The organism is Ruegeria sp. CF2, assembly GCF_056537385.1.
Window position 1 is genome coordinate 1 of sequence record NZ_JBQFRL010000002.1, and the last position, 112011, is coordinate 112011.

At 62.4% G+C, this 112011-nt stretch carries 110 protein-coding genes, 1 pseudogene and 1 riboswitch (1 of these 112 only partly in view); of the genes and pseudogenes, 71 read left to right on the plus strand and 40 right to left on the minus strand.

Annotation, left to right across the window (positions count from 1 at the left end; translation table 11 throughout):
• Positions 1-227, minus strand: a pseudogene (locus tag ACR0IR_RS10950) (hypothetical protein); the annotation flags it as partial.
• Between the two features lie 53 nt (positions 228-280).
• The gene (locus ACR0IR_RS10955; protein ID WP_174824976.1) at positions 281-994 is read right to left on the minus strand and encodes a uroporphyrinogen-III synthase; all 714 of its coding nucleotides are present in this window, start codon (positions 992-994) and stop codon (positions 281-283) included.
• Positions 995-1091: 97 nt separating this feature from the next.
• Here ACR0IR_RS10955 and tsaD point away from each other — a divergent pair, with 97 nt between their 5' ends.
• From tsaD to ACR0IR_RS10975, 4 genes are read left to right on the plus strand one after another with little or no spacing between them, the layout of a single operon-like run.
• Positions 1092-2189, plus strand: a complete 1098-nt coding sequence (gene tsaD, locus ACR0IR_RS10960; protein ID WP_170363929.1) for a tRNA (adenosine(37)-N6)-threonylcarbamoyltransferase complex transferase subunit TsaD — start codon at positions 1092-1094, stop codon at positions 2187-2189.
• The gene (locus tag ACR0IR_RS10965) at positions 2186-3148 is read left to right on the plus strand and encodes an NAD(P)H-dependent glycerol-3-phosphate dehydrogenase (protein WP_170363930.1); all 963 of its coding nucleotides are present in this window, start codon (positions 2186-2188) and stop codon (positions 3146-3148) included. Before tsaD ends, ACR0IR_RS10965 begins: the two co-directional genes overlap by 4 nt.
• Before the next feature lies 1 nt (position 3149).
• Positions 3150-3419, plus strand: coding sequence for a YciI family protein (locus ACR0IR_RS10970; protein WP_170363931.1), 270 nt, complete (start codon positions 3150-3152; stop codon positions 3417-3419).
• A complete protein-coding gene (locus tag ACR0IR_RS10975; protein WP_170363932.1) occupies positions 3419-3841 on the plus strand; it encodes an EVE domain-containing protein in 423 nt (140 codons plus the stop codon). The genes ACR0IR_RS10970 and ACR0IR_RS10975 overlap by 1 nt, the downstream gene beginning before the upstream one ends.
• A gap of 218 nt (positions 3842-4059) precedes the next feature.
• Here ACR0IR_RS10975 and ACR0IR_RS10980 read toward each other — a convergent pair whose 3' ends face one another.
• Positions 4060-4401, minus strand: a complete 342-nt coding sequence (locus ACR0IR_RS10980) for a DUF2853 family protein (RefSeq protein ID WP_170363933.1) — start codon at positions 4399-4401, stop codon at positions 4060-4062.
• Between the two features lie 188 nt (positions 4402-4589).
• Between ACR0IR_RS10980 and ACR0IR_RS10985 the strand changes: the two genes are divergently transcribed.
• Complete coding sequence (locus ACR0IR_RS10985; protein ID WP_170363934.1) at positions 4590-5237, plus strand: DUF899 family protein; 648 nt, start codon at positions 4590-4592, stop codon at positions 5235-5237.
• A gap of 54 nt (positions 5238-5291) precedes the next feature.
• On the opposite strand, the gene ahcY is transcribed toward ACR0IR_RS10985, so the two are convergent.
• On the minus strand, positions 5292-6680 hold the full coding sequence (gene ahcY, locus ACR0IR_RS10990) for an adenosylhomocysteinase (RefSeq protein WP_170433499.1): 1389 nt from the start codon (positions 6678-6680) through the stop codon (positions 5292-5294).
• Positions 6681-6779: 99 nt separating this feature from the next.
• The gene (locus ACR0IR_RS10995; RefSeq protein ID WP_480779109.1) at positions 6780-7094 is read right to left on the minus strand and encodes a hypothetical protein; all 315 of its coding nucleotides are present in this window, start codon (positions 7092-7094) and stop codon (positions 6780-6782) included.
• Positions 7095-7298: 204 nt separating this feature from the next.
• On the opposite strand from ACR0IR_RS10995, the gene ACR0IR_RS11000 reads away from it, so the two are divergent.
• Together ACR0IR_RS11000 and ACR0IR_RS11005 are read left to right on the plus strand one after the other, a co-directional pair.
• The gene (locus ACR0IR_RS11000) at positions 7299-7892 is read left to right on the plus strand and encodes an HD domain-containing protein (protein WP_170340639.1); all 594 of its coding nucleotides are present in this window, start codon (positions 7299-7301) and stop codon (positions 7890-7892) included.
• Positions 7893-8120: 228 nt separating this feature from the next.
• Positions 8121-9260 (plus strand): alpha/beta hydrolase, encoded by a 1140-nt coding sequence (locus ACR0IR_RS11005; protein WP_480779110.1) that lies wholly within the window; start codon positions 8121-8123, stop codon positions 9258-9260.
• A gap of 50 nt (positions 9261-9310) precedes the next feature.
• Here the strand turns inward: ACR0IR_RS11005 and ACR0IR_RS11010 are convergent, their stop codons facing one another.
• A complete protein-coding gene (locus tag ACR0IR_RS11010) occupies positions 9311-9865 on the minus strand; it encodes an ActR/PrrA/RegA family redox response regulator transcription factor (RefSeq protein WP_093963867.1) in 555 nt (184 codons plus the stop codon).
• Positions 9866-9945: 80 nt separating this feature from the next.
• On the minus strand, positions 9946-10572 hold the full coding sequence (locus ACR0IR_RS11015) for an SCO family protein (protein WP_170363938.1): 627 nt from the start codon (positions 10570-10572) through the stop codon (positions 9946-9948).
• A 90-nt stretch (positions 10573-10662) separates the two neighbouring features.
• Here ACR0IR_RS11015 and regB point away from each other — a divergent pair, with 90 nt between their 5' ends.
• From regB to trxA, 8 genes are all read left to right on the plus strand, one after another.
• A complete protein-coding gene (regB, locus tag ACR0IR_RS11020) occupies positions 10663-12060 on the plus strand; it encodes a sensor histidine kinase RegB (RefSeq protein WP_093963869.1) in 1398 nt (465 codons plus the stop codon).
• A 66-nt stretch (positions 12061-12126) separates the two neighbouring features.
• Positions 12127-13635, plus strand: a complete 1509-nt coding sequence (locus ACR0IR_RS11025; RefSeq protein ID WP_170363939.1) for a PAS-domain containing protein — start codon at positions 12127-12129, stop codon at positions 13633-13635.
• 41 nt (positions 13636-13676) lie between these two features.
• Positions 13677-14147, plus strand: a complete 471-nt coding sequence (gene tsaE / locus ACR0IR_RS11030; RefSeq protein ID WP_170363940.1) for a tRNA (adenosine(37)-N6)-threonylcarbamoyltransferase complex ATPase subunit type 1 TsaE — start codon at positions 13677-13679, stop codon at positions 14145-14147.
• Positions 14144-15148 carry an aminoglycoside phosphotransferase family protein gene (locus ACR0IR_RS11035; protein ID WP_170363941.1) on the plus strand — a complete coding sequence of 335 codons (1005 nt, stop codon included), beginning with the start codon at positions 14144-14146 and terminating at the stop codon, positions 15146-15148. The genes tsaE and ACR0IR_RS11035 overlap by 4 nt, the downstream gene beginning before the upstream one ends.
• A complete protein-coding gene (locus ACR0IR_RS11040; RefSeq protein WP_170363942.1) occupies positions 15145-15831 on the plus strand; it encodes a nucleotidyltransferase family protein in 687 nt (228 codons plus the stop codon). The genes ACR0IR_RS11035 and ACR0IR_RS11040 overlap by 4 nt, the downstream gene beginning before the upstream one ends.
• Complete coding sequence (gene addB / locus ACR0IR_RS11045) at positions 15824-18751, plus strand: double-strand break repair protein AddB (RefSeq protein WP_170363943.1); 2928 nt, start codon at positions 15824-15826, stop codon at positions 18749-18751. The genes ACR0IR_RS11040 and addB overlap by 8 nt, the downstream gene beginning before the upstream one ends.
• The gene (addA, locus tag ACR0IR_RS11050; protein ID WP_170363944.1) at positions 18748-22107 is read left to right on the plus strand and encodes a double-strand break repair helicase AddA; all 3360 of its coding nucleotides are present in this window, start codon (positions 18748-18750) and stop codon (positions 22105-22107) included. Before addB ends, addA begins: the two co-directional genes overlap by 4 nt.
• A gap of 60 nt (positions 22108-22167) precedes the next feature.
• Complete coding sequence (gene trxA, locus ACR0IR_RS11055; RefSeq protein WP_093963876.1) at positions 22168-22488, plus strand: thioredoxin; 321 nt, start codon at positions 22168-22170, stop codon at positions 22486-22488.
• Positions 22489-22617: 129 nt separating this feature from the next.
• Here trxA and ACR0IR_RS11060 read toward each other — a convergent pair whose 3' ends face one another.
• Complete coding sequence (locus ACR0IR_RS11060; protein ID WP_480779111.1) at positions 22618-22812, minus strand: DUF1127 domain-containing protein; 195 nt, start codon at positions 22810-22812, stop codon at positions 22618-22620.
• 195 nt (positions 22813-23007) lie between these two features.
• On the opposite strand from ACR0IR_RS11060, the gene hslV reads away from it, so the two are divergent.
• A complete protein-coding gene (hslV, locus tag ACR0IR_RS11065; protein WP_093963878.1) occupies positions 23008-23565 on the plus strand; it encodes an ATP-dependent protease subunit HslV in 558 nt (185 codons plus the stop codon).
• 3 nt (positions 23566-23568) lie between these two features.
• Here hslV and ACR0IR_RS11070 read toward each other — a convergent pair whose 3' ends face one another.
• Positions 23569-24810 carry an MFS transporter gene (locus ACR0IR_RS11070; RefSeq protein WP_170361080.1) on the minus strand — a complete coding sequence of 414 codons (1242 nt, stop codon included), beginning with the start codon at positions 24808-24810 and terminating at the stop codon, positions 23569-23571.
• A 200-nt stretch (positions 24811-25010) separates the two neighbouring features.
• Here ACR0IR_RS11070 and hslU point away from each other — a divergent pair, with 200 nt between their 5' ends.
• The 3 genes from hslU to ACR0IR_RS11085 all read left to right on the plus strand — a co-directional run bounded on the left by hslU (position 25011) and on the right by ACR0IR_RS11085 (position 28733).
• Positions 25011-26318 (plus strand): ATP-dependent protease ATPase subunit HslU, encoded by a 1308-nt coding sequence (gene hslU / locus ACR0IR_RS11075; RefSeq protein WP_170342594.1) that lies wholly within the window; start codon positions 25011-25013, stop codon positions 26316-26318.
• Between the two features lie 100 nt (positions 26319-26418).
• Positions 26419-27516 (plus strand): alpha/beta hydrolase, encoded by a 1098-nt coding sequence (locus ACR0IR_RS11080; protein WP_170363946.1) that lies wholly within the window; start codon positions 26419-26421, stop codon positions 27514-27516.
• A gap of 71 nt (positions 27517-27587) precedes the next feature.
• The gene (locus tag ACR0IR_RS11085) at positions 27588-28733 is read left to right on the plus strand and encodes an MFS transporter (RefSeq protein ID WP_174824977.1); all 1146 of its coding nucleotides are present in this window, start codon (positions 27588-27590) and stop codon (positions 28731-28733) included.
• Here ACR0IR_RS11085 and ACR0IR_RS11090 read toward each other — a convergent pair.
• Genes ACR0IR_RS11090 through ACR0IR_RS11100 form a run of 3 tightly spaced genes read right to left on the minus strand, consistent with a single transcriptional unit; the run spans position 28730 to position 31013 of the window.
• Complete coding sequence (locus ACR0IR_RS11090; protein WP_170363948.1) at positions 28730-29317, minus strand: Smr/MutS family protein; 588 nt, start codon at positions 29315-29317, stop codon at positions 28730-28732. The two genes, ACR0IR_RS11085 and ACR0IR_RS11090, sit on opposite strands and share 4 nt — an antisense overlap.
• Positions 29317-30357 carry a murein transglycosylase A gene (gene mltA, locus ACR0IR_RS11095; protein ID WP_170363949.1) on the minus strand — a complete coding sequence of 347 codons (1041 nt, stop codon included), beginning with the start codon at positions 30355-30357 and terminating at the stop codon, positions 29317-29319. The genes ACR0IR_RS11090 and mltA overlap by 1 nt, the downstream gene beginning before the upstream one ends.
• Positions 30354-31013: a Tim44/TimA family putative adaptor protein gene (locus tag ACR0IR_RS11100; RefSeq protein ID WP_170340666.1), complete on the minus strand. Its 660-nt coding sequence runs from the start codon at positions 31011-31013 to the stop codon at positions 30354-30356. Before ACR0IR_RS11100 ends, mltA begins: the two co-directional genes overlap by 4 nt.
• Before the next feature lie 108 nt (positions 31014-31121).
• On the opposite strand from ACR0IR_RS11100, the gene ACR0IR_RS11105 reads away from it, so the two are divergent.
• Positions 31122-31616: an FxsA family protein gene (locus ACR0IR_RS11105; RefSeq protein ID WP_170363950.1), complete on the plus strand. Its 495-nt coding sequence runs from the start codon at positions 31122-31124 to the stop codon at positions 31614-31616.
• A gap of 54 nt (positions 31617-31670) precedes the next feature.
• Positions 31671-32171, plus strand: coding sequence for a protein-export chaperone SecB (gene secB, locus ACR0IR_RS11110; protein WP_170342607.1), 501 nt, complete (start codon positions 31671-31673; stop codon positions 32169-32171).
• Between the two features lie 25 nt (positions 32172-32196).
• Here secB and dnaQ read toward each other — a convergent pair whose 3' ends face one another.
• The 4 genes from dnaQ to ACR0IR_RS11130 are packed head-to-tail and all read right to left on the minus strand — an operon-like array spanning position 32197 to position 34931.
• A complete protein-coding gene (dnaQ, locus tag ACR0IR_RS11115) occupies positions 32197-32919 on the minus strand; it encodes a DNA polymerase III subunit epsilon (protein ID WP_170342610.1) in 723 nt (240 codons plus the stop codon).
• On the minus strand, positions 32912-33505 hold the full coding sequence (coaE, locus tag ACR0IR_RS11120) for a dephospho-CoA kinase (protein ID WP_170363951.1): 594 nt from the start codon (positions 33503-33505) through the stop codon (positions 32912-32914). The genes dnaQ and coaE overlap by 8 nt, the downstream gene beginning before the upstream one ends.
• Positions 33502-34335: a shikimate dehydrogenase gene (locus ACR0IR_RS11125; RefSeq protein ID WP_170363952.1), complete on the minus strand. Its 834-nt coding sequence runs from the start codon at positions 34333-34335 to the stop codon at positions 33502-33504. Before ACR0IR_RS11125 ends, coaE begins: the two co-directional genes overlap by 4 nt.
• A complete protein-coding gene (locus ACR0IR_RS11130) occupies positions 34332-34931 on the minus strand; it encodes a Maf family protein (protein WP_170363953.1) in 600 nt (199 codons plus the stop codon). Before ACR0IR_RS11130 ends, ACR0IR_RS11125 begins: the two co-directional genes overlap by 4 nt.
• Positions 34932-35334: 403 nt before the next feature.
• On the opposite strand from ACR0IR_RS11130, the gene ACR0IR_RS11135 reads away from it, so the two are divergent.
• The 7 genes from ACR0IR_RS11135 (at position 35335) to ACR0IR_RS11165 (ending at position 42723) form a co-directional block, all read left to right on the plus strand.
• Complete coding sequence (locus ACR0IR_RS11135; RefSeq protein ID WP_149774104.1) at positions 35335-35784, plus strand: CopD family protein; 450 nt, start codon at positions 35335-35337, stop codon at positions 35782-35784.
• A gap of 135 nt (positions 35785-35919) precedes the next feature.
• Positions 35920-37191 (plus strand): transcription termination factor Rho, encoded by a 1272-nt coding sequence (gene rho / locus ACR0IR_RS11140; protein WP_170342621.1) that lies wholly within the window; start codon positions 35920-35922, stop codon positions 37189-37191.
• A gap of 31 nt (positions 37192-37222) precedes the next feature.
• Positions 37223-38509 carry a tRNA uridine-5-carboxymethylaminomethyl(34) synthesis GTPase MnmE gene (gene mnmE / locus ACR0IR_RS11145; RefSeq protein WP_170363954.1) on the plus strand — a complete coding sequence of 429 codons (1287 nt, stop codon included), beginning with the start codon at positions 37223-37225 and terminating at the stop codon, positions 38507-38509.
• Positions 38510-38512: 3 nt separating this feature from the next.
• On the plus strand, positions 38513-40390 hold the full coding sequence (mnmG, locus tag ACR0IR_RS11150; RefSeq protein WP_170363955.1) for a tRNA uridine-5-carboxymethylaminomethyl(34) synthesis enzyme MnmG: 1878 nt from the start codon (positions 38513-38515) through the stop codon (positions 40388-40390).
• Positions 40387-41010, plus strand: coding sequence for a 16S rRNA (guanine(527)-N(7))-methyltransferase RsmG (gene rsmG / locus ACR0IR_RS11155; protein WP_170363956.1), 624 nt, complete (start codon positions 40387-40389; stop codon positions 41008-41010). Before mnmG ends, rsmG begins: the two co-directional genes overlap by 4 nt.
• Positions 41003-41806 (plus strand): ParA family protein, encoded by an 804-nt coding sequence (locus ACR0IR_RS11160; protein ID WP_315901682.1) that lies wholly within the window; start codon positions 41003-41005, stop codon positions 41804-41806. Before rsmG ends, ACR0IR_RS11160 begins: the two co-directional genes overlap by 8 nt.
• A gap of 20 nt (positions 41807-41826) precedes the next feature.
• Positions 41827-42723, plus strand: a complete 897-nt coding sequence (locus ACR0IR_RS11165; RefSeq protein ID WP_170363957.1) for a ParB/RepB/Spo0J family partition protein — start codon at positions 41827-41829, stop codon at positions 42721-42723.
• Here ACR0IR_RS11165 and ACR0IR_RS11170 read toward each other — a convergent pair.
• The 4 genes from ACR0IR_RS11170 to rph are packed head-to-tail and all read right to left on the minus strand — an operon-like array spanning position 42713 to position 45537.
• The gene (locus ACR0IR_RS11170) at positions 42713-43066 is read right to left on the minus strand and encodes a YbaN family protein (protein ID WP_170361108.1); all 354 of its coding nucleotides are present in this window, start codon (positions 43064-43066) and stop codon (positions 42713-42715) included. The two genes, ACR0IR_RS11165 and ACR0IR_RS11170, sit on opposite strands and share 11 nt — an antisense overlap.
• 2 nt (positions 43067-43068) lie before the next feature.
• Positions 43069-44223 carry a radical SAM family heme chaperone HemW gene (gene hemW / locus ACR0IR_RS11175; protein WP_170363958.1) on the minus strand — a complete coding sequence of 385 codons (1155 nt, stop codon included), beginning with the start codon at positions 44221-44223 and terminating at the stop codon, positions 43069-43071.
• On the minus strand, positions 44213-44827 hold the full coding sequence (gene rdgB, locus ACR0IR_RS11180) for an RdgB/HAM1 family non-canonical purine NTP pyrophosphatase (protein WP_170363959.1): 615 nt from the start codon (positions 44825-44827) through the stop codon (positions 44213-44215). The genes hemW and rdgB overlap by 11 nt, the downstream gene beginning before the upstream one ends.
• Positions 44824-45537: a ribonuclease PH gene (gene rph / locus ACR0IR_RS11185; RefSeq protein ID WP_005979825.1), complete on the minus strand. Its 714-nt coding sequence runs from the start codon at positions 45535-45537 to the stop codon at positions 44824-44826. The genes rdgB and rph overlap by 4 nt, the downstream gene beginning before the upstream one ends.
• A gap of 113 nt (positions 45538-45650) precedes the next feature.
• On the opposite strand from rph, the gene hrcA reads away from it, so the two are divergent.
• Together hrcA and ACR0IR_RS11195 are read left to right on the plus strand one after the other, a co-directional pair.
• On the plus strand, positions 45651-46715 hold the full coding sequence (gene hrcA / locus ACR0IR_RS11190; RefSeq protein ID WP_170342649.1) for a heat-inducible transcriptional repressor HrcA: 1065 nt from the start codon (positions 45651-45653) through the stop codon (positions 46713-46715).
• A 10-nt stretch (positions 46716-46725) separates the two neighbouring features.
• Positions 46726-47289, plus strand: coding sequence for a nucleotide exchange factor GrpE (locus ACR0IR_RS11195; protein ID WP_093963902.1), 564 nt, complete (start codon positions 46726-46728; stop codon positions 47287-47289).
• A gap of 35 nt (positions 47290-47324) precedes the next feature.
• On the opposite strand, the gene mutS is transcribed toward ACR0IR_RS11195, so the two are convergent.
• Positions 47325-49940, minus strand: a complete 2616-nt coding sequence (mutS, locus tag ACR0IR_RS11200) for a DNA mismatch repair protein MutS (protein WP_170364385.1) — start codon at positions 49938-49940, stop codon at positions 47325-47327.
• Between the two features lie 160 nt (positions 49941-50100).
• On the opposite strand from mutS, the gene ACR0IR_RS11205 reads away from it, so the two are divergent.
• Together ACR0IR_RS11205 and ACR0IR_RS11210 are read left to right on the plus strand one after the other, a co-directional pair.
• Entirely contained in the window at positions 50101-52356 is a 2256-nt protein-coding gene (locus tag ACR0IR_RS11205) for an NADP-dependent malic enzyme (protein WP_170342651.1), read from the plus strand.
• A gap of 4 nt (positions 52357-52360) precedes the next feature.
• A complete protein-coding gene (locus ACR0IR_RS11210) occupies positions 52361-53233 on the plus strand; it encodes a ribokinase (RefSeq protein ID WP_170363960.1) in 873 nt (290 codons plus the stop codon).
• On the opposite strand, the gene msrA is transcribed toward ACR0IR_RS11210, so the two are convergent.
• The 4 genes from msrA to ACR0IR_RS11230 form a co-directional block, all read right to left on the minus strand.
• The gene (msrA, locus tag ACR0IR_RS11215) at positions 53230-53895 is read right to left on the minus strand and encodes a peptide-methionine (S)-S-oxide reductase MsrA (protein ID WP_170363961.1); all 666 of its coding nucleotides are present in this window, start codon (positions 53893-53895) and stop codon (positions 53230-53232) included. The genes ACR0IR_RS11210 and msrA overlap by 4 nt on opposite strands.
• A gap of 95 nt (positions 53896-53990) precedes the next feature.
• Complete coding sequence (locus ACR0IR_RS11220; protein ID WP_093963906.1) at positions 53991-54272, minus strand: SCP2 sterol-binding domain-containing protein; 282 nt, start codon at positions 54270-54272, stop codon at positions 53991-53993.
• An 80-nt stretch (positions 54273-54352) separates the two neighbouring features.
• Positions 54353-54751, minus strand: coding sequence for a DUF1810 domain-containing protein (locus ACR0IR_RS11225; RefSeq protein WP_170364387.1), 399 nt, complete (start codon positions 54749-54751; stop codon positions 54353-54355).
• A 32-nt stretch (positions 54752-54783) separates the two neighbouring features.
• Entirely contained in the window at positions 54784-56010 is a 1227-nt protein-coding gene (locus ACR0IR_RS11230; protein ID WP_170363962.1) for an argininosuccinate synthase, read from the minus strand.
• Between the two features lie 134 nt (positions 56011-56144).
• Here ACR0IR_RS11230 and ACR0IR_RS11235 point away from each other — a divergent pair, with 134 nt between their 5' ends.
• Together ACR0IR_RS11235 and ilvA are read left to right on the plus strand one after the other, a co-directional pair.
• Positions 56145-56912 (plus strand): hypothetical protein, encoded by a 768-nt coding sequence (locus ACR0IR_RS11235; RefSeq protein ID WP_170363963.1) that lies wholly within the window; start codon positions 56145-56147, stop codon positions 56910-56912.
• A gap of 59 nt (positions 56913-56971) precedes the next feature.
• On the plus strand, positions 56972-58198 hold the full coding sequence (gene ilvA, locus ACR0IR_RS11240) for a threonine ammonia-lyase IlvA (RefSeq protein WP_170363964.1): 1227 nt from the start codon (positions 56972-56974) through the stop codon (positions 58196-58198).
• A gap of 4 nt (positions 58199-58202) precedes the next feature.
• Here the strand turns inward: ilvA and ACR0IR_RS11245 are convergent, their stop codons facing one another.
• Complete coding sequence (locus ACR0IR_RS11245; protein ID WP_170363965.1) at positions 58203-58529, minus strand: Hpt domain-containing protein; 327 nt, start codon at positions 58527-58529, stop codon at positions 58203-58205.
• A 151-nt stretch (positions 58530-58680) separates the two neighbouring features.
• On the opposite strand from ACR0IR_RS11245, the gene ACR0IR_RS11250 reads away from it, so the two are divergent.
• A complete protein-coding gene (locus ACR0IR_RS11250; protein WP_437342611.1) occupies positions 58681-59952 on the plus strand; it encodes a PP2C family protein-serine/threonine phosphatase in 1272 nt (423 codons plus the stop codon).
• On the opposite strand, the gene ACR0IR_RS11255 is transcribed toward ACR0IR_RS11250, so the two are convergent.
• Complete coding sequence (locus ACR0IR_RS11255) at positions 59949-60392, minus strand: NUDIX hydrolase (RefSeq protein WP_170363967.1); 444 nt, start codon at positions 60390-60392, stop codon at positions 59949-59951. The genes ACR0IR_RS11250 and ACR0IR_RS11255 overlap by 4 nt on opposite strands.
• 76 nt (positions 60393-60468) lie before the next feature.
• Between ACR0IR_RS11255 and hslO the strand changes: the two genes are divergently transcribed.
• The 8 genes from hslO (at position 60469) to ACR0IR_RS11295 (ending at position 69716) form a co-directional block, all read left to right on the plus strand.
• Positions 60469-61455, plus strand: a complete 987-nt coding sequence (hslO, locus tag ACR0IR_RS11260) for an Hsp33 family molecular chaperone HslO (protein WP_170363968.1) — start codon at positions 60469-60471, stop codon at positions 61453-61455.
• Entirely contained in the window at positions 61445-62044 is a 600-nt protein-coding gene (locus ACR0IR_RS11265) for a CoA pyrophosphatase (RefSeq protein ID WP_170363969.1), read from the plus strand. Before hslO ends, ACR0IR_RS11265 begins: the two co-directional genes overlap by 11 nt.
• The gene (locus tag ACR0IR_RS11270; RefSeq protein WP_170363970.1) at positions 62041-63195 is read left to right on the plus strand and encodes a CCA tRNA nucleotidyltransferase; all 1155 of its coding nucleotides are present in this window, start codon (positions 62041-62043) and stop codon (positions 63193-63195) included. The genes ACR0IR_RS11265 and ACR0IR_RS11270 overlap by 4 nt, the downstream gene beginning before the upstream one ends.
• A 191-nt stretch (positions 63196-63386) precedes the next feature.
• On the plus strand, positions 63387-65237 hold the full coding sequence (locus tag ACR0IR_RS11275; protein ID WP_170363971.1) for an ABC transporter ATP-binding protein: 1851 nt from the start codon (positions 63387-63389) through the stop codon (positions 65235-65237).
• Positions 65234-67066, plus strand: coding sequence for an ABC transporter ATP-binding protein (locus ACR0IR_RS11280; RefSeq protein ID WP_170363972.1), 1833 nt, complete (start codon positions 65234-65236; stop codon positions 67064-67066). Before ACR0IR_RS11275 ends, ACR0IR_RS11280 begins: the two co-directional genes overlap by 4 nt.
• A gap of 39 nt (positions 67067-67105) precedes the next feature.
• On the plus strand, positions 67106-68335 hold the full coding sequence (locus ACR0IR_RS11285) for a class I SAM-dependent RNA methyltransferase (RefSeq protein WP_170363973.1): 1230 nt from the start codon (positions 67106-67108) through the stop codon (positions 68333-68335).
• A 20-nt stretch (positions 68336-68355) separates the two neighbouring features.
• Complete coding sequence (locus ACR0IR_RS11290; RefSeq protein WP_170364389.1) at positions 68356-69141, plus strand: ion transporter; 786 nt, start codon at positions 68356-68358, stop codon at positions 69139-69141.
• A 56-nt stretch (positions 69142-69197) separates the two neighbouring features.
• The gene (locus ACR0IR_RS11295) at positions 69198-69716 is read left to right on the plus strand and encodes a L,D-transpeptidase family protein (RefSeq protein ID WP_170363974.1); all 519 of its coding nucleotides are present in this window, start codon (positions 69198-69200) and stop codon (positions 69714-69716) included.
• On the opposite strand, the gene ACR0IR_RS11300 is transcribed toward ACR0IR_RS11295, so the two are convergent.
• The 7 genes from ACR0IR_RS11300 to cysQ all read right to left on the minus strand — a co-directional run bounded on the left by ACR0IR_RS11300 (position 69700) and on the right by cysQ (position 77720).
• The gene (locus ACR0IR_RS11300) at positions 69700-71136 is read right to left on the minus strand and encodes a nodulation protein NodH (protein WP_170363975.1); all 1437 of its coding nucleotides are present in this window, start codon (positions 71134-71136) and stop codon (positions 69700-69702) included. The two genes, ACR0IR_RS11295 and ACR0IR_RS11300, sit on opposite strands and share 17 nt — an antisense overlap.
• A 6-nt stretch (positions 71137-71142) precedes the next feature.
• Positions 71143-72846, minus strand: a complete 1704-nt coding sequence (locus ACR0IR_RS11305; RefSeq protein WP_170363976.1) for a DUF5927 domain-containing protein — start codon at positions 72844-72846, stop codon at positions 71143-71145.
• Positions 72843-73829 carry a glycosyltransferase family 2 protein gene (locus ACR0IR_RS11310; RefSeq protein WP_170363977.1) on the minus strand — a complete coding sequence of 329 codons (987 nt, stop codon included), beginning with the start codon at positions 73827-73829 and terminating at the stop codon, positions 72843-72845. Before ACR0IR_RS11310 ends, ACR0IR_RS11305 begins: the two co-directional genes overlap by 4 nt.
• Before the next feature lie 185 nt (positions 73830-74014).
• Positions 74015-75058 (minus strand): glycosyltransferase family 2 protein, encoded by a 1044-nt coding sequence (locus ACR0IR_RS11315; RefSeq protein WP_170363978.1) that lies wholly within the window; start codon positions 75056-75058, stop codon positions 74015-74017.
• Positions 75059-75065: 7 nt separating this feature from the next.
• Entirely contained in the window at positions 75066-76049 is a 984-nt protein-coding gene (galE, locus tag ACR0IR_RS11320) for a UDP-glucose 4-epimerase GalE (protein WP_170363979.1), read from the minus strand.
• Positions 76050-76122: 73 nt separating this feature from the next.
• A complete protein-coding gene (locus ACR0IR_RS11325) occupies positions 76123-76923 on the minus strand; it encodes a 3-deoxy-manno-octulosonate cytidylyltransferase family protein (RefSeq protein WP_170363980.1) in 801 nt (266 codons plus the stop codon).
• Positions 76923-77720, minus strand: coding sequence for a 3'(2'),5'-bisphosphate nucleotidase CysQ (gene cysQ, locus ACR0IR_RS11330; protein WP_170363981.1), 798 nt, complete (start codon positions 77718-77720; stop codon positions 76923-76925). The genes ACR0IR_RS11325 and cysQ overlap by 1 nt, the downstream gene beginning before the upstream one ends.
• Before the next feature lie 122 nt (positions 77721-77842).
• Between cysQ and ACR0IR_RS11335 the strand changes: the two genes are divergently transcribed.
• A complete protein-coding gene (locus ACR0IR_RS11335; protein WP_170363982.1) occupies positions 77843-78664 on the plus strand; it encodes an ABC transporter permease in 822 nt (273 codons plus the stop codon).
• Here ACR0IR_RS11335 and ACR0IR_RS11340 read toward each other — a convergent pair.
• On the minus strand, positions 78661-79263 hold the full coding sequence (locus ACR0IR_RS11340; RefSeq protein WP_170363983.1) for an alpha-ketoglutarate-dependent dioxygenase AlkB family protein: 603 nt from the start codon (positions 79261-79263) through the stop codon (positions 78661-78663). The genes ACR0IR_RS11335 and ACR0IR_RS11340 overlap by 4 nt on opposite strands.
• Positions 79264-79476: 213 nt before the next feature.
• Here ACR0IR_RS11340 and dnaK point away from each other — a divergent pair, with 213 nt between their 5' ends.
• The 13 genes from dnaK (at position 79477) to radC (ending at position 91032) form a co-directional block, all read left to right on the plus strand.
• Positions 79477-81384: a molecular chaperone DnaK gene (gene dnaK / locus ACR0IR_RS11345; protein WP_170363984.1), complete on the plus strand. Its 1908-nt coding sequence runs from the start codon at positions 79477-79479 to the stop codon at positions 81382-81384.
• A gap of 74 nt (positions 81385-81458) precedes the next feature.
• A complete protein-coding gene (dnaJ, locus tag ACR0IR_RS11350; RefSeq protein ID WP_170363985.1) occupies positions 81459-82601 on the plus strand; it encodes a molecular chaperone DnaJ in 1143 nt (380 codons plus the stop codon).
• A gap of 126 nt (positions 82602-82727) precedes the next feature.
• Positions 82728-82830, plus strand: a riboswitch (TPP riboswitch).
• Positions 82831-82876: 46 nt separating this feature from the next.
• Positions 82877-83680, plus strand: a complete 804-nt coding sequence (gene thiD / locus ACR0IR_RS11355) for a bifunctional hydroxymethylpyrimidine kinase/phosphomethylpyrimidine kinase (RefSeq protein ID WP_170363986.1) — start codon at positions 82877-82879, stop codon at positions 83678-83680.
• Positions 83677-84654: an FAD-dependent oxidoreductase gene (locus tag ACR0IR_RS11360; protein ID WP_170364391.1), complete on the plus strand. Its 978-nt coding sequence runs from the start codon at positions 83677-83679 to the stop codon at positions 84652-84654. Before thiD ends, ACR0IR_RS11360 begins: the two co-directional genes overlap by 4 nt.
• Positions 84638-84832: a sulfur carrier protein ThiS gene (thiS, locus tag ACR0IR_RS11365; protein WP_170363987.1), complete on the plus strand. Its 195-nt coding sequence runs from the start codon at positions 84638-84640 to the stop codon at positions 84830-84832. The genes ACR0IR_RS11360 and thiS overlap by 17 nt, the downstream gene beginning before the upstream one ends.
• 2 nt (positions 84833-84834) lie before the next feature.
• Positions 84835-85605 (plus strand): thiazole synthase, encoded by a 771-nt coding sequence (locus tag ACR0IR_RS11370; RefSeq protein ID WP_170363988.1) that lies wholly within the window; start codon positions 84835-84837, stop codon positions 85603-85605.
• Positions 85602-86198, plus strand: coding sequence for a thiamine phosphate synthase (locus ACR0IR_RS11375; protein ID WP_170363989.1), 597 nt, complete (start codon positions 85602-85604; stop codon positions 86196-86198). Before ACR0IR_RS11370 ends, ACR0IR_RS11375 begins: the two co-directional genes overlap by 4 nt.
• Positions 86195-87157 carry a ThiF family adenylyltransferase gene (locus ACR0IR_RS11380; RefSeq protein WP_170363990.1) on the plus strand — a complete coding sequence of 321 codons (963 nt, stop codon included), beginning with the start codon at positions 86195-86197 and terminating at the stop codon, positions 87155-87157. Before ACR0IR_RS11375 ends, ACR0IR_RS11380 begins: the two co-directional genes overlap by 4 nt.
• Before the next feature lie 20 nt (positions 87158-87177).
• Positions 87178-88113 (plus strand): ABC transporter substrate-binding protein, encoded by a 936-nt coding sequence (locus ACR0IR_RS11385; protein ID WP_170363991.1) that lies wholly within the window; start codon positions 87178-87180, stop codon positions 88111-88113.
• Positions 88110-88784, plus strand: coding sequence for a thiaminase II (gene tenA / locus ACR0IR_RS11390; protein WP_170363992.1), 675 nt, complete (start codon positions 88110-88112; stop codon positions 88782-88784). The genes ACR0IR_RS11385 and tenA overlap by 4 nt, the downstream gene beginning before the upstream one ends.
• A complete protein-coding gene (locus tag ACR0IR_RS11395) occupies positions 88781-89509 on the plus strand; it encodes an ABC transporter ATP-binding protein (RefSeq protein ID WP_480779112.1) in 729 nt (242 codons plus the stop codon). Before tenA ends, ACR0IR_RS11395 begins: the two co-directional genes overlap by 4 nt.
• Entirely contained in the window at positions 89506-90240 is a 735-nt protein-coding gene (locus tag ACR0IR_RS11400; RefSeq protein WP_170363994.1) for an ABC transporter permease, read from the plus strand. Before ACR0IR_RS11395 ends, ACR0IR_RS11400 begins: the two co-directional genes overlap by 4 nt.
• Positions 90241-90276: 36 nt before the next feature.
• Positions 90277-91032, plus strand: a complete 756-nt coding sequence (gene radC / locus ACR0IR_RS11405; protein WP_170363995.1) for a RadC family protein — start codon at positions 90277-90279, stop codon at positions 91030-91032.
• A 3-nt stretch (positions 91033-91035) separates the two neighbouring features.
• Here radC and ACR0IR_RS11410 read toward each other — a convergent pair whose 3' ends face one another.
• The 3 genes from ACR0IR_RS11410 to secA all read right to left on the minus strand — a co-directional run bounded on the left by ACR0IR_RS11410 (position 91036) and on the right by secA (position 96340).
• Positions 91036-92592, minus strand: a complete 1557-nt coding sequence (locus tag ACR0IR_RS11410; RefSeq protein WP_170363996.1) for a phosphate ABC transporter substrate-binding/OmpA family protein — start codon at positions 92590-92592, stop codon at positions 91036-91038.
• A 24-nt stretch (positions 92593-92616) separates the two neighbouring features.
• Positions 92617-93534: a hypothetical protein gene (locus ACR0IR_RS11415; protein ID WP_170363997.1), complete on the minus strand. Its 918-nt coding sequence runs from the start codon at positions 93532-93534 to the stop codon at positions 92617-92619.
• A gap of 100 nt (positions 93535-93634) precedes the next feature.
• The gene (secA, locus tag ACR0IR_RS11420) at positions 93635-96340 is read right to left on the minus strand and encodes a preprotein translocase subunit SecA (RefSeq protein WP_170363998.1); all 2706 of its coding nucleotides are present in this window, start codon (positions 96338-96340) and stop codon (positions 93635-93637) included.
• Between the two features lie 176 nt (positions 96341-96516).
• Between secA and ACR0IR_RS11425 the strand changes: the two genes are divergently transcribed.
• The 14 genes from ACR0IR_RS11425 (at position 96517) to ACR0IR_RS11490 (ending at position 110678) form a co-directional block, all read left to right on the plus strand.
• Positions 96517-97365 (plus strand): peptidylprolyl isomerase, encoded by an 849-nt coding sequence (locus ACR0IR_RS11425; protein ID WP_170363999.1) that lies wholly within the window; start codon positions 96517-96519, stop codon positions 97363-97365.
• Between the two features lie 6 nt (positions 97366-97371).
• Positions 97372-98598 carry a bifunctional glutamate N-acetyltransferase/amino-acid acetyltransferase ArgJ gene (gene argJ, locus ACR0IR_RS11430; protein ID WP_170364000.1) on the plus strand — a complete coding sequence of 409 codons (1227 nt, stop codon included), beginning with the start codon at positions 97372-97374 and terminating at the stop codon, positions 98596-98598.
• Between the two features lie 55 nt (positions 98599-98653).
• Complete coding sequence (mutT, locus tag ACR0IR_RS11435) at positions 98654-99052, plus strand: 8-oxo-dGTP diphosphatase MutT (RefSeq protein ID WP_170340762.1); 399 nt, start codon at positions 98654-98656, stop codon at positions 99050-99052.
• Between the two features lie 75 nt (positions 99053-99127).
• Entirely contained in the window at positions 99128-99523 is a 396-nt protein-coding gene (locus ACR0IR_RS11440; protein ID WP_170364001.1) for a hypothetical protein, read from the plus strand.
• 240 nt (positions 99524-99763) lie between these two features.
• A complete protein-coding gene (locus ACR0IR_RS11445) occupies positions 99764-101707 on the plus strand; it encodes an AMP-binding protein (protein WP_170364392.1) in 1944 nt (647 codons plus the stop codon).
• Between the two features lie 77 nt (positions 101708-101784).
• On the plus strand, positions 101785-102606 hold the full coding sequence (locus ACR0IR_RS11450) for an ABC transporter ATP-binding protein (RefSeq protein WP_170364002.1): 822 nt from the start codon (positions 101785-101787) through the stop codon (positions 102604-102606).
• Positions 102607-102635: 29 nt separating this feature from the next.
• On the plus strand, positions 102636-103622 hold the full coding sequence (locus ACR0IR_RS11455) for a branched-chain amino acid ABC transporter permease (RefSeq protein ID WP_170340766.1): 987 nt from the start codon (positions 102636-102638) through the stop codon (positions 103620-103622).
• Positions 103623-103625: 3 nt separating this feature from the next.
• Entirely contained in the window at positions 103626-103883 is a 258-nt protein-coding gene (locus ACR0IR_RS11460) for a hypothetical protein (protein WP_170340767.1), read from the plus strand.
• A 3-nt stretch (positions 103884-103886) separates the two neighbouring features.
• Positions 103887-104963 (plus strand): branched-chain amino acid ABC transporter permease, encoded by a 1077-nt coding sequence (locus tag ACR0IR_RS11465; RefSeq protein WP_005979938.1) that lies wholly within the window; start codon positions 103887-103889, stop codon positions 104961-104963.
• A gap of 71 nt (positions 104964-105034) precedes the next feature.
• Positions 105035-106318 carry an ABC transporter substrate-binding protein gene (locus ACR0IR_RS11470; RefSeq protein ID WP_170342736.1) on the plus strand — a complete coding sequence of 428 codons (1284 nt, stop codon included), beginning with the start codon at positions 105035-105037 and terminating at the stop codon, positions 106316-106318.
• Positions 106319-106401: 83 nt separating this feature from the next.
• On the plus strand, positions 106402-107235 hold the full coding sequence (locus tag ACR0IR_RS11475) for an ABC transporter ATP-binding protein (RefSeq protein ID WP_170342738.1): 834 nt from the start codon (positions 106402-106404) through the stop codon (positions 107233-107235).
• A 19-nt stretch (positions 107236-107254) separates the two neighbouring features.
• Positions 107255-108472, plus strand: coding sequence for a phenylacetate--CoA ligase family protein (locus ACR0IR_RS11480; RefSeq protein ID WP_170364003.1), 1218 nt, complete (start codon positions 107255-107257; stop codon positions 108470-108472).
• Positions 108473-108586: 114 nt separating this feature from the next.
• Positions 108587-110254 carry an ABC transporter permease gene (locus ACR0IR_RS11485; protein ID WP_170364004.1) on the plus strand — a complete coding sequence of 556 codons (1668 nt, stop codon included), beginning with the start codon at positions 108587-108589 and terminating at the stop codon, positions 110252-110254.
• A 73-nt stretch (positions 110255-110327) separates the two neighbouring features.
• Complete coding sequence (locus ACR0IR_RS11490) at positions 110328-110678, plus strand: DUF2794 domain-containing protein (RefSeq protein WP_170342743.1); 351 nt, start codon at positions 110328-110330, stop codon at positions 110676-110678.
• Here ACR0IR_RS11490 and ACR0IR_RS11495 read toward each other — a convergent pair.
• The gene (locus ACR0IR_RS11495) at positions 110675-111412 is read right to left on the minus strand and encodes a C40 family peptidase (RefSeq protein WP_170364005.1); all 738 of its coding nucleotides are present in this window, start codon (positions 111410-111412) and stop codon (positions 110675-110677) included. The two genes, ACR0IR_RS11490 and ACR0IR_RS11495, sit on opposite strands and share 4 nt — an antisense overlap.
• Positions 111409-112011, minus strand: partial view of a leucyl aminopeptidase family protein gene (locus ACR0IR_RS11500; protein ID WP_170364006.1) — the final stretch only. It continues 780 nt past the right edge of the window; only the last 603 of its 1383 coding nucleotides appear in the window; the start codon falls outside the window, past its right edge — the gene reads right to left on this strand; its stop codon occupies positions 111409-111411. Before ACR0IR_RS11500 ends, ACR0IR_RS11495 begins: the two co-directional genes overlap by 4 nt.

Consider the following 112011-nt stretch of genomic DNA (forward strand, 5'->3'; position numbering starts at 1 on the left):
GCTTCGGCTTCGGCTTCGGCTTCGGCTTCGGCTTCGGCTTCGGCTTCGGCTTCGGCTTCGGCTTCGGCTTCGGCTTCGGCTTCGGCTTCGGCTTCGGAAGGGCTTTGTTCAACCCGATCTTCCGGGTCAAGCGTGTAGGCGTCAGTCTTGGCGTCGACCGCTTCGGGCACCTCATCGACCTTGGGGTCGTCGGCCGGTTTCTGGTCTGTGTCTTTCTTGGCAGCCACCGTCACTTCCCCCTGTCGATTCCCATAAAACCTGACGCTCAGACGCGTCCAAGTTAATCCGCGCCCATCGCGCCCTCAAGCCGGATCGCGTATTTAACGAGTTTTTTCACGGCTTTCCGCATTTTCTTGGGCGTCGGGCGTATGGCAATCCGCAAACGGGCAATCGCCAAGTTTTCAAGGGGCTCGGCGGTCGGGCCGCTCATCGCGGCGACCAAAAGCGGTGCCGGTCCGGGCCAAAGGTCGGCAAATTGTCGCGCGGTCCGCGGCGAGAACAAGGGCGCAATCACCGGGGCCGAACCAACCGCAGCCGCCCGGGCCTCGGGCGTCAAAGGCAGCAGCTGCTGGCGATAAACCGGCTGTTCCCGCACGGTCAGGCCCAGTTCGGTCAGCCGGGCCGCGATGTTTCCCCGGCTGTGTTCGCCGCGCAGATGCAACAGCGGGCTGTCCGGGCGCTCTTTCAGCAGCTTGGCCACCAGTTCCTCGGCGGTTTCGCCGGCCATTCGGGCCTCCCACCCGGCCTGGCGGGCCGTTTCGGTGGTGGCCGGCCCCACGCAATAGGCGGGCAGATCCCGGCGCACATCCTGCGCCGCGGCAGCCGCCACGCCATTGGCCGAGGTGAAGATCAGTCCCCGGACTCCGGTCGTGTCCACCGCCTGTTCCATCGGTCGGATATCCAGCAGCGGGGAATAGACCACCTTAACCCGCGACCGTATGCGTTCGGGCAGCTGCGCCACGAACTTTTCCGAGGCGGCGCGGGGGCGGGTCATCAACAGGTACACGGGCGGGCGTTCGGGCCTTGAGGATTGTTTGCTGCGGCGCGGGGTGATACCCCGCGACGAGATCATGATGCAATGGTTCAGGCCGATGGTGCAAACACTTACCGTTCTGGGATTGGAAAGCAGCTGCGATGACACAGCGGCGGCCGTGGTGCGGCAGACCGAGGGCGAACCGGCGCAGGTTCTGTCTTCGGTCGTGCATGGCCAGACGGACCTGCACAGCGCCTTCGGCGGCGTGGTGCCCGAAATCGCGGCCCGCGCGCATGCCGAAAAGCTGGATATCTGCGTGCAGCAGGCGTTGGAGCAGGCGGGCCTGACGCTGCAGGACATGGACGCCGTGGCCGTGACCGCCGGGCCGGGGCTGATCGGCGGGGTCATGTCGGGGGTGATGTGCGCCAAGGGGATCAGCGCGGCCACCGGTCTGCCGCTGATCGGCGTCAACCACCTGGCCGGCCACGCGCTGACCCCGCGCCTGACGGACGGGATCGCCTTTCCCTACCTGATGCTGCTGGTATCCGGGGGGCACTGCCAATACCTGATCGCCCACGGCACCGAGCGGTTCACCCGGCTGGGCGGCACCATCGACGACGCTCCAGGCGAGGCCTTCGACAAGACCGCGCGCCTGCTGGGCCTGCCCCAGCCCGGCGGCCCCTCGGTCGAGGCCGAGGCGCGCGATGGCAACCCCAAACGCTTTCGCTTTCCGCGGCCACTGCTGGACCGGCCCGGATGCGATCTGTCCTTTTCAGGGCTCAAGACCGCCTTGATGCGGATGCGCGACCATATCGTGGCCGAAAAGGGCGGGCTGACGCGTCAGGACCGCGCCGATCTGTGCGCCGGGTTCCAGCAGGCGGTCGTGGATACGCTGGCCGAAAAGACCCGCCGCGCCATCGCCCTGTATCTCGAAACCAACCCTGCCGAGCCGGTCATCGCCGTGGCCGGGGGCGTTGCGGCCAACACAGCCATTCGGTTTGCGTTAGAGTCTGTTTCGGCGGATGCCGGCGCGCGGTTTACCGCCCCTCCGCTGCACCTGTGCACCGACAATGCGGCAATGATCGCCTATGCCGGGTTGGAGCGGTTCCGGCTGGGCGCGCGTGACGGGCTGGACCTGACCGCCCGGCCCCGCTGGCCGCTGGACCAGACCAGCCCGGCCATGCTGGGCGGCGGGCGCAAGGGAGCCAAGGCGTGAGTGTTTCGGTCCTAGGAGCCGGCGCCTTCGGCACCGCGCTGGCGATTTCGCTGGCCGGCAAGGGTCCGGTCACCTTGTGGGCCCGGTCGGGCGAACAGGCGCAGGCGATGCAGGCGACCCGCCGCAATGACACGCGCCTGCTGGGGGTCTCCCTGCCCGACGCCATCACAGTGACCGCCGACATCACCCTGGCTTGTGAAAGCAACGTGTTGCTACTGGCGGTGCCCATGCAAAAACTGCGCGATGTCCTGTCGGACCATGCGGCGGACCTGCAGGGTCGCACCCTGGTGGCCTGCTGCAAAGGCATCGAACTGTCCACAGGCCTCGGTCCGATTGCCGTGATCGAACAGGTGCTGCCCGGTGCACGCACTGCCTTGCTGACCGGGCCCAGTTTTGCCGACGACATCGCCCGCGGGTTGCCCACGGCGCTGACACTCGCCTGCGCCGACGCGGACCTGGGCACCCGGCTGCAACAGGCCCTGACCACCGGCAACCTGCGGCTCTACCGGACCACCGACGTGACCGGGGCCGAGCTGGGCGGAGCCTTGAAGAACGTGATGGCCATCGCCTGCGGGGCCTGCATCGGCGCGGGTCTGGGGGACAGCGCCCGCGCGGCCCTGATGACGCGCGGCTTTGCCGAGATGCAGCGCTTTGCCGCGATGCGCGGCGCCCGGCCCGAGACCCTGATGGGCCTGTCGGGTCTGGGCGATCTGGTCCTGACCTGCTCGTCCGACCTGTCGCGCAACTTCCGGTTCGGCCTGTCGCTGGGCCGCAGCGAGTCCTTTGACGCCGCGACTACCGTCGAAGGCGTGGCCACGGCAAATGCAATGGCCGCCATCGCCGCGGCCGAGGGGCTGGACATGCCCATCTGCCAGACGGTGGCGCAGCTCAGCCGTGGCGCCTACAGTGTCGCCGAGGCCCTGCAATCCCTGCTCAATCGCCCACTCAAGGAGGAATGACATGCTTATCGCCCTGATCGCCCGCGACAAGGACGGCGCCCTGCAGACCCGTCTGGACAACCGCGCCGCGCACCTGGCCTATATCGAAGAAACCGGCGTGGTCGCACAGGCCGGGCCGTTGCTGGACGGCGATGCCATGATCGGGTCGCTGGTCATCCTGGATGTCGAGGACTTGGCCGCCGCACAGGCCTGGGCCGACAACGACCCCTATGCCAAGGCCGGTCTGTTCGAATCGGTCGAGCTGATCCCGTGGAAGAAGGTCATCGGCTGATGGCGTATTGGCTGTTCAAATCCGAACCTTCGACCTGGAGTTGGGACCAGCAGGTCGCCAAGGGCGACGCGGGCGAGGAATGGGACGGGGTGCGCAACTATCAGGCCCGCAATTTCATGCGGCAGATGAAGCTGGGCGACCGGGGGTTTTTCTATCATTCGCAGAAGGACAAAGCGATCGTCGGCATCGTCGAGGTCTGCGCCGAGGCCCACCCCGACAGCACCACCGATGACGACCGGTGGGACTGCGTGGACATCAAGGCGGTGCGCCCCTTCGCCAAACCCGTCACGCTGGACCAGATCAAGGCCAATCCACGGCTGGCCGATATGGTGCTGGTCAAGAACTCGCGCCTGTCGGTGCAGCCCGTCTCGGATGCCGAATGGGCGGTGATCTGCGAACTGGGCCAGACCCGGGCGGATTGAGAAAGAAGGGAAGGCCCTGACGATGCAGAACCTTCCCTACCCCGCGTGCTCCCTACTCACCACACGCAAAGAAAACTCTGGTTCTGACCGTCCTGGTCACGGGTTGAACGTAGCCCAAGGCGGGCCGATTTTTCAAACGTGAAATCAATAGATTATGATTCAAATGCAAAACGCCCGCCGAACCAGTCGGGCGGGCGTTTCCGAATGTCGCGGCGGGATCAGCCGTAGACCGACTCTTTGCCGAAATGCTTGGTCAGCATGTAATAGACCACCGCGCGGTATTTGTTGCGCTCGGACATGCCATAGGTCTCCATGACCTTGTTGATCGCGGCCATCAGCTCGGGGCCATCCGACAGGCCCAGTTTCTTGATCAGAAAGTTGTTCTTGACGGTCTCCAGCTCACCTTCCTGGCTGGCGGCGACGGTCGCGGCATCCGCGTCATAGATGGCCGGGCCGCATCCAATGGTAACCTTGGTCAGCAGGTCCATGTCCGGCGTCATACCGCATTTGTTCTTCAGATCATCCGCGTATTTGGCGATCAACTCGTCACGTTTTCCCATTGTCCTCTCCTGTGTGGGTTGGGTTCCGGCCTTTGCGGCGCTGGCTGAACGGTAACGGCTGACAGCTTTTCAACAAAGGGAAAAATCCGACGGTTTCCCCCCAAGGCAGGGATACGCGCACCTGCGGGTTGATCATTGTTTCACTTTTATTTAACATTTTAGTTAATCATTGAGTCGAGGAGACTGCCATGACCATCGCCCTACCGAACGAAAGCGCCGCGTACCGAACCGCCCGAAATGCCCTGCTGGCCGCCGAAGCCGATCTGCGCGCGCGGGTCGAGGAAGTGGCGGCGCTGCGCCGCGCCCTGCCCAAGGGCGGCCAAATTCCGCGGGACTATGCCTTTCGGGATCTCGGCAGCAATACTGCCCCGATTTCCAGCCTGTTCGGTGATCATGACACTCTGGTCGTGTATTCGCTGATGTTTGGCCCCAAGGCGCAGGACCCCTGCCCCATGTGCTCGGCCTTTCTGGACGGGCTAACCGGGCAGGTCGCACATCTGACCCGAAAAACCGCCTTTGCGGTCGTGGCGCAGAATACACCGGATGCCTTGGCTGCGCTGAGCCAGCGCATGGGCTGGCAGGATCTGCCGCTGTATTCCGCGTTGGATACGACGTACCAGCAAGACTATCTGGCCGAGACCGAGGACGGAAACCAGTTGCCGATACTGAACGTGTTTCAACGCGAAGCGGATGGCATTCACCATTTCTGGAGTTCCGAGCTGTTCTTTCAGCCCAGCGACTGGCATCCACGCCATGTCGATGCAGCCTGGCCCCTGTGGAACATTCTGGACCTGACGCCGCAGGGGCGCGGCGATTTCGTGCCACCGCTCCGCTGAGCGCAACAAAAAAGGCGGCCTAAATGGCCGCCTTCTCCGCTTATTTCTGGCAGATCAATACCGGTAATGCTCGGGCTTGAACGGACCTTCGGGCGTGACACCGATGTAATCCGCCTGTTCCTTGTCCAGCTTGGTCAGCTTGACGCCGATTCGGTCCAGATGCAGGCGTGCAACCTTCTCGTCCAGGTGCTTGGGCAGGATATAGACCTTGTTCTCGTACTGGTCGCCTTTGGTGAACAGTTCGATCTGGGCCAGAACCTGATTGGTGAACGAGGCCGACATCACGAAGGACGGGTGTCCGGTGGCATTGCCCAGGTTCAACAGACGGCCTTCGGACAGCAGGATGATGCGGTTGCCCGAGGGCATCTCGATCATGTCCACCTGGTCCTTGATGTTGGTCCATTTGTGGTTTTTCAGGCTGGCCACCTGAATCTCGTTGTCGAAATGGCCGATATTTCCGACGATGGCCATGTCCTTCATCTCGCGCATGTGCTCGATGCGGATCACGTCCTTGTTGCCGGTGGTGGTGATGAAGATGTCGGCGGTCGAAACCACGTCTTCCAGCAGAACCACCTCGAACCCGTCCATGGCGGCCTGCAGGGCGCAGATCGGGTCGACCTCGGTCACCTTCACGCGGGCGCCCGCGCCGCGCAGCGAGGCGGCCGAGCCCTTGCCCACGTCGCCATAACCGCAGACCACGGCAACCTTGCCGGCCATCATCGTGTCGGTGGCGCGGCGGATACCGTCGACCAGCGATTCCTTGCAGCCGTACTTGTTGTCGAACTTCGACTTGGTGACGCTGTCATTCACGTTGATCGCCGGGAACGGCAGTTGGCCGTCCTTGACCAGCTGATACAGGCGGTTGACGCCGGTGGTGGTTTCCTCGGACACGCCCTTGATCTGATCGCGTACCTTGGTGAACCAGCCCGGGCTGGCGGCCATCCGCTTCTTGATCTGCGCCTTGATGACTTCTTCCTCTTCCGAGGACGGGACGGGGATGATGTCCTCGCCCGCTTCGGCGCGCGCGCCCAGCAGGATGTACAGCGTAGCGTCGCCGCCATCATCCAGGATCATGTTCGGGCCGTCTTCGAACAGGAAAGACTTGTCGAGATAGTCCCAATGCTCTTCCAGAGTCTGGCCCTTGATGGCAAAGACCGGAATGCCCGCCTCGGCGATGGCCGCTGCCGCATGGTCCTGGGTCGAGAAGATGTTGCACGACGCCCAGCGCACATCCGCGCCCAGCGCGACCAGCGTTTCGATCAGCACGGCAGTCTGGATCGTCATGTGCAACGACCCGACGATGCGCGCCCCTTTCAGCGGCTTGTTGTCGCCGTATTCCGCACGCAGAGCCATAAGGCCCGGCATTTCGGTTTCCGCGATATCCAATTCCTTGCGGCCGAACCCGGCCAGTGAAATGTCTTTGACGATGTAGTCGCCAGCCATCAGATGCTCCATTCCGATCAACAACGGTTTGGGCAGCCCCTAACACCGTTGGGGAAAAGTGGCAATGTGGGTGGCAGTGGACCGCGAGCGGCGCTCAGTTCAACTGGGCGTCCCCTCGGCTTGAATCTTTGGGATCGCTTCAAAGAAATCGGTGCCGGCGGCGACAATGCAGCTGATGCCGTTGGCGTGGGTCACCAGAACGGTATAGGTCCCGCTTTCGCGTGAGGCCCATACCTCCATGACCGTTTGTCCGCCTCGCGAGTTCTGCAAGCCGCCAAAGGCAAACTCCTCTGAATAGGTTTGCTGCAGTTTGGCGATCACATCTCCGCGCAAGGCACAGTTCTGTGCCAATGCAGGCGGCGCGGCCGCAGCCATTCCAAAGACAAGTGCCAGTCCGAATACACGCTTGAACATGACAGGCTCCTTTCGGTTGGGTTTCAATCCGAGAGGGGCACACTGGGAGGAGCGCGTGCCCCCCTCAGTCTTCATGTCGTGATCACAAGGTGCCGGTTCAAAGCACGATTGCTCAAGAAATTGTTGGCAGCCAGTGATCAGGATGGCTTAAGCATAGCATAAAACCGGGTCGCGGGCACGGTGGACAAGATGGGGCATGGCAGAATGGCAACACAACCCAGGGCATGGCAACGGATGCTGTCGGGCCGCAGGCTGGACCTGCTGGACCCGACACCGGTGGATATCGAGATCGAGGATATCGCCCATGGGCTGGCTTTCGTGGCGCGCTGGAACGGCCAGACGGCGGGCGATTTCGCATATTCCGTGGCCGAGCATTCCCTTCTGGTCGAAGAGCTGTTCGGCCGGATCGCCCCCAAGGCGCCGGTGAAATGGCGGCTGGCGGCGCTGCTGCACGATGCGCCGGAATATGTGATCGGCGACATGATCTCGCCGGTGAAGGCGGCGGTCGGCCCGGGCTATGGCGCGCTGGACGACCGGCTGGCGGCAGCGATCCACATCCGCTTCGGCCTGCCCGCCGCGGTGCCGAAAACGGTGAAACGTCAGATCAAGAGAGCCGACCGGATCAGCGCGTGGATGGAGGCCACCCAGATCGCGGGGTTTTCCGAGGCCGAGGCAACCAAGTTCTTTGGCCAACCGGACGCGGCGGTGATGGAGGGGTTGCAGATCACCCTCAGGCCGCCAGTTGATGTGCGGCAGGCGTATACGGCGCGGCATGCGGAGCTGCTGGCGGAGCTATGAAACTCGACTGGTAACGGAATCTAGCTTGCCCCCAGCCGCGTATTTGCGTTTACGGCGCCTACGCAGACCGTTTGCCTAAACTCCGAAAAACGGCCTCATTTACTCAATATCGTTCCGCTGAGAAGACACTGCTTGAGCCAAAAAAGGCGGCTCCAGCGTTCGTCGGTTGACAGAAGAACAGCACTGTAAGTCTAATGAGGCGCAACCGAGCCGAGTGATCGTCGTTGTATGAAACGCCTCAGAATTGGAACTTCGGATCTACCGCGCGCATTCCGGCTTCTGTGTTTATCCACGATGATGTTGCTGGGAGCGGCTTCATGCGGCCGCCCGCCGGAATTGGTAGGGATCGATAATCCAAGACTTCCTGCATCTGAGGTAAAAGAGGCCAAGCGCCAAACAGTCTTCATTGCCACGACGCGCCAAGCGTCCGGTGCAGAAGGGGTCTTCTTTTCCGGTGACCGCGGTGAGGGTTTGGGCTTGGCTTCAGTAGTCGTCACCATCCCGCCAATTCACAAAGCAGGAAAAATTGAAAGAGCCAGCTCTCTGCCACCTATTGCCTCAAAGCACTTCACCATAGTTGAACCAAAAGTCTATGTTTCAGAAGCCGCCTTTGTTTCTGAAATTGACAATCAATTACTGAACCTCAGCGTTTCCGACAGAAACGTTCTGGTCTTTGTGCACGGCTACAATACGACCCTGAGCGATGCCATCCTTAGATTGGCACAGTTTGTCGAGGATACCGAGTATGACGGGATCCCCGTATTGATGTCATGGGCGTCTGCTGCAGAGACTCTGAAATACGTCTACGATATCAACAGCGCCCTGGCTGCCAGATCAGACTTTTTGAAAGCCGGTGAGATCATTTCGCGATCACAAGCTCAACAATTTGACATACTCGCGTTTTCGATGGGAGCGTTCCTTACGATGGAAGCCATCTCGCAAGCCGAAATTGCTGGCGAGTTCAATCCCAACAAGAAAATCCGAAACATAATTCTGGCGGCACCCGATATCGATTTGGCGGTATTCGAAAGCCAGCTCTCAACTATCACCCACGACAATCAGAAGATCTTTGTTCTCGTATCCTCGGACGACGGAGCCTTGAGTTTTTCGAAGTTCGTTTCTGGCGGAGTCGACCGTGTTGGCGCGGCCGATGCCGCCGAACTCGCAAGGTCAGGAGTCACCGTTATTGATCTCAGCCAAGTCCAGGACTCTCAAAGCACAAGTCACTCGAAATTTGCTTCGTCCCCTGAGGTTGTTCGAATTGCTGGTGAAGCAATCCGCACAAGCAGACGGACCGGCAGGCGTTCCACAACAGAACTTCAGGACCTTATTGGCGAAGGTTCAGTGGAAGTTGTAGGCGAACCTTAATTTCTTGATTTCCCAAGCCTGTTGCCAGAACAGTGCCGATCGGCAAAAAGCTACCGCGGGCTGCGTTTCGCCAGAATCCGCTGCAAGGTCCGGCGGTGCATGTTCAGACGCCGCGCTGTTTCCGAGACGTTTCGGTCACACAGCTCGTAAACCCGCTGGATATGCTCCCACCGCACGCGGTCGGCGCTCATGGGGTTTTCGGGGGGCGGGGGCAGTTCGTCGCCCTTGGCCAGCAGCGCGTTGGTGATATCGGTGGCATCGGCCGGTTTCGACAGATAGTCGGTCGCGCCGATTTTCACCGCCGCCACGGCGGTCGCGATCGCACCGTATCCGGTCAGAACCACCACCCGGCTGTCGGGGCGCTTTTCCCGCAGCACCTCGACCACGTCCAGCCCGTTGCCATCCTCGAGCCGCAGGTCCACCACGGCAAAGGCGGGCGGGCGGGCGGTGGCGATCGCGCGGCCGGCGGCGACGGATCCGGCGGTTTCCACCTCGAACCCGCGCTTTTCCATCGCCCTGGCGAGACGTCTCAGAAACGGCTCGTCATCATCCACCAGAAGCAGGGATTTGTCGGGGCCGATGTCAAGCTGAGCACTGTCTGCCATGGTGTGGTCTTTCTGCTATTTCATGCCGATAGGCTTTGAGATGAGTAATAGCAGCGCCACACCAAAGGTCAAACCGGCGGTTATTCTGCCGCCTGGTCCACAAAGCAGGCAACGGTGTCGGCCATCTGCTCGGCCGTCGCGTCGCGTTTGAAAAACTCGAGGAACCCATCCTGCGGCGTGACGAGGTAGGTAAATGTCGAATGGTCGACGAGGTAGTACTCGTCGCTCTTGTCGTGGGCCTTGTAGTAGGTCTTGTAGGCCTGGCTCGCGGCCTTGACCTGTTCCGGCGTACCGGTGAGGCCAATCATCTTTTCATGCAGGTTGTAGGCAAAATCCCCCACGACATCGGGGGTGTCCCGGTCCGGGTCAACCGAGATGAAGATCGGAGTGACCGAATAACCGCGCTCCGTCAGCAGGTCGACGGCCTCGGCATTGCGGGTGGTGTCCAGAGGACAGACATCGGGGCAGAAGGTATAACCGAAATAGATCAGCGAGGGCTCGGTGATCACGTCCTTGTCGGTCACGATTTCACCCTTGGAGTTGATCAACTCGAACGGGCCGCCGATGGTTGCGGTGCCGCCTGCAATCTGGCTGGACCGGCACTGGGCAAACTTGTCGTCCGAACCGCCGCCGCGCGTCATCAGCCACATGGCACCCAGGCCCACGGCCAGAACGACGGTTGCAAGAATGGCATAAAGGCGGGTCATGGCGAAATTCCTGACACATGGGGTTGTTGATCGGTTCGGCCGGGACACCTATCAAGTTGACCAGCGGACGCAACAGGACATAATCGCCCGATGACGGATTCCAACACCAGCCTCTGGCGCGGACAGGAACGCAGCAGCTGGATCCGGCTGCGCACGCTGATCCTGCTGCGGTGGGTGGCAATCATCGGCCAGATCACGGCCATCACCGTGGCCCAGCAGACCTATCACGTCCAGCTGGAGCTTGGGCTGTGCTACCTTGCCATCGGTGTTTCGGTCATGGGCAACCTGACTGCCATCCTGCTGTTCCCGCAGAACAAGCGCCTGTCGGAATTCGAAAACTTCCTCATGGTGATGTTCGACCTGCTGCAGCTGGCTTTCCTGCTGTATCTCACAGGCGGTCTGAACAACCCGTTTGCCCTGCTTTTGCTGGGCCCGGTGACGATTGCGGCCAACGTCATGAGCACCCGGTCGACCCTGATCATCGGGGGCGCCGCAATCGTGCTGGCGACGCTTCTGGCCCAGTTTCACCTGCCGTTGCGCACCGATCTTGGCCTTGTTCTGGACATCCCCGACATCCTGCTGTTCGGCAACTGGGCCGCCATCGTGATCGCGATCGTATTCATCGGTGCTTATTCGCACCGCATCAGCGCCGAGGTTCAATCGATGTCCGAGGCGTTGGCCGCCACCCATATGGCCCTGGCGCGCGAGCAGAAGCTGACCGACCTCGGCGGCGTTGTCGCTGCCGCCGCGCACGAGTTGGGGACGCCGTTGGCCACGATCAAGCTGACCAGCTCGGAACTGATCGAAGAGTTGGACGACCGCCCGGACCTGAAAGAAGACGCCGCCCTGATCCGCGAGCAGGCCGACCGATGCCGCGACATCCTGCGCGATATGGGTCGGGCCGGCAAAGATGACCTGCACCTGCGCCAGGCACCTTTGTCCGCCGTGATCCACGAGGCGGCCGAGCCCCACATACACAGGGGCAAACAGGTACATTTTGACGAAGGCCCCGGGCCTGACGGGGATGTCCAGCAGCCCTCGATCCTGCGCAAGCCCGAGATCATTCATGGCCTGCGAAACCTGATCCAGAACGCCGTGGACTTTGCCCGCGCACAAGTCTGGGTCGAGGCCGAATGGACGCCGGACCGGATCACCGTCAGCATCATGGATGACGGGCGCGGTTATCCGTCACACATCATCGGCCGTATCGGTGACCCGTTCATGCGCCGCAGACGCGCCGAAAGCGATCTGCGCACACGCCCCGAATACGAGGGTATGGGGTTGGGCCTATTCATTGCAAAAACGCTCTTGGAGCGCAGCGGCGCCGAGTTGAAATTTGCAAATGGGTCCGACCCTTACCAGGCGGTGACGGACCAGGCCGAGCGACGTGGCGCGATCGTGCTGGTGACATGGCCGCGCAAGCTGATCGATGCGCAGACAGGCGACAACCCGGTGCCGTCGGGCGTGAACGAACGGTTCCAGGTCTGAGTTAAGACACCGTTAACTATTTAAGCGCAAAGTCGGGTCCGGTTTGTTTTTGGGGTAGGCGGCACTGTGGCCGACTGGATCATACTTGCGGCGATCAGCCTGGTTTCGTCGGGCTTTGCCCTGCAGTGGCTCATGCCGCGCCGTCCGCGGCGTGGTGACAATTTTGGTTTGTCTGCGCCGGCTTCGTTGTTGGATGCGGTGTTTTTGTTCAACGGAAGCCGCCTGATCAGCCACTCCGACATCGCCCTGTCCGGGTTCGAGGCGGTGAATGACTGGGATGATCTCAGGCGCCTGTTGCAGCGCGACTTTCCGGCCTTCCCCGAGACTTACGAAACCGTCCGCCAGCAAGGCAATATCGTGGTTTCGGCGATAGATTGTACGGTCGAGCGCGAGGTTCGGTGTGAATGGATCGACGGCATCGTCCGGGTGCAGTTGCGTGATCTGACCGGCATCACCGAACCGACAAGGAGGGACCCGAACGATCCGATCCGCCTCGCCATGGATCGCGCGCCCTACCCCGTGTGGCTTTTGGATCATGCCAACAAGGTAAGATGGTGCAACGCCGCCTATGTTGCGCTGGCCCGCAAGGCGCGCGGGCAGGACACGGATCTGACCCAACCCATGTTCCCTGAACTGACCGAAGACGCGCGGCCCGGCAAGAAGACCCGCGTGTCAATTCCGGTGAAGGACAGCAGCAGCAAGCTGTGGTTCGATCTGACGCGTGTGGCGCTGGACGAAGGTCACCTGCATTACGCGGTCGACGTAAACGCCATTGTCGAGGCCGAGACCGCCCAGCGCAAATTCGTCCAGACGATGACGAAAACCTTCGCGCAACTGTCGATCGGCCTGGCAATCTTTGATCGAAACCGCCAGTTGGCGCTGTTCAACCCCGCCTTGATCGACCTGACCGCATTGCCGCCCGACTTCCTGAGTTGCCGGCCGAATATCTCAAGCTTCTTTGACCGCCTTCGGGATCAGCACATGATGCCCGAACCCAAGAACTACCGCAGTTGGCGCCGGCAGATGAACGATCTTCTGGAAGCGGCCGAGGACGGAAACTATCAGGAAACCTGGTCACTGCCGTCGGGCTCAGTCTATTCGGTCAGCGGCCGCCCCCATCCCGACGGCGCCGTCGCCTTCCTGTTCGAGGACATTACGGCCGAGATCACCCTGACCCGCCGGTTCCGGTCCGAGATGGACCTTATGCAGTCAATCCTCGACAAGCTTGCGGACGCCGTCGCCGTTTTTGCCGATGACGGGACACTGGCCTTCACCAACTACGCCTACCAGCTGCTGTGGGGAGACTCGGACGAGGTCGGCTTTGAACCAGTCACGGTTCTGGACGTCACGCGCCAGTGGCAGTCGCAATGCCAGGCCAATCCAATTCTGGGTGACATTCGGGACTTCGTGGAAATGCGCAACAACCGGGCCGAGTGGAGCTCTGATCTGTACAAGCGCGACGGCACCCGGCTCTTGTGTACGGTCAGCCCTATCCAGAATGGCGCAACCATCGTCCGGTTCACGATCGAACACGCGCGTGGAGAAACGCCGGATATGTTGCAGATCACCGCCTGAACCGGGTTGCAGAGGGTTCGGCCCCCGTTCATTGTGGCGCCATGAATTCGCCCGCTTCGATCACTCTGACATCACCGGAAGAAACCGCCGATCTGGCCAGCCGCCTGTCCGCCCATTTGGCGCCCGGCGACGTTATTTTGCTGGACGGCCCAATCGGCAGTGGCAAAACCCATTTTGCACGCAATCTGATCCAATCGGCACTGCCTGTGCCCGAAGATGTGCCATCGCCCACATTCACGCTGGTTCAGGTTTACGAGGGTGAAGCCGGCGAAATCTGGCACTCCGATCTGTACCGGCTTACCTCGGTGGATGAGATCGAGGAATTGGGCCTGACGGGGGCCTTCGATACGGCGATCTGCCTTGTGGAATGGCCTGACAAGCTGGGTCCGCTACAACCGGCCTCGGCCCTGTTGGTGCAGTTTCATGCCGACCCCGCTGCCGAAGAAACCCGACACCTGACCCTGACGTGGTCCGACCCCAAGTGGACCGAAAAACTGAAGAGGATCGCATGACCAACCGCGCAGTTCTGGCCGAGGCACTGATCGCACGGACCCCTTGGGCCAAAGCCTCTCGCGCGGCACTGGCCGGAGACGCCTCGAACCGCCGGTATGAACGTCTGACCGACCCGGACACCGGGCGGACCGCCGTTTTGATGGACGCGCCCCCGGACAAGGGGGAAGACGTGGAACCGTTTGTCAGGGTGGCAGAATACCTGCGGTCCGTCGGTCTGAGCGCGCCCGAGATTCTTGCCGAGGACGCCGAGAGCGGGTTCCTCCTGCTGGAGGATTTCGGCGACGACCTGTTTGCCCGCCTGATCGAGAAGCAGCCGGAGGTCGAGCGTGAATTGTACGAGGCCGCAACCGACGTTCTGATCCATCTGCACTCTGGACCCCTGCCCTCGTTGGACAGCTATGACCCGTCCCTCATGGCGGAATTGTCGGCCCTTGCCTTCACCAAGTATGCCCAAGGGATACAAGGCGCCTATGACAAAGACGCCCATGATCGTTTTCAGCATCGGTTCGCCGACATATTGCTGCAGGAAACCTCGGGCACGCGGGTGGTGACCCTAAGGGACTACCATGCCGAGAACCTGATCTGGCTGCCTGAGCGCGACGGGGTCCGCCGGGTCGGCCTGCTGGATTTTCAAAGCGCAATGCTGTGCCATCCCGCCTATGACCTGATGTCTTTGCTGCAGGATGTCCGCCGCACTGTGCCGGCCGCAATCGAAATGAGCATGGTCAACCGCTACATCACGGCAACAGGTGTGGATGACCACGATTTCCGCACGGCGTACAGTGTCCTCGGCGCCCAACGCAACCTGCGGATACTGGGTGGATTTGCCCGCCTTGCCACCGACTATGGCAAACCGCATTACGTGGATCTTATCCCGGCGGCCTGGGCTCATCTGATGCGCGATCTCGAGCATCCGGCGCTGATCTCGGTCGCGGATCTGGTTCGGCAGGCGCTGCCATCCCCAACACCCGAAAACCTGGCAAGGCTGAGGGCCGGATGACCGATACACCCGAGGCCATCATGCTGTTTGCCGCCGGTTTCGGCACCCGCATGGGCGCGTTGACCCGCACCCGACCCAAGCCGCTGATCCCAGTGGCCGGACGGCCGCTGATCGACCATGCGCTGGACCTGACGGATGCGCTAAGGCCGCGCCGGGTGGTCGCGAACCTGCATTACCTGGCTGATCAGCTGACAGATCATTTGGCGCCACGTGGTGTCCTGCTTTCACACGAACAGCCGGACATCCTGGAAACCGGCGGCGGATTGCGCGCGGCCCTGCCGCTGCTGGGTCCGGGGCCGGTTTTCACGATGAACACCGATGCGATCTGGTCCGGGCCCAACCCTTTGGAGTTGCTGAAGGCGGCTTGGGATCCGGCGCGGATGGACGCTCTGTTGATCTGCGTGCCGATCGCACAGACGATCGGACATGCAGGCCCCGGAGATTTCAGGATCGACCCCCAAGGCCGGCTTGAACGCGGGCCGGGTCACGTCTATGGCGGCATTCAGATCCTGAAGACCGACGGTCTGGCGGACATTCCTGAAAAAGCATTCTCGCTCAATGTGTTGTGGGACCGGATGCACCGCGATGGCCGGCTGTACGGTCTGCAGTATCCCGGGCGCTGGTGCGATGTGGGCCGCCCCGAAGGCATAGCCCTGGCCGAGGAGATGCTGGCCGATGTTTGACCCCAGCGCCACCCCCCGGGTCTTTGCGGTGCCGCCCGGCGCGGATTTTCCGCGGGCGCTGGTGCGCGGGCTGCGGGTGCGCTGCGACGGCCGCCCGCCCGAGGCGCTGGCCCGCGTGCAACTGGTGCTGAACACCCGCCGCATGGCCCGCCGCGTGCGCGAGCTGTTCGATCAGGGTCCGCCCTGCCTCTTGCCCCGCATTTCGCTGGTCACCGATCTGGGCGAAAGCGTCGATCTTGATCGTGTACCGCCCGCCGTACCGCCCTTGCGTCGCCGGCTAGAACTGACGCAGCTGGTGGCGCGACTGCTGGACCAGCAACCGGACCTGGCCGCGCGGTCATCGCTGTTTGACCTGTCCGACAGCCTCGCCGCCCTGATCGAAGAGATGCAGGGAGAAGGCGTCCCGCCCGAGGCGATCCGGCAGCTGGACGTGACCGACCTGTCGGGCCATTGGGCACGGGCGCAGGCCTTCATCGGCATCGCCGACCAGTTTCTGAAGACCGAGGATGGCAGCCTGGATGTGCAGGCCCGCCAACGCCGCGTGGTCGAGAACCTGATCGCCCGCTGGCAGGACGCGCCGCCGCAACACCCGGTGATCCTGGCCGGGTCCACCGGCTCGCGCGGAACCACGCTGATGCTGATGCAGGCGGTGGCGCGGCTACCGCAGGGGGCGCTGATCCTGCCGGGGTACGATTTCGACCAGCCCGCCCATGTCTGGGAGCGGCTGGATTCGGCAATGACCTCGGAGGACCACCCGCAATACCGGTTCCGCAAGCTGATGACCGAACTGGGGATCGGGCCGGCCCAGATTGCAGCCTGGACCCCGGACCAGCCTCCCTCGCCCGCGCGCAACCGTCTGGTTTCATTGGCATTGCGCCCGGCCCCGATCACCGATGCCTGGATGAGCGAAGGCCCGCAGTTGCGCGATCTTGATGCCGCGACGCGCGACATCACCCTTGTTGAGGCGCAATCGCCGCGGGCCGAAGCGCTGGCCATCGCCCTGCGCTTCCGGCAGGCGGCCGAGACCGGCCAGACCGCGGCCCTGATCACCCCCGACCGGATGCTGACCCGCCAGGTCAGCGCCGCGCTGGACCGCTGGAACATCCTGCCCGACGACAGCGCCGGCCTGCCGCTGCAACTGTCGCCACCGGGCCGGTTCCTGCGCCATGTGGCCGGGCTGTTCGCGCGCCGTCTGGATGCCGAGGCGCTGCTAACCCTGCTGAAACACCCTTTGTGCCACAGCGCCGGCGACCGCGGCGCGCATCTGTTGCACAGCCGCGATCTGGAACTGCACCTGCGCCGCAACGGCCCACCCTTCCCCGACAGCGCCAGCCTGACCGGCTTTGCCGTGGAAAAAGACGTGCCCGATGCGTGGGTTCGGTGGCTGATCCGCAATTTCTGCGACCAGCAGATCAGCGGTACCCTGCCCCTGACCGACTGGGTGCAGCGTCTGCGCGATCTGGCCGAGGCGATTGCCGGTGCCGGAACCGACGACGCGGGCGAGTTGTGGGACAAGAACGCAGGCCAAGCGGCGCTGGCGGTGATCTCGGGCCTGGCGGACGAGGCCGAGCATGGCGGCAAGGTGACGGCGCTGGATTTCGCCGATCTGCTGGGTGCGCTGCTGGCCGGGCAAGAGGTCCGCGACCGCGATGCCCCCCACCCGCGGATCATGATCTGGGGCACGCTCGAAGCGCGCGTGCAGGGTGCCGACCTGCTGATCCTGGGCGGGTTGAACGAAGGCAGCTGGCCCGAGGCTCCCGCGCCAGACCCCTGGCTGAACCGCCAGATGCGCGACCGTGCCGGCCTGCTGCTGCCGGAACGACGCATCGGCCTGTCGGCCCATGATTTCCAGCAGGCCATCGGCACGCCCGAGGTCTGGCTGACCCGCGCGGTCCGTTCGGATGATGCCGAAACCGTTCCGTCACGCTGGCTGAACCGATTGACCAACCTGTTGCAGGGCCTGCCGGATCAGGGCGGCCGCGCGGCGCTGGAACAGATGCGCGACCGGGGCAAGACATGGCTGCGCTGGTCCGAGATGCTGGAACAGGCGCCCCGGATCGCCGCCGCACCGCGTCCTTCACCGCGCCCGCCGGTGGCCGCGCGCCCGCGCCGCCTTTCGGTGACCGAGATCAAGCGGCTGATCCGCGACCCTTATGCGATCTATGCCAAGCACGTCCTGCGCCTGAAACCGCTGGACCCACTGGTACAGGCGCCCGACGCCCTGCTGCGCGGCATCGTGATCCACGAGATCCTGGAACATTTCGTCAAGGACAGCGTGCTGGACGGTGCGCTGCTGACCCGCGACAACTTCCTGAAACGGGCCGAGGCGCTGCTGGATCAGCATGTCGCCTGGCCCACCGCCCGGAAACTGTGGCTGGCGCGGCTCGAGCGGATCGCCGACGACTTTCTGCGCGCCGAGATCAGCCGCCGCAGCGACGGCGGTCCGATCGCCTTCGAGGCCAAGATGCGCCTGACGCTGGAACCGCTTGGGTTCGCCCTGAATGGCCGCGCCGACCGGATCGACCGCAACAGCCGCGGCGCCCTGACCATCATCGACTACAAGACCGGCACGCCACCCTCGGAGTCGCAGCAGGCCAAGTTCGACAAGCAATTGCTGATAGAGGCCGCGATGGCCGAGCAGGGCGGGATCGAAGGATTTGACCCGATGGCCGTGGCCAACGCCGTGTTCATCGGTATGGGCGGCACCTACAAAGAGGTCCCGGCACCCTTGGACAAAGAGCCGCCCGACAGGGTTCTGGCCGAGCTGAAAGAGCTGATTTCTGCCTATTTAGAGCCTGATCAGGGCTTTTCGTCGCGCCGGATGATGCACAAGGACAGCGACGTGGGCGATTATGACCACCTGGCGCGGTTCGGCGAATGGGACCGCACCGCCGAAACCAGGCCCGAGGATCTGACATGACCCCGCGCGACGAAGCGACCGAGCGGCAGGTTCAGGCGGCGCGGCCCGATGCGTCGACCTGGCTGGCCGCCAATGCGGGCTCGGGCAAGACGCGGGTTCTGACCGACCGCGTGGCGCGGCTGTTGCTGGACGGTGTTCAGCCGCAGCACATCCTTTGCCTGACTTACACCAAGGCCGCCGCCAGCGAGATGCAGAACCGCCTGTTCAAGCGGCTGGGCGAATGGGCGATGCTGGACGACGCGGCGTTGCTGCGGCAACTGACCGAACTGGGCGTCGAAGGGGTGATCGACCCCGACCGCCTGGCCCGTGCCCGCACCCTGTTTGCGCGCGCCGTCGAAACGCCGGGCGGGTTGAAGATCCAGACGATCCACTCGTTCTGCGCCTCGCTGCTGCGGCGGTTCCCGCTCGAGGCCGGGGTCAGCCCGCAGTTTTCCGAGATGGAAGACCGCGCCGCGGCCCTTCTGCGCGAGGAAATCGTCGAGGACTTCGCCGAAGACCCGCGGGCCCGCCTGATCGAGGACGTGGCCCGCCACATCACCGATACCGGCTTTGACAAGCTGACCGCCGCAATCGCCCAGAAACGCACCCTGTTCACGCCCGCGCTGCAATGGCCCGACCTGCTGGCCCGTTTTGACCTGCCCGAGGGGTTCGACGAGGACGCGCTGCTGGCGCAGGTGTTTCTGGGCGGCGAGGTCGAGCTGATCCGGTCGATCCTTCCGGCACTGGCGGGCGGCGGCAAGACCGACGCCAAGGCGGCCGAGAAACTATCGGGCTTCACCGAACCCGCGCTAGGTAATTTGCCGGTGCTGGAAGACGTGTTTCTGACCGGAAAATCCGCCAAAGAGCCCTTTGCTGCCAAGATCGGCAACTTTCCCACCAAGGCGCTGCGCGAAGGGGTTCTGTCAGGGGAGATGGATCCGCTCGAGGCGCTGATGCAGCGGGTCGAGGCCGCGCGAGAAGGGCGTCTGGCGCTGGCAGCCGCGCGCAAGTCCATGGTGCTGCACCGCTTCGCGGCGGCATTCCTGCCGGAATACGAGCGTCGCAAGCAACTGCGCGGCTGGCTGGATTTCGACGACCTGATCCTGCGCGCGCGCCTGCTGCTGAACGATCCGGCGGTGGCCGCTTGGGTTCTGTACCGGCTGGATGGCGGCATCGACCACATCCTGGTGGACGAGGCGCAGGACACCAGCCCCGATCAATGGGACGTGGTCGAGAAACTGGCGCAGGAATTCACTAGCGGCGAGGGCGCGCGGTCGGGGGTCGAGCGGACGATCTTCGTGGTCGGTGACAAGAAACAGTCGATCTATTCCTTCCAGGGGGCTGACCCGCAGGCCTTTGACCGGATGCAGGCCGAATTCGGGCGAAAACTGCAGGAGTCAGGCTCTAAACTGTGGGATTGGACGCTGGAATATTCGTTCCGTTCCTCCAGCGCCATCCTGTCGCTGGTCGATATCCTGTTCAAAAACCGCGCCGAGGCGGGGTTTCAGAAAGAGTCGCAGCACCGCGCCTTCAAGGCCGATCTGCCGGGCCGGGTCGATCTGTGGCCGGCGGTGGAAAAGGTCGAGGACACGGACGAGGGCGACTGGACCGATCCGGTCGATCGGCCCGCGGCGCAACATCACACGGTGATCCTGGCCAACCAGATCGCCGCGCGCATCAAGGCCATGATCGACGCCGGCGAAACCATCCCCGAAGACGGCCCCACGCGCGGCACATTCGTGCGCCGCAAGGTGCGGCCGGGGGATTTCCTGATCCTGGTGCAGCGCCGCTCGGACCTGTTCGCTGAGATCATCCGCGCCTGCAAGGCCCAGGGTCTGCCGATCGCGGGGGCCGACCGGCTGAAGGTGGGCGCGGAACTGGCGGTCAAGGATCTGGCTGCGTTGCTGAGCTTTCTCGCCACGCCCGAGGATGACCTGTCGCTGGCCACGGTGCTGAAATCGCCGCTGTTCGGCTGGTCCGAGCAGATGCTGTTCGACCTCGCTCATCGCCGGCAGGAAAGGTACCTGTGGGCGGCGCTGCGCCATCGGGCTGGGGATTTTCCTGAAACGCTGGCTGTGTTGAACGATCTGCGCGGGCAGGTGGACTTTCTGCGCCCCTATGACCTGATCGAACGGGTGCTGACCCGCCATGACGGCCGTCGCAAATTGCTGGGCCGTCTGGGTTCCGAGGCCGAGGACGGCATCAACGCGTTGCTGTCGCAGGCGCTGGCCTATGAGCGGTCGGACATTCCCAGCCTGACCGGTTTCCTGGTCTGGATGCAGACCGACGACCTTGAGATCAAGCGCCAGATGACCGGCGTGGGCGACATGATCCGGGTGATGACGGTGCATGGCTCGAAAGGGCTGGAGGCGCCGATCGTGATACTGCCGGACACTGGCAAGCGGCAGCCGCCCCGCGATGCCGAGATCATGGTCGCAGACGGCACGCCCTTGTGGAAGGCGCCCGCCGACCTGTCGCCCGGCCTTGTCGCCCGCGCCCGCGAAGACGCGCGCCAACGCGAGGAGAACGAGCGGCTGCGTTTGCTGTACGTTGCGCTGACCCGGGCCGAGAAATGGCTGATCGTGGCGGCTGCCGGCGATCTGGGTCGGGACGGGTCCAGCTGGTACCAGCTGGTCGAAGAGGCGATGGGCCGGGCAGGGGCCACCGAGATCCCCGGCACCGGCATCCGCCGTCTGGCGCATGGCGATTGGGAGGGTCTGCCACTGGACCATCGCCCGACCCCGGAACCGGTGCAGGATACCCTGCCGGACCTGTTCCACCGGCCCGCGCCCAAGCCGACGCCCGACCCCGAGACACTCAGCCCGTCCGATCTGGGCGGGGCCAAGGCCCTGCCGGGCGAGACCGGACTTGAGGAAGAGGCCGCCAAACTGCGCGGTACCCGCCTGCACCTGCTGCTCGAACATCTGGCCCAGGCGCCACGCGACCGGTGGGATCAGCTCTGCGCCCGGCTTCTGCCCGATATGCAGGACGGTGACCGCCGCGACCTTCTGGCCGAGGCGGCGGGCGTGCTGACGGCCCCGGACCTGGCCCCCGTCTTTGCACCGGCCGCGCTGGCCGAGGTGCCCGTCTCGGCCACTTTGGACGGTTGTCGGATCCACGGGGTGATCGACCGGTTGATCGTGACGGATGACGCAGTGCAAGTCATTGATTTCAAATCAAACGCCACGGTTCCCGATTGGGCCGAGACCTGCCCCGAGGGCCTGCTGCGCCAGATGGGCGCCTATGCCGCCGCGCTGTCGCAGATCTATCCCGGCCGCGAGATCCGCACCGCGATCCTGTGGACGCGGACAGCGCGCCTGATGTGGCTGTCACACGATCTTGTGACAGATGCGCTGGTGCGCGCCCAGATATCTTGACCTCCCCAATGGGCGCACCTACGTTCGACTCCCAACCGCATGTCATTCAGGAGACAGAATATGTCGACCGTAGCCGTAACCGACGAAACCTTTGACGCCGAAGTCAAGAACTCGGACGTCCCCGTCGTGGTGGATTTCTGGGCCGAGTGGTGCGGACCCTGCAAGCAGATCGGGCCCGCTCTGGAAGAGCTGGCGGCCGAATATGGCGGCAAGGTCAAGATCGCCAAGGTCGACGTGGACAGCAACCCAAACTCGGCCGCAGCCATGGGCGTACGCGGTATTCCCGCGCTGTTCATCTTCAAGGACGGTCAGGTGGTTTCGAACCGCGCAGGCGCTGCCCCGAAGGCCGCCCTGCAAAGCTGGATCGACGAATCCATCTGATACCGAACGGAACTCAACAAAAGAAGGCGCTCCTCATCGGGCGCCTTTTTTGTGCATGGTCTGCGCAAAAAGAAAAAGCCGCCCGGAAATCCAAGCGGCCATTCGTCTTTAGTCGAATTCGGTCTGAATTCAGATTTTGGCGATATCTTCGCGGACCAGACCGATATCTTCCAGCTGGGCATCGCTCAGTTGCGACAGCAGCTTGCGGGTCTTGCGGGTGGTGTTCCATTCGGCGACGGCTTCGAAAGCGTGCGAGATGCCGTCCACTGCACGCAGGATGGTAGCTGCTCCGAGCGGCGCATGGATGTTTGCGGTGGTTGCCATTTGCGCATTCCTTTTTTGAAACAGCCGACCCTGTGTCGGTTGTAAGCCTCATCTAGTCTTGCGACAGGCGACTCACAATTGCTGGTCCAACAACCCCGTGATGCACGGATTGCATATCTTTTGGGCAGTTTGAGAACGGGTTGCGCGGATCGCGCCTCCGGCCCATATAGGGCATCAACGGATACGGAGGCTTGAATGGCGGAGAACGACTTTCCCGGTTGGCACGGCACCACGATCATCGGCGTCAAGAAAGGCGGCCAGATCGTCATCGCGGGTGACGGGCAGGTCAGCCTGGGCCAGACCGTGATCAAGGGCACCGCCCGCAAGGTGCGGCGCCTGTCGCCCGGCGGGTTCGAGATCGTCGCCGGGTTCGCCGGATCGACCGCCGATGCCTTCACACTGCTGGAACGGCTGGAAGCCAAGCTGGAGGCCACGCCCGGTCAACTGGCCCGCGCCTCGGTCGAACTGGCCAAGGACTGGCGCACCGACAAGTACCTTCAAAAGCTTGAGGCGATGCTGATCGTCACCGACGGCCGTGACCTGTTCGTGATCACCGGGGCCGGGGACGTGCTCGAACCGGAACATGACGTGGCGGCGATCGGGTCGGGTGGCAACTTTGCCCTGGCAGCCGCGCGGGCGATGATGGACAGCGACAAGTCGGCCGAGGAGGTTGCCCGCGAGGCCATGGCAATTGCCGCCGACATCTGCGTCTACACCAACGGCAACCTGACGGTTGAAAGCATTTCGGGCTAGGGGTCAGGCCAGCAGGGCCGAAATCTCCTTGCCCTTCCACCGGCGGTGCATCCCGATCAGCCCCAGAATGGCCGAGGCGATCACGATGTAATAGGGCAGGCGGATATCGATGCTCATCAACCCGCCGCCGATCAGCGACATGATTCCACCGGCCAGGCAGAACACGGCCGTGGTTACGCCCATGACCCAGCCCTGATCCGCCTCGCTGACCGACGAGGAAAACAGGCCCAGAAGAGTCGGGTAGGCCACGCCGAACAGGAAATAGAACAGGAACACCGGCACATAGCTGAGCACGCCGCTGGGGCTGAAGGCAAAGGCAAAGCCGCAGATCACCATGACGATCAGCGAAACATATATGATGTTGTGCTTGCTGAACCGTTCCTGCGCGGGTTTCACGAGAAACGTACTTGAGAAGGCCAGCGCAACACCGATGACGACCATCGCCATGCTGCCGCCGATCACGCCGTAACCAAAAGCGCTGGTCAGGAAATTGTCCACAAACACGTAGAAGGTGACGTTCGCGATCATGAAGAACGCGTAGACGGGCAGGATCTTCAGAACCATGGGGTGGCCACGTACGGCGACCAGGCTGTCGGTCACATCGCGGGGGCGAAAGACGAAGGGTTCGCGTTCGGTTCGGGTATCCTTGAAAAAGAACAGCACCAGCAGGATCGCGATAAGCACCAGGACAAACGCGCCGTAGAATGGGGTCTTGAGCGTGGCAACGCTGCCCAACAGCGCCGCATCCGACAGGACCGCTCCGATGATCGGGCCGCCGACCAGGCCAAAGCTAACCCCTGTCACGATATAACCCATGTTCCGGTCACGATCGGCCGCATCCGTGCTGCCGTCGATCATGGCCGCCTGTGCAATGGGCTGGTTTCCGGCGGTGAACCCGGTGATCGACCGGCCCACGATCAACAGGATCAGGCTGTTGAGATACAGCGCCGCAATCGTGATCGCATAACCGGCCAGCGCGCCGCCCAGGCAGACCAGAAGTGCATTCTTGCGCCCGATGGAGTCCGAAACTTTCGAGACATAGACGACGCCCAGAAACCAGGACAGGAAGAAACACCCGATCACCAGACCGTAGTAGAAGTGACGGCTGCCCATTGGCGTGCTTTCCGGCAGAAAGCCCGATTTCGTCTCCATGATCAGCGAGTTGATGATCGGAAAGACCAGCCCTTGGCCGATCAGGTCCACGAACACCACGAACAGCAGGGTAATCTTGGCAATCTTGGACATTTCACTCTCCGGGTCCCGCGCACATTCCGCCAACCCTATCAGAGGACACCGAAATCTCCCAACATGGAGGTCAGGAAAGATTTGCATTGGCGCCGGGTCATTGTTAACCAACGCGGCCAAATGTGCGGTCTCGGTTGTTTTTGCCGACCCCGTGCTTACCTAAGCCGCAGCTGACTGCCGACCATCGAAAGGACTGCCCTGTGACCGACCTGACCCCGCGCGAGATCGTCTCGGAACTGGATCGTTTCATCATCGGGCAGAAGGATGCCAAACGCGCTGTCGCCGTGGCCTTGCGCAACCGCTGGCGGCGCAAGCAGTTGCCGGATGACATCCGCGACGAGGTCTATCCCAAGAATATCCTGATGATCGGGCCCACCGGCGTGGGCAAAACCGAGATCAGCCGCCGCCTGGCCAAGCTGGCCCGCGCGCCCTTCATCAAGGTTGAAGCGACAAAATTCACCGAAGTCGGCTATGTCGGCCGCGATGTTGAACAGATCATCCGCGATCTGGCCGATGCCGCTATCATCCAGACCCGTGAATACATGCGCGAAGAGGTCAAGGCCAAGGCGCATCAGGCTGCCGAGGACCGCGTGATCGAGGCCATCGCCGGCTCGGACGCCCGCGAGAGCACCCGCGAGATGTTCCGCAAGAAGCTGAAATCCGGCGAGCTGGACGACACGGTGATCGAGCTTGAATTGGCCGACACGTCCAACCCGATGCCGATGTTCGACATTCCCGGCCAGCCGGGCGGTCAGATGGGCATGATGAACCTGGGCGACATTTTCGGCAAAGCTTTCGGCGGGCGCACCGTCAAGCGTCGCATGACCGTTGCCGAAAGCTATGACATCCTGATCGGGGAAGAGGCCGACAAGTTGCTGGATGACGAGGCCGTCACCCGCGCGGCGCTGGAATCAGTCGAGCAGAATGGCATCGTATTTCTGGACGAGATCGACAAGGTCTGCGCACGGGCAGAAACCCGCGGAGGGGATGTCAGCCGCGAAGGCGTGCAGCGCGACCTGCTGCCGCTGATCGAAGGCACCACCGTCTCCACCAAGCACGGCCCGGTCAAGACCGACCACATTCTGTTCATCGCCAGCGGCGCGTTCCATATCGCCAAGCCTTCGGACCTGTTGCCGGAACTGCAGGGGCGTCTGCCGATCCGGGTCGAGCTGCGTGCGCTGACCGAAGAGGATTTCGTGCGCATCCTGACCGAGACGGACAACGCGCTGACCCGCCAGTATACGGCTTTGATGGGCACCGAAAACGTCACCGTCAGCTTTACCGAGGACGGGATCGCCGCGCTGGCCCGGATCGCCGCCGAGGTGAACCAGAGCGTCGAGAATATCGGCGCCCGGCGCCTGTACACCGTGATGGAGCGCGTTTTCGAAGATCTGTCCTTTGTCGCGCCGGACCGTGCCGGTGCGGAAATCGTGGTCAACGCGGCCTTTGTCGATGAAAACCTTGGTGAGCTGACCAAATCCACGGACCTGAGCCGTTACGTTCTGTAACATGATCAGCCGGTTTTTGCCGGTTGGTCCTGCGCAATTATCTGGACGCGTCGGCAGGTTACGCTATGCGTAGCACGTACTGTTGGTCTGGGATCGTTCCGTGCTGCGCTATCTGATCATTTTCGTCACGGTTTCCGTTTTGGGAGGCTGCGTTGATCGATCCATCTCGGTCACCTTGCCCGAAGCGTTGGACGTCGGAACGGCGCAGACCGTGTTTGCGGCCACCACCCGCGCACGCGAGGCCGATGGCTCATACGGGTATCGTCGCGCTGACCGCCTGCAATTCCTCGAAACCACAGTCTCGATCCCGCCGAACCACCGCCCCGGGACGCTTGAGTTTTCCTATTCGGACCCGAACCCGAGCCGGCAATTCGTTTTGGCCGGTGTGCGCGAATTTCCGACCGAGCAGGATCTGAAAGCACGGCTGAACGGCGCCAAGGAAGTCACGATTTTTGTTCATGGCTACAACGCCACCCAGACCGAGACCGTTTTTCGCGCAGCTCAGTTGGCTCACGATATCGGCCTGCCCGGCAAGACGTTGGTCTATTCCTGGCCCAGCCGGGGGGCCGGATCGGGCTATGCCTATGATCTGGACAGCATGCTGTTTGCCCGCGACGGGCTGCAACAAACCATCTCTACGCTGAAATCCCTGGGCGTCCCGCGCGTACTGATCGTTGCGCATTCGATGGGAGGCGCGCTGACCATGGAGATGATGCGCCAGGCTGAGCTGCGCGAGCCAGGCTGGTCGCGGCGCAATCTGGAAGGTGTATTGCTGATCTCGCCCGATCTCGACGTTGACGTGTTCCGGTCGCAGATGGCGGTGATCAAATCTCCGCCCGAGCCATTCGTGATCATGGTCTCGCGCAAAGACAAGATCTTGAACGTTTCCGGACGCCTGCGCGGAACTGCCAAGGGCGAGCGGCTGGGCAACATCAGCTCGACCGAGAAGCTGGCGCAGTACCCGGTCAGCATCATCGACACCACGGCTTTCAACAAGGATGCGGAGTCCTCGCATTTCGTGGCCGCCACATCTCCGGCACTTCTGTCGATTCTCAACGCGGCGGGCCGGGTCAGCAGGACCTTTGGCCGGGATCAGGGCGGCATTGATCTTCTGGTGCCGCCGGCCGTGCGAAACGATGCCGGCGCGACCGAGGTTGTTCTGACCGAAACCGGGCAGGTGCGGGTCAGCACCCCGTGATAGGGCGAGGGGTCCGCCTTTTCCTTGCGGACAATGCTCCGTGGTTGGGCGCGGGGGTCTTGCTGACCTTCATGTCCAGTTTCGGGCAGACCTTTTTCATTTCGATCTTCGCCGGGCAGATCCGGGCCGAGTTCGGCCTCAGCCACGGCGCATGGGGCGGTCTTTATTCCTTGGGCACGACTGTTTCCGCGATCGTCATGATCTGGGCCGGAGGGCTGACCGATATTTATCGTGTCCGCGTGCTGGGCCCGGCTGTCCTGCTTGGGCTTGCGTGTGCCGCGCTGGCGATGGCGGTCAATCATTGGGTGATCCTGTTGCCCGTGGTCATCTTTCTGCTGCGTCTGTTCGGCCAGGGCATGTGCAGCCATATTGCCATGGTTGCGATGGCCCGGTGGTTCACGGCCACGCGGGGCAGGGCACTCTCCATCGCAACGCTGGGATTTGCCGTCGGTGAGGCCCTGCTGCCCGTGCTGTTCGTCGCCGCCATGGCCTTTGTCGACTGGCATTTTCTTTGGGCGCTCTCTTCCGCCATCGCGTTGTTGGGAATACCGGCGTTGATGCGGATGCTGCGTCAGGAGCGGACACCACAAAGTCTGGCTCGGGAAACCAGCGCGACCGGGATGCTTGGGCGGCACTGGACCCGGCGCGAAACGCTATTGAACCCGCTTTTCTGGTTCATGATGCCCGCGCTCATGGGGCCTTCGGCATTCATTACCGCGTTCTTCTTTCACCAGGTCCATCTGGCGCAGACCAAGGGCTGGGCCCATATCCAACTGGTTGCGTTGTTTCCGGTCTATACTGGGGTGTCGATCTTGGCGATGTTCGCCTCGGGCTGGGCGCTGGACAGATGGGGCACGGCGCGGATGATGCCGTTCTATCAGCTTCCGATGGCTGCCGGGTTTGCCCTGTTTGCGTTTGTCCAGACAATCCCCGGCGCCGTTATCGGTTTGTCCTGTCTTGCCATTTCGGTCGGCGCCAACAGCACGCTGCCCGCCGCGTTCTGGGCCGAGTTCTACGGCACCCGTCACATCGGCGCGATCAAGGCGATGGCTGCGGCCGTCATGGTGCTGGGGTCTGCTGTCGGGCCCGGCCTGACTGGCGGGCTGATCGATCTGGGCGTGCCGCTCAGCACGCAGTTCCTGTGGATCGCCTGGTTCTTCGTGGCGACGTGCGGCATAGTTTGGATCGGTATTCAGAGGGCCGGGCGGCTGCTTTAGCGGATCCGCCTCAGATACACGTAGTAGGCCCCATCACCGCCATGGCTGATATGGGCCGGACTGACCTGAAGAACCGCTTGGGCCAGGGGCGGCAAATTCAACCACTGAGGCACCTGGTTGCGCAGCACGCCGCGGGGCGTCGGGATCGGGCCGGGTTCGTCTCTGTCCTTGCCTTTGCCGGTGACCACCAGAACCAGTCGTTTTCCCGATGCCTGCGCCGACAGGATGAACCGGATCAAAGCAGGATGGGCCGTGTCGACCCGCATTCCGTGCAGATCCAGCTTACCTTCGGGCTTCAGCTTGCCGCGTTTCATCCGCGCAAAGGCCTTGCTGTCCATCTGTACGGGAGCGGCACGCAGGCTATCGCCGATTGCGGGCTTCAAGCTGTGGCCGCGCCCATTTGTCGGTGCATTCTGACCCAGTTCAAAGGCGTCTATCCGCGCTTTTGGGGTTTTTCGCGGCTTGGGTTTCGGCAATGTCGATGGGTGAACGGATTGGGGAATCTCCGGGTGCAGCCGCTCGGTCTGCCGGGTCACCTTGTGCCACAATTCAATCTCGTCTTCGGTCAGCTTGCGGCGGGTCATCAGAACTCATCCGGCAGCATGGCATAGGCGCGTTGGATCGGCAGCAGAACGATCATGCGGCCGGGATCCTTGAGCTGGCCCGCTGCCTGTCCTGCGGCGTCCCCGGTTCCGAAAAAGATGTCGGCCCGTTGTGCGCCCTTGATTGCCGAGCCGGTGTCCTGGGCGATCATCAAGCGCCGCAGCGGAGTCTTGCCGTCTTTTTCAACCCAGACCGGCGCACCCAACGGGGTATAGGCCGGGTCCACGGCGATGCTGCGCATTGCGGTGATCGACCGGTTCATTGCGCCCAAAGGCCCGCGGTCTGCAGCTACCCGCGAAACCTCGCGGAAAAAGACGTAGGACGGGTTGTGCATCAACAGCTCGGCCCCAATCTCGGGGTTCTTGCGCACCCAGGACTGGATCATCCGGGCGCTCACGTCATGCGCACCCAGAAGACCGCGCCGGACCAGCTCAACCCCGACCGACCGATAGGGGTGGCCGTTGGCCCCGCCATATCCAACACGCACCGAACTGCCATCCGGCAAACGGATGCGCCCCGAGCCTTGAATCTGCAGAAAAAACAACTCGACCGGGTCATCGACCCAGGCGATTTCCAAGCCGCGGCCCTTCATCACGTCACTGGTCAGCAACTCGCGCCGACTGAGCCATTGCCCAGCCGCCCGCGCCTCGGGCGGCATCTTGTAGACCGGGTATCTGTAGGTTTCAGTCCGCGTCCGCGAGCCGTTCAATTCCGGTTCAAAATATCCGGTGAACAGCGGGGCCTTTTCATCCTCGATCAGGATGGGCCGGAAGAACAGTTCGAAAAAGGCGCGCGCGGCATCGGGCTCGTATGTCCGTGCGGCTGCACACAACGAACGCCAGTCCGGATCGTCCAGATCCCCGCAAGTGTCCAGAAAAACGGACAAAGCCGCGCCGTGGTCATCCTCGGCCCAGCCATCAAGGTCAGCAAATGACAGGATGGATCGCGTCGCCTCAGCTCCGGCGGCATTGGCGGCGGTCAGAACCGCCACCAGCATCAGCGACCGGAGCGTTCCGATCATGCGTCCGTGGCGACAAGCAGCCAGTTCGGATCATCCGCGCCCATGACGCGAGCAAAAGTCCAGCTGTCCTTTTGGCGCTTGATCGTGTTGGGGCTGCCTTCGATGATGTCACCGCCCCGGTCACGCACGACCGACGTCAGCTCGCCGACGAACCGCACAGTGATCTCGGCGCGGTTTGAATCCTTGTCGAATTGTGCATCCACCAGGCCCATCTCACGCACACCGATGAACTCGGCCTCGATCGTCAGGCCCTTGTCCTCGCGATCGGCGACAACCGACACGAAGGTTTCGAAAACTTCCTCGGACAGGAAGGGCTGGATTTCATCCAGATTGCCCCGCTCGAACCCCATGACGATCAGCTCATAGGCGCCACGGGCGCCCTGCAGAAACTCGCTGACCGAAAAGCTGGGCTCGACTCGCTTCATTGCGGCCAGCGTCTGCGCCAATTCGCTGTCTTCGGGGACATGGTCGGTAATGTCACGATCCGGACCGCCGTCGATCACTTCGAAATCACGACGCGACTTCCCGGTGTCGGGTTGCTGCGGCACCGGTGGTTTTTCAAAGCCTTCGCGCGTGCCCAGCACGCTTCTGAGACGCAGGATCAGGAAGATGGCTATGCCAGCCAGCACCAGAAGCTGGATCAGGGGTGAATTCATTTCGTCCTCTTTTCAGCACCGAGACTTTGTACACGCGGCCTCGTGCCACTATGTAGGTGACAGTTGGTGGCAAGTCCACAGCCCGGCCTATGGGAAAGGATAGCGCATATGTATCTGTTCTTGGCATTTTTATTGGTGCCGATCATCGAAATCGCCCTTTTTATCCAGGTCGGCGGTCTGATCGGCCTGTGGCCGACGCTGGCAATCGTGGTTTTGACCGCCATTCTTGGTACCGCGATGGTGCGGACACAAGGTCGCATGGCGATGGGCCAGCTACAGCGCGCCTTTTCCGAACTGGACGACCCGACCGAACCGCTGGCCAATGGTGCAATGATCCTGCTGTCGGGCGTTCTGCTGATGACTCCTGGGTTCTTCACCGACGCAATCGGCTTTGCGCTGCTGGTTCCCGGGGTGCGGGCCGCGGTTTTTCGGTATCTCAAATCACGGGTCACGATTGCCCAGTTCCAGATGGGTCCCGGCCCGCAATATGGGGCGGCGCGCGATCCGTTCGGTGGGGATGACATCATAGACGGAGAGTATTCGGAAGTGCGCACAAAACCCGCACAACCGTCGAAATGGGTGGAAGGGCCGCACCAGCATTGAGGTGCCCGACCCAACTTGATAAGCAGTGGCGAATTTAAATTTTGGAGCGGATCCATGACCGAAGAAACCGCCGCCGGCACAACCGAGCCCCAGGCAGCCCCCCAAATCCAGATGCGCATTCTGGGACAGTTCATCCGGGACATGTCCTTTGAAAACGTGATGGCGCAAAAAGGCGTCTCGGGCGACGTGCAGCCCGAGATCTCAGTCCAGGTGAACCTGGATGCGAAAAAGCGCTCGGCCGACCACCAATACGAGGTGTCGATCAAGCTGAACCTCAAGTCCAAGGCCAAGGGTCTGGAGGACATCCTGTTCCTGTGCGAGATCGATTACTGCGGCCTGTTCCACGTGGAAGGTGTGCCGAATGATCAGTTGCACCCGTTCCTGATGATCGAATGCCCGCGGATGCTGTTCCCTTACCTGCGCCGCATCGTCAGCGACATCACCCGCGACGGTGGCTACCCGCCGGTCAATCTGGACAACATCGATTTCGTCGGTCTGTACCGCAACGAGTTGATGCGCCGTCAGGCCGAGGCGTCCGACAAGACCGAGGCGTAATCAGGCAACCCGCATCTGACCCAGATCAGGTGCGGGACCACAGGGCGTTTTCGCCCAGCTTTTCGACAAATGCATCATGCGCAGCACGCTCATCCTCGGTAATCCGGGGCTGCAGTGGGTTCGGCCGTGGACCGGGGCGCCAGATGTCGCCACCGGTTGAGCTTTCGGCAGACGCCGAAGACAGGCCAAAATCAGGTTGGCGTCCGCCGATCAGCTCCAGATAGACTTCTGCCAGGATTTCCGAGTCAAGCAACGCACCGTGCAGAACCCGGTTCGAATTGTCGATGTTGAACCGCCGGCACAGCGCATCCAGCGAGGCGGGCGAGCCGGGAAACCGCTTGCGCGCGATCGCCAGCGTGTCCAGCGCCTGCTCCATCGGAATCGGGGGCAGGCCCATCCATCCCAACTCGGCATTGAGGAACTTCATGTCGAATGAAGCGTTGTGGATCACCAGCCGTGCATCCCCCACGAAATCGCGGAAGGCCTGCCCGACCTTCGCAAAGACAGGTTTGTCCTTCAGGGTGATCTGGCCCGGTTCGGCAGGTTGCGGCGGCTCCAGCAGGTCAGGGCCGATGCCGTGCACGCCGAAAGCCTCGGCCGGCATCGAACGTTCGGGGTTGATATAAACGTGATACGTCTCGCCCGTGGCGACGTGGTTCCACAGCTCGATGGCACCGATCTCGACGATCCGGTCGCCGCTTTCGGGATCGAATCCGGTGGTTTCCGTATCCAGTACGATTTCACGCATCTGCCAATCCTGCCCTGATCTGCCTGACCACATTCTGCACCTGTGCGCGGGCATGGTCCAGAGTGTCGGTGACGATCACGAAATCCGACCGCGCGCATTTTTCGTCATTCGGCATTTGCTTGGCGCGGATCTGCTCGAACTGCGCCTCGGTCATCGTGCCCCGCGCCATGACGCGGCGCTTCTGCTCGTCTGGGGGAATTGACACACAAGCCACCGCATCCATCTGCGCCTCGCCGCCAGTTTCGAAAAGCAGAGGAATATCAAAGACAAGGATGTCCGACTTGGCCGCCTGTCGAAACGCTTCCCGATCTCGGGCCACCAGCGGGTGGACGATGGATTCGATCCGTTTCAACGCGGTCGGATCGGCGCTGATGATCCGTTTGAGGGCGTCACGGCTGACGGCCCCATCCTCGATCGCGTCGGGAAATGCCGCGCGGATCGGCACGACCGCCGCGCCGCCTTCCGCATACAGCCGATGCACGGCGGCGTCTGCATCCCACACGGCGCAGCCTTCCTGTGCGAACAGGTCGGCGGTGGTGCTTTTGCCCATTCCGATCGACCCGGTCAGACCCAGAGAGAAACTCATGCCAGAACCGCTGCGCGGGTTTCTTCCGTAACCTCGGGGCGCAGGCCGAACCACCGCTCGAACCCGGGCACCGCCTGATGCAGCAACATGCCCAGCCCGTCGACGACCGTGCAGCCCGCAGCCTCGGCCTGTTCCAGAAGGTGGGTCTTCAATGGCGTATAGACCAGATCGGTCACCACCGTTCCCGGCTGCAACCCGTCCAGCGGGACGCGCAGCTCGGGCTGACCCTGCATGCCCAGTGACGTAGTGTTCACCACCAGCTCGGCGTTTTCGATCACGTTTCCGGCCTGGACCCAATCGACCACGGTGATGCGCTGGCCAAATTCCTCTTTCAGGTGATCGGCGCGCGACCGCGTGCGGTTGGTCAACAGGATCTCGGGCACGCCGGCCTCGGCCAGCGCCTGCAGCACCGCCCGCGCAGCACCGCCCGCGCCGAACACCACCGCCGGGCCATCCTGCGGCACCCAATCCGGCGCGCCCGCGCGCAGGTTCTGCATGAACCCGTACCCGTCGGTATTGTCTGCGTGGATCGAGCCATCGGCCCGGAACACCAGCGTATTCGCCGCTCCGATCACCGAGGCGCGGTCCGACACATGATCGGCCAGGCGCAACGCGGCCTCTTTGTGCGGAACGGTGACATTGGCCCCGACGAATCCGGCCTTGGGCAAGCTACGCAGGACCGTTTCAAGATCGGCGGGCGCAACATCCATCGGCACATAATGGCCCGGCAAACCATAGGTATTCAGCCAAAAGCCATGCAGGGCAGGCGATCGGGAATGGGCAATCGGGTGTCCAATGACTCCGGCCAGTGGAATGCGGTTTTCGGTCATTGTTCGATCACCCCTCGGACCGCAAGAAAATTGAGCAGCTCCAGCAGGGGCATACCCAAGACGTTAAAATAGTCGCCGTCAATGCTGGTGAACAGGCGCACGCCTTCTTCTTCCAGCTTGTAGGCCCCGACCGCATGGCGAATGCTGTCCCAGTTGCGCGCGACATAGCCCTTCAGATAGGCATCCGAACTGGCGCGCATCCGCAACCGCACCTGTCCGACATGGCGCCAGACCGGTTCGCCGTTCTGATAGATCACCGCCGCCGACAGCAGTATGTGACGCTTGCCGCGCATCGCCTTCAACTGCGCCAGCGCCTCTTCGGGCGTTTCGGGCTTGGACAGCAGGCGTCCGTCGAAATCCAGAACCTGGTCACAGCCCAGAACCATCGCGCCGGGCGTCTTGTCACTGATCTTGCGCGCCTTGAGCTCGGCCAGAGCGTCGGCGATGTCGCGGGGCGGCGCGCCCTCAGCCAGAAGCGCGCGTTTGGCGGTATCCTCGTCCACGCGGGCGACCTGGACGGAAAACGGCACTCCGGCGTTCCGCAGTAACTGCGCGCGGATCTCGGACCCCGAGGCAAGAACGATGGGGACAGTCATGTGGAAAACCCCGTGGGCAAGTTGATCATTGGTATTGAACGGTTTGTATGGTTTTCCAGTTGACACGCAAGCCCGCGATTTCGGCCTGAAACTTCCCTGAGTCGCTCAAAGACTGTCCGGTCGGGACAAGGATAACTCGGGATCTTGGGATTTCCTGTTCATCAAAAGATGTCCCTTGAGTTATCCCCAAGTCAGATCCGCGGTGTGTAACTTAATTTATTGTTTTTATTACGTAAAAACTGAAATCACCAGAATCACCCAGTTTTGGAATTTATTCATCCACCTGGGGAAAACTGGCGGACAAAACAATAATCCACGGATTTTGCCCACCCTACAAAACCATCATCCTTTCTCTTTTCTTTTTTTTTTATTAGGGAGGGTCCGACCAGTGCCGGGAAACCCGATGACCGATCTTCTCTTCACGCTGTACCCTTGGGTGAAATCACTGCACATCATGGCGGTTATCTCGTGGATGGCAGGGCTGTTCTATCTGCCACGCCTGTTCGTCTATCACGTCGAAAAGGCACAAGCCGTCGACGGCGCGCCTGAGATCTTCTTTGAAATGGAAGAAAAGCTGCTGCGCGTGATCATGCGACCGGCGATGATCGTGGCCTGGGTCTGTGGCCTCATCATGGTGTTCACTCCCGGCATCGTCGGGTGGGACTGGGCCTGGCCCTGGGTCAAGGGCGCAGCGGTGATCGGCATGACCTGGTTTCATCACTGGCTGATGGCCCGGCGCAAGGATTTCGTCGAAGGCCGCAATACGCTCACAGGGCGCCAGTACCGCATGATGAACGAGGTTCCGACCGTTTTGATGGTCATCATCGTTCTGGCGGTCATTCTGAAGTTCTGAGGGCTATTTCCGCACCGGTTTGACTCGGACGGCGACCCGCCTTATGTAGAGATCAACCCATCCGTCCGGATGGCGCATCTTCCTGTTTGAAATTCAACGCTGTGCCGCACCTCTGCGGCCAAGGTCCGTATCATCATGACAATCGAATCCCTGAACCTGTCCGATCTGAAGGCGAAAAGCCCCAAAGACCTTCTGGCCATGGCCGAAGAGCTCGAGATCGAAAACGCCTCGACCATGCGCAAGGGCGAGATGATGTTCCAGATCCTGCGCGAACGCGCGGACGAGGGCTGGACCGTGGGCGGCGACGGCGTGCTTGAGGTGCTGCAGGACGGTTTCGGCTTTCTGCGCTCGCCCGAGGCGAACTATTTGCCCGGCCCGGATGACATATATGTCTCGCCCGACATGATCCGCCAGCATTCGCTGCGCACCGGCGACACGGTCGAGGGTGAGATAAAGGCTCCGGACGAGAATGAGCGCTATTTTGCGCTGACGAAGGTGACCAAGATCAACTTCGAAGACCCGGAAAAGGCCAAGCACAAGATCCTGTTCGACAACCTGACGCCGCTCTATCCGGATGAGCGGTTGAAGATGGAGATCGAAGATCCGACCATCAAGGACAAATCCGCTCGTGTGATCGACCTGGTCGCGCCGATCGGCAAGGGCCAGCGGTCGCTGATCGTGGCGCCGCCGCGGACCGGTAAAACGGTGATCCTGCAGAACATTGCGCACTCGATCGAGCGCAACCACCCGGAATGCTACCTGATCGTCCTGCTGATCGACGAACGCCCCGAAGAGGTGACGGACATGCAGCGCTCGGTGAAGGGTGAGGTGGTATCCTCGACCTTTGATGAACCGGCGACCCGCCACGTCGCCGTGTCCGAGATGGTGATCGAAAAAGCCAAGCGCCTGGTCGAGCACAAACGAGATGTTGTTATTCTTCTCGACTCGATCACAAGACTTGGTAGGGCGTTTAACACTGTAGTGCCGTCCTCGGGCAAGGTTCTGACCGGCGGTGTGGACGCCAACGCGCTGCAGAGGCCCAAGCGGTTTTTCGGTGCGGCCCGGAACATCGAAGAGGGCGGTTCGCTGACCATCATCGCCACAGCGCTGATCGACACTGGCAGCCGGATGGACGAAGTGATCTTTGAAGAATTCAAGGGCACCGGCAACTCGGAGATCGTTCTGGATCGCAAGATCGCAGACAAGCGGGTGTTCCCGGCGATCGACATCCTCAAATCCGGCACCCGGAAAGAGGATCTTCTGGTCGACAAGGGCGATCTGGCCAAAACCTTTGTTCTGCGCCGTATCCTCAACCCGATGGGCACAACCGACGCGATCGAGTTCCTGTTGTCCAAGCTGAAACAGACCAAGACCAATTCCGAGTTCTTCGACTCGATGAATACCTGATACGGTCTTGTAACCGACGCGAGGCCTTCGAATGGATACGATATTCGCCTTGGCCAGCGCGCAAGGCAAGGCAGGGGTCGCTGTGATCCGCCTGTCAGGACCGCAGTCGCACCAAGCGGCCAAGGTTCTGTCAGGTGGAGATTTGCCGTTGCGTGGCATGTGCCTGCGTGAGTTGCGGGCACCTGACGGGTCGCGCCTGGATGACGGGCTGGTCCTGACCTTCCACGGTCCGTCAAGCTTTACCGGCGAGGATGTGGCCGAGTTGCAGATCCATGGCAGCACGGCTTCGGTCAACGCGGTTCTGCGCGTCCTGTCCGAAATGCCGGATCTGCGACTGGCTGAGCCGGGCGAGTTCACCCGGCGTGCTCTTGAAAACGGGAAGATGGACCTTGCCCAGGTCGAAGGCTTGGCCGATCTGATCGACGCAGAGACCGAGGCACAGCGCAAGCAGGCTCAGACCATCCTGGCCGGCGAATTGGGCGACCTGGCGGAACGGTGGCGGCGGGATTTGATCCGGGCGGCCTCATTGCTGGAGGCCGTCATTGATTTTGCCGATGAAGACGTGCCAACGGATGTGTCACCCGAAGTCCGATCGCTTGTGACTGCTGTGATGGCGGATCTGGAGCGGGAGGCGAAGGGCGTGAGGATTGCCGAGCGGATTCGCACCGGCTTTGAAGTGGCTATCGTCGGCCCACCGAATGCGGGCAAGTCGACCTTGCTGAATGCGCTTGCGGGCCGGGAGGCGGCAATTACTTCGGAATATGCTGGCACCACCCGCGATATTATCGAGGTGCGGATGGACCTGGCAGGCTTGCCGGTCACGTTGCTGGATACGGCCGGGTTGCGCGAAACCGAGGATCACGTAGAGGGTCTTGGGATCGCTCTGGCCAGAAAGCGGGCGGAAAATGCCGACCTTCGCGTTTTTTTGACCGAGGTCCCGCAGGCGTTGGGAATCGGTATGCAGTCCGGCGACATCCAGGTGCTGCCGAAGTCCGACCTTCGTTCAGACGGGACCGATGGTGTTTCGGGGAAGACAGGTCAGGGAATCGACCGCCTGATCCACAACATATCGGTAGTCTTGCGAGAGAGAACCGCAATTTCTGGTATTGCCACCCGGGAACGCCATCGTGTTGCAATGCTGAAATCCTCGGCCGCTCTGTCCGAAGCGCTCAGGGTTCTGGATTCCGGCCCGGACCTGTACGATATTGCAGCAGAAGAGCTGCGAACCGCCATCCGCGCGTTGGAGTCTTTGGTCGGTCGAGTAGATGTGGAAAATCTGCTGGACGAGATATTCGCCAGCTTTTGTTTGGGTAAATGAGGAGTGTTTCACGTGAAACATTCGGAGTTTGACGTCGTCGTTATCGGAGCGGGGCATGCGGGGGCCGAGGCGGCCCATGCCGCGGCCCGGATGGGTGCGCAGACAGCTTTGGTGACACTTTCGGAAACGGACATCGGCGTCATGTCGTGCAATCCGGCGATCGGCGGACTTGGAAAAGGCCACCTGGTTCGTGAGATCGACGCGCTGGACGGCGTTATGGGACGGGTTGCAGACCGGGCGGGAATCCAGTTCCGCCTTCTGAATCGCCGTAAAGGGCCCGCCGTTCAAGGGCCCCGCGCGCAGGCCGACCGCGCGCTGTACCGGGCTGCAATGCAACAGGAAACAAAGGCGCGAAAGAACCTCGAAGTCATTACCGGAGAAGTCATAGATTTCCGAATGGACGGTCATCGTGTTGCCGGGGTGGTTCTGTCCGATGGATCTGAAATCCCTGCGAAAGCGGTTATTCTGACCTCGGGAACGTTTCTGCGGGGCGTGATCCATATCGGCGATGTTCAGAGGCCCGGAGGCCGTATGGGCGACAGGCCGTCTGTTCGACTGGCTGAGCGGTTGGATAGCTATGACCTGCCGATGGCGCGGCTGAAAACAGGAACGCCTCCTCGACTTGATGGACGCACGATCGACTGGGACGGATTGGAACGGCAGGACGGTGATGATGACCCGACCATGTTCTCATTCTTGTCCAAAACACCGGTGGCGCCGCAAATCTCTTGCGGCATCACTCACACGAACGTGCAAACCCATGAAATCATCGAGAAGAACCTGAGCCGCTCTGCGATGTATGGGGGGCATATCGAGGGAGTGGGGCCGCGATATTGCCCTTCGATCGAAGACAAGATCGTTCGGTTTGCGGATAAGGACTCACATCAGATTTTTCTGGAGCCTGAGGGGGTCAATGACCACACGGTGTATCCAAACGGGATTTCAACTTCGCTGCCGCAGGATGTACAAGTTGAATACGTCCGATCCATCAAAGGGCTTGAGTCTGCAGAGATCCTGCAGCCGGGCTATGCCATTGAATATGACTATGTGGACCCGCGTGTATTGAACGCGACCTTGGCCTTGCCGGAGATCCCGGGACTATATCTTGCAGGGCAGATCAATGGAACCACAGGATATGAGGAGGCGGCCGCTCAGGGCTTGGTCGCGGGCCTGAATGCCGCGTTGGAAGTTCAGGGGCGACATGCGATTCATTTTACCCGAGCCAATAGCTATATTGGTGTCATGATCGACGATCTGACCACACGGGGTGTAGCGGAACCGTATCGGATGTTTACCTCGCGCGCCGAGTTCCGTCTATCCTTGCGCGCCGACAATGCGGATCAACGCCTTACACCGCAAGGCCTGGAAATTGGGTGTATATCGGATCATCGCCGCCTGGCTTTTGAAACCAAAATGGAAAGGCTGGGTGCTGTGAAGTCAGTATTGACCGAACGGACCTATACCCCCAAGGAAATCCGCGCAGCTGGCATCGAAGTGAATCAGGATGGTAACCGCAGGGACGGAATGGCAATCTTGGCATTTCCGAACGTGTGCTTCGAGGATCTTATGCCGCTGATCCAGCAGCTGGAGGATGTCGACCAAGACACCCGTCGGCAGATCGAAAGGGACGCGCTCTACGCTAACTATATAGCTCGGCAACAACGAGACGTCGAAGCCATGAAGCGCGACGAAACCCATGCCATACCCGCGGATTTTGACTATTCCTCGCTCACAGGCCTTTCGAATGAGTTGAAGCAAAAGCTGTCAGCCGCGCGACCGGCAAATATTGCCCAAGCGAGCCGCGTGGAAGGTGTTACGCCTGCTGCTTTGACCTTGGTACTGGCAAAACTCAGAAGCAGTCAGAGAGCAAAAAAGGCATGAACGGCGACTCGTGCGCTTCGCCTGATAGCTTGAATGTTTCACGTGAAACATTCGAAAAGCTGTCAATCTTTGTCGCTCTTCTGCGGAAGTGGAATCCAAAGATAAACTTGGTTTCGCGCAGCACTTTGCCTGAGGTTTGGTCGCGGCACGTAAAGGATTCGATCCAGGTCTTTCATTTGGTTGAGCCGAAGAATCACTGGGTCGATCTGGGAAGCGGTGGAGGATTTCCGGGGCTGGTCTGCGCGATACTGGCCTCTGAAGCTTCGCCTGAGACGGAATTTACCCTGGTTGAGAGCGATCAGAGAAAATCGGCGTTTTTGCGCACTGTCATCCGTGAAACCAAGGCCAACTGCTCGGTGATTTCAAAGCGGATTGAGTCTGTTGATCCCTTGGGCGCTGATGTACTGTCCGCAAGGGCGCTCGCAGACCTGACGACGTTATTGTCATTTTGTGACAGGCATTTAAAGGAAGATGGAGTGGCCGTGTTTCCCAAAGGCGCCACCTGGAAAAAAGAAATCGACGCGGCACAACGGGAATGGAATTTCACCACGGAGACGGCTAATAGTTTAACTGACCCCCAGGCTGTCATCCTGAAGATCAAAGGAGTCTCACGTGGTTGATCTGTCGCGCCCTGCAGGACCTCGTATCATGGCGGTTGCCAATCAGAAGGGTGGGGTCGGTAAGACTACGACAGCGATCAATCTGGCGGCGGGTTTGGCCGAGGCAGGATGCAAGGTTCTGGTCGTGGATCTGGACCCGCAGGGAAATGCGTCCACCGGGCTTGGGGTCGAGGATCGTGATTGGACCACGTATGATTTGATCTTGGACGAGGCGCCCTTGGAGGCCGTCGTGCAGGAAACCGAAATCGAAAACCTCAGTATCGTTCCGGCCACGGTTGACCTCAGCTCGGCCGACATTGAGCTGATATCGAATGAAAAACGCAGCTACTTGCTGCACGACGCGCTCAGGCAACCGGCGATCGACAAGTTCGGTTTTGACTTCGTTCTGATCGACTGTCCGCCGTCCCTCAATCTGCTGACAGTCAACGCGATGGTGGCGGCGCACTCGGTGTTGGTTCCGTTGCAAAGCGAGTTCTTTGCGCTGGAAGGCCTGTCGCAACTGATGCTGACGATTCGAGAGGTTCGCCAGTCCGCGAATCCAGACCTCAGAATCGAAGGTATTGTGTTGACCATGTATGACAACCGCAACAACTTGTCCCGGCAGGTCGAAAAGGATGCGCGTGACAATCTGGGAGAGATGGTATTTAAAACCAAGATACCCAGAAATGTCCGGGTCAGCGAAGCGCCGTCATTTGCACTTCCGGTCCTTCAATATGACTCGGGGTCTCTAGGGGCGATGGCGTACCGGCATCTGGCACGCGAAATCATGCAAAAGAACAAGAAAGTGGCTGCCTGAGCGGCTGTCAGGAGGGCGAAGTGAACGCCAGAAAAGGAAAACCTCGCGGATTGGGGCGCGGCTTGTCCGCCTTGATGGCGGATGTATCACAGGATCCTGAGGGCCGGGTTACGGCTGAACCACGTCGGCCGGATATGAAGGTTCCGATCGAGAAGCTGCGGGCAAACCCGAATCAGCCGCGCCGCACATTCTCGCAGGATCAACTGGACGAGCTTGCTGCCTCGGTCAAAGAGAAAGGGATCATCCAGCCCCTGATCGTTCGCCCGGTCGGTGGCGGCGAATATGAAATCGTCGCGGGTGAGCGCCGCTGGCGCGCCGCGCAGATGGCGCAGTTGCACGACATTCCGGTCGTCGTGCGCGAGTTTGACGACACCGAAGTGCTTGAAGTCGCCATCATCGAAAACATCCAGCGCGCTGATCTGAACGCCGTGGAGGAGGCCGCTGGCTACAAGCAGTTGATGGATCGGTTCGGCCACACCCAGGAAAAGTTGGCCGAAGCCCTGGGTAAAAGCCGCAGCCATATTGCCAACCTTCTGAGGCTGTTGTCACTACCGGGTGACGTTCAAGCTCTTGTTATTGAAGGTAAACTTTCGGCCGGGCACGCGCGCGCCCTTATCACGGCGGATAACCCGTCCGAACTGGCAAAAATTGTCGTGAAAGACGGCTTGTCAGTCCGCGCGACTGAGGCACTGGTCAAGAAGCAGCAACAGGGCGACAAAGATCGTCCCGAACCGCGGTCGCGTGACCTAAATGCAGGCAAGGACGCGGACACGCGAGCCTTGGAAAAAGACCTTTCCGCGATTCTGGCGATGAAGGTGGTCATCAACCACAAGCCCGGAACCGAGACCGGGCAGGTCGTGCTGACCTATGAAAACCTGGATCAACTGGATGATCTCTGCGCCAAGCTCAGCCGTTAGGGCGTGACCAGATAAAGATCATCACCGCGCCCAAGGTCACGGCCTGAATAATCAGGACATGGCTGGGCACAGAGACCAGAACCGACAAACCAAAGACGGCGGCAACCGACAGGGTCGCCGCCTTTTTTGCGGCTGGCCGGATCGCGCCCGAGGTTTGCCAATCAAGGATCAACGGGCCGAAGGTTCGGTGAGACATCAGCCAGTTGTGCAGCCGGGAAGAAGAGCGCGCGAAACAGAAGGCGGCCAGCAATAGGAACGGAACGGTGGGCAGCAGGGGCAGGGCAACGCCGATCATGGCCAACGCGACGCAGAGCAATCCAAATGTGGCCCACAAATAGTGCATGACTAATCCAGCAACTCACGGATCACCGCATTGAGAACCGCGCGGCCGTCAGAAGTGGCGGAAACGCGGGGTCCGTCTTGGGCGATCATTCCGATGTCCTGCAGGTAGTCCAGTTTGGGTTGCGGCAAAGGGCGCCCGGACAGGCGATTGAAACGCTCCATATCTAGTCCCTCAGTCAAGCGAAGACACATCATGAGGTATTCTTTCGCTTGTTCTTCGGCGGTCAGGGGGGTCCGCAGCTTTTCGCCGTTTCCTTGCGTGGCAGCATTCAGCCATGCGGTCGGTGCCAGATGGGTTTCGGTTGCGATCCGCTGGCCATCCAACGTGATCCGCCCATGGGCGCCCGGTCCGATGCCGACATAATCGCCATAGCGCCAATAGATCAGGTTGTGCCGAGACTCAGCCCCGGGAGCGGCGTGGTTCGACACCTCGTAGGCCGGCATGCCGTGGGCTTCGCAGATCTCTTGCGTGGCCAGATACATGTCGGCGGCGCTGTCGTCCTCGGGCAGGCCGCGCAGCTTGCCGACAGAATAGCGGTCGCCGAATGCGGTGCCGGCCTCGATGGTCAGCTGGTACAGTGACAGATGGTCGATCGCCATCGACAGCGCCTCGGTCAGCTCGGCGCGCCAGGCTTCAAGCGTCTGGTACTGGCGGGCATAGATCAAGTCAAAGCTGACCCGGTCGAAACAGGTGCGGGCGATGTCGAAGGCGGCGCGTGCCTCGGCCACGCTGTGGATGCGGCCCAGCCGCCTCAGATCTTCGTCATTCATCGCCTGAATGCCCATCGAGATCCGGTTCACACCGGCATCGCGATAAGCGGCGAATCGTCCGGCCTCGACCGAGCCGGGGTTGGCCTCGAGCGTGATTTCCATGTCATTGGCGGGCCGCCAAAGGCTGCGGGCGGTGTCGATCACGGCGGCGACGATTTCGGGCGCCATCAGCGACGGGGTGCCGCCGCCGAAGAAGATCGTGTTCAGAACCCGGTCGGGGGTTTCGGCGGCCGAGCGCTTCAGCTCGGACAGATATTCGTCAAGCCATTGTTTTTGATCAATATTTCTGGAAACATGGCTGTTGAAATCGCAATAGGGGCACTTGGCCTCGCAAAAGGGCCAATGCACGTACAGGCCAAAGCCCCCGTTGCGCCAATCATCCGCCAAAGCAGCCTTTCACGAACAGTTCCACCGCGCGACCACGGTGGCTGATCTTGTTCTTTTCCCAGCGATCCATCTCGGCAAAGGTAATGTCGAATCCGTCAGGGACGAACATCGGATCATAGCCGAACCCGTCCTTGCCACGGATCGGCCAGACCAGATGACCGGGTGCGACGCCCTCGAACACCTCGTCATGGCCGTCGGGCCAGGCCAGAACCAACGTACAGCGGAACTGGGCGGTGCGTGGATGCGGAGCGTTGCGCGCCTCAAGCTCGGTGTGGGCGCGGGTCATGGCTATCAGGAAATCGCGGCCATTTCCAGTTTCGGCCCAGTCGGCGGTGTACACGCCCGGCGCGCCATCCAGCGCATCGATGGTGATGCCGGAATCGTCGGACAGGGCCGGCAGGCCAGTGGCCTGTGCGGCCGCATGGGCCTTGATGCGCGCGTTGCCGACGAACGTGTCCTCGGTCTCTTCGGGTTCGGGCAGGTTCATCTCGGCCGCGCCCACGACGGTCACGCCAAAGGGCTCGAGCAGATGGGCCATCTCCTCAAGCTTGCCTTTGTTGTGGGTGGCTACCAGCAACCTGTCGCCGTCGAACTTGCGGGTCATGCGGTGGCGGCCTTTTGCGCGGCCACCAGCTCGGACACGCCTTTTTCGGCCAATTCCATCAGCTGATCCATCTGCGCGCGGCTGAAGACCGAACCTTCGGCGCTCATCTGCACCTCGATCAGTTTGCCCGAGCCGGTCATGATGAAGTTTCCGTCAACGCCGGCCTCGCTGTCTTCGGGATAGTCCAGGTCCAGAACCGGCTGGCCGGCATAGATGCCGCAGGATACGGCGGCGACCGGATCGACCAACGGGTCCGTGATAACGTCGCCCGCCTTCATCAGCTTGTTCACCGCCAGCCGCAGCGCGACCCAGCCGCCGGTGATCGAGGCGCAGCGGGTGCCGCCATCGGCCTGCAGCACGTCACAATCGACGGTGATCTGGCGTTCGCCCAGGGCGACGCGGTCGACCCCGGCGCGCAGGGCGCGGCCGATCAGGCGCTGGATCTCGACGGTCCGGCCACCCTGTTTGCCACTGGCGGCCTCACGCCGCATCCGGGTGTTTGTCGCGCGGGGCAGCATGCCGTATTCGGCGGTGACCCAGCCCAGGCCCGACCCCTTGATAAAAGGCGGCACGCGATCCTCGATCGTGGCGGTACACAGAACATGGGTGTCGCCGATCTTGATCAGGCAGGAACCTTCGGCATGTTTGGTAAACCCGGTCTCGATTGAAACCGGGCGCATTTCGCTTAAATCTCGTCCAGAGGGTCGCATGAGATATCCTTTGTCTGCTGGCTTGGGGATAACGCCCGGCATGGCAGCGATGCAACCCCGATTGACCTTTCTGTTGGCAGCTATTTAATGACCACCCAGCAAGGGAACCACCGATGAGTGAAGCGAGCAAAATTCTGGACGAGTTGAACGACCGGTCGCGGGAAGTGTTTCGCCTGATCGTCGAAAGCTATCTGGAAAGCGGCGAGCCTGTCGGCAGCCGCACCCTCAGCCGATCGCTCAGTGAAAAAGTCAGCGCGGCAACGGTTCGCAATGTCATGCAGGATCTCGAGTTTCTGGGCCTTTTGGGCAGTCCGCATGTCAGCGCCGGCCGGGTGCCCACACAGGTTGGGCTGCGCATGTTCGTCGACGGCCTGCTGGAAGTTGGCGACCTGGGCGAGGACGACCGCAAGAAGCTGGATGAGACGCTGGGCAGCAATTCCGGTGATGTCAGCGGTATGCTGGATCGCGTCGGGGCCGCCTTGTCGAACGTCACGCATGGCGCGTCGCTGGTGCTGACACCCAAGCACGAATCCGAAATCAAGCATATCGAGTTCGTTTCCCTGGGCCATGACCGGGCCCTGGTGGTTCTGGTTTTCGCGGATGGCCATGTGGAGAACCGGCTGTTCACGCCACCACCGGGTCAGACGCCCAGTTCGATGCGTGAGGCGGCCAATTTCCTGAATGCCCTGATCGAGGGCCGGAAACTGTCCGATGTGCGCCGGATGATCCAGACCGAGATTGCGGCGCGCAGGCAAGAGATCGACGTGTTGGCCCGCGAGCTTGTGGAAAGCGGCCTTGCGGCCTGGGAGGGCGAGGCGTCGGACTCGGCGCGTCTGATCGTGCGTGGTCGGGCGAATCTGCTGGGCGACACCGGTCAGGAAGAGGAGCTGGAGCGAATCCGGGTCCTGTTTGACGATCTGGAACGCAAGCGTGACATAGCCGAATTCCTCGAATTGACCGAGGAAGGCGAAGGTGTGCGCATTTTTATCGGCTCGGAGAACAAACTTTTCTCACTTTCGGGTTCCTCTTTGGTGGTGTCTCCTTATATGAACGCTGATCGAAAGATAATCGGCGCCGTTGGCGTGATCGGGCCGACCCGTCTGAACTATGGGCGGATCGTGCCGATCGTGGACTATACGGCGCAACTGGTTGGGAAACTGATTTCCGATCGGAGCTAGAGGGTAAAAGATGGCAGAGCCGAAGAACGAAGACTTTCTGGACGACATTGCAACTGCCGAGGCGGAAGAACTGGCCGAGGAGATGGCCGAGATCAGCGAAGAAGCGCTGGAACTGGATGCCCTGAAGGCCGAGCGCGACGAGTTGCGCGACAAGTTCATGCGCGCCCTGGCGGATGCGGAAAACGCGCGCAAGCGTGGCGACCGGGCCCGCCGTGAGGCCGAACAGTATGGTGGGTCCAAATTGGCGCGCGACATGCTGCCGGTCTACGACAACATGAAACGAGCGCTCGAGGCGGCTACGGACGAGCAGAAAGAGGTTGCGGCCGGCCTGATCGAAGGTGTCGAGCTGACCATGCGCGTGTTGAAGGACGTATTCCAAAAACACGGGATCGAGGTCATCACACCCGAGGTTGGCGACAAGTTCGATCCGAACCTGCACGAAGCCATGTTCGAAGCCCCGGTACCGGGCACCAAGGCGGGCGAGATCATCCAGGTCTCGGCCGAAGGGTTCATGCTGCATGACCGCCTGCTGCGTCCGGCGCAGGTGGGCGTCAGCTCGACCCCGGCCAGCTGACGGGCCAGTACTTCACTGACAATTGAATGGGGCGGTCAGGATCTGGCCGCCTCTTTCAGTTTGTAGATCAGGTCCAGCGCTTCGCGCGGGGTCAACTCGTCCGGCAGGATCTGGTCCAGCATGTCGGTGATTGGCGAGGCCTTCGCAACCGGTGGCGGCGGGGGCGGTGCTGCGGAAAACAGCGGCAGATCATCGATCAGCGCTTTTTGCTTGCCGCCCTCGCGCTCGGTCTTCTCCAACTGGTCCAGAACCACCCGTGCGCGCTCGACGACCGAAGCCGGCAAGCCCGCCAGTTGCGCGACCTGCACGCCATAAGACCGGTCGGCCGCGCCTTTGTGGACCTCGTGCAGGAAGATCACCTCGCCCTCCCATTCCTTGACCGCGACGGTGGCGTTTTCGACGCCCTCCAGCTTGCCGGCCAGCGCGGTCAGCTCGTGGTAATGGGTGGCGAACAGCGCGCGGCAGCGGTTGGCGGCGTGCAGATGTTCCAGCGTGGCCCAGGCGATGGACAGGCCGTCATAGGTGGCGGTGCCGCGCCCGATTTCATCGAGGATCACCAGCGCCCGGTCATCGGCCTGGTTGAGGATGGCCGCGGTTTCGACCATCTCGACCATGAAGGTCGACCGGCCCCGCGCCAGATCGTCGGAGGCGCCCACGCGGCTGAACAGCTGACTGACCAGCCCGATATGGGCGGACTCGGCCGGAACGAAACTGCCCATCTGCGCCAGCAGGGCAATCAGCGCATTCTGGCGCAGGAAGGTCGATTTACCGGCCATGTTGGGGCCGGTCAGCAGCCAGATGGCGGCGCCATCCTCGGCGCTGAGATCGCAGTCATTGGCGATGAAGGCATCACCCGATTGCTGACGCAGCGCGTGTTCCACCACCGGGTGGCGGCCTGCGACGATGTCGAAGGCGCGCGAGCCGTCGACCTGCGGGCGGCACCAGTTCTCGCCCCGTGCCAGATCGGCCAGCGCGGTGGTCAGGTCCAGCTCGGCCAGCCCGCGCGCGGCCTGATTGATGCGGGCAGCCTGCGCCAGAATCTCGTCAGAAAGCCTTTTATAGAGCCGCTTTTCGATTTCAAGCGCCAGGTTGCCGGCGTTCAGGATGCGGGTTTCGATCTCGCTGAGCTCAACCGTGGTGAACCGCACCTGGTTGGCGGTGGTCTGGCGATGGATATAGGTCTCGCTGAACGGCGGGTTCAGCATCTTTTCGGCATGGGTGGCCGTGGTTTCGATGAAATAGCCGAGCACGTTGTTGTGCTTGATTTTCAACGAGGCGATGCCGGTGTGTTCCGCGTACTTCTGCTGAAACCCGGCAATGACCGAGCGGCCTTCGTCGCGCAGGGTGCGGGCCTCGTCCAGTTCGGCGTCGAAACCGGGGGCAATGAAGCCGCCATCGCGCGCCAGCAGCGGCGGGTCGGCGACCAGCGCCTGATCCAGCAGGTTGAGCAGGTCGTCGAAGCCCACGAGGTTCTGCACCGCGGTCGCCAGCAAGACGGGCAGGTCCTGACCGGCGCAGATCTCGGCAATCGCCTGCGCCTGCGCCAGCCCGTTGCGGATGGCGGCCAGATCGCGCGGGCCGCCACGCTCGAGCGACAGGCGCGACAGGGCGCGGTCCAAATCGGGCGTCTTGCGCAAGGCTTCGCGCAGATCGGCGGCGATCAGGCTGTCCTGGGCGGCAAAATCGACCGCGTCCAGCCGCGCGTGGATCACATCCAGGTTGCGGGAAGGGCTGGACAGGCGTTGTTCCAGCAGGCGCGCGCCGCCCGGGGTCACGGTCCGATCCACCACCGACAGCAGCGATCCGGCCCGTCCGCCCGACAAAGATCGCGTAAGTTCAAGGTTGCGGCGGGTGGCCGCGTCGATCTGCACGACGCGATCCTCGGATTCTTTCATCGGCGTCTGCAGCAGCGGCAGTTTGCCCTTTTGCGTGATCTCCAGATAGTCGATCAGCGCGCCCATGGCCGAGATCTCGGCCCGGCCAAAGCTGCCGAACGCGTCCAGCGTGCCCACGTGAAACAACCCGCAGATGCGTTTTTCTGCCGCAGTGCTGTCAAAACTGGCCCGCCCGATGGGGGTGAGCGCGATGCCCAGGTCCTGGACCGTGTCGCGCAGACCGGCCTCAGTGCCGTCGACCACGATCAGCTCGGACGGGGCCAGCCGGGCCAGCTCGGGGCTGAGGCGGACCGAGGTCAGCGGCATCACGTGAAACGCTCCGGTCGAGATGTCGGCCCAGGCCAGCGCGGCCTCGTCGCGCACCTCGGCATAGGCGGCCAGAAAATTGTGGCGGCGCGCCTCCAGCAGGGCGTCTTCGGTCAGGGTGCCGGGGGTGACAAGGCGCACGACATCGCGCTTTACCACCGATTTAGAGCCTCTTTTCTTGGCCTCGGCCGGGCTTTCCATCTGTTCACAGACGGCGACGCGAAACCCCTTGCGGATCAGCGTCAGCAGATAACCCTCGGCCGAATGCACCGGCACGCCGCACATGGGGATGTCTTCGCCATTGTGCTTGCCGCGCTTGGTCAGGGCGATGTCCAGCGCCTCGGCGGCGTTCACGGCGTCCTCGAAGAACATCTCGTAGAAATCGCCCATGCGGTAGAACAGCAGGGCGTCTTTGTGGGCCTCTTTGATTTCCAGGTATTGCGCCATCATCGGCGTGACGTTGGACAAGGCTGCTCCCCTCTGGCGTATTCCGGCGCGACCTTACAAATCCCCCAACCGCGACGAAAGGTGAAATCGCATAGTCGTTGAGGCGCGCCCGCGCCTGCGGTATGAGGCGAAAAGCCCCGAAGTCATGGAACCGACCGTCAAAATGCCCAAAGCGAAGATCACCAAAGAAGAGGCGCTGGCCTTTCACCTGGAACCCACCCCCGGAAAGTGGGAGGTGCAGGCCACCGTTCCCATGACCACGCAACGCGATCTGTCGCTGGCCTACAGCCCCGGCGTGGCGGTTCCGTGTGAAGCCATCGCCGAAAACCCCGAGACCGCCTATGACTATACCAACAAGGGCAACCTTGTGGCCGTGATCTCGAACGGAACGGCGGTTCTGGGGCTGGGCAATCTGGGCGCTCTGGGGTCCAAGCCGGTGATGGAGGGCAAATCGGTCCTGTTCAAGCGCTTCGCCGACGTGAACTCGATCGACATCGAGCTGGATACCGAGGACCCCGACGAATTCTGCCGCGCGGTCAAGCTGATGGGGCCGACCTTCGGCGGCATCAACCTGGAAGACATCAAGGCGCCCGAGTGCTTCATCATCGAACAGCGCCTGAAGGAAGAGATGGACATCCCTGTCTTTCACGACGACCAGCACGGCACGGCGGTGATCTGTGCGGCGGGGCTGATCAACGCGCTGCACATCTCGGGCAAGAAGATCGAGGATGTGAAGATCGTCCTCAACGGGGCCGGGGCGGCGGGGATCGCCTGTATCGAACTGCTCAAGTCGATGGGCGCCCGGCATGAAAACTGCATCGTCTGCGACACCAAGGGCGTGATCTACCAGGGCCGGACCGAGGGGATGAACCAGTGGAAATCGGCGCATGCGATTTCGACCGAGCTGCGCACGCTGGAAGAGGCCATGAAGGGCGCAGACGTGTTTCTGGGCGTATCCGTCAAAGGCGCGGTCACGCAGGAGATGGTCGCCAGCATGGCCGACAATCCGGTGATCTTCGCCATGGCCAATCCCGATCCGGAAATCACCCCGGAAGAGGCACACGAGGTGCGCGTTGACGCCATCGTGGCCACCGGGCGCAGCGACTACCCCAACCAGGTCAACAACGTTCTGGGCTTTCCCTACCTGTTCCGCGGGGCGCTGGACATTCACGCCCGCGCCATCAATGACGAGATGAAGATCGCCTGCGCCCACGCGCTGGCCCGTCTGGCGCGCGAGGACGTGCCCGACGAGGTGGCGCTGGCTTATGGCAAATCGCTGACCTTCGGGCGCGACTACATCATTCCCACGCCATTTGATCCGCGCCTGATCTATCGCATTCCGCCGGCCGTGGCGAAGGCGGGGATGGACACCGGCGCGGCCCGGCGGCCGATCATCGACATGGAGGCCTATGAGTTGAGCCTCAAGTCGCGCATGGACCCGACCGCCAGCATTCTGCGCGGCCTGAACGCCCGGGCCCGCGCGGCGCAAAGCCGGATGATCTTTGCCGAGGGCGACGACCCGCGGGTTTTGCGCGCGGCGGTGACGTATCAGCGGTCGGGCTTCGGCAAGGCGCTGGTCGTGGGCCGGCCCGACGACGTGAAGACCAAGCTGGAAGCCGCCGGTCTGGGCGACGCGGTGCGCGAATTGGAGGTGGTCAACGCCGCCAACACCACGCATCTCGATGCCTACAAGGACTTTCTGTACCAGCGGTTGCAGCGCAAAGGCTTTGACCGCAAGGACATCCACCGCCTGGCCGCGCGCGACCGGCATGTGTTCTCGGCCCTGATGCTGGCGCATGGGCATGGCGACGGTCTGGTGACCGGGGCCACCCGCAAATCGGCGCATGTGCTGGACCGCATCAGCCATGTGTTCGACGCCGACGCCGCCCATGGTGCCGCCGGGATCACCGCGCTGCTGCACAAGGGCCGGATCGTGCTGATCGGCGACACGCTGGTGCATGAATGGCCCGACGAGAACGATCTGGCGACGATTGCCGAACGCGCCGCCACGGTTGCCCGCCACATGGGGCTGGAGCCTCGGGTGGCTTTCGTCAGCTTCTCGACCTTCGGCTATCCGGTGTCCGAGCGGACCGAAAAGCTGTACAAAGCCCCGCAAGTGCTGGAGGCGCGCGGCGTCGATTTCGAATACGAAGGCGAAATGACCGTCGACGTGGCGCTGAACGCCCACCAGCAAGAGGCCTATCCCTTCTGCCGCCTGACCGGGCCGGCCAACATCCTGATCGTGCCCGCGCGGCACTCGGCCTCGATTTCCACCAAGCTGATGCAGGAGATGGCCGGAGCCACGGTGATCGGCCCGATCCTGACCGGCATCGACAAGCCGATCCAGATCTGTTCGACCGGCTCGACCGCGAATGACATCCTGAACATGGCCATCCTGGCCTCGTGCGACATGGCGTGATCCGATGGCAATCTGGAACCTGGGCTCGATCAATGCCGACATGGTTTATGCGCTGCCGCACCTGCCGGCGCCGGGTGAAACCCTTGCGGCCAGCGGTTTGCAGCGGTTTCTGGGCGGCAAAGGCGCGAACATGTCGGTTGCGGCGGCGCGGGCCGGGGCGCATGTGCGCCACATCGGCGCCGTGGGGGCCGACGGGCTGTGGGCGCGCGACCGGTTGACCGAATACGGAGTCGACACGCGGCACATCGCGCAGGTCGATCAGCCCACGGGCCATGCGATCATCGCCGTGGATGCGCAGGGCGAAAACCTGATCATCCTGTACCCCGGCGCCAACCATGCGATCGGAGCCGGTCAGGTTTCCGCCGCGCTGGCAGACTCTGACACGGGCGGTCTTCTGGTGTTCCAGAACGAGACCACCGCACAGGTCGAGGCCGCGAAGCTGGGCCGCGAGCGGGGTCTGACGGTGTGCTATGCCGCAGCCCCCTTCAGCGCAACGGCGGTGCAGGCGGTGCTGCCCTATCTGGATTTCCTGATCCTGAACGAGGTCGAGGCCGCCCAGCTGCAACAGGCCACAGGGATGGCTCCGGCCGATCTGCCGGTCGAGCATGTGATCGTCACGCTGGGGTCAATAGGCGCCCGCTATCATCAACGCGGGCAGGCGGCGGCAGAGTTTCCCGCCCACAAGGTCAAGGCCGTGGACACGACCGGGGCCGGGGACACCTTTACCGGATATGTTCTGGCGGGAATGGACCGGGGGATGCCGATGGCGCAGGCCATCACCCAAGCCAACCGGGCCGCTGCCCTGATGGTGATGCGGCCTGGTACGGCGGACGTCATTCCCGATCTGAAAGAGGTCCGCGAGGCCGCGCTGGATTAAGATCCGGCAAACGGCGCCGCGCTGCCCCACAATTGCCGGACCCGCGCATCGCGGCCGCAGGCCTTGCGATACGCCTTGTAGGCATTCAGCTGACGTTTCGGCCCGAACCGGGTGAACACCAGCTTTTTGCCCTTGTAGTAATCCTGATGATAGGCCTCGGCCGGATAGAACGCCCCAAGCGGCAGGACCGGAGTCACGATGGCCTGACCCAGCGCACGCTGCGCATCGGCTTTGCTGCCTTCGGCCAAAGCTTTTTCGCCAGTGTTAGAGACGAAAATCGCGGTGCGATAGCTGTCGCCCCGGTCACAGAACTGCCCGCCCGCATCGGTGGGATCGACCGAGCGGAAGAACAGGTTCAGCAGGGTTTCACGGGAAACACGGGCCGGATCGAAGGTGATCTGCACCGCCTCGTAATGGCCGGTGCCGCCGCTCGTGACTTGGCTGTAGGTGGGGTTCGGAGTCGTGCCGCCGGTATAGCCCGAAACCGCTTCGATCACGCCGGGTACGGATTCGAAATCGGCTTCGACGCACCAGAAACAGCCGCCCGCCACGGTCAGCGTCTCGGTTCCGGCCGCCGGGGCCGGCTGAGCGCGCAGGATCAGCGCCAGCGCAATCAGCGCAAACAGAAGGGTCAGCTTGATCTGGTCGAGGCAACGGGTCATGGCGGATCTCCTTTCCGCCTCAGGCTGCCGCGCAACGCGGCGGCTGACAATCGGCTGAAACCGTTTGTCACGCGGTGGTGAGACGAGTTTATCGCCTAGCCCAGCAACTGCCCCAGCTTCATCGCGACGCCCATGTCGCCCGAGATCTTGAGCTTGCCCATCATCACCCCGGTCATCGGGTTCAGTTTGCCGGTCAGCAGTTTGCCTAGATTGTCGCGCGAGATGCGGATAGTGCAATCGGTTTCGCGGTCCTGGGTGGTGGCCGTGTTGTCGGCCAGGACGATCACGCCATCGGCGCCGCAATCAAATTTCAACGAGCCGTCAAAGCGTTTGTCGGCCAGCCCTTTTTGGATTCCCTCGGCGATCTCCTGCAGCATCCCTGCCTCCCTTTTTCGCACTTGCGTTCGGGGTGACAGAGGGCAGGGGCCGGGGCAAGCGTGACCTTACGGGAAACCGCTTAACCCAAGACCTGATGCGTGCGCGGGCAGGGCTGCCCGTCGTAGAACGCATCCAGAACCGCTTGGAATTCGGGAGGCGCATCGGACACGGTGGCGAACAGGGTCATGGACGACCGCAGCTTCTTGGCATCGACCTTGCCCAGAATCTCGGCCGGGTCCTTGCCCGCGTGGGTCAGCATCAGCCGGGCCACTTCGGTCAGGCGGCGGCGCAGTTCGGGGTGGGCCAGATAGGCGGCAGCCTCGTCCAGATCCTCGATCCCGTAGAGCTGCGCCATGTGCGATTGGCCCAGCTCGGCCAGTTGCGGAAAGACGAACCACATCCAGTGGCTGGTTTTCTGCCCCTGCTCCAGTTCGCGCAGGACATCGGACCAGACCGTGTCCTGCGCTTCGATGAACATTTCCAGTTCGTCGTCCAGGCCGTCATCCTCGGTCACTTGGACAACCGCTTGTCGCGCGCCGCCAGCAGCTTGAGCCGTAGCGCGTTCAGCTGGATGAAGCCCGCAGCGTCTTTCTGGTCATAGGCACCGGCGTCTTCTTCGAAGGTCACATGCGCCTCGGAATACAGCGAATGATCCGACCAGCGGCCCACGGTCGAGGCCAGACCCTTGTACAGCTTCACGCGAACGGTGCCGGTGACGTGTTCCTGGCTTTTGTCGATGGCGGCCTGCAGCATCTCGCGCTCGGGGCTGTACCAGAAGCCGTTGTAGATCAGCTCGGCATATTGCGGCATCAGCTGGTCCTTCAGGTGCATCGCGCCGCGGTCCATGGTGATGGACTCGATGCCGCGATGCGCCTCCAGCAGGATGGTGCCGCCCGGTGTTTCATAGATGCCGCGCGACTTCATGCCCACGAACCGGCCCTCGACCAGATCGAGACGGCCGATGCCGTGCTTGCCGCCGTATTCGTTCAGCTTGGTCAGGATGGTGGCGGGACTCATCGCCTCACCATTGATGCTGACCGGGTCGCCTTTTTCAAAGCCGATCTCGATATATTCGGGTTCGTTCGGGGCGTCCTCGGGGTGGACGGTGCGCTGATAGACATAGTCGGGCGCTTGAACGGCGGGGTCTTCCAGAACCTTGCCCTCGGACGAGGTGTGCAGGAGGTTCGCATCGACCGAGAAGGGTGCCTCGCCGCGCTTGTCCTTGGCGATCGGGATCTGGTGCGCCTCGGCAAATTCCAGCAGCTTGGTGCGGCTGCTCAGGTCCCACTCGCGCCAGGGCGCGATCACCTTGATGTCGGGGTTCAGCGCATAGGCCGCCAGTTCGAACCGCACCTGGTCATTGCCTTTTCCGGTGGCGCCGTGGGCCACTGCGTCGGCGCCGGTTTCCTTGGCAATCTCAATCAGGCGTTTCGAGATCAGCGGCCGCGCGATGGACGTGCCCAGCAGGTACAGCCCCTCGTACTGCGCATTGGCGCGGAACATGGGGAAGACGAAATCGCGGACGAACTCTTCGCGGATGTCCTCGATATAGATGTTCTCGGGCTTGATCCCCAGCAGCTCGGCCTTCTGGCGGGCGGGCTCAAGCTCTTCGCCCTGACCCAGATCGGCGGTGAAGGTCACCACCTCGCAGCCATACTCGGTCTGCAGCCATTTCAGGATGATCGAGGTATCAAGGCCACCGGAATAGGCCAGAACAACTTTCTTGGGCGCGGACATCTGACTTCCCCTTATGCGTAAGACGATTGGCCCCTAGCGGGTTTTCGACGTGGGGGCAAGAAGCTGTGGATTGACCGGGCGGCGGATTTGCAGTCAAACGGTATCAACCATGGATTGATTAAGGATATTTCGGAATGCTCGGATGGAATATTTTTGCCCACTCGCTTCGGATGGTTTTTGGCAACCTCAAGCAGGTAGCGCAAATCGTTATCGGTCCGGCCGTAATCGGAACGATTGCAATCATCGGCCTGTTCATGGTGTCCGGAATTCCACTTGAGGCATTCGATGACAATCCGAACGGGTTACCGCCGGGGGTGAATCCGGGGGCCCTTATTCTGTTCGCGTTTCTCCTGTTCGTCGTGATGGTCCTCGTCATGGGCTGGATCGCGGTGGCCTGGCACAGATACATTCTTCTGGAAGAGTATCCTTCCGGCGTGCTGCCCACCTTTCGGTTCGATCGCATTCTTGCCTATTTCGGACGTGGGCTGATGCTGGGGATCCTGATGGCAATTGCGTTCCTGCCGATGGGGATCCTGACAGGCATACTGGGCGAAGGACTGATCGCCGTTTCGATCATCCTGACCATCGGCTACATGGTTTTCCTGGCTATTTGCTTCTATCGGCTGTCGATCATCCTGCCGGCTGCGGCGATCGGCCAGCCGATCACGTTGAGCGAGGCATGGAACAACACTCTGCGTACCGCTGGAACAATCGTCGTTCTTATCGTGATCTCGTTCCTGTTTCAGTTCCTGGTTCAGATGGCGATCGGAGTTTTGTCGATCATTCCGGTACTGGGTGTATTGATCGCCCTGTTTTTCGGGATTCTGATCCTGCCGATGATCAACGTCAGCATCCTGACCACGATGTACGGCGTGTTCATCGAAAAGCGCGAACTGGGCTGATCGCCCGTACACCGATGTATTCCTTGCCCTTGTCGGCCTGATGGGGCAGGGAATGCGGCATGAGTGATTTCATGACCCGCGCCCGCGCCGCCGAACAGGCGATGCGCACCGTGTTTCCTGCAACGCCGTTGCAGCGCAATGCCCATCTGTCCGAGAAATACGATGCCGACATCTGGCTGAAACGCGAAGACCTCAGCCCGGTGCGGTCCTACAAGATCCGCGGTGCGTTCAACGCCATGCGCAAGCAGCAGGGACAGGACCTGTTCGTCTGCGCCAGCGCTGGCAACCACGCGCAGGGCGTGGCCTTTATGTGCAAGCACATGGGGGTCAAAGGCGTGATCTTCATGCCGGTGACGACACCTCAGCAAAAGATCCAGAAGACCCGAATCTTTGGTGGCGACAACGTCGAGATCCACCTGACCGGCGACTACTTCGACCACACGCTTGCCGCGGCTCAGGACTGGTGCGCGCAGCAGGGCGGGTATTTCCTGTCGCCCTTCGACGATGACGACGTAATCGAAGGGCAGGCCTCATTGGCTGTTGAAATCGAGGAACAGCTGGGCCGACTGCCCGATCACGTGGTGCTGCCGGTGGGTGGCGGCGGTATGTCCTCGGGTGTGGCGACATGGTTCGGCGACCGCACCCATTGCCTGTTCGTCGAGCCCGCGGGCGGGGCCTGTCTGCGCGCGGCGCTGGCGGCGGGCCATCCGGTGGCGCTGGACAAGGTGGACAATTTCGTCGACGGCGCGGCGGTGGGCCGGATCGGGGACAAGCCGTTCCAGCTGTTGCGCGACCGGCACCTGTCGGACGTGATCGTTCTGTCCGAGGACCGCATCTGCACCACCATGATCGAGATGCTGAACGTGGAAGGCATCGTGCTGGAACCCGCCGGCGCCCTGGCGATCGAGGCGGTGAGCGACGTCCAAAGCTTTTTGCGCGGCAAGACGGTCGTCTGCGTCACCTCGGGCGGGAATTTCGATTTCGAGCGTCTTCCCGAGGTCAAAGAGCGGGCGCAGCGCTATTCGGGCGTCAAGAAATACTTCATCCTGCGCCTGCCGCAGCGGCCCGGAGCGCTGAAGGAATTTCTGAACATCCTCGGCCCCGAAGATGACATCGCCCGGTTTGAATACATGAAGAAATCAGCGCGCAATTTCGGTTCAGTCCTGATCGGGATCGAGACCAGCAAGCCGGACAATTTCCTGCGCCTGTTCGCGCATCTGGACGATGCCGGGTTCGTCTATACCGACATCACCGAGGACGAGACGCTGGCGCAGTTCGTGATCTGACCGATTACAGGTTGTCCTTTAAGCCGGACATGAATTCCGCGCGCGAGCGGTCGAAAGCCGCGATGACCGCGTCCAGATCGACTTCCGCCCCATGTCCCGCAGCAGCGCGCCGTTCGCCATCCTGACAGAGTTTGGACAGACTCTCAAAGCCAAGGCTCAATGCACTGCCTTTGAGGAAATGCAGGTTCTGCTCAAGCGCGGACCGGTCGGTGTCCGACGTCAAGCGGCCCATGACCTCACCGACTTCATCCAGAAAGATCCGGACGACCTCGTCGAATTCCTCGGGCCCGACTTCATCACGCAGCTGGCACACCCTGGGCCAGTGTATCATCACCGTCCTCCACCTTGACCGGTACCGTCTCTGATTACCGGTCCGGGGTAAAATCCGGGTTAAGCCGCTGCGGAGAACAGCTTTCATCGGTTGTTAAGCCGTGCGCCGTAGCTTTGCCCCACCCCCGTTGGAAAATGCGCAGAGGTTTCGCGTGCGAGTGTCCAGCCATATTGAGGCCAAGGCTGACCTGGATTTTGGAGCCATCCGGACGGTGCTGGTGGTCGATGACAGCCGCCTGCAACGCCGTATTCTGGTGGCATCGCTGAAGAAATGGGGATTCACGGTTGTCGAGGCCGACAGCGGTGAAGAAGCGATCGAGATCTGCAAGCAGTCCCTGCCTGATCTGGTGCTCAGTGACTGGGTGATGCCGGGCATGGGCGGGCTGGAATTTTGCCGCGCGTTTCGCGCGTTGGAGAACGACCAGTACACCTATTTCATCCTTCTGACCTCAAAAAGTGAAAAGCAGGAAGTCGCGCGCGGCCTGGATGCCGGTGCGGATGATTTCCTGATCAAACCGCTTGAAGCAGACGAGTTGCGGGCTCGCATTTCAGCAGGGGCCCGCATTCTCGATATGCAGCGCGAGCTTTCGGACAAGAACCGGTTGATCGAAACCGCTTTGTCCGAACTGCGCCTTGCGCATGACGCCATCGACAAGGATCTGATCCAGGCGCGCAAGATACAGGAATCACTGGTGCCGGAACTCTATCGGGAATTTGGCAAGTCCCGGGTCAGCCTGCTGCTCAAACCCTGCGGCCACATCGGAGGTGACCTGGTGGGGATGTTTTCGCCGGGCGCGAACCGGATCGGGTTCTACAGCATCGATGTCTCCGGCCACGGTATCACGTCAGCAATGATGACGGCGCGGTTGGGCGGGTATCTGACCAGCCAGCATTTCGATCAGAACGTCGCAATGGAGAAGCGGTTCAACAAGTTCTACGCCCTGCTGCCACCCGAGCAGGTGGCCGCCATCCTGAATGCCCGCCTGATGGCCGACACGGGGATCGAGGAATATTTTACCATGGTCTACGCCATCGTGGATCTGCGCAACGGCCACCTGAGGATGGTTCAGGCTGGGCACCCCCATCCACTGCTGTTGCGCCGGACCGGCCGGGCAGAGTTCATTGGGGATGGCGGCCTTCCCATCGGATTGCTGCCCGATGTGGCGTTCCAGCAGACCGAAACCTATCTGCAGCGCGGCGACAAGCTGCTGTTGTACTCGGACGGCTTCACCGAATGCCGTGTCAAAAACGGTGATCTTCTGGATGAAGACGGGCTGCAACGGATGGCGCTGGAATGCCTAGGAGCGAACAGCGGGCCCGAGTTTCTGGACGACATGTTCTGGCGATTGACGCAGGGCATGCCGCCGGGAACGGGGATGGAGGATGACGTTTCAGCCGTGTTTTTCGAGTACAACGGAAACTAAAGCCCGGATAGATGCAGCCGCGCGAAGTGCCGGTCGCCTGCATTGCCCAACATGTGAACCGCATCGCCGGTGTTCATCCAAACCGCCTCGTGAAAGGGTTCGGTCGGTGGTCCTTTGCGTTGAACCGGGCGAGCCCGGTAGATCAGGCAGACCTTCTCGGCCCACAAATCATATTCGGGCATGTAGGTGAATCGCCGGAACGCACCAACCCGCCGCGGGTCCGCGATCGACCAACCGGTTTCTTCGAACACTTCGCGATGCAGGGCGACTATTGGCGACTCGCCGGCGTCGATCCCGCCACCGGGCAGCTGCAAGTCGGGTCCGGGTTCGGTCTGGCAGGTCAGCAGCAGGCTGGCCCCGCGCGGCAGCAGCGCATAGACGCCGACCCGGCGCGTGTATTTCCGTCCCGGTTCCGGGGTTTCGCCGAACCGTCTGATCATGTAAGGACCCTTTCAACCCCGAATGTACGACCTATATGGTGGCGATATGCCAACTTGCGGCGCTTAAGGAAACCCCATGTCTCTTGGAACGAAAATCGCGTGGGACGATACCGTCCTGCCCTTTCAACTTGATGTATCGGATATGCGTGGCCGCGTGGCCCGGCTGGACGGGGTGCTGGACGGCATCCTGAAGCAGCACAACTACCCCGCGCAGGTCGAGGCGCTGGTGGCCGAGATGGCCTTGCTCACCGCGCTGATCGGCCAGACCGTCGCACTGCGCTGGAAGCTGTCGCTGCAGGTTCAGTCCAAGGGGCCCGTGCGGATGATCGCCACCGACTATTACGCTCCGCGCGAAGAGGGCCAGCCCGCGCAGATCAGGGCCTATGCCAGCTTTGACCGCGACCGTCTGACCGAAGGTGCACCCTTTGATCAGGTGGGCGAGGGATACTTCGCGATCCTGATCGACCAGGGCAAGGGGACGCAACCCTATCAGGGGATCACGCCGCTGGCCGGAGGATCGCTCAGCGCCTGTGCCGAGGCGTATTTCGCGCAGTCCGAACAGCTTCCGACCCGCTTCTCGCTCAGCTTTGGCCGGTCGACCGAGCCGGGTGTGGGCGAACGCTGGCGCGCCGGCGGCATCATGCTGCAGCACATGCCAAAGGCGTCTCCGTTTGTCGCCAGCGGCGAGGGTACGGGCGAAGTTCTGACAGCCGCCGATCTGGTCGATGGTCAGGAAGAAGAGAATTGGGGCCGGGTCAACATCCTGCTGGACACGGTCGAGGATCTGGAAATGATCGGGCCGTCCGTGGCGCCGACCGACCTGCTGGTGCGCCTGTTCCACGAGGAACAGCCCCGCGTGTACGAGGCCCAGTCGGTGCAGTTCGGCTGCACCTGCTCCGAGGACCGCGTGCGTCAAAGCCTGTCGATCTACTCGGCCCAAGACATCGAGAAGATGACCACGGATGAAGACACCGTCACCGCCGACTGCCAGTTCTGCGGCGCGCATTATGTGCTGGATCCGAAATCGGTCGGGTTCGAGGCCGAAGATCCGGATGGCGCCTGACCTGATCCCGCGTCTGAGCGCGGCGTTGACCCGTCCGGGCGATCGGTCCAGCGACTTCGACCTCAATCCCGACACGGTTCTGCCTGCGGGGCGCAAGCTGCGCCCCGCGGGTGTTCTGGTCGCCGTGGACCTGGCCCGCGGCGATCCGCGCCTGATTCTGACCAAGCGGTCCTCGGCCCTTAAACACCATCCGGGGCAGATCGCCTTTCCGGGCGGCAAGCAGGACGACACCGATGCGGATGTGACCGTCACGGCCCTGCGCGAGGCGCAGGAAGAGATCGGCCTGCCGCCGGACCTGCCGCGCATTCTGGGCACATTGCCGGTGCATGAAACTGTCACGTCATTCGCCGTGACACCGGTGGTGGCGGTTCTGGAGCGCGGCTTTGACCCGGTGGCCGAACCGGGCGAGGTAGACGAGGTGTTTTCGGTTCCGCTTGCGCATGTGCTGAACCCTGCGAATTATGTGGTTGAATCGCGCATCTGGCGCGGAACACGGCGGTATTACTTCGCGGTGCCCTTTGGCCCCTACTACATCTGGGGCGCCACGGCCCGCATGTTGCGCGGGCTGGCGGCACGGATGAGCGAATGATGCGGATCACCGAAGACTGGATCACCAACCCGGCCACGCAGAACGTGTGCAAGGCGCTGACCGAGGGCGGCGCGCAGGCGCTGTTTGTGGGGGGGTGCGTCCGCAATGCGCTGCTGGGGGCGCCGGTCTCGGATCTCGACATCGCCACCGATGCCCGCCCGCAACAGGTGATGGACCTAGCCGAACGGGCCGGGCTGAAGGCGGTTCCCACCGGTATCGACCATGGCACCGTGACCGTGGTCAGCGACGGCAAACCGCATGAGATCACAACCTTTCGCCGCGACGTCGAAACCGACGGGCGGCGCGCGGTCGTGGCCTTTTCGGACCAGGTGGAAGAGGACGCCGCCCGCCGCGATTTTACGATGAACGCGCTCTATTCCCGCCCCGACGGCACCATTCTGGATCCGCTGGGCGGCCTGCCCGACCTGCAGGCGCGGCGCGTGCGGTTCATCGGTGCGGCCCAAGATCGCATCCGCGAGGACTATCTGCGCTCGTTGCGGTATTTCCGGTTTCACGCCTGGTATGGCGATGCGCAGGCCGGGATGGACCCGGATGCTCTGGCGGCGATTGCGGCCGATCTGGACGGGCTCGACCGGCTGTCGCGCGAGCGGGTCGGGGCCGAGATGCTGAAACTGCTGGCCGCGCCCGACCCGGCCCCGTCAGTGGCCGCCATGCGCAGCATCGGCGTTCTGGCGCATCTGCTGCCCGGCGCCGACGATCAGGCGCTGCCGATCCTGATCCATCTTGAATCGCAGGCCGGGCTTGCCCCCGACGCGCTGCGCCGTCTGGCAGCCATCGCGGGGCCCGAGGTTGCCGGGACTCTGCGCCTCAGCAAGGCGCAACTGACCCGCCTGACCCGGATCCGGGACGGGGCGCAGGGCGGTGCCGGGGCGTCCGAATTGGGGTATCGGCTGGGACAGCCAGACGGACAGGACGCGGCCCTGCTGCGCTGCGCCTTTCTGGAACAGCCTTGGACGGTTGAGACGGGCGCGGCCGTTGAAAAAGGGGCCGCGGCGACATTCCCGGTCAGGGCCGCCGATCTGCTCGGGCGTTACTCCGGCCCTGCGCTGGGCGCAAAACTAGCCGAACTGGAAAGCCGCTGGATCGCCTCGGATTTCACGCTGGACCGGGACGCGCTGCTGCAAGTTTGACAGGAAGTCTCAAAAGGGGATGACAAGCCCGCAGGTGTTCGGATAGGGTGCGCCTGTCACATGGATGGAGGACTGCGAATGTATTACGGGATCTGGTTCGGCTAAAGCCAGAACACCTGACCCGTACGGGTGGTGTTTTGGCGCCATCTGCTTTCGCATTTTCAATTTTCCTGCTCAATCGGAGCACCTCCATGTTTCGCTATTTCGAAAACCTCGTAGACCCTTTTGTTGCCTATGAAGAGGTAGACACGCCGCCGACGCGGCTGTGGCCTTTCATGCTGGATTATTCCCGCCCTTTTCGGCGCGTCTTCTTCTGGGCTGCGCTGATGTCGATCATCGTGGCCGCGGTCGAGATCGGGCTGATCTATTATATGGGCCGGGTCGTCGACCTGCTGGGCGGATCACCGTCCGAGGTTTGGCAGGCCCACGGGACCGAGCTGGTTCTGGTCGCGCTGTTCATCCTTTTGCTGCGGCCCATCCTGCATGTGCTGGACGTGCTGTTGCTGAACAATACGATCCTGCCCAATTTCGGCACGCTTATCCGCTGGCGGGCGCACAAGCACGTTCTGCGCCAATCGGTCGGCTGGTTCGAGAATGATTTTGCCGGGCGCATCGCCAACCGCATCATGCAGACCCCGCCCGCCGCGGGCGAGGTTGTGTTCCAGGTGTTCGATGCGATCTCGTTCTCGCTGGCCTATCTGATCGGGGCGGCGATCCTGCTGATGGCAGCCGATCCGCGCCTGCTTCTGCCGCTGCTGATCTGGTTCGCGCTCTATGCGCTGCTGGTGCGCTGGACGGTGCAGCGGGTGGGGCCGGCGTCGCAGGCCGCGTCCGATGCGAGGTCCACGGTGACGGGCCGGGTGGTCGACAGCTATACCAACATCCACTCGGTGAAGATGTTCGCCCATGCCCAGCAGGAGCTCGACTATGCGCGCGAAGCGATCGAAGAGACCCGGCGCACCTTCCAGACCGAAATGCGTATCTTCACCATCATGGATGCCGTTCTGGTCGCGCTGAACGGCGTGCTGATCATCGGTGTGGTCGGCTGGGCCATTTACCTGTGGATGCAAGGCAGTGCCTCGGTCGGGGTGGTGGCGGCGGCCACCGCGCTGACGCTGCGGCTGAATGCCATGACCGGGTGGATCATGTGGGCGCTGACCAGCTTCTTCCGCCAGCTGGGCGTCGTGGCCGAGGGGATGGAGACCATCGCCCAACCCGTCGACCTGTTGGATGCGCCGGGCGCCAAGCCGCTGCAGCTGACCGACGGCCAGATCGAGATCCGCGACCTGTCGCACCATTATGGACGCGAGACCGGCGGGCTGGATCATGTCAATCTGACCATCCAGCCGGGCGAGAAGGTCGGGCTGATCGGGCGGTCGGGGGCCGGGAAATCGACCCTCGTCAAGCTGCTTCTGCGGTTCTACGACGTGGAAAGCGGTGCGATCCTGATCGACGGGCAGGACATCCGCACTGTCACCCAGGACAGCCTGCGCCGCAATATCGGCATGGTTCAGCAGGACAGCGCGCTGCTGCACCGCTCGGTGCGCGACAACATCCTGTATGGCCGTCCCGATGCGACAGAAGACCAGATGATCGCCGCCGCCAAACAGGCCGAGGCGCATGACTTCATCCTCGACCTGCAGGACCCGCAGGGCCGCACCGGCTATGACGCCCATGTGGGCGAGCGCGGCGTCAAGCTGAGCGGCGGGCAACGGCAGCGGGTGACGCTGGCGCGGGTGATCCTGAAGGACGCGCCGATCTTGTTGTTGGACGAGGCCACATCCGCCCTAGATTCCGAGGTCGAAGCCGCAATCCAGGAGACGCTGTACGGCATGATGCAGGGCAAGACCGTGATCGCCATCGCGCACCGGCTCAGCACCATCGCCCAGATGGACCGCATCCTGGTGATGGACGGAGGCCGGATCGTCGAGGAAGGCACCCATGCCGATCTTTTGGAGCAGGGCGGTCTTTACGCCCAGTTCTGGGCGCGCCAATCTGGCGGCTTCATGAACCCCGAGGCCGCGGACGAGGCAGCAGAATGACGGTCGCAGACCTGATCAAACCATTTGAATCCACCCAGACGCCCCCGCCGCAAAGGCTGGGGGCGTTCATTCGCTGGTGCCTGACAGGGGCCTGGCCCATGTTGTTCGCCGCTGCGCTGTTTTCGGCCCTTGCAGGCGCGATGGAGGCCGGAACTGCCTGGATTCTGGGCTGGGTGATCGACATGGCGACCGCCAGCGGCCCCGAGAACTTTCTGACACCGCGAAACCTGTGGATGATCCTGGGCGCCGTGGCGTTCTTCATGCTGATCCGGCCGCTGTTGTTCGGGCTGTCCTCGGTGTCGAACAATTATATCGTCATGCCCAACATCCCGCCGCTGGTCCTGGCCAAGCTGAACCGCTGGACGTTGGGGCAGTCGGTCACCTATTTCGACGACGATTTTGCCGGCCGCATCGCCCAGAAACAGATGCAGACGGCCAATGCCCTGACCTCGGTCGTATCGGAAACCATCAGCGCCATCGTCTTTGCCTTGGCCTCGCTCGTGGGATCTTTGCTTTTGTTAGGGTCTATTCATCCCCTCGTCATGCTGCCCTTCGTGGCTTGGCTGGCTGTGTATTTCCTGCTGGTGCGCTGGTACCTGCCGCGCATCCGTACACGCTCGGCCGCGCGGGCCGGAGCGCGGGCGATGGTGTCGGGACAGGTGGTGGACACGATCACCAACATCAAGACCGTCAAGCTGTTTGCCCATTCAGAGTTCGAGGATCAGGCCGCCCGCGACTCGATGGTTGCGCTGCGCGACAAGTCGCTGGCCTTTGGCAAACTGTCGGCCAGTTTCCGGTTCATTTTGATGACACTGGCGGGGCTTCTGCCGGTTCTGCTGTTGGGCGCCACCTTGTGGCTGTGGCAGGGCGGGTCGGCGACCACCGGGGATATCGTGGCGGCGGGTGCCATTTCGATCCGTATCGCTCAGATGACGGGCTGGGTCAGCTTCACCCTGATGGGGATCTACGCCCATGTGGGCGAGATCGAGAACGGCATGAAAACCCTGGCACGGCCCGACCGGGTCGAGGATGCGCCGGACGCCAACGAGCTGACGGTGCCCGAGGGCCAGATCGAGTTCCGCGATGTCAGCTTTGCCTATGGTCGCGACGTGGGCGGAGTCTCGGACCTGACGCTGACGGCGCAGCCGGGCGAAAAACTGGGAATCGTCGGCGCGTCGGGGGCGGGAAAATCCACCCTGGTTTCGCTGCTGCTCAGGCTCTATGACAGGGAAAATGGGAAAATTCTGATCGACGGGCAGGACATCGCCCGCGTCACGCAGGACAGCCTGCGCCGCCAGATCGGCATGGTCACGCAGGAAACCGCGATGTTCAACCGCTCGGCCCGCGACAATATCCTGTACGGTCGCCCCGATGCCACCGAAGACCAGATGATTGCCGCCGCCAAAAAGGCCGAAGCGCATGATTTCATCCTCGATCTGCAGGACGGGCAGGGGCGCAAGGGTTATGACGCGCATCTGGGCGAGCGCGGCGTCAAGCTGAGCGGCGGCCAGCGTCAGCGTATCGCGCTGGCCCGCGCGATCCTGAAGGACGCGCCGATCCTCGTGCTGGACGAGGCGACCTCGGCGCTGGATTCCGAGGTCGAGGCCGCGATCCAGACCGCGCTGCACCGGGTGATGGAAGGCAAGACCGTTCTGGCCATCGCCCACCGCCTGTCCACGCTCAGCGAGATGGACCGGATCATCGTACTGGATCACGGGCGCATCGTTGAAAGCGGGCCGCATGACACTCTGCTGGCGCAGGGCGGGCTGTATGCGCGCTTCTGGCACCGTCAGTCGGGCGGGTTCATCCAGACCGAGGCCGCCGAATAAGGGTTTTGTTGGCGCATCAGCCCGGCTATCAGGCAGGCCATGACGCAGGAATACACCATTCTCCGCCTAGGGCATCAGGGCGACGGCATCGCCGAGGGCCCGGTCTATGCCCCCCGAACGCTGCCCGGCGAGCGGGTCAGCGGCGCGTTGGACGGCTCGGTGCTGACCGATATCAAGGTGCTGACGCCGTCGGACGATCGGGTCAAGCCTCCCTGCCGCCACTACAAAAGCTGCGGCGGCTGCCAGTTGCAGCACGCCTCGGACACCTTCGTGGCCGATTGGAAGGCCGAGGTGGTGCGTACCGCTTTGGCCGCTCAGGGGCTGCAGGCCGAGATGCGCCCGATCCTGACGTCGCCACCGCAGTCGCGTCGCCGCGCCACCATCGCTGTGCGCCGCACCAAGAAGGGCGCGCTGGCGGGGTTCCACGGCCGCGCCTCAGACGTGATCACCGAGATTCCTGATTGCCAGCTGCTGGACCCGGCGCTGACCGCCGCCATCCCCGTGGCCAAGGCGCTGGTCGAACTGGGCGGCAGCCGCAAGGGCGTGTTGTCGGTTACCCTGACCCTGTCCGAAGCCGGGCTGGACGTGGCGGTGCAGGGCGGCAAGCCGCTGGATGGCCCGCTGGAACTGGCGCTTGCGCAGGCGACCGAGCAGCACGGGCTGGCGCGGCTGGCCTGGGATGGCGAGGTGATCGCGATGCGCAACCCACCCGCACAGCGGTTCGGTCCAGCCACGGTGGTCCCGCCGCCGGGGGCCTTCCTGCAGGCCACGAAAGACGGGGAACAGTCTCTAACACAGGCAGTTTTGGAGATTGTCGGCCCGGCCAAACGGGTGGTTGATCTGTTCGCGGGCTGCGGCACGTTCTCGTTGCCGCTGGCGCAACGGGCCGAGGTTCATGCCGTTGAAGGCGCGGCCGACATGACCCGCGCGCTGGATCAGGGCTGGCGCAAGTCCACGGGATTGAAACAGGTCACGACCGAGGCGCGCGACCTGTTCCGCCGCCCCTTGATGCCGGACGAACTGCGCCGCTTTGACGCCGTGGTTCTGGACCCGCCGCGCGCCGGCGCCGAGGCCCAGGTGGCCGAGCTGGCTCAGGCCCGCCGTCCGGTCATCGCCTATGTGTCCTGCAACCCTGTGACCTTCGCGCGGGATGCAAAAAATCTTGTTCAGGCGGGCTATGCCCTTGAATGGGTCCAAGTGGTTGACCAATTTCGATGGTCATCCCACAGCGAACTGGTGGGCAGCTTCAAACTGGCAGAGAATCCATGATCCGACAGGAGACCCTTCGCATGACGATCCGGCAGCGCCTGCAGGCCTTTGTCGAAAACCCGCGGTTTTCGCAATTCATCACCGGCGTCATCTTGGTGAACGCGGTTCTGCTGGGCATGGAAACCTCGGACGGCCTGATGGCGAAATTCGGGCCGGTGATCGTGCTGCTCGACACCATCTGCCTGACCATCTTCGTGGCCGAGATCGCAATGAAACTGGTGGCCAACGGGCGCCGTTTCTTTCTCAATGGTTGGAACATCTTCGATTTCGTGATCGTCGGCATCGCCTTGGTGCCCGGCGGTGCGGGTCTTTCGGTGTTGCGTGCGCTGCGGATCCTGCGGGTGCTGCGGGTGATCTCGGTTGCGCCACGTCTGCGCCGGGTGGTCGAGGGCTTCATCTCGGCCTTGCCGGGCATGGCAAGCGTGTTCCTGTTGATGGCGATCCTGTTCTATATCGGCGCGGTGATCTCGACCAAACTGTTCTCGGACAGCTTTCCGGAGTGGTTCGGTGATCTGGGTCTGTCGGCCTATACCCTGTTCCAGATCATGACGCTGGAAAGCTGGTCGATGGGCATTGTCCGCCCGGTGATGGAGGTCTATCCCTACGCCTGGCTGTTCTTCGTGCCCTTCATCATGGTCACCACCTTTGCGGTCGTGAACCTGCTGGTCGGTCTGATCGTGAATTCGATGCAGGATGCCCATCACGCCGAGGATGAAGTCAAGACGGATGCCTATCGGGACGAGGTGCTGGACCGGTTGGAGTCGATCGAACGCCGCCTGACCGAGCATATGAACAGCAAAAAGTGATTTCCGTTTCTGCCGGATTTTGGCATTATGCGAAAAAACGAGCAGGCAGTGAAATCATGGATCGTCGAGCATTTGGATTGGGTGCACTGGCAACACTGAGCCTTTCGGCTTGTGGAAGTGCGGGCCCCCGGTTTCTGACCTATAACGGACCCGAGGTGACATCCATCGTGGTGAACAAGGGCGCGCGCAAGATGTACCTGCTGCATCACGAGCAGATCTTGCGTGAGTATGATGTCGAGCTTGGGTTCGCTCCAAGCGGCACAAAGGTCAAGCGCGGAGACGGTCGCACACCCGAAGGCACCTACCTGATCGACCGCCGCAACCCTCGCAGCCGATATCACCTATCGCTGGGTATTTCCTATCCCAACAGCCAGGATATCGCCAAGGCAAAGGCGATGGGCTTCGACCCGGGTGGAGACATTTTCATTCACGGCGAACCGAACCTGCGCAAGGAGTTCAAGCGCGCGAAGAAGACACCGGATTGGACCGCTGGCTGCATCGCCGTCAAGAACGAAGAGATCGAAGAGATCTATGCGATGGTGAACGAAGGTACGTTGATCACCGTGCGTCCCTGATAGGCCGCCATTTCCCGAATCCGAACTGCAGATAGTCGCGCTGATAGGTTTCCTCGGCCAGCGCCTCGAGCTTGTCATCGTAGATCTGATCCAACGAATAGGGCTGGTCCGGCGCGGGCACGCCGGGCTTCGGCGGGGCATTGTGCCCCAGGCCGCGGGCCAGATCCGGTAGTGCGGTGGCCATCTCTTCCTCGCGCAGTATGAGGTCGGGCAGGGCAAAGCCCGCAATCCCCTCCAGCATGCGGGCCTGCGTGCACCACAGCCCGTCGACCCGGATCGGGGTCTGGCCAGAGAGATTCAGCTGCAGAAAATCAAGAAACGCAGAAAACGCCTGATAGTGCTGCTCGAGCGAATAGTTCCCATCGCGCACCTGGCCCGGGATCGGCAACTTGAACCCGTTGCGCAGCCGGTTGCGGATTCCGGCATATGCGCCGGGCCCGGTGCCCAGGATCCGTTCGCAAAACACCGAGTGTGCCCGCGCCAACGGGTGTCGCAGGACCGTGAATTTCCGGTGACCCGGATGCGCCTTCATCCAGCGCCGCACCTGTTTCTGGTTTCGGTCGGTGATCAGCTCGCCGCCATCAAGTTCGGACATCCATTGAACCACGATCTGTTCCGGTCCACCCCGGATCGGCAGATACATCAGCGGCGTTTCCGCGGCCGCGATATGACGCGAAACGGCCGGGCCCCGTCGCGGTTCAAAGTTCGGCGTTCGGTATAGGTTGAACCGGTCCAGGGCCGCTAGGGCCGCATCCATGGCTTCGGGATTGGTCACCTTAAACAGGGCCGGTTCCGGGTTCTGAGGTTTGAGATCCGGAGCCAGTTGATCCAGACGCGCCTCAACCCCCAGCCATGCCGCCAGTCCGTTCAGAACATCCAGTTGGGTCAGATCCTCGTAACCGATGTAAAATGCGGTCTGGCCCGTTTTTTGCAGCTGATTGACCAAACTCAGTTGAAACGCCTGCTGCTCATCCAAGTAGTCCCGAAACTCGTCCGCATCAAACGCAACCTTGGTGGCGCGCCTGCGTTTGACGTTGGTCAGCATCCACTGTTGGGTCTCCCGCGCAATCTTGAGCGAGATGTAGCTGTCCAACGGGTTGCGGTTGAGAATGATCTTTGCGCAGCGCGGATCGTTCAGCGCCATCGTCAGGGCCCGCGGGTCGTGCGAGTGAAAAAACCGGAACCCGTGCAGACCCTCCGGCGCGGAACGCATTGCTTCGATCAGGCGGTCCGGCGCAGCATCCCTGTCTTCCAGTGAAAATCCCAGCACTTCGTTTGCTTTCGGGTATCCGATGAAGTGCGGATTGAACGCCTCGCCATGACACTGCACGCCGTCCAACGCATTCAGGTTTGCCTCCAGCAGGTTCGACCCGGTGCGCATTTCGGCAAGAATGATGAAATAGTCAAAGTCGGTCGGCATGCGGGGTCATTGCACCAGGTAGGGCTTGCGATACGGGCGGGTCTGATTGCCGAATACATCGTCGGCAGGAAAGTCGCCCATCAGGTGAGGGTGCATTCCCTGGTTCTTGAGGTTTTGCAGGAACTTTCCAAACCCCGCCAGATCAACCATCGTCGGCGCCTCGATCAGATGGCTGGGCTGCGTCGCGCCCATCTCTTCAAGAACGGTTTGCAGGTGTTCCATCGGAGATTCGACGAATTCGGCCATTGACCAAACATGCACGCGCGCTTTGGTCCACACGGAATCCAGCACCTCAAGCTGTTCGGTCTCGATCTTTTGCAGGCGGGCCGCTTCGGCGCGGATGTCGGCGAAATTCATGTTCGACCGAAACAGCGGAACAGCCCAGGCCCCGGTGACCACGCAGACCTGTGCGTTCTTGTCTCTCGCCAGAAACCAATTGATCTTCTGGGTGTCAGCGGGGCCGAATTGAAAACACTGGCGTTCGCCCCGAGTGTTCCAGATCAGGTTCGACAGAAACGCCGTCGGATTGTAGTCGCGCAAAATGGCGTTGTCGCTGAGGGACCCGTTCAGGATGGTCTCTCCTTCGGCGAATTCGGCGCGCTTGGGGTTGAAAAGATGCCCATGGACGCGGGCGCCTGACGCATTGCCCAGCCAGCTTTCAAAGTCCTCAAACAACTCGGAAAAACCCTGAAACACGGAGTAAGGAAACGCGGTCAGGCCATTTTCGCTGCCATGGCGGGGAAAACGGCTTTGCATGTACAGGCCGTCGCGGCCGCGGGTACGACGCTCGACCGCTTTGGAGAAAACGCGGTCGATCTTGCCGGGATTGGGCTCGGCGGGTTTTCCGGCGAGGGACCGATCGTTCAGAAAAGCCCGATACAGCCGGTCGGCGCGCGGCCAGATCTTGCGGGCGACGAAACAATCGGATCGGCGCAGCAACTGCAGGTGATCGTCATAGAAGATGTGCGGGCGGCCCTGATAGTCGAACTTCGACAGGGTCAGCGATCGGCTTTCGATCTGGGTGGAATAGAGCCGCGCCAGCGTCTGGAAATAGCTTTCGTCGGGGATCCAGACATGCCGGAAATATCGATCATAGACCTCTCGCTTGGGGTCTTGCAGGATCGCGGTCAGGGTCTGCCTCGTCAGGCACCACCACTGGCTGCCCATATGCGGGATCAGCCCGTTGGGGATTGTCCGTCGATATCCGACCGCGCGCTGAAGCTTGACGAAGCGGTCAAACAGCTTGCGGTGTTTGCGCCACGAGAAGGGAAACCTCAGGGTAAAGCGTTCAAGGTCCAGCCCGCCCACGGTCCAGCTGACATCGGCGGTGGTGGCGCTTTCAATGAAATCCACGCGGGGCCGGTCGCTCAGGTAATCGATCAGGTCCTGAACCGGGCGCAATGGCAGGCAAGAGCCGGATGACAGAAAGACATGGCGTATGTCGGGAAAGCGCTCCAGCATCAGCGTCGCGGCCGATTGCGAAGCGGCAACGATGCCCCAGCCGCCCCACTCGCAGATCTGGCGGTCGCAGAACAGGATCAGCGGATCATCCCCGCAGGCCGCGACAAAGTCTTTGAACACGGCCGGGTCGACCTTGCGGTCGACGTGGATGACCACCGGACAACCCGCCGCGGTCCAGTGCCGGGCAACCTGCTCAGCCCGTTCCAGCGCAGTGTGGACCAGCATCACGATGCCCAGGGTCCCGCTCATGCCCAGTTCCCTTTGGACATCAGACCCAGAATCTCAAGTTGGCGCCAATTGATGTATTTCTCGGACCATTTGCACCAGAAAACCGGTTTGCTCTCCAACTGGTCGACATAGGCCCTGTATTCGCCGGACGCGCGGTAGTGTTCACCGCGCTGCAGTTCCTCGCGGGCTTTGTCACCCAGCGTGTTGATCAGCTTGGCATGCAGCAACGCGCCGCTGGTTTTCTCGCCGCCCCACTCGTCATAGACCTGGTTCAGGCCGCGCGGCAGCAGCGCATGGGTCGAGCTGACATAGACATAGCGCCGATCCCACTTGACCAGAGGGATCTTGTTCAGCGCGGGCGCTTTCGCGGGCTTGTCCTGAAAGAAAACCCTTGCCCGTGGCCCGCCCTGAATCCACAGGTTTCCATAGGCCGGGTTCTTGGTGATCATGTAGTTGCCCGAGTCGAACCATGCGGCAATCTCGAACGGGTCCTGCCCCTCGTGATAGGTGGCGTCCTGAATCGGCCCCTCGGGATACATGTCCAGCAGCATCGTCCCGAAACTGCGCACCCCGGTGCCGTCCAGCCAGTCGGTCAGCGCGTCAATGGGACGTGTGTCGCAGAACGGATAGATCAGGAACTCGTCCGGATCTACGGTCAGGACCCAGTGTCCATGGGCGTATTTCCGCAGCAAGTAGTTGGACCAGTCGATCCCGAATGTCGAACGGCGATAGCTGGCATTCGTATACCAGACCGAGACATCGGGCTGCGCCTTGAGATAGTCCAGCGTGCCATCCGTGCTGTCATTGTCGACGAACAGGAAATGCCGAACGCCCAGCTTGCGGTAAAAGTCCAGAAAATAGGGCAGGCGGATCTTTTCGTTGCGCACGACGCTCATCAGCAGAACATCACCGGACCGGATCTGCCGGGTGTTGTTGCGGACGGTGCGCAGATCGCGTCTTCGGCGGATGCAGCGCACAAGACGGCGCTTGCGCCGCAATCTCATCCGGTAAGAATCCAAAAGGCTCACGCGCTGCCCAACCTTCTTGTAATACGCGAGCATGTCCGGGGTCCGCATTTGGTCAGACGGGAGCCGGACACTAACGTTTTATGACATTTTCGCACCTTGCGAAGCAATGTATTTAAAAGCCGTTAGCCAAGCATGGGTTTTTGGGGCACAGGATTCCCCGTTCACGTCCACCCGCCCGCTGACAGCAGTCCAAGGCTTTGCAGATGCGCCCAGCCTGAATACCGTTCTGATTGTGGAGTCCAAAGGTCGGGCCCGGCAATGATGCCATCATAGTATGGCCCGAATTGGTCGGGATCATGAAAATGCTGGCGCCTTTGTTTTTCGATGCGCGACTTCTCGACGACTTGCGGCAGGAATTTCGTGTGCAACAGGACGCCCGAGGGGGTTTGCCCGGAAGGCCCGTCATAGGCAAAATTCAGGTGTCGGGGCAGGGCTGAATGACAGGAGTTCACGAAAGCGTAGCGACGGTCCCACTTCACCAACGGAGTCTTGTTCAGGGTTGGAGACCGGTCCGGGGAATCGGCAAAGAAGGCGCGTTCGCGAACGCCGCCTTGCACCCACAGGTTTCCCAGCGGCTCTTGCCGGCGCGCCCTGTAAGGGCCGGGATCGAACCAGTTCAAAGTTTCGGTCGGGTCGGTTTCGGGGTCATGGGGCGCCGTGCCCAACGGGCCTTTCGGGTATAGATCAAGCATCAGCGCGCCAAAGGCCGGCTGTCCGATTTGGTCCAGCCATCCCGTCAGATCGCGCAGGCCGCGGCTGTCGTGATAGGCATAGATCAGCAGTTCGTCCGCATCCACCATCAGGGTCCAGTGGCCATGGCCATAGCGCATCTGCAACCAGGTCAGCCAGTCCAGCCCGAACCGCGCCTCGCGATAGCTGGCCTGCGTTTGCCACAGCGACACGTCCGGCTGGTTCAGCAGATAGGTGGTCGAACCGTCATCGCTGCCGTTGTCGACCATCAAGAAATGATCGACCCCCAGCCGGCGATAGTGGCGCAGAAACCAGGGAAGGCGCTCGATCTCGTTGCGCAGGGTGGTAAAGGCCAGAATGTCGGTGGGCGCGATCAGACGGGTCTTGTCCGAAACCGGCGTCAGCGCGTGGCGGCTGCGGAAGGACCGCCACAACAGGCGCTTGCGTTTCAGGCGCAGGCGGTATCTGCGCACCCAGCCCGGTGCGTTTTCGTCATGGTGGTGTGCGGCGGCCATGGCACGATCACTTTTCGTAGTGGCCATTCTGATGCCAGCGCCAGGCATCGGCGATCATCACTTCCAGCCGCGACCGTTTGGGCCGCCAGCCCAGTTCGGCCTCGGCCCGGGTCGAGCCTGACACCAGCTTGGTGCAGTCGCCCGCCCGGCGCGGGCCGGTGATGAAGGGCACCTCGCGATTGGTCACGCTGTGCGACTGCGCGATAACCTCTTTGACCGAAAACCCGGTGCCGGTGCCCAAATTGAACACCCGGCTGCCCTTGCCCTGTTCCAGCCAGCGCAGACCCAGCACATGCGCATCAACCAGGTCGCAGACATGAACATAGTCGCGGATGCAGGTGCCGTCGGGCGTCTCGTAATCGGTGCCAAAGACAGTCAGCGCGTCGCGCTTCCCGTCGATCGCGTCCAACAACAGCGGAACCAGATGCGTCTCAGGGCGGTGAAACTCGCCCACGTCGCCGTCAGGGTCGGCACCGGCCACGTTGAAATAGCGAAAGATCACGTGGTTCAGCCCGTGCGCCTGTTCGAAATCGCGCAGGATGTCCTCGATCGCGCGTTTCGAGGCGCCATAAGCGTTCAGCGGGTGTTGCGGCGTGGTTTCGTCCAGCACCACGTTGTCGTGGTCGCCATAGGTCGCGCAGGTGGACGAAAACACGAAATCCATGCAACCGGCGGCCACGGCCGCCTCGATCAGGTTCAGCGAGCCGGTGACGTTGTTGTGCCAGTACCGGCCCGGCTCGCTCATGGCTTCGCCGACCTGGCTGAGCGCGGCGAAATGCATCACCGCCGCCGGTTGGTACTTGGCAAAGACCTGATCCAGCCGCGCGCGGTCCAGCAGATCGCCCTGTTCGAACGGGCCGAATTTCACAGCATCCTGCCAGCCGGTGACAAGGTTGTCATAGGTCACGGGCACATAGCCCGCCTTCGCCAGCGCCTTGCAGGCATGGGATCCGATATATCCGGCGCCGCCGGTCACAAGTATGTTGGTCATCCGTGGTCCTGCCGAATGTCTGCCCGTCATGGGGTAGCTGCCAGGCTGCCCGCGCGGAACGGGGAATTTGCGCCTATTCCAACCCCATCGCAGCCATCATGCTTTCGATCTTGGCCACGTCCTGCGGATTGTTCAACTCCCAGAACTGGCGGCCTTTTGCCTCGACCTCGACACACAGAACCTTGCGCCCGTTTTCCATGAACCGCAGCTGTTCCAGCCCCTCGAGCCGTTCCAGCGGCCCGACCGGCCAGCCCGGATAGGCGGCCAGCGCGTCGGGGCGGTAGGCATAGACGCCCACATGGTGGAACACCGGCGTCGGATCCGACCCGGCATAGGTTTCGGCGGTGAAGGGGATCACTTCCTTCGAGAAATAGAGCGCGCTGTGATCGGACGCGAAAACGGCGGTGGTGCCGCCCACCCGGCCATGCCTGCGGTCGTTCAGCAGCCCGTTCAGCGCCTCGCCGTCGCACCGCAGCACCGGCGTGGCCACGCCGGCCTCGGGCGCGGCGCGCAGGCCATTGACCAGATCCTCGATGAACCAATGCGGGGTCAGGGGGGCGTCGCCCTGCAGGTTGACCACGATCTCGTACCCGCCGCCCAGCCTGTCATGCGCCTCGGCGCAGCGTTCCGTGCCGTTGGCGCAGCTTTCCGAGGTCATCACCACCTCGGCGCCAAAGCCCTGGGCCGCGGCGCGGATGCGGTCGTCATCGGTGGCCACCACCACCCGGTCGACGTCTGAGACCGACATGGCCGCGCGCCAGGACCTTTCGATCAGGGTCATGGGCTTTCCCGTTGCGCCGGTCAGCGGCACCAGCGGTTTGCCCGGATAGCGGGTCGAGGCATAGCGGGCGGGGATCGCGATCAGAACCGACATCAGGCCTCCTTGAGTTCGACGCCGGGGGCATAGGCAATGAAGAACGGGTTGGCATAGCCCTCCTTGCCGTAGGTCAGCGGCGTGTGGTCGTCGAAACGCACCACATGGCCCCCGGCACCGGCCAGAACCGCGTGGCCTGCGGCAGTGTCCCACTCCATCGTGCGGCCGACACGCGGGTAGAGGTCGGCCTCGCCCGTGGCCACAAGGCAGAATTTCAGCGAGGAGCCCGCCGACTTGCTGTCTTTGACCTGGTATTTGTTGATGTAGTCATCCGTAGCCTGGTCGCGATGCGATTTCGAAGCCACCACCAAAAGCGCCGAATTGTCAGGATCAGAGACTGAAATCGGGGTCACTTCGCCCGGTTTGTCCTTGTCCAGGGCGCCGGTTTCCTCGGCCGAGCGGCCATCGGCCAGGGTATAGAACATGCGCCCGCGGGCCGGGGCATAGACCACGCCGCGGGTGGGCACGCCGTTTTCGACCAGCGCGATGTTCACGGTGAAATCGCCACGTCGGTTGATGAATTCCTTGGTGCCGTCCAGCGGATCGACGATCAGAAAGGTGTCGCCCTGCTGGCTGTGCGATGCGGCCTGTTCCTCGGTCACCAGCAGGATGTCGGGGAAGGCGGCGCGCAGCCCGGCTGAGATCAGCGCATCGGCGGCTTCGTCGGCTTCGGTCACGGGGCTGGAATCGGATTTGACCTTCACGTCAAAATCATCGGCATCGTAGATCTCCATGATCTTGTCGCCCGCTTCGAGGGCCAGGCGTCTGATCACGGGGATGAGGTCGTCATAGGTCACAAAAATGCTCCGTTTCCATGGTTTGTTGATCCGAAAACCTGACGAACTTATGCTGTGCCGGATACGGAACGGCAAGGAATTCGTGCCACGCTGGCGGAACAAAACCGGGAAAGAGCGTTCGAGTGTTCTATTACAAGCGAAGCAGCAGCCTTGTGGGTGGGGCATTCAACCTTGCGGAACTGGTGTTTCATGCCGTGGTCCGCAACATCCGCTCGCAGCATTCCAACGCCGTAATCGCCATCATGATGAACATCGTCCAGGTCGTTTTGATGGCGACCGTGTTCTATTTCATCATGTCGTTTCTGGGCGGACGGGTGGCCAAGATCCGGGGTGAGTTCATCCTGTACATCCTGTCCGGCATCTTTCTTTTCATGACGCACATCAAGTCCGTCGGTGCGATCGCGGGGCTTGGAGGCACCAACAACCCCATGATGCTGCATTCGCCGATGAACATGATGGTTCTGCTTTTGGCCGCCGCCTTCGGGACCTTGTACACGCAGGTCGTGTCCATCCTGGTGATCCTGTTCGTCTACAGCGTCGCGGTCAATCCGATCGAGATGCAGGACCCGGGCGGCGCGTTCGCGATGCTGATCCTTGCGTGGTACACCGGCTGCGCGGTCGGTCTGGTCTTTATGGCGCTCAAGCCGTGGCTGCCGCAGACCTCCACCATACTCAGCAATGTCTATCGCCGGATGAACATGATCTTCTCGGGCAAGATGTTCGTGGGCAATGCGCTGGGCGGATGGATGCTGGCCATGTTCGCCTGGAACCCGTTGTTTCACGTGATCGATCAGTGCCGCGGTTTCGTGTTTCGCAACTACTTTCCGCGCAACTCCAGCTGGGAATATGCGCTTTGGGTCGGTATCGCCCTGATGATGATCGGGTTGCTGGGAGAGTTCTTTACCCGCAAGCACATCTCGAAAAGCTGGGATGCCCGCCGTTAGGTTGCCACGCGCAGCGTCAGGTTGATCCGGCCTCCTTTGGGCAGCAGGCGCGATGACCCGAACCGGATCCGGTCGATGCCGTGATAGGCCAACCGGGCGGGACCGCCCATGACGACCACGTCGCCGGAACTCAGCCAGACGGACTCGGTCTTGCCGCCGCGGGTCGTGTTGCCGATCCGGAACAAGGCGTCATCGCCCAACGAAACCGACAGGACCGGCCACGAGAAATCGGCCTCGTCCTTGTCCTGGTGCATTCCCATCTTTGCGCCTTCGCCGTAGTAGTTGATCAGACAGCAATCGGGATCTCGATCGGTTCCGGCAAGGTCGCGCCAGATCGACAGGATCGGGTCCGGAATGGCAGGCCACGCCATGCCCTTGGGGTGCGCGTCCTGGTAACGGTATCCGCCCCCGTCCGACACCCAGCCCAACGTTCCCGCAGACGTCATGCGAACCGACATTTTGCGCCCCGAAGTGGTGCTGGGATGAAACAGCGGAGCGGCTTTCAGAATCGGCCGCAGTAGCTCGATGATCTGCCGCTGAGCAGCGCCGTCCAGATGGCCTTTTCGGATGTCGAACCCCCGTAAATTCAGGCGCGTCATGACAGAAACCTCATTCCTTTCGAAATCCTTGCCAAAAAAGGCCCAAGATTCCCGAAAACCTGCATTTCACAACGCTTGCAGGCCTCAGGCCTCGCCCTTATATACGCCGGGACGCGCGATGGTGTAGACCCGTCGCGCCCAGCAGATCGGGGCAGGGATGCCGTAACGGGTTCCGGCCTCGGGACATCGCCTTGAAAAGAAAGGGATCGAAAAATGGGAAAAGTAATCGGGATTGACCTCGGGACCACCAACTCGTGCGTAGCCATCATGGACGGCGCGCAGCCGAAGGTCATCGAAAACGCGGAAGGGGCGCGGACCACGCCCTCGATCGTCGCCTTCACCGAAGACGAGCGACTGGTCGGGCAGCCGGCGAAACGCCAGGCGGTCACCAACCCCGACAACACGATTTTTGGCGTCAAGCGCCTGATCGGGCGTCGTGTGGATGACGCAGAAGTCCAGAAGGACAAGAAAATGGTGCCTTACGCCATCGTCGATGGCGGCAACGGCGACGCTTGGGTCGAGGCCCGCGGGCAGAAATACTCCCCAAGCCAGATCTCGGCCTTCATCCTCGGCAAGATGAAAGAAACCGCTGAAAGCTATCTGGGTGAAGAAGTCACGCAGGCCGTGATCACCGTTCCGGCCTATTTCAACGACGCTCAGCGTCAGGCCACCAAGGACGCAGGCAAGATCGCCGGTCTGGAAGTGCTGCGGATCATCAACGAACCGACTGCCGCCGCGCTGGCCTATGGCCTGGACAAGCAGGACAGCCAGACCATCGCGGTCTATGACCTTGGCGGTGGTACCTTCGACGTGACCATTCTGGAAATCGACGACGGCCTGTTCGAGGTCAAGTCGACCAACGGTGACACCTTCTTGGGTGGTGAAGACTTTGACATGCGCATCGTCAACTACTTGGCCGACGAGTTCAAAAAGGAACACGGTGTCGACCTGAGCCAGGACAAGATGGCGCTGCAGCGTCTGAAGGAAGCCGCAGAGAAGGCCAAGATCGAGCTTAGCTCGACCACCCAGACCGAGATCAACCAGCCGTTCATCTCGATGGGCGCGAACGGTCAGCCGCTGCACATGGTCATGAAGCTGACCCGTGCCAAGCTGGAATCGCTGGTCGGCGACCTGATCAAGAAGTCGCTGAAGCCCTGCCAGGCCGCTCTGAAAGACGCCGGCATCTCGGCCAGCGACGTGGATGAGGTTGTTCTGGTTGGTGGTATGACCCGGATGCCGAAAGTCATCGAAGAGGTGACCAAGTTCTTCGGCAAAGAGCCGCACAAAGGCGTGAACCCGGACGAAGTCGTGGCCATGGGTGCTGCGATCCAGGCCGGTGTTCTGCAAGGCGACGTCAAGGACGTGGTTCTGCTGGACGTGACCCCGCTGTCGCTGGGCATCGAAACTCTGGGCGGCGTGTTCACCCGCCTGATCGACCGCAACACCACGATCCCGACCAAGAAGTCCCAGGTCTTCTCGACCGCCGAGGACAACCAGAACGCCGTGACCATCCGGGTGTTCCAGGGTGAGCGTGAAATGGCTGCGGACAACAAGATCCTGGGCCAGTTCAACCTTGAAGACATCCCGCCGGCCCCGCGCGGCATGCCTCAGATCGAGGTGACCTTCGACATCGACGCCAACGGCATTGTTTCGGTTTCGGCCAAGGACAAAGGCACCGGCAAGGAACAGAAGATCACGATCCAGGCCTCGGGCGGACTGTCGGAAGAAGACATCGAAAAGATGGTCAAGGACGCCGAGGAAAACGCCGAAGCCGACCGCAAGCGCAAGGAGCTGGTCGAAGCCAAGAACCAGGCCGAAAGCCTGATCCACGCGACCGAGAAATCGATCGAGGAGCATGGCGACAAGGTCGATCCGTCGACCATCGAGGCCATCGAACTGGCGCTGGCGGCCCTCAAGGACGAGGTCGAGTCGGACAATGCCGACAAGATCAAGGCCGGCATCCAGAACGTGACCGAAGCGGCCATGAAACTGGGCGAGGCGATCTACAAGGCGCAGTCCGAAGAGGCCAGCGACGAACCGGCAGCCACGGATGCGGGTCCCGGCGATGACGACATCGTCGATGCCGAGTTCGAAGACCTGGACGATGACAAGCGCAACTAACGGGTAACCGGGCCAATTCGGGCCGGTCCGGATGCCGGGCCGGCCCGTTTACGTTGAGGCAGAAGGAAATACCGATGTCAAAACGCGACTACTACGAAGTGCTCGGCGTGTCCAAGGGTGCTTCGGCGGATGAGATCAAGAAAGCTTTTCGCCGGAAGGCAAAAGAGCTGCACCCCGATCGCAACAAGGACAACCCGGACGCCGAGGCCCAGTTCAAAGAGGCCAACGAGGCCTATGACGTTCTGCGCGACGCTGACAAAAAGGCCGCCTATGACCGGTTCGGCCATGCTGCGTTCGAGAATGGCATGGGCGGAGGCCAGCGTGGTGGCGGCTTTGGATCGGGCGATTTCTCCAGCGCGTTTTCCGATGTGTTCGATGACCTGTTCGGCGATTTCATGGGTGGACAGCGTGGCGGCGGCGGACGCCGGGCTGCTCGCGGTTCGGACCTTCGCTACAACCTGAGGGTTTCGCTGGAAGAGGCCTATTCCGGCCTGCAGAAAACCATCAACGTCCCGACAGCCGTGGCCTGCTCGTCCTGCGAGGGCACCGGCGCCGAGGGCGGAGTTGAACCAACCACCTGCCCGACCTGTTCCGGCATGGGCAAGGTACGCGCACAACAGGGCTTTTTCACTGTCGAGCGCAGCTGCCCGACCTGTGCTGGTCTGGGACAAATCATCAAGAACCCCTGCAAATCCTGCCATGGCTCGGGCCGGGTCGAGAAGGAACGCGCGCTGTCGGTCAACATTCCGGCGGGCGTCGAAACTGGCACCCGTATCCGTTTGGCGGGCGAGGGCGAGGCCGGAATGCGCGGCGGTCCTCCGGGCGATCTCTACATCTTTGTCGAGGTGACTCCGCACAAACTGTTCGAGCGGGACGGCCCGAACCTGTATTGCCGCGTGCCTGTCAGCATGGCGAAGGCAGCGCTGGGCGGCTCGATCGAAGTGCCCACCATCGACGGTGGCCGCGGCCGGGTGCAGATTCCGGCCGGCAGCCAGTCGGGCCGGCAGATGCGCCTGCGCGGCAAGGGTATGCCTGCGCTGCGGGGCGGCGGTATCGGTGACATGTTCATCGAGCTTGCGGTCGAGACTCCGGTCAACCTGACCGCGCGGCAAAAAGAGCTGCTGCAGGAGTTCGACGATCTGGGAGAGGACAACCACCCGGAATCGAAAAGCTTTTTCTCGTCCGTTAAATCCTTCTGGGAAAGGATGCAAAGCTGATCCCAGCGTTCCAGACCCCGAAAGGCCGGCGTATCATCGCCGGCTTTTTTGTTTTCTAAGTCCAGATTGGCCCGAAACTGCGCGGAATTGGCCCTTGATTCTCGGCCTCAGCCTTGAGAATGTCCGCGCCAACCGTTGGGGTGCCCCGGAACCGGGGCTGAGAGGCGCGAGCCAACCCATCGAACCTGATCCGGGCAATACCGGCGGAGGGAACGGTCTAAAACACTCAGACGTTTTCCATGCCCGCGTTGCCCCACATGCAAGAAGGGAGCGACATGGCGCATATCGCTTTGACCATCGCAGGATCCGACAGCGGCGGAGGGGCCGGTATTCAGGCCGATCTCAAGGCGATGTCGGCGCTGGGTGTGTTCGGTGCCAGTGTCATCACCGCCGTCACGGCGCAGAACACGCAGGCGGTCACCGCCGTGCATGGTATTCCGCTGGACGTGATTGCCGCGCAGATCGACGCGGTTCTGTCCGATCTGGACGTGCGGGCGGTCAAGATCGGCATGCTGGCCACGCCCGAGATCATCCAGACCGTCGCTGACGGCCTGTCCGGCTTTGCAGGCCCCATCGTGCTGGACCCGGTGATGATTGCCAAATCGGGCGATGCCCTGCTGGCGCGCGAGGCCGTGCAGACCCTGCGCGAAGTGCTGCTGCCCCGCGCCACCGTCCTGACCCCGAACCTGCCCGAGGCCGCCTGTCTGCTGGACCGGCTGGTCGCCGAAACGCCCGAGGAGATGGTCGCGCAGGGCCATGATCTTTGCACCCTGGGGGCTGGGGCCGTCCTGATGAAAGGCGGACACGGCAAGGGCGATACCTGCCATGATCTGCTGATCGATCAGAACGGCGTCATCGGTGAATTTACCGCGCCCCGTCAGGACACGCGCAACACCCACGGCACCGGATGCACCCTGTCCTCGGCCGTCGCGGCCGGTCTGGCCAAGGGGCTGCCTCTGGTCGATGCGATGGCGCAGGCGCATGACTACCTGCAAGGCGCGATCACCCGCGCGGACGAGCTGCAGGTCGGCTCGGGCCACGGGCCGGTGCATCATTTCCACCGGGTATGGCCGGCGTGACGGTCTGGTCGGTCATAGGTGCCGGCGTCGCCGGCTTGGCCGTGGCCTCGGAACTGGTGGCGCGGGGCGCGCAGGTACAGGTGTTCGATCCGGGCGGGCCGCCCGGTCCGCATGGGTGTTCCTGGTGGGCCGGCGGCATGCTGGCGCCGTGGTGCGAATATGAAAATGCCGAGGAACCGGTGCTGAGGCTGGGGCAGCAGGCGATCGACTGGTGGGCGGCCCGCACCCCGGTCGCGCGGCAGGGAACGCTGGTCGTGGCCAACACGCGCGACCTGCCCGACCTGCGCCGCTTTGCCCGCCGGACCGAGGGATTCACGCAGGTCGATCAAGCGAAAATCGCCAAATTAGAGCCTGATCTGCACGGGATTTCCCAAGGCCTGTTCTTCGCCGACGAGGCCCATCTGGACCCTCGCCGGGCATTGCAGGACCTCTATCGCGGCCTGCAGGACAAAGGGGTCGAATTCCACCGCAAGCTGGCCCCGTCGCGGCTGGACAACGCCATCGATTGCCGGGGCTTGCACGCACGCGACATCCTGCACGACCTGCGCGGCGTGAAGGGGGAAATGCTGGTGATCCGCTGCCCCGACGTGACGCTGACCCGGCCCGTGCGGCTGTTGCATCCCCGGATGCCGCTCTATGTCGTACCGCGGGGCGAGGGCATCTACATGCTGGGCGCCACGATGATCGAATCCGAGGACAGCAGCCGGATCACCGCGCGCTCGATGCTGGAACTGCTCAGCGCGGCCTATGCGCTGAACCCGGCCTTCGGCGAGGCCGAGGTGCTGGAAATCGGGGTCGATCTGCGCCCGGCCTTTCCCGACAACCTGCCGCGGATCCGCCGGCTGGGGCGGACGATCTATGCCAACGGGTTGTATCGCCACGGCTACCTGCTGGCCCCGGCGCTGGCCCGGGGCGTGGCCGATCTGGCGCTGGAAAACACACATTCGGAGATGGTCGATGAAGATCGTGCTTAACGGCGAGCCGCGCGAGGTAAACGCCGAAACCCTTTCGGAATTGCTGACGGAGTGCGGCTTTTCCGGCCGCGTCGCCACCGCGGTGAACGAGGGATTCGTGCCCTCCAGCCTGCGCATCACGCACAAACTGGCCGAGGGCGACCGGGTCGAGGTCGTCGCACCGATGCAGGGGGGCTGAAGATGAAGACGTTTTACGGCACCGAATTGCCCAACCCGCTGATGCTGGGCACCGCGCAATATCCCAGCCCGGCGATCCTGGAACAGGCCTTCCGGGCCAGCGGCGCGGGTGTCGCCACCGTCTCGCTGCGGCGCGAGGGTGCCGGCGGGGCGGGTCAGGCCTTCTGGTCGATGATCCGCGATCTGGGCGTGCTGATCCTGCCCAACACCGCCGGCTGTCACACGGTCAAAGAGGCCGTCACCACCGCCCATATGGCACGCGAGGTCTTCGACACGCTATGGATCAAGCTGGAACTGATCGGCCACACCGACAGCCTGCAACCTGACGTGTTCCAACTGGTCGAAGCCGCGCGCATTCTGACCGACGAAGGGTTCCAGGTGTTCCCCTACACCACCGAAGACCTGATCGTGGCCGAACGTCTGCTGGCGGCCGGGTGCCAGGTGCTGATGCCCTGGGGCGCGCCGATCGGGTCGGGGCGGGGTTTGAACAACGAATACGCCCTGCGCGCGATGCGGGCCGAGTTTCCGGACGTGCCGCTGGTGGTGGATGCGGGCATCGGCCTGCCCAGCCATGCCGCCCACGCGATGGAGCTGGGCTATGACGCGGTGCTTCTGAACACCGCCGTTGCCCGCGCGGGCGACCCGGTGGCGATGGCGCAGGCCATGGCGTTGGCGGTGCAGGCCGGGCAACTGGCGCATCAGGCAGACCCGATCGAGCCGCGCGACATGGCCGAACCCTCGACCCCCGTGATCGGAAAGGCCTTTCTGTCATGACGCTCGACCGTTTCTATCCGATCTTCGATCACAGTGATTGGTTGCGGCGGATGCTGCCCCTGGGCGTGAAACTGGTGCAGCTGCGCATCAAGGATCAGCCTGACGCCGTGGTGCGCGCGGAAATTGCCACCGCGCTGGCCCTGTGCCGGGACCACGGCGCGGTGCTGGTGGTGAACGACTATTGGCAGGCGGCCATCGACGCGGGATGTGACTGGATTCATCTGGGGCAGGAGGATCTGGACGACGCCGACCTGCCCGCCATCCGCAAGGCCGGGCTGAAACTGGGCGTGTCCACCCATGACGATGACGAGCTTGAACGCGTGCTGTCGATGGATCCGGACTATGTGGCCCTGGGGCCGGTCTATCCGACCATCCTGAAAAAGATGAAATGGCACCAACAGGGCCTGCCGCGCGTGACCGAGTGGAAACGGCGCTTGGGCGACATCCCCCTGGTCGGCATCGGCGGCATGAGCGTCGAGCGAGCGCCGGGTGTGTTTCAGGCCGGGGCCGACATCGTCTCGGTCGTGACCGACATCACCCTGAACCCTGACCCCGAAGCGCGGGTGCGTCGGTGGATCGAGGTCACGCGATGAGCCGTTACGCCCGCCAGATGATCCTGCCCGAGGTCGGGGCCGCGGGGCAGAACCGCCTTGCCCGCGCGCGGGTTCTGGTCGTGGGCGCCGGTGGGCTGGCCGCGCCCGCGCTGCCGCTGCTGGCCGGGGCCGGGGTGGGGCATCTGACCATCGTCGATCCCGATACGGTGGACCCGTCGAACCTGCACCGCCAGACGTTGTTCGGTGAGGCCGATTGCGGCCGCCCCAAGGCCGAAGTGGCCGCCGAACGCTGCCGGGCGCTGAACAGTGAGATCACCGTAGCGGCCAATAAACAGGCTCTAACACCGGCAAATGCCGCCGATCTGGTGGCCGAGTCCGACCTGGTTCTGGACTGCGCCGACAGCTACGCGGCCAGCTATACGTTGTCGGATACCTGCCTGGCGCAGGGCAAGCCGCTGATCAGCGCCTCGGTCCTGGGCCTGTCGGGGTATGTCGGCGGGTTCTGCGGCGGCGCGCCGTCTCTGCGCGCGGTGTTTCCCGACGCGCCCGACAGCGGGGCCAGCTGCGCCACTGCAGGCGTTCTGGGCCCGGTCGTGGCGATGATCGGCGCGATGCAGGCGCAGATGGCGCTGGGCGTGATCCTGGGCCTCGATCCCTCGCCGCTGGGCCTGATGGTGCAGGTGGAAGGGCGCAGTTGCACCAGCAGCGGATTCCGCTTTGACACCGCGCCGGAACCGGACGGCCATTTCCCCTTTGTCGCCCCTTCGCAGTTGACCCCGGACGATCTGATCGTCGATCTGCGCAGCGTCGATGAGACCCCCCGGCCGATCCACCCCAACGCTCGCCGCCTGACGGTCGAGGCGCTGAAAACAGATCCTAACAAGGGCAAAACTCTGGCCCTCTGCTGTGCCACCGGGCTGCGCGCCTGGCGCGCGGCCGAGGAACTCTGCCCCCATTGGCCCGGCCGGATCGTTCTGGTCGCCGCCGCAACGTCGTGAAGCAAAAGGAAACGCAAACCATGAAGAAGCTGATCACCGCCATTGCCCTGCTGGCCGCCGCGCCCGCCTGGGCGCAGGACAAGATGACCGTCCTGTTGGACTGGTTCGTGAACCCCGACCACGGGCCGATCATCGTGGCGCAGGAGAACGGCTATTTCGCCGAACAGGGGCTTGAGGTCGAAATCGTCCCGCCCGCCGACCCGTCGGCTCCGCCGCGCCTTGTGGCCGCCGGTCAGGCCGATTTGGCCGTGTCCTACCAGCCGCAGCTGCATCTGCAGATCCACGAAGGCCTGCCGCTGAAACGGGTCGGGACGCTGGTCGCCACGCCGCTGAACTGCCTTCTGGTGCTTGAGGATGGCCCGATCAAATCTCTGGCCGACCTCAAGGGCAAGAAGATCGGCTTTTCGGTCGCCGGTGTCGAAGAGGCCATCCTGACCGCGATGCTGAACGCGCATGGCGTGTCGCTGGACGATATCGAGATGATCAACGTCAACTTTTCGCTGTCGCCGTCGTTGATGACGGGGCAGGTGGATGCCGTGATCGGCGCCTTCCGCAATTTCGAGCTGAACCAGATGGACATCGAAGGCGTTCCGGGCCGCTGCTTCTACATCGAGGAAGAAGGCGTGCCGCCCTATGACGAGCTGATCTATGTGGCCAACCCCGAAACGATGGACAAGGACATGATTGCTCGCTTCCTGGCCGCCACCGAGAAGGCCACTCAGTTCATCGTGAACAATCCGGAAAAAAGCTGGGAGATCTTCGCCGCCACCTCGCCCGAGTTGCAGGACGAGCTGAACGCCCGCGCCTGGGTCGATACCCTGCCGCGTTTCGCGCTGCGCCCCGCGGGCTTTGATGCTGGCCGCTATGCCCGGTTCGAGGCCTTCCTGAAAGACTCCGGCATGATCGACAGCATCAATCCGGTCAGCGACATCACCATCGACGTGACCGCGCAATGAGCGACTATGGCAAAGCCTTCGCGCTTATGCGCGATGCGGCGCAGGGGCCGTGGCGGGACTATACCCGCCACGCCTTTGTCGAGGGGCTGAAGGACGGCACGCTGCCGCGCGCGGCCTTTCTGCATTATTTGCGGCAGGATTACGTGTTCCTGATTCATTTCTCGCGCGCCTGGGCGCTGGCGGTGGTGAAATCGGAAACCCATGCCGAGATGCTGGCCGCGTCGCGCACGGTGAACGGTCTGATCAGCGAAGAGATGAAGTTGCATATCGGCATTTGCGAGGCCGAGGGCATCAGCCAGGACGAGCTGTTCGCCACGCCCGAACGGCCCGAGAACCTGGCCTATACCCGCTATGTGCTCGAGGCCGGCTACAGCGGTGATCTGCTGGACCTGCTGGCGGCGCTGGCGCCCTGCGTGATGGGATACGGGGAAATCGGCACCCGGCTGGCGGCCGAGGCCGCCTCGGACACCTACCGCGATTGGATCGGAGCCTATTCCAGCAGTGAATATCAGGATGCCTGTCTGGCTGTGGGTGAACTGCTGGATTCGGCTCTGATACGGCGACTTGGGGCGGATTTCCGTACCACACCGCGTTGGGATCGTCTGTGCCGGACCTTCCGCACCGCGACCGAGCTCGAGGTGAATTTCTGGCAGATGGGTCTGACCCCATGACCCCGCCCCCCGATCTGACCATCAGTGGACAGGCTAGTATCGACGGCGCGCCTCTGTTCGCGCCGCTGACCCTGTTGCTCAAGGCCGGGCAGTGGACCTGTCTGCTGGGCGGATCGGGGGTCGGCAAGACCACGGTTCTGCGCCTGATCGCCGGGTTGGCGACGGGGGCCGAGTTCACCGGCGAGATCCGCGCCAGCGACGGGTTGCCGGTGGCCGAGCGCGTGGCCTACATGGCGCAGGACGATCTTCTACTGCCTTGGGCCACGGTCGCGCAGAACGTGGCGCTGGGCGCCCGGCTGCGCGGCGAACGGGTCGATCAGAACCGCCGCGCCCGGTTGATCGAACGGATGCGGCTGCAAGACCACATGACCAAGAAGCCCTCGGAACTGTCCGGCGGGCAGCGTCAGCGGGTGGCATTGGCCCGGACCCTGATGGAAGACAAGCCGATCATCCTGCTGGACGAGCCGTTCTCGGCGCTGGATGCGCGCACCCGCGCCGACATGCAGGATCTGGCTGCCGAGGCTTTGCAGGGACGGACCGTCCTGCTGGTTACCCATGACCCGGCCGAGGCCGCGCGTCTGGGCCAGTCGATCATGGTGATGACGCGACACGGCCTGACCCCATGCCAACCGCCTCACGCGCCGGTGCCGCGGAAGGTGGACGATCTGGAAACGCTGGAGACGCAGGGCGCGCTGCTGAAACTGCTGCGCGAGGAGGTGGCATGAAGACGCTCTCGGCCCTTGCCGCGACGCTGTTTGCGCTGGTCCTCTGGCAAGCGATCGTCACCCTGACCGGCCTGCCGAAATTCATCCTGCCCGGCCCGGCATTGGTGGCCGAGACCTGGTGGCAGAACCGCTGGCTGATCGCCGAACACACCTGGATCACCGCCATCGAGGTGCTGATCGGTTTGGCCTGCGGCACCGTGCTGGGCGTCGTCACCGCGCTGCAGCTAGCCAATTCCCGCGCTGCGCGAGTGCTGGTGCAGCCGATGCTGGTGTTCACCCAGGCGCTGCCGGTCTTTGCGTTGGCACCGTTGCTGACCCTGTGGCTGGGCTATGGGCTGTGGTCCAAGGTCGCGATGGCGGTGCTGATCATCTATTTCCCCATCACCTCGTCGTTTTTCGACGGGCTGATGCGCACGCCGTCCGGCTATCTGGACTTGGCCCGCACCATGCAGGCCAGCCCGCGCAGCGTGTTGTGGCATATCCGCATCCCGGCGGCGCTACCCTCGCTGGCTTCGGGGATGCGGCTGGCGGCGGTCTATGCCCCGATCGGGGCGGTGATCGGCGAATGGGTCGGCTCGTCGCAGGGGCTGGGATACCTGATGCTGCTGGCCAATGGTCGCGCCAAGACCGACCTGATGTTCGCTGCGATGCTGACGCTGGGGGTGTTCTCGATCCTGCTGCATCTGGCCGTGCGCCGCGCCACGGCCCGCATGGCCGGTGAGGCGCGTTAACCATTCGGAAACCGATTCTGGGGCAATCTTGGGCGCATGACCAAGGACGCTTTTGCCGAAGCCCCATCGCTGTTCGAAACTGACGAAGCGCCGGTGACGCCGCTGCCCACGGGTCGGCTGCCCTCGTATATCAAGGACCACCGCAAGCGCCTGCGTGAACGGTTCATGTCGGGCGGCGCCGGGGCGATGCCGGATTACGAGTTGCTGGAACTGGTCCTGTTCCGCTCGATCCCCCGGCAGGACGTGAAACCGCTGGCGCGGCTGCTGCTGGATACATTCGGCGATTTCAACCGGGTGCTCACCGCCCCGGCGGAACGCCTGCGCCAGATCAAGGGCGTGGGCGATACGGTCATCACCGACCTCAAGATCCTCGAGGCCTGCGCCCATCGCATGGCCCGCGCTCGGGTGATGCAGCGGCATGTGATTTCCAGCTGGGACGCGTTGCTAGATTATTGCCACACCACCATGGCGCATCGCGAGATCGAGCAGTTCCGCGTGTTCTTCCTGGACCGCAAGAACGTGCTCATCGCGGATGAGGAGCAGGCCAAGGGCACCGTCGATCACGTACCCGTCTACCCGCGCGAGGTCGCCAAACGCGCGCTGGAGTTGAACGCCTCGGCGCTGATCCTGGTGCACAATCATCCGTCGGGTGATCCAACCCCGTCGCAGTCGGATATCGACATGACCAACCGCATCAACGATGCCTGCGCCGCACTGGGGCTGACCTTGCACGACCACCTGATCATCGGCAAATCGACCGAGCTGAGCTTCCGCTCGGAAGGTTATCTCTGACCGCTAGCGCACCCAGACTTCGACACGACGGTTGGCCTTGCGGCCCCATTCCGTGTCGTCGCAGGCCATGGGCATGGCTTCACCGAAACCTTCGACGGCGATCTCGACGGTTTCGGGGACGGCGGTTTCGATCGCGGCAAGGATCGCGTTCCGCACTGTCTGTGCGCGCCGCAAGGCGATGCGGGCATTGGTTTCCGCAGCACCGTCTCCGTCACTGAAACCGACGAAGACCAGTTTGCGCCCGTCATACTGGCCCGATTCAAGCGCCTGCGCCATTTGCAGGATGTTCGATCGCGACTGCGCGTCTGGCCGCGACGATCCCGGCTCGAACCGGAAAGACACCGACAGGCGCGACAGCGGGCGCAGAGTTTCGATCATCCGTTGCAGTTCTTCCAGACCCACCTCGGACCCACCCGAGGTGATGGCGTTGGCCAACCGGTCGCCCTGAAGCCCAAGACGTACCAGTTCGTGGGACTGGTCGACGAAACCGGCTTGCCGGATGACCATCTGTGTCTCGGGGCTTTGGACATACGCCAGAAACTGGCGGGCGATCTTCGGGAGGCGCCGCTGTGGAAGATACAGGAACATCGGCAGGGTCAGCGGATAGTCCTCGGTCTTGATGGCGGCGCGCGTGGCGCGCAATGCGTGACCGCATCCGCCGGCCAGCGGCAGACTGCGCACGTTTTGCGGGTCAGCGTGGCTGACGATACCGAGTGCGAACGGATCGCGCGCAACCGCTGCTGCCAGTTCCGCGCTGCGGGTGTGGCGGATCACGTCCTCATGCGCCTGCACACCGGCTGGCTGCATCACCTGGTCTTGCACGGCCTGACCAACACCGGTTGTCACATCCGGCAGATGAACGGCGATGGGGGCATCCGGGCCACCGAGCTGTGCCCAGTTGGCGACCTCGCCATTTATGACCCGCGCCAGGTCCGAAACCGAGATCTGCTGGATCGGATTGTCCAATGAGACCACCGGCACCAGCGCGCCAAGGGCCACCACCCGCGATCGGCGCGGTCGGGACAGGTCGCCCAGACCGTTTTCCTGCGCCGCCGCGGCCTCCTGCGGGCGGATTTCGCGCATCGCCAAAGCGATGTCTGCCTGATCGGCGGTCAGATCGGCAAAACCGCGGTCGGTGTCCGAAACGCGCAGGAAAAACCGCGCCAAAGGTGCAGTCCGATCCGGCTGCGTCAGGGCAAAGACAAGCTGCGCAGGGTCCGTGCCTTCGCTTAACACGTTCAGGTTTTCTCGTTGCGCAAAGCCTTCGATCAGGGCCGGAAGTAGGGATTCGGCCATCACCGATGCGCCAGAGAAGTTCACTTCGGCCACAAAGTCGATCAGGTTGGGGCAAGCCGGACCGTCGCAGGTGACGCCGGATCCATCCACCGTCAATTCGCCGAACTGGGTGTCCACACGGTAGAACTCACCATCAAACCCCAACAGGTTCCCGGTGATCTCGACCTTGCCGTCATGCGAGGTCAGCGTGATGTCCTGAGCGAGGGCGCCTGAAGCGCCAGCCATCAACGACAACACCGTCATCGTCGCGTGAAGATACTTCATAAAGACCTGTAGACCTGCCTGCCGTTACTTTGCGGCGATTGTCAGGTCTTGGAACAGATTATTCAACACCAGAAAGTCCTGTCCGCTGTCGCAGGCCGGGAGGGTGATCGACAACTCTCGCGACCGCAGCCCTTGATCGTCCAGCAACTCGAGCGCTTGCAGATCCAGGTCCTGTCCACAATTCCGGGGAGTCACTTCGGCCTCGACGCTCAGGGCGACGGTGCCATTTGCGTCGGCCGCGTTGCGGGGGATCGAATAGATCTCGACATTGCGCTCGCCGGCAATGCCGAAGTGGACAACCTGCCCGGTGCCGGAACTGCTGGCGTTCGACCAGACATGCCCGGCTTCGCCATAGGATGCACCGAACTCCAACGCGTGCAGTTGCAATTCGGTGTCCCCCATCCATTGCAGCGCAACCCGGTCATAGTCTGAAAAATCAGGAATGTGAGTGGTGGCGACAGTGCCGCGCTGGTTTCTGAACGAGATCAGGAAAATGGCATATTCCGACAGGGCGGGAATGGACAGGTCCAGACGGCCGTCCTTGTCGGTTCGGGCGCTGAACGTCATGCCGCTGTGGTGCAGCTCGACGGTTTCATCGGGGTTGCAGGGGGCCTTCAAGGTCAAACGTGCTGTCGCGTTGGGGGCTGCCATTGCGCGGGCCCGGAGATCGCAGTTGACCTGCGCCTGAGGAACGGCAGGCTCTGCCCGAGGCGGAACCTTGGCCGAGGGTTCGGGGGCCGTGGACGCGGTCGGCGTTGCCGAGGTCAGCACGATTCCTTCCAGCCCGGCAATCACGGTGCCTTCACCAGACGGCTGGGTCATCGCCTGACGTGTTTCCTGCACGTCCGGCTGCGAGGCCGGTCCGTTCTGCATCAGGTAGCCGATGGCCAAGGCGCATGCGACCGTGCCACCTGTGGTCACGTAGTTCCGTATTACAAACAAGACACCCTCCCCAGTTGAAGGAGCGAGTCGGAGAGTGCTTAACAATCGCGGCCAATATGTGGCCGCGACGCGGACTCATTATGTCGGGAATCTGACCGGATCAGGCAAGCCGACCATGGCAGTGCTTGAATTTCTTGCCGGACCCGCAGGGGCAGGGATCGTTGCGCGACGGATTACCCCAGGTTGACGGGTCGTCCTCGACAAAGCCGGGCCGCGCATCGCCCGAGGCCTGCGCCTCGGCCACCGCCTCGGCCTGTTCGGCGGCTTTCTTGATCTGGGCCTGCTGCGCCTGCATCTGTGCCAGCATCTCGCGCTGCTCTTCTTCGGTCAGCGGGCGGACGCGGGCCAGTTGCTGGGTGACCGTTTCGCGCAGACTGTCGAGCATGTTCTCGAACAGTTGGAAGCTTTCGGTCTTGTATTCGTTCAGCGGATCGCGCTGGGCGTAGCCGCGAAAGCCCACGACCGAGCGCAGATGTTCCAACGTCAGCAAGTGCTCGCGCCATTTGCTGTCGATGGTCTGCAGCAGCACCTGCTTTTCGATGTTGCGCATGTTCTCGGGGCCGAAGGCGGCGGCCTTCTGGGCCATCATCTCGTCGGTGGCCTTGATCAGGCGCTCGCGAACCACGTCGTCGTCGACCCCATCCTCGGCCGCCCATTCCTGAACCGGAACATCAATGTTCAGCTTTTCCTTGAGGGCCGCGTGCAGCCCGTCGGTGTCCCACTGGTCGGCGTAGGTTTTGGGCGGCATGTACTGGTCAATCAGATCGTCGATGACCTGTTCGCGCATGTCCGAAACGATTTCGGACAGATCGTCGGTCGACATGATTTCGCGGCGCTGGCTGAAGATCACCTTGCGCTGATCGTTCATCACGTCGTCGAACTTGAGAACGTTCTTGCGCATGTCGAAGTTGCGGCCTTCGACCTTGGCCTGCGCGCGTTCGAGCGATTTGTTCACCCAGGGGTGGACGATCGCTTCGCCTTCTTTCATGCCCAGGGTGGTCAGAACCTTGTCCAGCCGTTCCGAGCCGAAGATGCGCATCAGGTCGTCTTCCAGGCTGAGGAAGAACACGGTGCGGCCCGGGTCGCCCTGACGGCCCGAACGGCCGCGCAGCTGGTTGTCGATGCGGCGGCTTTCGTGGCGTTCCGAGGCCAGAACGAACAGACCGCCGGCCTCCAGCACCTTTTGCTTTTCTTCGGCATGACGCGCCTCTTCCCGGGCGCGCAGTTCGGCTGGGTCGGCCTCGGGGTTCTCGGCCAGCGCCTGCATGACGCTCATTTCAACGTTGCCGCCCAGCTGGATGTCGGTGCCGCGGCCGGCCATGTTGGTGGCGATGGTTACCGCGCCCAGACGTCCGGCCTCGGCCACAATCTGGGCCTCCTGCTCGTGCTGGCGGGCGTTCAGGACATTGTGCTTGATGCCTTCCTGGGTCAGCATCTCGCTGAGCATCTCGGACTTCTCGATCGAGGTCGTGCCCACCAGAACCGGCTGGCCCTTGGCGTTGGCCTTCTTGATCTCTTCGATCATGGCCGCGTATTTCTCGGCCGCGGTGCGATAGACCTGATCATCCTCGTCGACACGGGCGATCGGCTTGTTGGTCGGCACTTCAACCACGCCCAGGCCATAGATTTCGGCGAATTCCTCGGCCTCGGTCAGGGCGGTACCGGTCATGCCGGCCAGCTTGTCATAGAGGCGGAAATAGTTCTGGAAAGTCACGCTGGCCAAAGTCACGTTTTCGGGCTGGATGGGCGCGCCTTCCTTTGCTTCGATCGCCTGATGCAGGCCTTCGGACAGACGGCGGCCCGGCATCATGCGCCCGGTGAATTCGTCGATCAGAACCACGTTGCCGTCGCGCACGATGTAGTCCTTGTCACGCTGGAACAGTTTGTGCGCGCGCAGGCCCTGGTTGACGTGGTGCACCACCGTGGTGCTTTCAGGGTCGTACAGCGACTGGCCCTCGGGCAGCAGGCCACTGGCGTGCAGCTGCTCTTCAAGGAACTCGTTGCCTTCATCGGTGAAAGTCACGCTGCGGGACTTCTCGTCGATCGTGTAGTGATCGTCCTTCAGGGACGGGATCAGGCCGTCAATGGCCGTGTACAGATCGGACCGGTCCTGAGATGGACCCGAGATGATCAGCGGGGTCCGTGCCTCGTCGATCAGAATCGAGTCGACCTCGTCCACGATCGCGAAATTGTGGTGCTTCTGGTAGACCTCGTTCAGATCCGCCTTCATGTTGTCGCGCAGATAGTCGAAGCCCAGCTCGTTGTTGGTGGCATAGGTGATGTCACAGGCATAGGCCGCTTTTTTCTCGGCATCGGGCTGGCCCGACCAGATCACGCCGGTGGTCATACCCAACGCGCCGAACACGTTGCTCATCCATTCGGCGTCACGCTTTGCCAGATATTCGTTGACCGTGACGACATGCACGCCCTTTCCGGTCAGTGCGTTCAGATAGGCGGGAAAGGTGGCGACCAGGGTCTTGCCTTCGCCGGTCTTCATCTCGGCGATATTGCCCTGATGCAGGAAGATGCCGCCCATGAGCTGCACGTCAAAGGCCCGCAAACCCAGCGCGCGCTTGGCGCCCTCACGAACGTTGGCGAATGCCTCGGGCAGCAGGTCGTCCAGGCTCTCGCCCTCGTTGGCCCGCTTGCGCAGCTCTTCGGTCTTGGCTTTCAGATCATCATCCGAGAGTTTTTCGAACTCCGGCTCCAGCGCGTTGATCTTTTCGACCAGCGGGCGGGTTGCCTTGATCTTGCGGTCGTTCGGTGTTCCGAACACCTTTTTGGCAAGCGTACCGAGTCCCAGCATGTTCACTCCAGCGGATCTTTTCTTGTCTTGGTTGCGACAGGCTTGCCCACCTTGCGCGCAACCCATAGATAGCTGGGAGGAAAAGATGGTCCTGTCAAAGGCTGCAAGCGATGTAAGCGGCAGGTTCCAGAGTGTCAACGCCACGCCCTGTCGCGGCCAGAATATAGGATGAATTCATGCCCAAAGGTCTCACTTTTCTGCCATCGCTGGCTCTTGCGGCCATGATGGCCCTGCCTGTCGCCGCTGAAACCGAACCCTCTGCCGATACGGTTGTGGCGCGCGTCAACGGCGACGAGATCACTTTGGGTCACGTGATTGCCACTGCGGCTGGCCTGCCGCCGCAATATCAGCAGTTGGAAGACGAGGTCCTGTACCAGTTCATCGTCGAGCAGCTGATCCAGCAACAATTGCTCAGCCAGGAGCAGGACGAGCTGACCCGCCTGAACGCGCTGATGCTGACCAACGAAGAGCGCTCGCTGAAGGCGGTGCAGACGGTGAACCAGATCACCGATGCCGAGGTGACCGACGACGCGATCCAGGCCGCTTATGACGCACAGTTCGCCGAGTTCCAGGGCGAGGACGAGTTCAACGCCAGCCACATCCTGGTCGCGACCGAGGACGAGGCCAAAGAGATCAAGGCGCAACTGGATGACGGCGCCGATTTTGCCGAGCTGGCCAAAGAGAAATCCACCGGCCCGTCCGGTCCCAATGGCGGCGCGCTGGGCTGGTTCGGCAAGGGCCAGATGGTGCCTGAATTCGAACAGGCCGTGATCGGGCTGGAAAAAGGTCAGGTCTCGGACCCGGTGCAGACCCAGTTTGGATGGCATGTGGTGATCCTGAACGACAAACGCAAATCCGAAGCGCCCGAGCTGGCCGAGGTGCGAGATGAGCTGGCCCAGTCCGTCCGTCAGGAGGCCATTCAGGCCAAGATCGACGAGCTGACCCAGGCGGGCAGCGTCGAGCGCCCCGAGGTCGAGGGCCTGACCCCGGACGTGGTCCGCAAGCTGGACCTGGTTCAGGAGTAACCTGGCGTGGCCAAGATCACCAAGGTGTCTCCGCTGGCCCCTGCGGCCTTTCCTGATCTGCCGGTCATCGACGGTGTACGGTTCGCCACCGTCGCCGCCGGGGTGCGGTATCAGGGCCGTACCGACGTGATGCTGGCGGTGCTCGATCCGGGCACGGCGGTGGCGGGGGTGTTCACCCGATCGGCCACACGCGCGGCGCCGGTGCTGGATTGCCAGGACAAGATCGGCGGGCCCAGCGATGGGCCGGCGGCGATCCTGGTGAACTCGGGCAACGCCAACGCCTTTACCGGACAGTACGGGCGGGCCTCGGTCGAGCAGATCACCGCAGCCGTGGCGCAGGCCACCGGTGTGGCGCAGAACCGCGTGTTCACCTCGTCCACTGGGGTGATCGGTGAGCCGCTGCCGCATGACCGGATCGTGGCCCGGCTGGACGAACTGACCGCCGGCCTGCGCGCCGACGCGTTGGAACAGGCCGCGCGGGCGATCATGACCACCGACACCTTCCCCAAAGGCGCCAGCGCGCAGGTCGAGATTGACGGCAAAACAGTCTCTATTGCGGGGATTGCCAAAGGGTCGGGCATGATCGCGCCCGACATGGCGACGATGCTGGTCTATATCTTCACCGATGCGAAGATCGACCAATCGGCGCTGCAACGGATGCTGTCCGAGCAGACCGACCGGACCTTCAACTGCATCACCGTGGACAGCGACACCTCGACCTCGGACAGCCTGCTGCTGTGCGCGACCGGCGCGTCGGGCGTGGAGGCCACTGGCAATGCCGATTTCGCGCGGGCGCTGGAATCGGTGATGCTGGATCTGGCGCATCAGGTGGTGAAGGACGGCGAAGGCGCCACCAAATTCGTCGAGATCCGCGTGACCGGCGCCGCCTCGGACGCCGATGCCAAGGTCCACGGCATGGCCATCGCCAATTCACCGCTGGTGAAAACCGCCATCGCGGGCGAGGATCCGAACTGGGGCCGTGTCGTCATGGCGATCGGCAAATCTGGCGCGGCGGCCGATCGCGACACGCTCAGCATCCGGTTCGGCGATATCCTCGTGGCCGAAAAAGGCTGGGTCAGCCCGACCTATCGCGAGGAAGACGCCGCCGCCTACATGAAAGGCCAGGAACTGATGATCGCGGTCGATCTGGGGCTGGGCGAGGGCAAGGCCACCGTCTGGACCTGCGATCTGACCCACGGGTATATCGAGATCAACGCGGATTACCGGTCGTGACATCAAAGCAATTCCAGCAAAAGTGGAGCCCGGTTTTGCGTCCGGGATTGCGGCCATGAAAACGGTTCTCGTCTCTGCCGTCGCCTTGATCGACGTGGATGGGCGGGTGTTGCTGGCGCAGCGCCCGGAAGGCAAGGCCATGGCCGGGCTGTGGGAATTCCCCGGCGGCAAGATCGAGCCGGGCGAAACCCCCGAGGCCGCCCTGATCCGCGAATTGCACGAGGAACTAGGCATCGACACCTGGGCCTCGTGCCTTGCACCGCTGACCTTTGCCAGCCACAGCTATGACGATTTCCATCTGCTGATGCCGTTGTTTGCCTGTCGCAAGTGGCAGGGCATCCCGCAGTCGAAAGAGGGTCAGGCGCTGAAATGGGTGCGCGCGAACGAGCTGCGCAACTATCCGATGCCGGCGGCAGATGTGCCACTGATCCCGATCCTGCGGGATTGGTTGTGAAGGCACGCCGCAACGTTGGCTAAGTGCTGGTTCAACTGGAAACGCAAATCTGGTGCATTTGAGAACTTGACCGGAATGTCCAAGATTAATTTTTCCCAAATGACTGTTGCTGAACGCAGCAAAATTTCAAAGCGCGCGCGTCGCAATATCGGTTCTGAGGTTACTCTCATACTTACTGCTGGTTTTGCAGCGCTCATGATTGGCCTGTTTTGGTTTGGAGACCTTACGTTCTTGCCGTTGGCCGAATTTTTGCACGTGCGCCCGACAGTTGCGTGGGTTTTATTGGCTGGGCTTCTGGCCGCTGTTATCGCCTTATTCCATGGCCTAATCGGATCCAGAAGGATCGCTTTTGCTCGACAACTTGAGTTTGAAGTAAGTCAGCTCGAAGAGGCTAGAAAGAAACAAGAACAAGATATGAAAATCGGGATGATGAGAGGGGCTGAGCAAGGACACTCCAAGGAAGATAATTGAAAGGTAAGCTTGTTTTGCTGCCCAGTTGTCTTGTCCAATACTGTGAATCCCTCCGTTCACCCCTGTTACAATTCGTAAGATTCCGGAAAACATCACGAAAAAGTTGACGCTGATCGTCCTCCTTGTCCTTAATCGGGGCAGCGGCGCGCGGGTTTGCCCGGCGACGTCGTTCCGGCCCAAACCGGGGTCGGATGGGGAGGAGAGATAGAATTGGCTCAGACGCAGTCGGGCGCCGAGGGGATGCACTCCCTTCCGGCGCTGCTACACCGCAATGCGACGCAGTTCGGGGATGCCCCGGCCTACCGCGAAAAGGAATTCGGGATCTGGCAGTGCTGGAACTGGGCGGAAACGGCCGCCGAGATTCGTGCGCTGGCTCTGGGTTTCCTGGAGCTTGGCGTTGAAAAGGGCGACCATATCGCCGTGATTGGGCGCAACCGCCCGGCGCATTACTGGTCGATGGTCGCGGCCCAGATGGTGGGCGCGGTGCCGGTGCCGCTGTATCAGGACTCGGTCGCCGAGGAGATGGCCTATGTGCTGGAACATTGCGGCGCGAAATACGTGGTCTGTGGCGACCAGGAACAGGTCGACAAGGTCATCGAGATCCAGCAGGACCTGCACCAGGTCAAGCACATCCTGTACACCGACAAGCGCGGCATGCGGAAATACGACCACAGCCAGATGAATGCGCTGAGCGACATCATGGCCGAGGGGCGCGCCGGGCACCACCGGTTCGATGCCGAGCTGGACCGCTGCATCGCCGAGATCACCTATGACGACACCTGCGTGATGCTCTACACCTCGGGCACCACGGGCAAGCCCAAGGGCGTGGTTCTGTCGAACCGCAACGTGATCGAAAGCACAAAGAACTCGGCCGAGTTCGACCACCTGACCCGGAACGAGGATATCCTGTCCTATCTGCCTATGGCCTGGGTGGGCGATTTCATCTTTTCGGTCGGTCAGGCCTATTGGTGCGGATTCTGCGTGAACTGCCCCGAAAGCGCCGACACGATGATGACTGACCTGCGCGAGATCGGTCCGACCTACTTCTTCGCGCCGCCGCGCGTGTTTGAGACCCAGCTGACCAACGTGATGATCCGCATGGAGGATGCCAGCCCGATGAAGCAGCGGATGTTCCGCTATTTCATGGATCACGCCAAAAAGGTCGGCGGGCGCATCCTGGACGGCCACCCGGTCGGACCAATGGATCGCCTGAAATACGCGATCGGAAATGTGCTGGTTTACGGACCGCTCAAAGACACGCTGGGCTATGGCCGTTTCCGTGTCGGATACACCGCGGGCGAGGCGATCGGGCCCGAAATTTTCGATTTCTACCGCTCGCTGGGGATCAACCTGAAGCAGCTTTATGGTCAGACCGAGGCGACGGTGTTCATCACCGTCCAGCCCGACGGCGAGGTGCGCGCCGACACCGTCGGTGTGCCTGCGCCCGATGTTGAGCTGAAGATCGCTGAGAATGGCGAGATTTTCTATCGCTCGCCCGGCGTGTTCGTCGAATACTTCAAGAACCCCGAATCCACTGCCTCGACCAAGGACCCCGAAGGCTGGGTGGCCACGGGCGACGCGGGCTTCATCGAGGAAAGCAGCGGCCACCTGCGGATCATCGACCGCGCCAAGGACGTGGGCAAGATGGCCGACGGCTCGATGTTTGCGCCGAAATATGTCGAGAACAAGCTGAAGTTTTATCCCGACATCCTGGAGGCGGTGCTGTTCGGCAATGGGCGTGACCGCTGCGTGGCCTTCATCAACATCGACCTGACGGCGGTGGGCAACTGGGCCGAGCGCAACAACATCGCCTATGCCTCGTACCAGGAACTGGCGGGCCATCCGCGGGTGCTCGAGACGATCCGCAGCCATGTGGAAGAGGTCAACAAATCGGTTGCCGCCGACGAGATGCTGTCGGGCTGCCAGGTGCACCGGTTCGTGGTGCTGCACAAGGAACTGGATCCCGACGATGGCGAGATCACCCGCACCCGAAAGGTGCGCCGCAAGTTCGTCGAGGACAAATACGCCGACATCATCGCCGCGCTTTATGACGGGTCCGAGACGGTCTCGACCACGACCGAGGTGACCTATGAGGACGGGCGCAAGGGATCGATCAGCGCCACGCTGCAGATCGTCGACGTGCCGGTCGTGCCGGTGTCGCATCAGAAGGTGGCCGCGGAATGAGGCCGGTCGTGCCCCGCTCGGCCTGCGGCCATCGCCCCGCCCGCCGTCCCGTTCACCCGCAGTTTGAGGAGTAGACGATGCTGGATGCATCCGACGACGGATATGTCACCGAGGATGGCCGCAAGATCGGCGGCGTGGTGATGGAGATGAAGAACATCACCCTGCGGTTCGGCGGCGTGGTGGCGATCAAGGACATCTCGTTCGACATCCGCCAGGGCGAGATCCGCGCGATCATCGGTCCGAACGGCGCGGGCAAGTCCTCGATGCTGAACGTGATTTCCGGCTTCTACATCCCGCAGGAGGGCGAGGTCTGGTTCCACGGGGCGAAACGCCCGCAGATGAAACCCTATGAGGTGGCCCGACAGGGCATCGCCCGGACCTTTCAGAACATCGCCCTGTTCGAAGGCATGAGCGTTCTGGACAACGTGATGACCGGCCGCCTGAACTTCATGAGGACAAACATTCTGCAGCAGGCAATCTGGCGCGGCAAGGCCGAGGCGGAAGAGGTGGAAAACCGCGAGGCGGTGGAAAAGATCATCGACTTTCTGGAAATCCAGCACATCCGCAAGACGCCGGTAGCGCGCCTGCCCTATGGCCTGAAGAAGCGCGTCGAACTGGCCCGCGCGCTGGCCGCCGAACCCAAGCTGCTGCTGCTGGACGAGCCGATGGCGGGCATGAACGTCGAAGAAAAAGAGGACATGAGCCGATTCATCCTGGACGTGAACGACGAGTTCGGCACGACCATTGCCCTGATCGAGCATGACATGGGTGTGGTGATGGACCTGAGCGACCGCGTGGTCGTGATGGATTACGGCAAGAAGATCGGGGACGGCACGCCCGACGAGGTGCGCAACAACCAGGAAGTCATCGACGCCTATCTGGGGGTCAGCCATGACTGAGCACCGCACAGAATTGAGGGGAGGCGCAGATGCCTGATCAGTTGATTTTCGCGATGGAGGTCTTTCTGAACGGCCTCATGGCCGGGGTGCTGTATGCGCTGGTCGCGCTGGGCTTTGTGCTGATCTACAAGGCGTCGGGGATCTTCAATTATGCCCAGGGGGTTATGGCCCTGTTCGCCGCGATGACGCTGGTGGGGATCATGAACGGTCAAGTTCCGTTCTCGCATCTGATCAACGCGATCTTCGGCACGCATATTCATTACTTCGGCTGGAACGTGCCCGCGCTGCTGGCGATTCTGTTGACGATGGGCGTGATGGTCCTGCTGGCCTGGGCGGTGCAGCGCTTTGTCATGCGCCACCTTGTGGGGCAGGAGCCGATCATCCTGTTCATGGCCACGATCGGCCTGGCCTATTTCCTGGAAGGCGTGGCCGACCTGATGTGGGGATCCGAGATCAAGACGCTGGACGTGGGTCTTCCGCAGGGCATCAACCTGTGGATCGACGAGACCACCTACAACATCTTCGGCTACGGCTTCTTCATTGACAATCTGGACATCGTGGCCACGGTCATCGCGGCGCTTCTGGTGGCGGCACTGGTCGCGTTCAGCCAGTACACCAAGCAGGGCCGCGCCATGCGGGCCGTGGCCGACGACCACCAGGCCGCGCTGTCGGTGGGCATCTCGCTGAATTTCATCTGGATCATGGTCTGGTCGGTGGCCGGGTTCGTGGCGCTGGTCGCGGGCATCATGTGGGGCACCAAGTCGGGCGTGCAGTTCTCGCTGTCGCTGATCGCGCTCAAGGCGTTGCCGGTTCTGATGCTGGGTGGGTTCACCTCGATCCCCGGCGCCATCGTCGGCGGGCTGATCATCGGCGTGGGCGAGAAGCTGTTCGAGTTCGCCGTGGGCCCGCTGGTGGGCGGCGCGACCGAGAACTGGTTCGCCTATGTGCTGGCGCTGATCTTCCTTGTGTTCCGGCCGCAGGGCCTGTTCGGCGAGAAGATCATCGAGAGGGTGTAGGCCATGACCAAGCTGATCGCCATCATCAACGTGATCGCGTGGGCGGGGTTCTGGGCCTTTGGGTACATCGCCCTGACCTCGAACGATCTGACCGCCAATCAGCTGACCGTGGCCGCGCTTTTGGCCTTTGCCGGGCTGGTGATGGGTGTTCTGGCCTACATGAAACTGGTGCGCGCCTCAGAGGCGAGCGGATATGCCAAACGGTCCAACCAACTGGACGCCGAAGCCCGCAACCGGGCGCAGGAACAATGGGGAAAGTAAGACATGTTCTATCGTGAGGCCGGAGACTTCAAGACCTCCTACAGGGACGACAACCAGACTTTCCCGATCAAGTTCGACCGGTATCGCTACTATGTGGTGCTGGCGGTGGCGTTCGGGATCATCCCGTTCATCATCAACGACTACTGGGCCAACGCGCTGCTGCTGCCCTTCCTGATCTATGCGATCGCGGCGATCGGGCTGAACATCCTTGTTGGCTATTGCGGGCAGGTTTCCTTGGGCACCGGGGGGTTCATGGCCGTGGGCGCCTATGCCTGCTACAAGCTGATGACCGCCTTTCCCGACGTGTCGATGTTCATCCATGTGATCCTGGCCGGCGGCATCACCGCCATCGTGGGCGTGCTGTTCGGCCTGCCCAGCCTGCGGATCAAGGGGTTCTATCTGGCGGTGGCCACGCTGGCGGCGCAGTTCTTCCTGGTGTGGCTGTTCAACCGGGTGCCGTGGTTCTACAACTATTCGGCCTCGGGGCAGATCAACGCGCCGGAACGTGACGTGTTCGGCATCATCATCACAGGCCCCAACGCGCCGGCCTGGGCGACCTATCTGTTCTGCCTGATCTTCCTGACCGCTTGCGCGATCATCGCCCGCAACCTGACCCGCGGCACCACCGGGCGCACCTGGATGGCGATCCGCGACATGGATATCGCAGCGGAAATCATCGGTGTGAACCCGCTGCGCGCCAAGCTCAGCGCCTTTGCCGTCAGCTCGTTCTTCGTGGGCGTGTCGGGCGCGCTGTTCTTCGCCATCTACCTGGGCGCGGTCGAGGTGGGCGAGGCCTTCGGCATCCAGAAATCCTTCCTGGTGCTGTTCATGGTCATCATCGGCGGGCTGGGCTCGATCTTCGGATCCTTTGCCGGCGCGGCCTTCCTGGTCCTGCTGCCGGTGGTGCTCAAGGTCGTGGGCGCGGACATGCTGGGCTGGCCCACCGACATCGTCGCGCATCTGCAGCTGGTGATCGTGGGCGGGCTGATCATCCTGTTCCTGATCCTCGAACCGCACGGTCTGGCGCAGCTGTGGCGCGTCGCCAAGGAGAAACTGAGACTCTGGCCTTTCCCGCACTAGGGACCGGCCCAATCAAGAAAGGGGCGCAAAGCCCGAACCAACATCGGACAAACCAAGGGAGGAGACACCCGATGAACAAGAAACTGGCAACAATGGCGCTGGGTGCGCTGATGGCCGCAGGTCCGGCAATGGCCGACCTCGTGTTCCCGTCGCTCAGCTACCGCACCGGGCCTTACGCCGCGGGCGGCATCCCCTTCGCGGATGGCTACGCGGACTATTTCACTCTGCTCAACGAGCGGGACGGCGGCATCGGTGGTGTTCCGGCCAAAGTCATCGAGTGCGAAACCGGCTACAACACCGAAAAGGGTGTCGAATGCTATGAATCGACCAAAGGCGAAGGTGCGCTTGTGTATCAGCCGCTGTCGACCGGCATCACCTATCAGCTGATCCCGAAAACCACCGCTGACGACATCCCGATGCACACCATGGGATATGGCCGCACCTCGGCCAAGAACGGCAAGGTGTTCAGCCACACGTTCAACTACCCGGCCAACTACTGGGACGGTGCCTCGGGTGCGATCAACTATCTGCTCGAGGAAAACGGCGGTGATCTGAGCGGCAAGAAGATCGCGCTGGTCTATCACAACTCGGCCTATGGCAAGGAGCCGATCCGCACGCTGGAAGAGCTGTCCAAGAAGCATGGCTTCGAGCTGGTGGCCCTGCCGGTTGATCACCCTGGCCAGGAGCAGAAATCGCAGTGGCTGCAGATCCGCCGCGATCGTCCCGATTATGTCCTGATGTGGGGCTGGGGCGTTATGAACCAGGTGGCCATCCAGGAAGCCGCGAACATCCGGTTCCCGATGGAGAACTTCATCGGTATCTGGTGGTCGGGCGCTGAACATGACGTGATGCCCGCCGGTGCGGCCGCGAATGGCTACAAGGCGCTGACCTTCCACAACGTCGGCTCGGACTATCCGCTGTATGACGACCTGCAGAAATACGTCATCGACGCTGGCAAGGCCGCCGGCGCCGGCGATCAGGTCGGTACGGTCCTGTACAACCGTGGCCTCTATGCTGCGATGCTGGCAGCCGAAGCCGCCAAGAAGGCACAGGAAATCTCGGGCAAGGCTGACATCACCTCGGGCGACATGCGCGACGGTATGGAAGCACTTGAGATGACCGAAGCGAAGATGGCCGAACTGGGCCTGCCGAACTTTGGTCCGACCTTCTCGGTCAGCTGTGAAAACCACGGCGGGGATGCCCTTGTGGGCGTGACCCAGTGGGATGCAGACAGCAAGACCTGGACTCTGATTTCGGAGTTCAAGGCTACCGATACGGACGTGATCGGCCCGCTGATCGAGGAAGACTCGAGCGCATACGCGGCTGAGAACAACATCGAACAGGGCTGCAACTAAGCGGCACGAACACCGGGGCGGCGGCTGACCGCCGCCCCGAACCGGACAAGCCCCGAACGGGGCAGGCATGAGGACACGCGCTGATGCTGGATGCGGCACAAACCACTGACGTGCAGGCGGAAACCCTGCTTGAGGTCAACAATATCGAGGTGATCTACAACCATGTGATCCTCGTGCTGAAAGGCGTCAGCCTGACCGTGCCCAAGGGCGGGATCACCGCGCTGCTGGGCGGCAACGGGGCCGGCAAGACGACGACGCTCAAGGCGGTGTCGAACCTGCTGCATTCCGAACGCGGCGAGGTCACCAAGGGCTCGATCAAGTATCGCGGCCAGAACGTGCACGAGAGCGATCCGGCCGATCTGGTGCAGAAGGGCGTCATCCAGGTGATGGAGGGCCGCCACTGTTTCGAACATCTGACTGTCGAGGAAAACCTGCTGACCGGGGCCTATACCCGCAAGGACGGCAAGGCCGCCATCCAGCAGGATCTTGAACTGGTCTACAACTATTTCCCCCGTCTGAAAGAGCGGCGCCGCAGCCAGGCGGGCTATACCTCGGGCGGGGAACAGCAGATGGTCGCCATGGGCCGCGCGCTGATGAGCCGCCCCGAGACGATCCTGCTGGACGAGCCCTCGATGGGCCTTGCGCCGCAGCTGGTCGAGGAGATCTTCACCATCGTGAAGGACCTGAACGAACAGGAAGGTGTGTCCTTCCTGCTGGCCGAACAGAACACCAACGTGGCGCTGCGCTTTGCCCATTACGGATATATTCTGGAATCTGGGCGCGTGGTGATGGACGGCCCCGCCGCCGAACTGCGCGAGAACCCGGACGTCAAGGAATTCTACCTCGGCATGTCCGACGAAGGCCGCAAGAGCTTCCGCGACGTGCGGTCCTATCGTCGCCGCAAAAGGTGGCTGTGAGCGGATGGAGGATCTGGCGATGACATTCTACGATGCTCTGGAAACCCGTTCGGCCGATCAGCGCGCCGCCGAGCAATCGGCCGGTCTGCGCGAACAGCTGGCGCGGGCGAAATCCGCGCCCGGGTTCGCGGCCCATTTCGCCGATGTCGATCTGGATACGGTCCAGACCATCGCGGATCTGCCCAGGCTGCCGGTTCTGCGCAAGTCCGACCTGACCAAGGCGCAGGGTCAGCACCCGCCCTTTGGCGGATTTACCGTCAAACCCGCCCATGGCTTTGCCCACGTGTTCCAGTCGCCCGGGCCGATCTATGAACCCGGCGGAGTCGATCACGACTGGTGGCGCATGGGCCGGTTCCTGCATGCGGCGGGCGTGGGCCTGGGCGATATCGTGCAGAACTGTTTTGGCTATCACCTGACACCCGCGGGCATGATCTTTGAAAACGGCGCGCGTGCCGTGGGCGCCGCCGTGCTGCCCGCGGGCACCGGCCAGACCGAACTTCAGGTCACCGCCGCGCGCGACGTGGGCTGCACCGCCTATGCCGGCACGCCCGATTACCTGAAGGTGATCCTGGACAAGGCCGACGAGATGGGCGTCGCTCTGAACTTCTCGAAGGCGGTCGTGGGCGGCGGGGCATTGTTCCCCAGCTTGCGCCAGGCCTATGTCGATCGGGGCATTTCCTGCCTGCAATGCTACGCCACGGCCGATCTGGGCAACATCGCCTATGAAAGCGCCGCGATGGAGGGCATGATCATCGACGAGCATGTCATCGTGGAAATCGTGACCCCCGGCACCGGAACACCGGTGGCGGAAGGCGAGGTCGGCGAGGTCGTGGTGACCTCCCTCAACCCCGACTACCCGCTGATCCGCTTTGCCACCGGTGATCTGTCGGCGGTGCTGCCCGGGCAGTCGCCCTGCGGCCGCACCAACCTGCGCATCAAGGGCTGGATGGGGCGCGCCGACCAGACCACCAAGATCAAGGGCATGTTCGTGCGCCCCGAACAGGTGGCCGCGCTGGTCGCCAAGCATGACGAGATCGTCAAGGCCCGCGTCATCGCTGCCCGGCAGGGCGAGATGGACACGATGACCGTGCAGATCGAAAGCCCCGGCGGCGATGATGGCACCTATGCCAAGTCCGTGGTCGAGGTCCTGAAGCTGAAGGGCACGGTTCAGGTGGTGCCGCCCGGTTCGCTGCCCAAGGACGGGCTGGTGATCGAGGATCAGCGCGTCTACGACTGATCCGGCCCGGGGTTCTGCGGCCAAATGCGCCGCAGAATCCTGTGCCTGACCACTGGTGTTTCCGAGTTTTTTGGTCGATTAAAGGGGAACCGCAACCTTTGCCGACCCGAGGCCATGGCCCAGATCGAATTCTCAGAACATGGATCGCGCAACCGCGGGGCCTTGGGCACCCGGTTCGTTGGGGCCCTGGCCTATCTGGTGGCCGCGGCCTGCCTGTTGCCGATGGTCGCCGTGGTGCTGGCGGCCGTCACCGGCGGCACTGATACGATCCGGCATCTGCTGGACACGGTCCTGCCCGGCTATGCGGCCACCACGCTGATCCTGGTCTCATTGGTTTCGGTGGGAACTTTCGCCATCGGGGTCGGAGCCGCGTGGCTGGTCACCATGACCCGTTTTCCTGGCGTACGCCTGTTCGAGGTGGCATTGGTGCTGCCGCTGGCCTTTCCGGCCTATGTGCTGGCCTATGCCTATACCTTCATCCTCGATCATCCCGGCATCGTTCAGACCACGCTGCGCCAGGTGACCGGCTGGGGCCCGCGTGACTATTGGTTCCCCGAAATCCGCTCGACCGAGGGCGCGGCGGTGATGCTGATCCTGGTGCTGTACCCCTACGTCTATCTGTTGGCCCGCGCCGCCTTTCTGCAGCAAAGTGCCACCGCCTTTCTGGCGGCGCGGGCGCTGGGCAGCAGCCCATGGTCGGCCTTTTGGCGGGTATCGCTGCCGATGGCGCGGCCCGCGATTGCCGGCGGTGTTCTGCTGGCGGTGATGGAGACCATCGCCGATTTCGGCACCGTCGCCTATTTCGGGGTTCGGACCTTTGCCACCGGCATCTACACCAGCTGGTTTTCGATGGCCGACCGCGCGGCGGCGGCGCAGTTGGCGCTGTGCCTTCTGGCCTTTGCGCTGGTTATGGCCGTGACCGAGCGCACCCAACGGGGCAAGGCCAAATACTACCAACCCGGCAAACGCCACGCGGCATTGCCCGCTGCACAGCTGAGCGGTTGGCAGGCTGTGGCGGCATGGGTTTTGTGCGCCATTCCGGTTTTGTTCGGCTTTCTGCTTCCGGTGATCGTGCTGACTCAGATGGGATTGGAGTCCGAGCAGAACCTGCTTTCGACCCGCTATCTGGGGTTCATTCGGAACTCTCTGACGCTGGCAGGAACAGCAGCGGTGATCACCGTCTGCGCCGCGGTCTGCGTCGGTTTCTTCCAACGGCTGAGACCCGGGCGCGGTTCGGCCATGGCGGCTTATGTGGCGCGGTTGGGCTATGCCGTGCCAGGCGGCGTGATCGCGGTCGGGCTGATCGTGCCCTTTGCCGGGTTCGACAATGCGCTGGACGCCTGGATGCGGCAGACCTTGGGCGTGTCGACCGGGTTGCTGGTCACCGGCTCGATCTGGCTGTTGGTGGCGGCCTACATGGTGCGCTTTTTGGCGGCCGCGCTGAGTGCCTATGAAAGCGGTCAGAGCACGGTGCATGCCAACATGGATGCCGCTGCCCGTTCACTGGGGCAGACGCCATTGGGCACGTTGCGGCGGGTGCATCTGCCGATCCTCACACCCTCGCTGCTGACGGCGCTGCTGATCGTGTTCGTGGATGTGATGAAGGAACTGCCGGCCACGCTGATCATGCGGCCGTTCAATTTTGACACGCTGGCGGTTCAGGCCTATCGGCTGGCCTCGGACGAACGGTTGGAGGGCGCGGCCGTTCCGTCGCTGGTGATCCTGGCCGTTGGGCTGTTGCCGGTGATCCTGATCTGCCGCCAGGTCGGGCGCCGGCCCTGACGGGCGGTTCAAAAATACCACACCATGTCGTGACAGGCTTGATCTGATCGCATTTTCCGGCAAGGCTTAAGTCATGAACATGCAGCCTCCCAGCCGGAACCCTGCAAGTCCGGTCCAGATGCCGGTGGCCTTCAATCGGCAAGAGATGTCACAGATTCTCTCCGTCTATGGACGGATGGTCGCCGCCGGAGAATGGCGTGACTACGGAATATCAAATCTGCGCGACGTTGCCATATTCTCGATCTTCCGGCGTACCGCCGAGCACCCGATCTATCGTGTTGAAAAACACCCCCGGCTGCGTTCAAAGCAGGGGATGTATTCAGTGATGGGCATGGACGGGCGCATCCTGAAACGCGGGCACGACCTGCGCGCCGTTCTGCGGGTGCTGGAACGCAAGCTGATCCGCTCGGTCGACCCGGATTAGAGCCGTTTGTGCGCCGTGACCGGCCCGTCACCCTGGGTCTCGATCCGGGCAATGGCCTGATCCATCGGTTCGAAGACCACCGCCATGTGATGGGCATTGGCATGCAGCAGCATGTTGTCGCCGGACACCCAGGCCACATGGCCCTTCCAGAACAACAGATCGCCGCGCTGCGCCGGGGTGCCTTCGGGCAGTGCCGTGCCAAGCTCTCGTTCCTGGTCGCTGCTGTCGCCGGGGCAGGCCACGCCGCAGGCCAGCAGCCCGGCCTGAATCAGGCCTGAACAATCCAGCCCCCACCGGCTGTTTCCACCCCAAAGATAGGGTGTGCACAGAAACAGTTCGGCCACCGCGACCGGGTCGTTCAGCAGGGTTCCGACCGGTTTGACATGCACTGCGGGGATGAACCCAAGCTCGGTCTCGACAAAGCGGTCCTGCTGCGACAGCACCACGATCCGGCTGCCAAAGCTCAGGCTGACCCGGTCGGGGCTTTTGATGTCGGGTTGCGCATAGGCATGGGTCGCCGGGGCCCAGATCCAATGCGTGGCCGGGGCGTCAGGGCCCAACTGGTCCGCGCGCAGCCAGCCTTGATACCCATCCTTGTCGGAAACCACCCGGCACCAGCCGCCAGACTGTTCGGTGACGTCAAGGCCGTCGCCATACAGCAGCTGACGGTCGCGCGGGCCCTTCGGACTGCGCAACAGGTCCACGACGGAGCGGATGACGCGCGCGCGGTTCACAGGCCCAACATCCCGGGCAGGGCGGCCAGCAGTGCGCGCGGCCCTTGCCCCAACCCGCCCTTGCTGCGGCCGGGCTCTTTGGCCTTTTGCCAAGAGTAGATGTCGAAATGCATGTACCGGCTGTTTTTCACGAACCGCCGCAGGAACAACGCCGCGGTGATCGACCCCGCGAACCCGCCCGCCGGCGCGTTGTCGAGATCGGCGATGCCCGGCTCGATCAGCGTCTCATAGGGCGTGTGGAACGGCATCCGCCAGACCGGGTCAGCCGCCTGAACAGCGGCCTGCGCCAGGGCCTGCGCGGCGGCATCGTCATCGGTGTAGAACGGGGCCAGATCCGCCCCCACCGCCACCCGCGCCGCGCCGGTCAGCGTCGCCATCGAGACCACCAGATCCGGCGCGCCCTCATCCGCCAGCGCCAGCGCGTCGGCCAGAACCAGCCGCCCCTCGGCATCGGTGTTGTTGATCTCGACCGTCAGGCCCTTGCGTGAGGTCAGGATGTCGCCCGGCCGGAACGCGTTGCCCGCCACCGCGTTTTCCACCGCCGGGATCAGCACGCGCAACTGCAGCGGCAGATCCAGCGCCATGATCATGCGCGCCAG

What these genes read in the sequence shown, in the direction of transcription:
- ACR0IR_RS11005 (WP_480779110.1), top strand. Translation starts at nt 8,121, where the DNA reads ATGAAACGCCTCAGAATTGGAACTTCGGATCTACCGCGCGCATTCCGG.
- ACR0IR_RS11400 (WP_170363994.1), top strand. Translation starts at nt 89,506, where the DNA reads ATGAAGACGCTCTCGGCCCTTGCCGCGACGCTGTTTGCGCTGGTCCTC.
- ACR0IR_RS11270 (WP_170363970.1), top strand. Translation starts at nt 62,041, where the DNA reads ATGATGCGGATCACCGAAGACTGGATCACCAACCCGGCCACGCAGAAC.
- coaE (WP_170363951.1), bottom strand. Translation starts at nt 33,505, where the DNA reads ATGAGTTTCTCTCTGGGTCTGACCGGGTCGATCGGAATGGGCAAAAGC.
- ACR0IR_RS11280 (WP_170363972.1), top strand. Translation starts at nt 65,234, where the DNA reads ATGACGGTCGCAGACCTGATCAAACCATTTGAATCCACCCAGACGCCC.
- ACR0IR_RS11205 (WP_170342651.1), top strand. Translation starts at nt 50,101, where the DNA reads ATGCCCAAAGCGAAGATCACCAAAGAAGAGGCGCTGGCCTTTCACCTG.
- ACR0IR_RS11235 (WP_170363963.1), top strand. Translation starts at nt 56,145, where the DNA reads ATGCTCGGATGGAATATTTTTGCCCACTCGCTTCGGATGGTTTTTGGC.
- ACR0IR_RS11445 (WP_170364392.1), top strand. Translation starts at nt 99,764, where the DNA reads ATGCACTCCCTTCCGGCGCTGCTACACCGCAATGCGACGCAGTTCGGG.
- ACR0IR_RS11125 (WP_170363952.1), bottom strand. Translation starts at nt 34,335, where the DNA reads ATGACCGAAAACCGCATTCCACTGGCCGGAGTCATTGGACACCCGATT.
- mutT (WP_170340762.1), top strand. Translation starts at nt 98,654, where the DNA reads ATGAAAACGGTTCTCGTCTCTGCCGTCGCCTTGATCGACGTGGATGGG.
- regB (WP_093963869.1), top strand. Translation starts at nt 10,663, where the DNA reads ATGACGGATTCCAACACCAGCCTCTGGCGCGGACAGGAACGCAGCAGC.
- ACR0IR_RS11425 (WP_170363999.1), top strand. Translation starts at nt 96,517, where the DNA reads ATGCCCAAAGGTCTCACTTTTCTGCCATCGCTGGCTCTTGCGGCCATG.
- ACR0IR_RS11305 (WP_170363976.1), bottom strand. Translation starts at nt 72,846, where the DNA reads ATGAGCGGGACCCTGGGCATCGTGATGCTGGTCCACACTGCGCTGGAA.
- hslO (WP_170363968.1), top strand. Translation starts at nt 60,469, where the DNA reads ATGTCTCTTGGAACGAAAATCGCGTGGGACGATACCGTCCTGCCCTTT.
- ACR0IR_RS11085 (WP_174824977.1), top strand. Translation starts at nt 27,588, where the DNA reads ATGTCCAGTTTCGGGCAGACCTTTTTCATTTCGATCTTCGCCGGGCAG.
- dnaJ (WP_170363985.1), top strand. Translation starts at nt 81,459, where the DNA reads ATGTCAAAACGCGACTACTACGAAGTGCTCGGCGTGTCCAAGGGTGCT.
- ACR0IR_RS11470 (WP_170342736.1), top strand. Translation starts at nt 105,035, where the DNA reads ATGAACAAGAAACTGGCAACAATGGCGCTGGGTGCGCTGATGGCCGCA.
- hslV (WP_093963878.1), top strand. Translation starts at nt 23,008, where the DNA reads ATGGCGGAGAACGACTTTCCCGGTTGGCACGGCACCACGATCATCGGC.
- ACR0IR_RS11225 (WP_170364387.1), bottom strand. Translation starts at nt 54,751, where the DNA reads ATGTTCATCGAAGCGCAGGACACGGTCTGGTCCGATGTCCTGCGCGAA.
- ACR0IR_RS11375 (WP_170363989.1), top strand. Translation starts at nt 85,602, where the DNA reads ATGACGCTCGACCGTTTCTATCCGATCTTCGATCACAGTGATTGGTTG.
- ACR0IR_RS10980 (WP_170363933.1), bottom strand. Translation starts at nt 4,401, where the DNA reads ATGGGAAAACGTGACGAGTTGATCGCCAAATACGCGGATGATCTGAAG.
- ACR0IR_RS11000 (WP_170340639.1), top strand. Translation starts at nt 7,299, where the DNA reads ATGGCAACACAACCCAGGGCATGGCAACGGATGCTGTCGGGCCGCAGG.
- addA (WP_170363944.1), top strand. Translation starts at nt 18,748, where the DNA reads ATGACCCCGCGCGACGAAGCGACCGAGCGGCAGGTTCAGGCGGCGCGG.
- ACR0IR_RS10975 (WP_170363932.1), top strand. Translation starts at nt 3,419, where the DNA reads ATGGCGTATTGGCTGTTCAAATCCGAACCTTCGACCTGGAGTTGGGAC.
- rho (WP_170342621.1), top strand. Translation starts at nt 35,920, where the DNA reads ATGACAATCGAATCCCTGAACCTGTCCGATCTGAAGGCGAAAAGCCCC.
- ACR0IR_RS11060 (WP_480779111.1), bottom strand. Translation starts at nt 22,812, where the DNA reads ATGGCAACCACCGCAAACATCCATGCGCCGCTCGGAGCAGCTACCATC.
- rsmG (WP_170363956.1), top strand. Translation starts at nt 40,387, where the DNA reads ATGAACGGCGACTCGTGCGCTTCGCCTGATAGCTTGAATGTTTCACGT.
- ACR0IR_RS11440 (WP_170364001.1), top strand. Translation starts at nt 99,128, where the DNA reads ATGTCCAAGATTAATTTTTCCCAAATGACTGTTGCTGAACGCAGCAAA.
- ACR0IR_RS11035 (WP_170363941.1), top strand. Translation starts at nt 14,144, where the DNA reads ATGACCAACCGCGCAGTTCTGGCCGAGGCACTGATCGCACGGACCCCT.
- ACR0IR_RS11480 (WP_170364003.1), top strand. Translation starts at nt 107,255, where the DNA reads ATGACATTCTACGATGCTCTGGAAACCCGTTCGGCCGATCAGCGCGCC.
- ACR0IR_RS11490 (WP_170342743.1), top strand. Translation starts at nt 110,328, where the DNA reads ATGAACATGCAGCCTCCCAGCCGGAACCCTGCAAGTCCGGTCCAGATG.
- ACR0IR_RS11465 (WP_005979938.1), top strand. Translation starts at nt 103,887, where the DNA reads ATGTTCTATCGTGAGGCCGGAGACTTCAAGACCTCCTACAGGGACGAC.
- ACR0IR_RS11380 (WP_170363990.1), top strand. Translation starts at nt 86,195, where the DNA reads ATGAGCCGTTACGCCCGCCAGATGATCCTGCCCGAGGTCGGGGCCGCG.
- galE (WP_170363979.1), bottom strand. Translation starts at nt 76,049, where the DNA reads ATGACCAACATACTTGTGACCGGCGGCGCCGGATATATCGGATCCCAT.
- ACR0IR_RS11090 (WP_170363948.1), bottom strand. Translation starts at nt 29,317, where the DNA reads ATGACCCGCCGCAAGCTGACCGAAGACGAGATTGAATTGTGGCACAAG.
- ACR0IR_RS11455 (WP_170340766.1), top strand. Translation starts at nt 102,636, where the DNA reads ATGCCTGATCAGTTGATTTTCGCGATGGAGGTCTTTCTGAACGGCCTC.
- mnmE (WP_170363954.1), top strand. Translation starts at nt 37,223, where the DNA reads ATGGATACGATATTCGCCTTGGCCAGCGCGCAAGGCAAGGCAGGGGTC.
- ACR0IR_RS10985 (WP_170363934.1), top strand. Translation starts at nt 4,590, where the DNA reads ATGACCATCGCCCTACCGAACGAAAGCGCCGCGTACCGAACCGCCCGA.
- ACR0IR_RS11295 (WP_170363974.1), top strand. Translation starts at nt 69,198, where the DNA reads ATGGATCGTCGAGCATTTGGATTGGGTGCACTGGCAACACTGAGCCTT.
- ACR0IR_RS10955 (WP_174824976.1), bottom strand. Translation starts at nt 994, where the DNA reads ATGACCCGCCCCCGCGCCGCCTCGGAAAAGTTCGTGGCGCAGCTGCCC.
- ACR0IR_RS11230 (WP_170363962.1), bottom strand. Translation starts at nt 56,010, where the DNA reads ATGTCCGCGCCCAAGAAAGTTGTTCTGGCCTATTCCGGTGGCCTTGAT.
- ACR0IR_RS11485 (WP_170364004.1), top strand. Translation starts at nt 108,587, where the DNA reads ATGGCCCAGATCGAATTCTCAGAACATGGATCGCGCAACCGCGGGGCC.
- ACR0IR_RS11410 (WP_170363996.1), bottom strand. Translation starts at nt 92,592, where the DNA reads ATGAAGTATCTTCACGCGACGATGACGGTGTTGTCGTTGATGGCTGGC.
- ACR0IR_RS11010 (WP_093963867.1), bottom strand. Translation starts at nt 9,865, where the DNA reads ATGGCAGACAGTGCTCAGCTTGACATCGGCCCCGACAAATCCCTGCTT.
- secB (WP_170342607.1), top strand. Translation starts at nt 31,671, where the DNA reads ATGACCGAAGAAACCGCCGCCGGCACAACCGAGCCCCAGGCAGCCCCC.
- secA (WP_170363998.1), bottom strand. Translation starts at nt 96,340, where the DNA reads ATGCTGGGACTCGGTACGCTTGCCAAAAAGGTGTTCGGAACACCGAAC.
- ACR0IR_RS11245 (WP_170363965.1), bottom strand. Translation starts at nt 58,529, where the DNA reads ATGATACACTGGCCCAGGGTGTGCCAGCTGCGTGATGAAGTCGGGCCC.
- ACR0IR_RS11070 (WP_170361080.1), bottom strand. Translation starts at nt 24,810, where the DNA reads ATGTCCAAGATTGCCAAGATTACCCTGCTGTTCGTGGTGTTCGTGGAC.
- ACR0IR_RS11170 (WP_170361108.1), bottom strand. Translation starts at nt 43,066, where the DNA reads ATGCACTATTTGTGGGCCACATTTGGATTGCTCTGCGTCGCGTTGGCC.
- ACR0IR_RS10970 (WP_170363931.1), top strand. Translation starts at nt 3,150, where the DNA reads ATGCTTATCGCCCTGATCGCCCGCGACAAGGACGGCGCCCTGCAGACC.
- dnaK (WP_170363984.1), top strand. Translation starts at nt 79,477, where the DNA reads ATGGGAAAAGTAATCGGGATTGACCTCGGGACCACCAACTCGTGCGTA.
- dnaQ (WP_170342610.1), bottom strand. Translation starts at nt 32,919, where the DNA reads ATGCGTGAAATCGTACTGGATACGGAAACCACCGGATTCGATCCCGAA.
- hrcA (WP_170342649.1), top strand. Translation starts at nt 45,651, where the DNA reads ATGAGTGAAGCGAGCAAAATTCTGGACGAGTTGAACGACCGGTCGCGG.
- ACR0IR_RS11370 (WP_170363988.1), top strand. Translation starts at nt 84,835, where the DNA reads ATGAAGACGTTTTACGGCACCGAATTGCCCAACCCGCTGATGCTGGGC.
- ACR0IR_RS11040 (WP_170363942.1), top strand. Translation starts at nt 15,145, where the DNA reads ATGACCGATACACCCGAGGCCATCATGCTGTTTGCCGCCGGTTTCGGC.
- ACR0IR_RS11135 (WP_149774104.1), top strand. Translation starts at nt 35,335, where the DNA reads ATGACCGATCTTCTCTTCACGCTGTACCCTTGGGTGAAATCACTGCAC.
- ACR0IR_RS11340 (WP_170363983.1), bottom strand. Translation starts at nt 79,263, where the DNA reads ATGACGCGCCTGAATTTACGGGGGTTCGACATCCGAAAAGGCCATCTG.
- ACR0IR_RS11300 (WP_170363975.1), bottom strand. Translation starts at nt 71,136, where the DNA reads ATGCCGACCGACTTTGACTATTTCATCATTCTTGCCGAAATGCGCACC.
- ACR0IR_RS11220 (WP_093963906.1), bottom strand. Translation starts at nt 54,272, where the DNA reads ATGCTGCAGGAGATCGCCGAGGGAATCCAAAAAGGGCTGGCCGACAAA.
- ACR0IR_RS11395 (WP_480779112.1), top strand. Translation starts at nt 88,781, where the DNA reads ATGACCCCGCCCCCCGATCTGACCATCAGTGGACAGGCTAGTATCGAC.
- msrA (WP_170363961.1), bottom strand. Translation starts at nt 53,895, where the DNA reads ATGACCCGTTGCCTCGACCAGATCAAGCTGACCCTTCTGTTTGCGCTG.
- ACR0IR_RS11310 (WP_170363977.1), bottom strand. Translation starts at nt 73,829, where the DNA reads ATGAGATTGCGGCGCAAGCGCCGTCTTGTGCGCTGCATCCGCCGAAGA.
- tsaD (WP_170363929.1), top strand. Translation starts at nt 1,092, where the DNA reads ATGGTGCAAACACTTACCGTTCTGGGATTGGAAAGCAGCTGCGATGAC.
- ACR0IR_RS11325 (WP_170363980.1), bottom strand. Translation starts at nt 76,923, where the DNA reads ATGTCGGTTCTGATCGCGATCCCCGCCCGCTATGCCTCGACCCGCTAT.
- mltA (WP_170363949.1), bottom strand. Translation starts at nt 30,357, where the DNA reads ATGATCGGAACGCTCCGGTCGCTGATGCTGGTGGCGGTTCTGACCGCC.
- ACR0IR_RS11275 (WP_170363971.1), top strand. Translation starts at nt 63,387, where the DNA reads ATGTTTCGCTATTTCGAAAACCTCGTAGACCCTTTTGTTGCCTATGAA.
- ACR0IR_RS11450 (WP_170364002.1), top strand. Translation starts at nt 101,785, where the DNA reads ATGCTGGATGCATCCGACGACGGATATGTCACCGAGGATGGCCGCAAG.
- ahcY (WP_170433499.1), bottom strand. Translation starts at nt 6,680, where the DNA reads ATGGCTGGCGACTACATCGTCAAAGACATTTCACTGGCCGGGTTCGGC.
- ACR0IR_RS11210 (WP_170363960.1), top strand. Translation starts at nt 52,361, where the DNA reads ATGGCAATCTGGAACCTGGGCTCGATCAATGCCGACATGGTTTATGCG.
- mutS (WP_170364385.1), bottom strand. Translation starts at nt 49,940, where the DNA reads ATGATGGCGCAATACCTGGAAATCAAAGAGGCCCACAAAGACGCCCTG.
- ACR0IR_RS11265 (WP_170363969.1), top strand. Translation starts at nt 61,445, where the DNA reads ATGGCGCCTGACCTGATCCCGCGTCTGAGCGCGGCGTTGACCCGTCCG.
- tenA (WP_170363992.1), top strand. Translation starts at nt 88,110, where the DNA reads ATGAGCGACTATGGCAAAGCCTTCGCGCTTATGCGCGATGCGGCGCAG.
- ilvA (WP_170363964.1), top strand. Translation starts at nt 56,972, where the DNA reads ATGAGTGATTTCATGACCCGCGCCCGCGCCGCCGAACAGGCGATGCGC.
- radC (WP_170363995.1), top strand. Translation starts at nt 90,277, where the DNA reads ATGACCAAGGACGCTTTTGCCGAAGCCCCATCGCTGTTCGAAACTGAC.
- trxA (WP_093963876.1), top strand. Translation starts at nt 22,168, where the DNA reads ATGTCGACCGTAGCCGTAACCGACGAAACCTTTGACGCCGAAGTCAAG.
- ACR0IR_RS11255 (WP_170363967.1), bottom strand. Translation starts at nt 60,392, where the DNA reads ATGATCAGACGGTTCGGCGAAACCCCGGAACCGGGACGGAAATACACG.
- addB (WP_170363943.1), top strand. Translation starts at nt 15,824, where the DNA reads ATGTTTGACCCCAGCGCCACCCCCCGGGTCTTTGCGGTGCCGCCCGGC.
- ACR0IR_RS11015 (WP_170363938.1), bottom strand. Translation starts at nt 10,572, where the DNA reads ATGACCCGCCTTTATGCCATTCTTGCAACCGTCGTTCTGGCCGTGGGC.
- ACR0IR_RS11315 (WP_170363978.1), bottom strand. Translation starts at nt 75,058, where the DNA reads ATGGCCGCCGCACACCACCATGACGAAAACGCACCGGGCTGGGTGCGC.
- rdgB (WP_170363959.1), bottom strand. Translation starts at nt 44,827, where the DNA reads ATGACCCGCAAGTTCGACGGCGACAGGTTGCTGGTAGCCACCCACAAC.
- tsaE (WP_170363940.1), top strand. Translation starts at nt 13,677, where the DNA reads ATGAATTCGCCCGCTTCGATCACTCTGACATCACCGGAAGAAACCGCC.
- ACR0IR_RS11285 (WP_170363973.1), top strand. Translation starts at nt 67,106, where the DNA reads ATGACGCAGGAATACACCATTCTCCGCCTAGGGCATCAGGGCGACGGC.
- ACR0IR_RS11105 (WP_170363950.1), top strand. Translation starts at nt 31,122, where the DNA reads ATGTATCTGTTCTTGGCATTTTTATTGGTGCCGATCATCGAAATCGCC.
- ACR0IR_RS11195 (WP_093963902.1), top strand. Translation starts at nt 46,726, where the DNA reads ATGGCAGAGCCGAAGAACGAAGACTTTCTGGACGACATTGCAACTGCC.
- ACR0IR_RS11475 (WP_170342738.1), top strand. Translation starts at nt 106,402, where the DNA reads ATGCTGGATGCGGCACAAACCACTGACGTGCAGGCGGAAACCCTGCTT.
- ACR0IR_RS11130 (WP_170363953.1), bottom strand. Translation starts at nt 34,931, where the DNA reads ATGACTGTCCCCATCGTTCTTGCCTCGGGGTCCGAGATCCGCGCGCAG.
- ACR0IR_RS11385 (WP_170363991.1), top strand. Translation starts at nt 87,178, where the DNA reads ATGAAGAAGCTGATCACCGCCATTGCCCTGCTGGCCGCCGCGCCCGCC.
- thiS (WP_170363987.1), top strand. Translation starts at nt 84,638, where the DNA reads ATGAAGATCGTGCTTAACGGCGAGCCGCGCGAGGTAAACGCCGAAACC.
- ACR0IR_RS11290 (WP_170364389.1), top strand. Translation starts at nt 68,356, where the DNA reads ATGACGATCCGGCAGCGCCTGCAGGCCTTTGTCGAAAACCCGCGGTTT.
- rph (WP_005979825.1), bottom strand. Translation starts at nt 45,537, where the DNA reads ATGCGACCCTCTGGACGAGATTTAAGCGAAATGCGCCCGGTTTCAATC.
- ACR0IR_RS11460 (WP_170340767.1), top strand. Translation starts at nt 103,626, where the DNA reads ATGACCAAGCTGATCGCCATCATCAACGTGATCGCGTGGGCGGGGTTC.
- ACR0IR_RS11100 (WP_170340666.1), bottom strand. Translation starts at nt 31,013, where the DNA reads ATGAATTCACCCCTGATCCAGCTTCTGGTGCTGGCTGGCATAGCCATC.
- thiD (WP_170363986.1), top strand. Translation starts at nt 82,877, where the DNA reads ATGGCGCATATCGCTTTGACCATCGCAGGATCCGACAGCGGCGGAGGG.
- ACR0IR_RS10995 (WP_480779109.1), bottom strand. Translation starts at nt 7,094, where the DNA reads ATGTTCAAGCGTGTATTCGGACTGGCACTTGTCTTTGGAATGGCTGCG.